This is a genomic window from Planktothrix serta PCC 8927, assembly GCF_900010725.2.
GTDB classification, from domain to species: Bacteria; Cyanobacteriota; Cyanobacteriia; order Cyanobacteriales; family Microcoleaceae; genus Planktothrix; species Planktothrix serta.
The window spans coordinates 57672-173014 of sequence record NZ_LR734883.1 but is presented as its reverse complement, the minus strand read 5'-3'; the positions used below and the strand labels follow the sequence as shown (position 1 = coordinate 173014).

Annotated in this window: 98 protein-coding genes, 1 other RNA gene, 3 pseudogenes and 1 riboswitch (1 of these 103 only partly in view); of the genes and pseudogenes, 60 read left to right on the top strand and 42 right to left on the bottom strand. The window is 39.7% G+C overall.

The genetic code is table 11. The features are described 5' to 3' along the window. The first annotated feature begins 136 nt into the window (after positions 1-136). Positions 137-2101: an ABC transporter ATP-binding protein/permease gene (locus tag PL8927_RS24785; protein ID WP_083626163.1), complete on the top strand. Its 1965-nt coding sequence runs from the start codon at positions 137-139 to the stop codon at positions 2099-2101. A gap of 33 nt (positions 2102-2134) precedes the next feature. On the opposite strand, the gene PL8927_RS24780 is transcribed toward PL8927_RS24785, so the two are convergent. Beyond that, on the bottom strand, positions 2135-2488 hold the full coding sequence (locus PL8927_RS24780; RefSeq protein WP_083626161.1) for a DUF6464 family protein: 354 nt from the start codon (positions 2486-2488) through the stop codon (positions 2135-2137). A 79-nt stretch (positions 2489-2567) separates the two neighbouring features. Further along, entirely contained in the window at positions 2568-3236 is a 669-nt protein-coding gene (purN, locus tag PL8927_RS24775) for a phosphoribosylglycinamide formyltransferase (RefSeq protein WP_083626160.1), read from the bottom strand. Between the two features lie 229 nt (positions 3237-3465). Here purN and PL8927_RS24770 point away from each other — a divergent pair, with 229 nt between their 5' ends. Beyond that, positions 3466-4353: a carbohydrate ABC transporter permease gene (locus tag PL8927_RS24770; RefSeq protein WP_083626158.1), complete on the top strand. Its 888-nt coding sequence runs from the start codon at positions 3466-3468 to the stop codon at positions 4351-4353. A 40-nt stretch (positions 4354-4393) separates the two neighbouring features. Here the strand turns inward: PL8927_RS24770 and PL8927_RS24765 are convergent, their stop codons facing one another. Beyond that, entirely contained in the window at positions 4394-5080 is a 687-nt protein-coding gene (locus PL8927_RS24765) for a phytoene desaturase family protein (protein ID WP_331281861.1), read from the bottom strand. A gap of 445 nt (positions 5081-5525) precedes the next feature. Here PL8927_RS24765 and PL8927_RS24760 point away from each other — a divergent pair, with 445 nt between their 5' ends. Together PL8927_RS24760 and PL8927_RS24755 are read left to right on the top strand one after the other, a co-directional pair. Next, on the top strand, positions 5526-7214 hold the full coding sequence (locus PL8927_RS24760; RefSeq protein WP_083626154.1) for a hypothetical protein: 1689 nt from the start codon (positions 5526-5528) through the stop codon (positions 7212-7214). Positions 7215-7220: 6 nt separating this feature from the next. Beyond that, the gene (locus PL8927_RS24755; protein ID WP_083626152.1) at positions 7221-8216 is read left to right on the top strand and encodes a pentapeptide repeat-containing protein; all 996 of its coding nucleotides are present in this window, start codon (positions 7221-7223) and stop codon (positions 8214-8216) included. Here PL8927_RS24755 and PL8927_RS24750 read toward each other — a convergent pair. Next, positions 8213-8605 (bottom strand): hypothetical protein, encoded by a 393-nt coding sequence (locus PL8927_RS24750; protein ID WP_083626150.1) that lies wholly within the window; start codon positions 8603-8605, stop codon positions 8213-8215. The genes PL8927_RS24755 and PL8927_RS24750 overlap by 4 nt on opposite strands. A gap of 87 nt (positions 8606-8692) precedes the next feature. Here PL8927_RS24750 and PL8927_RS24745 point away from each other — a divergent pair, with 87 nt between their 5' ends. The 5 genes and pseudogenes from PL8927_RS24745 to PL8927_RS29210 all read left to right on the top strand — a co-directional run. Continuing rightward, positions 8693-8860, top strand: coding sequence for a YqaE/Pmp3 family membrane protein (locus tag PL8927_RS24745; RefSeq protein WP_083626148.1), 168 nt, complete (start codon positions 8693-8695; stop codon positions 8858-8860). A 199-nt stretch (positions 8861-9059) separates the two neighbouring features. Next, positions 9060-10124, top strand: a complete 1065-nt coding sequence (locus PL8927_RS24740; RefSeq protein WP_083626146.1) for a branched-chain amino acid aminotransferase — start codon at positions 9060-9062, stop codon at positions 10122-10124. Positions 10125-10205: 81 nt separating this feature from the next. Further along, the gene (locus PL8927_RS24735) at positions 10206-11078 is read left to right on the top strand and encodes an EI24 domain-containing protein (RefSeq protein ID WP_083626144.1); all 873 of its coding nucleotides are present in this window, start codon (positions 10206-10208) and stop codon (positions 11076-11078) included. A gap of 156 nt (positions 11079-11234) precedes the next feature. After that, positions 11235-12383 carry an O-fucosyltransferase family protein gene (locus PL8927_RS24730; RefSeq protein WP_083626142.1) on the top strand — a complete coding sequence of 383 codons (1149 nt, stop codon included), beginning with the start codon at positions 11235-11237 and terminating at the stop codon, positions 12381-12383. Positions 12384-12825: 442 nt separating this feature from the next. Further along, positions 12826-12942: pseudogene (locus PL8927_RS29210) on the top strand (WD40 repeat domain-containing protein); the annotation flags it as partial. A 389-nt stretch (positions 12943-13331) separates the two neighbouring features. Here PL8927_RS29210 and PL8927_RS24720 read toward each other — a convergent pair. Next, positions 13332-14936 carry a HAMP domain-containing methyl-accepting chemotaxis protein gene (locus PL8927_RS24720; RefSeq protein ID WP_083626140.1) on the bottom strand — a complete coding sequence of 535 codons (1605 nt, stop codon included), beginning with the start codon at positions 14934-14936 and terminating at the stop codon, positions 13332-13334. A 40-nt stretch (positions 14937-14976) separates the two neighbouring features. Beyond that, on the bottom strand, positions 14977-15990 hold the full coding sequence (locus PL8927_RS24715; RefSeq protein WP_083626138.1) for an ABC transporter substrate-binding protein: 1014 nt from the start codon (positions 15988-15990) through the stop codon (positions 14977-14979). A 311-nt stretch (positions 15991-16301) separates the two neighbouring features. Here PL8927_RS24715 and typA point away from each other — a divergent pair, with 311 nt between their 5' ends. Continuing rightward, complete coding sequence (typA, locus tag PL8927_RS24710; RefSeq protein WP_083626136.1) at positions 16302-18092, top strand: translational GTPase TypA; 1791 nt, start codon at positions 16302-16304, stop codon at positions 18090-18092. A gap of 206 nt (positions 18093-18298) precedes the next feature. Continuing rightward, positions 18299-18390, top strand: a riboswitch (Glutamine riboswitch). A gap of 34 nt (positions 18391-18424) precedes the next feature. Beyond that, positions 18425-18652, top strand: coding sequence for a hypothetical protein (locus PL8927_RS24705; protein WP_083626132.1), 228 nt, complete (start codon positions 18425-18427; stop codon positions 18650-18652). 108 nt (positions 18653-18760) lie between these two features. On the opposite strand, the gene PL8927_RS24700 is transcribed toward PL8927_RS24705, so the two are convergent. From PL8927_RS24700 to PL8927_RS24685, 4 genes are read right to left on the bottom strand one after another with little or no spacing between them, the layout of a single operon-like run. Next, complete coding sequence (locus tag PL8927_RS24700) at positions 18761-19966, bottom strand: Coenzyme F420 hydrogenase/dehydrogenase, beta subunit C-terminal domain (RefSeq protein ID WP_083626131.1); 1206 nt, start codon at positions 19964-19966, stop codon at positions 18761-18763. Positions 19967-19982: 16 nt separating this feature from the next. Continuing rightward, a complete protein-coding gene (locus tag PL8927_RS24695; RefSeq protein ID WP_083626129.1) occupies positions 19983-20582 on the bottom strand; it encodes a hypothetical protein in 600 nt (199 codons plus the stop codon). A 21-nt stretch (positions 20583-20603) separates the two neighbouring features. Next, complete coding sequence (locus PL8927_RS24690) at positions 20604-21038, bottom strand: hypothetical protein (RefSeq protein ID WP_083626127.1); 435 nt, start codon at positions 21036-21038, stop codon at positions 20604-20606. A gap of 47 nt (positions 21039-21085) precedes the next feature. Beyond that, positions 21086-21331, bottom strand: a complete 246-nt coding sequence (locus PL8927_RS24685; protein WP_083626125.1) for an AbrB/MazE/SpoVT family DNA-binding domain-containing protein — start codon at positions 21329-21331, stop codon at positions 21086-21088. A gap of 240 nt (positions 21332-21571) precedes the next feature. Between PL8927_RS24685 and PL8927_RS24680 the strand changes: the two genes are divergently transcribed. The 3 genes from PL8927_RS24680 to PL8927_RS24670 all read left to right on the top strand — a co-directional run bounded on the left by PL8927_RS24680 (position 21572) and on the right by PL8927_RS24670 (position 24270). After that, positions 21572-22123, top strand: coding sequence for a hypothetical protein (locus tag PL8927_RS24680; RefSeq protein ID WP_197047548.1), 552 nt, complete (start codon positions 21572-21574; stop codon positions 22121-22123). An 87-nt stretch (positions 22124-22210) separates the two neighbouring features. Further along, positions 22211-23359, top strand: coding sequence for a PspA/IM30 family protein (locus PL8927_RS24675; protein ID WP_156093324.1), 1149 nt, complete (start codon positions 22211-22213; stop codon positions 23357-23359). Between the two features lie 119 nt (positions 23360-23478). Next, positions 23479-24270, top strand: coding sequence for an Rpn family recombination-promoting nuclease/putative transposase (locus PL8927_RS24670; protein ID WP_083626123.1), 792 nt, complete (start codon positions 23479-23481; stop codon positions 24268-24270). Between the two features lie 324 nt (positions 24271-24594). Here PL8927_RS24670 and hypD read toward each other — a convergent pair whose 3' ends face one another. The 4 genes from hypD to PL8927_RS24650 all read right to left on the bottom strand — a co-directional run bounded on the left by hypD (position 24595) and on the right by PL8927_RS24650 (position 31374). Beyond that, entirely contained in the window at positions 24595-25737 is a 1143-nt protein-coding gene (gene hypD, locus PL8927_RS24665; RefSeq protein WP_083626121.1) for a hydrogenase formation protein HypD, read from the bottom strand. 161 nt (positions 25738-25898) lie between these two features. Then, a complete protein-coding gene (locus tag PL8927_RS24660) occupies positions 25899-26909 on the bottom strand; it encodes a dihydroorotate dehydrogenase-like protein (protein WP_083626119.1) in 1011 nt (336 codons plus the stop codon). A 189-nt stretch (positions 26910-27098) separates the two neighbouring features. Further along, on the bottom strand, positions 27099-30755 hold the full coding sequence (gene nifJ, locus PL8927_RS24655; RefSeq protein WP_083626117.1) for a pyruvate:ferredoxin (flavodoxin) oxidoreductase: 3657 nt from the start codon (positions 30753-30755) through the stop codon (positions 27099-27101). 385 nt (positions 30756-31140) lie between these two features. Further along, positions 31141-31374 (bottom strand): HypC/HybG/HupF family hydrogenase formation chaperone, encoded by a 234-nt coding sequence (locus tag PL8927_RS24650; RefSeq protein ID WP_083626115.1) that lies wholly within the window; start codon positions 31372-31374, stop codon positions 31141-31143. Positions 31375-31772: 398 nt separating this feature from the next. On the opposite strand from PL8927_RS24650, the gene hoxE reads away from it, so the two are divergent. The 13 genes from hoxE (at position 31773) to PL8927_RS24585 (ending at position 43205) form a co-directional block, all read left to right on the top strand. After that, complete coding sequence (hoxE, locus tag PL8927_RS24645) at positions 31773-32294, top strand: bidirectional hydrogenase complex protein HoxE (protein WP_083626114.1); 522 nt, start codon at positions 31773-31775, stop codon at positions 32292-32294. A 195-nt stretch (positions 32295-32489) separates the two neighbouring features. Beyond that, a complete protein-coding gene (locus tag PL8927_RS24640; protein WP_083626112.1) occupies positions 32490-34106 on the top strand; it encodes a NuoF family protein in 1617 nt (538 codons plus the stop codon). Between the two features lie 111 nt (positions 34107-34217). After that, complete coding sequence (gene hcp, locus PL8927_RS24635) at positions 34218-35867, top strand: hydroxylamine reductase (RefSeq protein WP_083626110.1); 1650 nt, start codon at positions 34218-34220, stop codon at positions 35865-35867. 375 nt (positions 35868-36242) lie between these two features. Beyond that, on the top strand, positions 36243-36959 hold the full coding sequence (gene hoxU / locus PL8927_RS24630; RefSeq protein ID WP_083626108.1) for a bidirectional hydrogenase complex protein HoxU: 717 nt from the start codon (positions 36243-36245) through the stop codon (positions 36957-36959). Continuing rightward, positions 36947-37495 carry an NADH-quinone oxidoreductase subunit B family protein gene (locus tag PL8927_RS24625; protein ID WP_083626106.1) on the top strand — a complete coding sequence of 183 codons (549 nt, stop codon included), beginning with the start codon at positions 36947-36949 and terminating at the stop codon, positions 37493-37495. The genes hoxU and PL8927_RS24625 overlap by 13 nt, the downstream gene beginning before the upstream one ends. A gap of 62 nt (positions 37496-37557) precedes the next feature. Next, positions 37558-38988, top strand: a complete 1431-nt coding sequence (locus PL8927_RS24620; protein ID WP_083626104.1) for a Ni/Fe hydrogenase subunit alpha — start codon at positions 37558-37560, stop codon at positions 38986-38988. Positions 38989-39070: 82 nt separating this feature from the next. Next, positions 39071-39340, top strand: a complete 270-nt coding sequence (locus tag PL8927_RS24615; protein ID WP_083626102.1) for a (2Fe-2S) ferredoxin domain-containing protein — start codon at positions 39071-39073, stop codon at positions 39338-39340. Next, positions 39330-39845, top strand: coding sequence for a PAS domain-containing protein (locus PL8927_RS24610; RefSeq protein ID WP_331281860.1), 516 nt, complete (start codon positions 39330-39332; stop codon positions 39843-39845). Before PL8927_RS24615 ends, PL8927_RS24610 begins: the two co-directional genes overlap by 11 nt. A gap of 38 nt (positions 39846-39883) precedes the next feature. Further along, positions 39884-41050: a SpoIIE family protein phosphatase gene (locus tag PL8927_RS24605; protein WP_083626555.1), complete on the top strand. Its 1167-nt coding sequence runs from the start codon at positions 39884-39886 to the stop codon at positions 41048-41050. A 19-nt stretch (positions 41051-41069) separates the two neighbouring features. Further along, positions 41070-41513, top strand: a complete 444-nt coding sequence (locus tag PL8927_RS24600; RefSeq protein WP_083626100.1) for a hydrogenase maturation protease — start codon at positions 41070-41072, stop codon at positions 41511-41513. 143 nt (positions 41514-41656) lie between these two features. After that, positions 41657-41998 (top strand): hydrogenase maturation nickel metallochaperone HypA, encoded by a 342-nt coding sequence (gene hypA / locus PL8927_RS24595; protein ID WP_083626098.1) that lies wholly within the window; start codon positions 41657-41659, stop codon positions 41996-41998. A 1-nt stretch (position 41999) separates the two neighbouring features. Next, on the top strand, positions 42000-42791 hold the full coding sequence (hypB, locus tag PL8927_RS24590; RefSeq protein ID WP_083626096.1) for a hydrogenase nickel incorporation protein HypB: 792 nt from the start codon (positions 42000-42002) through the stop codon (positions 42789-42791). Positions 42792-42887: 96 nt separating this feature from the next. Beyond that, positions 42888-43205 carry a DMT family transporter gene (locus tag PL8927_RS24585; protein WP_083626094.1) on the top strand — a complete coding sequence of 106 codons (318 nt, stop codon included), beginning with the start codon at positions 42888-42890 and terminating at the stop codon, positions 43203-43205. A 16-nt stretch (positions 43206-43221) separates the two neighbouring features. Here PL8927_RS24585 and PL8927_RS24580 read toward each other — a convergent pair whose 3' ends face one another. Continuing rightward, on the bottom strand, positions 43222-44478 hold the full coding sequence (locus PL8927_RS24580; protein WP_083626092.1) for a pentapeptide repeat-containing protein: 1257 nt from the start codon (positions 44476-44478) through the stop codon (positions 43222-43224). Between the two features lie 196 nt (positions 44479-44674). On the opposite strand from PL8927_RS24580, the gene hypF reads away from it, so the two are divergent. After that, positions 44675-47098 (top strand): carbamoyltransferase HypF, encoded by a 2424-nt coding sequence (gene hypF / locus PL8927_RS24575; RefSeq protein WP_083626090.1) that lies wholly within the window; start codon positions 44675-44677, stop codon positions 47096-47098. Here hypF and PL8927_RS24570 read toward each other — a convergent pair. Beyond that, positions 47067-47630, bottom strand: coding sequence for a hypothetical protein (locus tag PL8927_RS24570; RefSeq protein WP_083626089.1), 564 nt, complete (start codon positions 47628-47630; stop codon positions 47067-47069). The two genes, hypF and PL8927_RS24570, sit on opposite strands and share 32 nt — an antisense overlap. Positions 47631-48459: 829 nt before the next feature. On the opposite strand from PL8927_RS24570, the gene PL8927_RS24565 reads away from it, so the two are divergent. Then, positions 48460-49581 (top strand): acyltransferase family protein, encoded by a 1122-nt coding sequence (locus PL8927_RS24565; RefSeq protein WP_083626087.1) that lies wholly within the window; start codon positions 48460-48462, stop codon positions 49579-49581. A 42-nt stretch (positions 49582-49623) separates the two neighbouring features. Further along, a pseudogene (gene clpP, locus PL8927_RS24560) lies at positions 49624-50235 on the top strand (ATP-dependent Clp endopeptidase proteolytic subunit ClpP); the annotation flags it as partial. Positions 50236-50356: 121 nt separating this feature from the next. Here the strand turns inward: clpP and PL8927_RS24555 are convergent. Next, complete coding sequence (locus tag PL8927_RS24555) at positions 50357-51577, bottom strand: HhoA/HhoB/HtrA family serine endopeptidase (RefSeq protein ID WP_083626553.1); 1221 nt, start codon at positions 51575-51577, stop codon at positions 50357-50359. Positions 51578-51825: 248 nt separating this feature from the next. Then, positions 51826-52260, bottom strand: coding sequence for an Hsp20/alpha crystallin family protein (locus tag PL8927_RS24550; RefSeq protein WP_083626083.1), 435 nt, complete (start codon positions 52258-52260; stop codon positions 51826-51828). Positions 52261-52784: 524 nt separating this feature from the next. Here PL8927_RS24550 and PL8927_RS24545 point away from each other — a divergent pair. Next, positions 52785-54653: a chloride channel protein gene (locus PL8927_RS24545; RefSeq protein ID WP_083626081.1), complete on the top strand. Its 1869-nt coding sequence runs from the start codon at positions 52785-52787 to the stop codon at positions 54651-54653. Positions 54654-54791: 138 nt separating this feature from the next. Here PL8927_RS24545 and serS read toward each other — a convergent pair whose 3' ends face one another. Then, on the bottom strand, positions 54792-56069 hold the full coding sequence (gene serS / locus PL8927_RS24540) for a serine--tRNA ligase (protein ID WP_083626080.1): 1278 nt from the start codon (positions 56067-56069) through the stop codon (positions 54792-54794). Between the two features lie 234 nt (positions 56070-56303). Here serS and PL8927_RS24535 point away from each other — a divergent pair, with 234 nt between their 5' ends. Further along, a complete protein-coding gene (locus PL8927_RS24535; protein ID WP_083626079.1) occupies positions 56304-56783 on the top strand; it encodes a thiol-disulfide oxidoreductase DCC family protein in 480 nt (159 codons plus the stop codon). Between the two features lie 223 nt (positions 56784-57006). Then, positions 57007-57183: a hypothetical protein gene (locus PL8927_RS24530; protein WP_156093323.1), complete on the top strand. Its 177-nt coding sequence runs from the start codon at positions 57007-57009 to the stop codon at positions 57181-57183. 56 nt (positions 57184-57239) lie between these two features. On the opposite strand, the gene ssrA is transcribed toward PL8927_RS24530, so the two are convergent. Further along, positions 57240-57630, bottom strand: a transfer-messenger RNA (tmRNA) gene (gene ssrA, locus PL8927_RS24525). Here ssrA and PL8927_RS24520 point away from each other — a divergent pair. Then, complete coding sequence (locus PL8927_RS24520; protein ID WP_197047547.1) at positions 57624-58424, top strand: Uma2 family endonuclease; 801 nt, start codon at positions 57624-57626, stop codon at positions 58422-58424. The genes ssrA and PL8927_RS24520 overlap by 7 nt on opposite strands. 99 nt (positions 58425-58523) lie before the next feature. On the opposite strand, the gene PL8927_RS24515 is transcribed toward PL8927_RS24520, so the two are convergent. The 4 genes from PL8927_RS24515 to purC form a co-directional block, all read right to left on the bottom strand. Then, complete coding sequence (locus tag PL8927_RS24515) at positions 58524-59018, bottom strand: type II toxin-antitoxin system VapC family toxin (protein ID WP_083626077.1); 495 nt, start codon at positions 59016-59018, stop codon at positions 58524-58526. Continuing rightward, complete coding sequence (locus tag PL8927_RS24510; protein ID WP_083626076.1) at positions 59015-59782, bottom strand: hypothetical protein; 768 nt, start codon at positions 59780-59782, stop codon at positions 59015-59017. The genes PL8927_RS24515 and PL8927_RS24510 overlap by 4 nt, the downstream gene beginning before the upstream one ends. Before the next feature lie 112 nt (positions 59783-59894). Continuing rightward, positions 59895-62747 (bottom strand): BamA/TamA family outer membrane protein, encoded by a 2853-nt coding sequence (locus tag PL8927_RS24505; protein WP_083626075.1) that lies wholly within the window; start codon positions 62745-62747, stop codon positions 59895-59897. A 243-nt stretch (positions 62748-62990) separates the two neighbouring features. Next, complete coding sequence (gene purC, locus PL8927_RS24500; protein WP_083626074.1) at positions 62991-63731, bottom strand: phosphoribosylaminoimidazolesuccinocarboxamide synthase; 741 nt, start codon at positions 63729-63731, stop codon at positions 62991-62993. A 506-nt stretch (positions 63732-64237) separates the two neighbouring features. Between purC and PL8927_RS24495 the strand changes: the two genes are divergently transcribed. Next, a complete protein-coding gene (locus PL8927_RS24495; RefSeq protein ID WP_156093322.1) occupies positions 64238-65224 on the top strand; it encodes a sensor histidine kinase in 987 nt (328 codons plus the stop codon). A 1-nt stretch (position 65225) separates the two neighbouring features. On the opposite strand, the gene PL8927_RS24490 is transcribed toward PL8927_RS24495, so the two are convergent. Both PL8927_RS24490 and PL8927_RS24485 read right to left on the bottom strand, forming a co-directional pair. Continuing rightward, on the bottom strand, positions 65226-66014 hold the full coding sequence (locus PL8927_RS24490; RefSeq protein WP_083626072.1) for a calcium-binding protein: 789 nt from the start codon (positions 66012-66014) through the stop codon (positions 65226-65228). Positions 66015-66270: 256 nt separating this feature from the next. Further along, the gene (locus PL8927_RS24485) at positions 66271-67473 is read right to left on the bottom strand and encodes an RNA-guided endonuclease InsQ/TnpB family protein (protein WP_083626071.1); all 1203 of its coding nucleotides are present in this window, start codon (positions 67471-67473) and stop codon (positions 66271-66273) included. Between the two features lie 223 nt (positions 67474-67696). Between PL8927_RS24485 and PL8927_RS24480 the strand changes: the two genes are divergently transcribed. From PL8927_RS24480 to PL8927_RS24465, 4 genes are all read left to right on the top strand, one after another. After that, positions 67697-69112, top strand: coding sequence for a DICT sensory domain-containing protein (locus PL8927_RS24480; RefSeq protein WP_083626070.1), 1416 nt, complete (start codon positions 67697-67699; stop codon positions 69110-69112). A gap of 26 nt (positions 69113-69138) precedes the next feature. Beyond that, positions 69139-69747 carry a pentapeptide repeat-containing protein gene (locus PL8927_RS24475; RefSeq protein ID WP_407947431.1) on the top strand — a complete coding sequence of 203 codons (609 nt, stop codon included), beginning with the start codon at positions 69139-69141 and terminating at the stop codon, positions 69745-69747. A gap of 69 nt (positions 69748-69816) precedes the next feature. After that, positions 69817-70047, top strand: a complete 231-nt coding sequence (locus tag PL8927_RS24470) for an addiction module protein (RefSeq protein WP_083626068.1) — start codon at positions 69817-69819, stop codon at positions 70045-70047. Positions 70048-70312: 265 nt separating this feature from the next. Next, positions 70313-71071, top strand: coding sequence for an LmeA family phospholipid-binding protein (locus PL8927_RS24465; protein ID WP_083626067.1), 759 nt, complete (start codon positions 70313-70315; stop codon positions 71069-71071). Positions 71072-71300: 229 nt separating this feature from the next. Here the strand turns inward: PL8927_RS24465 and psb35 are convergent, their stop codons facing one another. Next, positions 71301-71471 carry a photosystem II assembly protein Psb35 gene (gene psb35 / locus PL8927_RS28160; protein ID WP_197047546.1) on the bottom strand — a complete coding sequence of 57 codons (171 nt, stop codon included), beginning with the start codon at positions 71469-71471 and terminating at the stop codon, positions 71301-71303. 374 nt (positions 71472-71845) lie between these two features. Between psb35 and PL8927_RS24460 the strand changes: the two genes are divergently transcribed. After that, complete coding sequence (locus tag PL8927_RS24460) at positions 71846-74713, top strand: glycerol-3-phosphate acyltransferase (protein WP_083626066.1); 2868 nt, start codon at positions 71846-71848, stop codon at positions 74711-74713. A 22-nt stretch (positions 74714-74735) separates the two neighbouring features. Here the strand turns inward: PL8927_RS24460 and PL8927_RS24455 are convergent, their stop codons facing one another. After that, positions 74736-75644: a hypothetical protein gene (locus PL8927_RS24455; RefSeq protein ID WP_083626065.1), complete on the bottom strand. Its 909-nt coding sequence runs from the start codon at positions 75642-75644 to the stop codon at positions 74736-74738. Positions 75645-75797: 153 nt separating this feature from the next. Between PL8927_RS24455 and PL8927_RS29045 the strand changes: the two genes are divergently transcribed. Beyond that, positions 75798-79352 (top strand): WD40 repeat domain-containing protein, encoded by a 3555-nt coding sequence (locus PL8927_RS29045; RefSeq protein ID WP_083626064.1) that lies wholly within the window; start codon positions 75798-75800, stop codon positions 79350-79352. A gap of 62 nt (positions 79353-79414) precedes the next feature. Here PL8927_RS29045 and PL8927_RS28690 read toward each other — a convergent pair. Next, positions 79415-80380, bottom strand: a pseudogene (locus tag PL8927_RS28690) (protein kinase domain-containing protein); the annotation flags it as partial. Between the two features lie 454 nt (positions 80381-80834). Between PL8927_RS28690 and PL8927_RS24440 the strand changes: the two are divergent. Next, positions 80835-81470, top strand: a complete 636-nt coding sequence (locus PL8927_RS24440; protein WP_083626062.1) for a Uma2 family endonuclease — start codon at positions 80835-80837, stop codon at positions 81468-81470. Positions 81471-81560: 90 nt separating this feature from the next. Here PL8927_RS24440 and PL8927_RS24435 read toward each other — a convergent pair whose 3' ends face one another. The 4 genes from PL8927_RS24435 to bioB form a co-directional block, all read right to left on the bottom strand. Beyond that, on the bottom strand, positions 81561-83831 hold the full coding sequence (locus tag PL8927_RS24435) for a transglycosylase domain-containing protein (RefSeq protein WP_083626061.1): 2271 nt from the start codon (positions 83829-83831) through the stop codon (positions 81561-81563). Positions 83832-83995: 164 nt separating this feature from the next. Beyond that, positions 83996-84457: a signal peptidase II gene (lspA, locus tag PL8927_RS24430; protein ID WP_083626549.1), complete on the bottom strand. Its 462-nt coding sequence runs from the start codon at positions 84455-84457 to the stop codon at positions 83996-83998. A gap of 110 nt (positions 84458-84567) precedes the next feature. Next, positions 84568-85152, bottom strand: coding sequence for a biotin transporter BioY (locus PL8927_RS24425; protein WP_083626547.1), 585 nt, complete (start codon positions 85150-85152; stop codon positions 84568-84570). Positions 85153-85171: 19 nt separating this feature from the next. After that, entirely contained in the window at positions 85172-86290 is a 1119-nt protein-coding gene (gene bioB / locus PL8927_RS24420) for a biotin synthase BioB (RefSeq protein WP_083626060.1), read from the bottom strand. A gap of 199 nt (positions 86291-86489) precedes the next feature. On the opposite strand from bioB, the gene pstS reads away from it, so the two are divergent. The 4 genes from pstS to pstB all read left to right on the top strand — a co-directional run bounded on the left by pstS (position 86490) and on the right by pstB (position 90818). Beyond that, complete coding sequence (gene pstS, locus PL8927_RS24415; protein ID WP_083626059.1) at positions 86490-87662, top strand: phosphate ABC transporter substrate-binding protein PstS; 1173 nt, start codon at positions 86490-86492, stop codon at positions 87660-87662. 248 nt (positions 87663-87910) lie between these two features. Then, the gene (pstC, locus tag PL8927_RS24410) at positions 87911-88867 is read left to right on the top strand and encodes a phosphate ABC transporter permease subunit PstC (RefSeq protein WP_083626058.1); all 957 of its coding nucleotides are present in this window, start codon (positions 87911-87913) and stop codon (positions 88865-88867) included. Between the two features lie 68 nt (positions 88868-88935). After that, the gene (gene pstA / locus PL8927_RS24405; RefSeq protein ID WP_083626057.1) at positions 88936-89835 is read left to right on the top strand and encodes a phosphate ABC transporter permease PstA; all 900 of its coding nucleotides are present in this window, start codon (positions 88936-88938) and stop codon (positions 89833-89835) included. A 164-nt stretch (positions 89836-89999) separates the two neighbouring features. Then, the gene (gene pstB, locus PL8927_RS24400) at positions 90000-90818 is read left to right on the top strand and encodes a phosphate ABC transporter ATP-binding protein PstB (protein ID WP_083626056.1); all 819 of its coding nucleotides are present in this window, start codon (positions 90000-90002) and stop codon (positions 90816-90818) included. Between the two features lie 114 nt (positions 90819-90932). Here pstB and PL8927_RS24395 read toward each other — a convergent pair whose 3' ends face one another. Next, complete coding sequence (locus tag PL8927_RS24395; protein WP_083626055.1) at positions 90933-91100, bottom strand: NblA/ycf18 family protein; 168 nt, start codon at positions 91098-91100, stop codon at positions 90933-90935. Positions 91101-91323: 223 nt separating this feature from the next. Here PL8927_RS24395 and PL8927_RS24390 point away from each other — a divergent pair, with 223 nt between their 5' ends. From PL8927_RS24390 to PL8927_RS24380, 3 genes are all read left to right on the top strand, one after another. Next, positions 91324-91911, top strand: coding sequence for a phycobiliprotein lyase (locus PL8927_RS24390; RefSeq protein WP_083626545.1), 588 nt, complete (start codon positions 91324-91326; stop codon positions 91909-91911). 233 nt (positions 91912-92144) lie between these two features. Then, positions 92145-92825: a L,D-transpeptidase gene (locus PL8927_RS24385; protein WP_231506135.1), complete on the top strand. Its 681-nt coding sequence runs from the start codon at positions 92145-92147 to the stop codon at positions 92823-92825. Between the two features lie 104 nt (positions 92826-92929). Further along, positions 92930-93991 carry a glucokinase gene (locus tag PL8927_RS24380; RefSeq protein WP_083626054.1) on the top strand — a complete coding sequence of 354 codons (1062 nt, stop codon included), beginning with the start codon at positions 92930-92932 and terminating at the stop codon, positions 93989-93991. A 190-nt stretch (positions 93992-94181) separates the two neighbouring features. Here the strand turns inward: PL8927_RS24380 and PL8927_RS24375 are convergent, their stop codons facing one another. From PL8927_RS24375 to psb28, 4 genes are all read right to left on the bottom strand, one after another. After that, entirely contained in the window at positions 94182-94964 is a 783-nt protein-coding gene (locus PL8927_RS24375) for an MBL fold metallo-hydrolase (protein ID WP_083626053.1), read from the bottom strand. Positions 94965-95150: 186 nt separating this feature from the next. Beyond that, complete coding sequence (locus PL8927_RS24370; RefSeq protein ID WP_083626052.1) at positions 95151-95558, bottom strand: hypothetical protein; 408 nt, start codon at positions 95556-95558, stop codon at positions 95151-95153. A 48-nt stretch (positions 95559-95606) separates the two neighbouring features. Beyond that, complete coding sequence (locus PL8927_RS24365; RefSeq protein WP_083626051.1) at positions 95607-96113, bottom strand: MogA/MoaB family molybdenum cofactor biosynthesis protein; 507 nt, start codon at positions 96111-96113, stop codon at positions 95607-95609. A gap of 110 nt (positions 96114-96223) precedes the next feature. Further along, positions 96224-96562 (bottom strand): photosystem II reaction center protein Psb28, encoded by a 339-nt coding sequence (psb28, locus tag PL8927_RS24360; protein WP_083626050.1) that lies wholly within the window; start codon positions 96560-96562, stop codon positions 96224-96226. Between the two features lie 190 nt (positions 96563-96752). On the opposite strand from psb28, the gene PL8927_RS24355 reads away from it, so the two are divergent. The 7 genes from PL8927_RS24355 to hpsO all read left to right on the top strand — a co-directional run bounded on the left by PL8927_RS24355 (position 96753) and on the right by hpsO (position 105973). Then, positions 96753-97562 (top strand): tetratricopeptide repeat protein, encoded by an 810-nt coding sequence (locus PL8927_RS24355; RefSeq protein WP_083626049.1) that lies wholly within the window; start codon positions 96753-96755, stop codon positions 97560-97562. Between the two features lie 386 nt (positions 97563-97948). Then, on the top strand, positions 97949-100072 hold the full coding sequence (locus PL8927_RS24350) for a helix-hairpin-helix domain-containing protein (protein ID WP_083626048.1): 2124 nt from the start codon (positions 97949-97951) through the stop codon (positions 100070-100072). A gap of 437 nt (positions 100073-100509) precedes the next feature. Further along, positions 100510-100803 (top strand): ATP-dependent Clp protease adapter ClpS, encoded by a 294-nt coding sequence (gene clpS / locus PL8927_RS24345; RefSeq protein WP_083626541.1) that lies wholly within the window; start codon positions 100510-100512, stop codon positions 100801-100803. 117 nt (positions 100804-100920) lie between these two features. After that, entirely contained in the window at positions 100921-102543 is a 1623-nt protein-coding gene (gene hpsL, locus PL8927_RS24340) for a hormogonium polysaccharide biosynthesis protein HpsL (protein WP_083626047.1), read from the top strand. A 16-nt stretch (positions 102544-102559) separates the two neighbouring features. After that, positions 102560-103693, top strand: a complete 1134-nt coding sequence (locus tag PL8927_RS24335) for an acyltransferase family protein (protein ID WP_083626046.1) — start codon at positions 102560-102562, stop codon at positions 103691-103693. A gap of 12 nt (positions 103694-103705) precedes the next feature. Next, positions 103706-104695 (top strand): hormogonium polysaccharide biosynthesis glycosyltransferase HpsN, encoded by a 990-nt coding sequence (gene hpsN, locus PL8927_RS24330; RefSeq protein ID WP_083626045.1) that lies wholly within the window; start codon positions 103706-103708, stop codon positions 104693-104695. Positions 104696-104800: 105 nt separating this feature from the next. Then, on the top strand, positions 104801-105973 hold the full coding sequence (gene hpsO, locus PL8927_RS24325) for a hormogonium polysaccharide biosynthesis glycosyltransferase HpsO (protein WP_083626044.1): 1173 nt from the start codon (positions 104801-104803) through the stop codon (positions 105971-105973). Positions 105974-106161: 188 nt separating this feature from the next. On the opposite strand, the gene PL8927_RS24320 is transcribed toward hpsO, so the two are convergent. The 3 genes from PL8927_RS24320 to PL8927_RS24310 form a co-directional block, all read right to left on the bottom strand. Further along, positions 106162-106806 (bottom strand): hypothetical protein, encoded by a 645-nt coding sequence (locus PL8927_RS24320; RefSeq protein WP_083626043.1) that lies wholly within the window; start codon positions 106804-106806, stop codon positions 106162-106164. Then, a complete protein-coding gene (coaD, locus tag PL8927_RS24315; RefSeq protein WP_083626539.1) occupies positions 106749-107267 on the bottom strand; it encodes a pantetheine-phosphate adenylyltransferase in 519 nt (172 codons plus the stop codon). Before coaD ends, PL8927_RS24320 begins: the two co-directional genes overlap by 58 nt. A 117-nt stretch (positions 107268-107384) precedes the next feature. Continuing rightward, positions 107385-108599: a type IV pilus twitching motility protein PilT gene (locus PL8927_RS24310; RefSeq protein ID WP_083626042.1), complete on the bottom strand. Its 1215-nt coding sequence runs from the start codon at positions 108597-108599 to the stop codon at positions 107385-107387. A 399-nt stretch (positions 108600-108998) separates the two neighbouring features. Between PL8927_RS24310 and PL8927_RS24305 the strand changes: the two genes are divergently transcribed. Further along, positions 108999-111131 (top strand): heavy metal translocating P-type ATPase, encoded by a 2133-nt coding sequence (locus PL8927_RS24305; RefSeq protein WP_083626041.1) that lies wholly within the window; start codon positions 108999-109001, stop codon positions 111129-111131. 229 nt (positions 111132-111360) lie between these two features. Further along, positions 111361-112395: a hemerythrin domain-containing protein gene (locus PL8927_RS24300; RefSeq protein ID WP_083626040.1), complete on the top strand. Its 1035-nt coding sequence runs from the start codon at positions 111361-111363 to the stop codon at positions 112393-112395. Positions 112396-112514: 119 nt separating this feature from the next. Here the strand turns inward: PL8927_RS24300 and PL8927_RS24295 are convergent, their stop codons facing one another. Continuing rightward, positions 112515-113417, bottom strand: a complete 903-nt coding sequence (locus PL8927_RS24295; protein WP_083626039.1) for a vitamin K epoxide reductase family protein — start codon at positions 113415-113417, stop codon at positions 112515-112517. 60 nt (positions 113418-113477) lie between these two features. Here PL8927_RS24295 and rppA point away from each other — a divergent pair, with 60 nt between their 5' ends. Both rppA and rppB read left to right on the top strand, forming a co-directional pair. Beyond that, positions 113478-114179, top strand: coding sequence for a two-component system response regulator RppA (gene rppA / locus PL8927_RS24290; RefSeq protein ID WP_083626038.1), 702 nt, complete (start codon positions 113478-113480; stop codon positions 114177-114179). Then, positions 114176-115343 carry the 5' portion of a two-component system sensor histidine kinase RppB gene (gene rppB, locus PL8927_RS24285; protein ID WP_083626037.1) on the top strand. It continues 296 nt past the right edge of the window, so the window shows 1168 of its 1464 coding nt (coding positions 1-1168); it begins with the start codon at positions 114176-114178; its stop codon lies beyond the right edge, outside the window. The genes rppA and rppB overlap by 4 nt, the downstream gene beginning before the upstream one ends.

Here is a 115343-nt window from a genome sequence, read left to right as displayed (position 1 = left end):
CCTCTTGTGCCAATTTTTGTAACTAATTAATCGAAAATGTAGCCGATTTCACGCATTGAGCCTGTAGAAACTAGCATGAAATGTTTAACTTTGATAGGATAGGATATCTGTGTTAAGAACAATGAAAAAGAAAAATATGAATCAATTTGATCCGCAGCTTTGGCAACGATTTTTGAGAATTGCTCAACCCTTCTTTTATCCTGTGGAGACAGGAAGTGGCAAAGTCTTTTTGAGTTTATTGTTGTCATTATTAATTTTTCTATTTGCGGCTGTTTTTGTTTTTGTGAGTGTAGTTTCTATTGCCAGTCAGTATATTTTTCCTGATTTTTTTAATAGTATTGCTCCCGGTTTATACGAATCCGTAGCCAGCATTTTTTACTCTCCCTATATTATCGTTGTTATCTTAATGCTTGGGATTCCGATGGCAATGTTTTTTGGGTATCGAAATCAAATTCAAACTCGTTGGCAACCTTGGGCGTTTTTAACTGTACTTTTATTGTTATCCCTATTTGTAAGTGGCTTAAATGTCATTATTAGCTATGTGGGTAACTTTTTTACCACGGCTTTAGCTGAAAAAAGTCAGGATGAATTTTGGCGATTTCTTTATGTTTATGCGGGCGTGTTTGTGGTGGGAACTCCCATTGTTGTCATGTATATGTATACCCGTGAACGCTTAGGAAACTACTGGCGAAAATGGTTAACCGATGAATTTTTAGAACGGTATTTAAGTCAACGATCATTTTATCAAATCGAATCCGATGGTAAAATTGATAACCCCGATCAACGGATTACTGAAGATATAAAATCTTTTACTATTACCAGCTTAAGATTTTTATTGATTCTCTTGGGATCAATTATTGATGTAATTTCTTTTACGGGAATTCTGTTTTCAATTTCTAAATCTCTTTCGATTTTTCTCTTAATTTATGCAGCGATCGGTACGATTATTACAGTTTTAATTGGACGGCGTTTAATTCCCCTCAACTTTAACCAACTCAGACGAGAAGCGGATTTTCGTTATGGATTAGTTCATGTCCGAGATAATGCTGAATCCATTGCTTTTTATCAGGGGGAACATCAGGAACTCAACCAAGTTAAACAACGGTTTTTTCAAGCCTTTCAAAACTTTAATGTATTAATTGGTTGGCAACGAAATGTTAATTATTTTACCAAAAGCTACGAATATGCAGTGATTATTCTCCCCTCGTTAATCTTAGCTCCCGTTTATTTCGCCGGGACGATTAAATTTGGGGATATTACTCAAGCTAATTTTGCCTTTGCTCAAGTTTTAGGCGCCTTTTCAATTGTTGTTAGTGAGATTGCCATCTTAAGTGCATTTGCCGCCGGAATTAATCGTTTAGCGACGTTTTCTGAATTTTTAGACTCTCCTAAAACCCTTGATCATGAACATACACAAATTGATATGACGGTTGATTCTCCCCTAGCTTTAGAACACCTTACGCTCAATACTCCTAATTACCAAAAAATATTGGTTAAAGACTTATCTCTGACTTTAGCCTCTGGCGAAGGATTAGTAATTATGGGTCAAAGTGGAGTCGGAAAAAGTTCTTTATTACGCGCCATTGCTGGGTTATGGACATCAGGAACAGGACGGTTAATTCGTCCTGAATTATCGTCGATGTTATTTTTACCCCAACGTCCCTATATGATTTTAGGAACATTGCGTCAACAATTGCTCTATCCTAATATTAATCGAGAGGTGGATGAAACGGAATTACGTCAAGTATTAAAGTTAGTCAATTTAGCCGATTTACCCGAACGATTGAATGGGTTTGATACTGAATTAGACTGGGCGAATGTTCTGTCTTTAGGGGAACAACAACGGTTAGCCTTTGCCCGATTATTAATCAGTAAACCCCGCTACGCCATTTTAGATGAAGCCACCAGTGCCTTAGATTTAAAAAATGAAGAACTCCTTTACAAAAAATTAGATGAAACCGATACAACCTATATTAGTGTTGGGCATCGGATGAGTTTATTACGCTATCATCAAAACGTTTTAGAACTGATGGGAGATCAAAAATGGCGCTTGGTTTCCGCTAAAGATTATCAAGCTGAAATGAGTTTATTAGCTCAGTAAAATCGGTTTAGGGGTGCAGGTTTTCTGTGGGGATTAACTCGGTTCAAAAAAACGACAATCTTGACAAGGGCCAGAGGGATTCACTGCACAGCGCATCAGTTCTGAATGAGCGTTAAACCGACAGTTGACATCCCCAATTACCCAATGTCCATTAATCAAAGTTGTATCTTCAGGTCGTTCTACCGATTGTACATACAAGGAAATTTTATGCAGTCGGTAACGACCTGATTTGAGTTGATAGCGATGACGACGTTCTAAAACTGTATAAGTTTGACCCTGCCAGTTGAAATAATGACCCGGTTGCGGTGTCCAATCTAAACAAACACTTCCCAGAGATTGACAGGAATGGGTCAAAATCACCTCCGTTGGTAATGAATTTGGCTCCATGATGGTTTAAGTTAATCCAATACGTTTTGAGATTGTATCCTATTTGATTATTGTCGCCCAACTGGAAGTGAAATTTATCCTAAGTTGATTTTTGATTTTGCCATTGACTGACCAGGGAAATCGCCCCAATTAAAATTTTATGCTCTTGAACTTGAATCCGGGCGTGTAATGTTTCCGGGGTATCATCGGCTAAAATAGGAACCGCCGCTTGCATCAAAATTGGGCCGCTATCGACTTCGACTTCAACTAAATGAACGCTACATCCTGTAATTTTAACTTTCGCTTCTAGGGCCTGTTCTACGCCTCTAATTCCGGGAAAACTCGGCAATAAACTCGGATGTAAATTAATAATTTTTTGAGGAAACGCATCTACTAAAACTTGAGTAACAATTCGCATCCACCCGGCAAATACTATCCAATCAACATCATGTTCTTTCAGCGTTTTAACAATTTCTCGGTCTAAATCTTCCCGCTTTTTATAGTGGCGATGGTTTAAAAGAATCGTCTTGACTCCAAACCGTTGCGCCCGTTCTATGACTTGGGCATCGGGGTTATTATAAATTAAAACTTGAATTTTAGCATTGAGTTGTTGGTCTTGAATAGCTTGAGCGATCGCCTCAAAGTTAGTTCCACTTCCAGAAGCTAAAACCCCAATTTTTACAGGAGTTCCTTCCACAAACAAAGGGGAAGGAATCGCCGGAGAAATTAAACAATCAGTTGAGTCAATTCCCGTCACAGTAGCATTCATTAAGAGTTTTACCCATTTATATAGTAACTTCAATACAGTTTAAAGGCTTAATAGCTTATTGTAAAATATAGCAGTTAGGGAAACACGGTTAAAACATGGACTGATATTGAAACCAAGGGCGCTGAAATTTTTTTATCCCTGTTCCCTGTTCCCTGTTCCCTGTTCCCTGTTCCCTGTTCCCTGTTCCCTGCTATATTTTAAGAAAACTTTATCACAATTGATTCAGCTTATGGCTTCTTCACCCATTTCTCAGAAACAACTTCTGGATCAAGATGCAATCATGGCTTGGATTTTTCTAGCCCCCGCTTTACTGCTCATGGGGGTGTTTATTTTAGGGCCAATTGTGTATTTATTTTATCTGAGTTTTACTCAAGGGAGTTTTACAAAATCAGGGATTTATGGGGTGGGACTTAATAATTATGCGCGTCTGTTTCTGAGTCCTGATTTTTGGCAAGTGCTATTTAATACGGCTTATTTTACGATCGCAACAGTGATTCCTACTTTAATCCTTCCTGTAGGATTAGCGGTACTTTTAAACCGGACTTTTGCCCTCCGAGATATTCTGAGAACGGCTTATTTTATCCCCTCCATTACCTCTTTAGTTGCGGTAGGTTTAGGATGGCGTTGGTTATTTCAAACTGAGGGCCCTGTGAATGGATTATTAACTCAATTTGGACTAGATCCGATTCCTTGGTTAAGTAGTACCACTTGGGCAATGCCTGTGTTAATTTTACTCAGTATTTGGAAACAATTAGGCTTTAATTTAGTAGTGTTTTTAGCAGGTTTACAAACTATTCCTCAAAGTCGATATGAAGCAGCAGAATTAGATGGGGCAAATCCTTGGCAACAATTCTGGTATATTACCTTACCCGGTTTACAACCAACGGTGGTTTTTGCTACTGTAACAACGGCAATTTTTACCTTAAGAAGTTTTGAACAAGTTTATGTAATTACCGGAGGCGGCCCGTTAAATTCGACCAATGTTTTAGTCTATTATATTTATGATCAAGCCTTTGCTCAATTTGACTTTGGTTATGCAGCAGCAGCAGCAACTATTTTATTAGCGATCGCCTTAATTTTAGTTTATATTCAACTGCAATTATTTGGAGAAAATTAATCTATAAATTAAATTTCATACAAACTATCTGTTCCATTCCTTATTCCCTATCGATTAATCGCCTGACCCAAGGATCACGAACGGTTTGATCAACAATTTGACCCACTGAAGCCGAAATATCACCTAAGACAGGGAGTAATTTTAATAAAGAAAAGCCATAATTTGTAATTAATTTAGGAATCACTTTCCAATCGGCGCGTAACTCAATGGCGGGAATTTCTTTTAAACCTTGATAGATTTTAAGTAACCGTTGTTCAAACTGGGCAAATTCGATCGCGCCTTGGGGTGTAAATTGAGCAATAGCCTTTCGATAACGTTCGCTATTGCCATAAACCGCTAAACAGCCTTCGGGAAAATGATAGTGTCCCAAAGGATCATAGACCACCGTTGCCAGGGACTCCCCCAACCGGGTTAATACCTGCTGTAAGGGGTTTAAACCCTGGGGATCACTGAGTCCACAATAAAACGACGGCCCCGAATCAAAATCGAACCCCTGACGAGAAAAACCCTGCGCTGCACCCCCAGCCCAGGTATGGCTTTCTAAAATCATCACCTGTTTACCGGAGTGAGCCAAAAGCGCACCCGCAACTAAACCACCGATACCACTACCAATGACAATACCATCAAAATTTTGCATCCGTATTGCTCCGGTTGTAGGAGTTAAGCGACAAGATTGTACTGCTATTTTAATAAAAAATAGCGTAAAATATAGTAAGCTACTACGCATTAAAATTGTATTCTAAGATGAGGGAATGGAAAATGGGGAATAAAAAATAAAACCTTTTATTTGTACGATTGAGATATGTTTTAGCAGATCATCAGGGATGCGTGAATTTCTTCTGAACAGTCCTTTAACTGGATGTAAACTTAAGCAGATTTGGAATGTGTTCACCCTATAAAAGGTTAAAAAATCTAACGGAGGAATAATCATCCCATCCCCTAAACCTGATTAATTCAGGTCGTTGTGATCCTCTAAATTTTTCAGACCTTAGCTGAACATGATCCATTTTTAACGGTTCAAGCACCCTGGGATTAATGTTATTGTGTATTGTCGATTGTGCGTGATCAGTTTCCTGTTTCTCCTCAGTACCATCTGCCCCTACATAAAACCCCAGTGCCGGATACGCTTAAGTCACTTCGTAAACTGTTGACTTTCTGTATTGGAGACTAAAATGCCAACCCCATCCCGCCTAAATGAAGTTGCTCAAAGTTTAGAAACTGATCCGAATTCAACCCGGATTAAGAAGGTTTTATTGTGTGCCTATAATGGTAAATGGGAGAATGATACCCAAATCCTGAATGGCATCAATTTGAATGGCTTGCTGGAAAATATTTATCAAAAACATCCCCAATTTGAACCCCTTAGAATTATTCTTAATAATATTTTATCACGGTTGAATAAAAAGAATGAATATAGTCGGGTTGTTCATACAATTGAAGAACAAGTCAGTCAACTCTATTTTCAGTCTGTTCCTGTAGAAACTCAAGCAACAAATCAAGCCTCAATTACGGCTTCAGAAACCGTCAAAATTAGTCCTGAAGAGTTAAATTCTCTATCGTCAGCCTATTTAAGTCAGGGGTCTCCAGCTTATTCGATCCGCAATATATCGGATTTATTTAATGTGCGCTTTAAAATCATGCAGCATACCAATCCTCTGCGGGCAAAACTGGTGATTTTTTCAAGTTTAGAACGGGAATTTAATTATAGAGATGAAGATTGGTCACAACTCAAAAATCAAAGTCTGGATGATTTACTCAGTCAACTGTTACAAACCTTTCCTAATTTAGAACGGCTGAAGTCTCATCTTTATAAGATGGCGGAGTATTTAGAAGATGTGGATGAAAATATTCAGGTAGTGACGGTAATTTTAGATGCTCTCAGTCCTTATTATGAACCCAAACCTAAATCCTATTCTGAGCCAGGATTTAATAGTTCTGAGAGTCTTTCCCCGCTTCAAACAAAAGTTGTTCAGTCTTTGACAATTGAGGGTTTAGAAACTTCCCCTCAATCGATTTTGCAGCAACACTTTTTAACTAGCAATGCTATTGATATTAACGAGAGTGAAACCCTGCATTTGATCCGGCCAAAGTCCGAAGAGTTCGACTTTACTTTAGAGGAAGAATATAAAGTTAAAACTCCTGGTATCAGCGAGGGTAATTTTTCAGATTTCACCTCAGCAACATCAATTAGCAATATTGAGATCCCCGGAACAGACTTAAGCGGGATGAATGAGAGCCTTCAAAAAAAGCTAGGATTGGAGATAGAACTTGAGGAAAAAATAGAGCATAGTGTAGCCGATACTTTAGTCCCCTTAACAACAATTTTAAAGCATTTGGAATTATCTCTAAATGAACAATTAAAAAATCACTCTCCCGAAGTTCAGTTAGACATAAAATACAAATCTTTACGAAAGTTTGTCCATTTACTTCAAAGTAAAATTGTAGATTTAGAGATGGTAATTAATCAATCAGAAGTTGAAGAACAGCAACGATTATCTGTAAATAAGACAGTGATGACCCATGAAGCCGAAGACCCAGAAAACTTAGAACCCCGACTCACTCAGCCCCAATTGCTGGAACTCGCTAAACAGGGCCATGCTAAGGCGATCGCAACGGTGATCAGCCAATTTCTGAAATCCAGAGGAATTAGCACTCTAGCAAAGTCAAAAGACGCTTGCTTGCACATTATACTAGAGTCAGATCAAGTGCCAAATCAAGCCTCTATGAGTCAATTTGTTTATCAAAAACTTCTGGATTTGAAAATCAAATCGATTCAGAAGGTCAAAGTTTACGCTCGAACTCCAGGTAATAAATCAATGGCTTGGGTTCAAGAATTTACCTATACGGGGACTCAGAAATAATTAATTATGGATGAGGAAACATTACTCGAACAGTATCGAGCGGGACAAAAAAATTTTAAAGGCATTAATTTAAGGGGTGCTGAACTCAGTCGTGCGGACTTGATTGGTGCTAATTTAAGTGGTTCAGATTTGCAAGGTGCTAACTTTGTTTTAGCGTATTTGAACGGAGCCAACTTGTCACGGGCTAATCTTAAAGGAGTGCGATTTAATGGAGCCATTTTAAATAAAGCTAACTTAAGCGGTGCCAACTTAAGTGATGCCGAATTTCATGGAACAATTTTACAAAGTGCCGATTTTCGGAAAGCCAATTTAACCTTAGCAACCTTACTCGATGCTAACTTAATTCAAGCGGATTTAAGAGGAGCAAATTTACAGGGAGCCGACTTAAGAGGAGCTTGTTTAAGGGGGGCAAATCTGCGCTATGAAGCGAGGATTTATGAAAGTGTGAATTTGCGAGGTGCAGACTTAAGAGGAACGGATTTACAAGGGGTAAATTTAACGGGAGCAGATTTAACCAGGGCGAATTTAAGTGGAGCAAATCTAACAGAAACCGTGTTAAGAGGTGCAATTTTAAGCCAAGCTAACTTAACCCAAGCCAACTTACAATCGGCATTTTTAACGGAAGCTATTCTCACAGAAGCTAACTTAATTGGAGCTAATTTAAGGAAAGTTAAATTAGAACGGGCTGTCTTAATTGATGCTCAATTACCGGGGGTAGAATTATGTGATGCGATTCTTCCTGATGCTCAACTGAGTAATGCTAATTTAAGCAATGCGGATTTGAGCCGGGTTAATTTAGTTCGTGCTGATTTAACTCGAACTAACCTAAATTCTGCCAATCTCACCCAAGCAGATTTAACTGATGCCTCTGTTGCTCGAACTAACTTAAGAAATGCTAATTTAAGTTATACCTATTTAACTCGTGTAGAATTTAGTAGTGCGAATACGGCTGGGGCAATTTTGCATGGGGCTATTATGCCCAATGGTGAAATTCATGATTAAGAATTAATTCCTTTTTTCCCATCAAGTCGCCCTAATTCATAAATTCCCCCACTAATACAAGCAATAATTCCTACACTAATTGACCAACTTTTACCTAAAGCGATTTCAGTTCCCCAATTAGATAATGATCCCACAATTAAAAAGGGAACAATACTAAATAGGGAAGCATAAAACGCATTTTGGGACTCTCTACCTTTGCGGGTGCGCTCATATTCGGCTTCCGAGGTATATAATGTTCGTTCGGCATAATTAAACCAACGATTTAATTGGTGAATCACCCATTCACTCACGGGTGAAAATCCCCAATAGAATGCTAAAGACCACAGGGTTGCACCTGCGATCGCTGTTGGGTCAAAATGAAATTGGAAGGGAAAAATATCGAGCAACATGGGAACAAAGTTTAAGAGAATAGAGAGGTTTCCCTATTCTAAATGAAAAAATTGCTAAAATAGCAGTAGAAGTCATAATCCATTGATATGAGCATTATCCGTCTGATTGCTGCTATTTTCCTGCCTCCTTTGGGCGTGTTTTTAACCGTTGGTCTAGGAGGAGCGTTTTGGCTGAATATCCTACTGACCCTATTAGGATTTATCCCTGGGATCATTCATGCTGTTTGGGTGATCGCCAAATATGATCAAGATTAAGCCGGGTCTAATCAAACTCCTTCTATTGTGATCCACAACTTAAAAATAAGGGGAGTTCGGCACGGATGCCAGAGGTGCGACCTTAGAAAAATGTCAATTTTTCCTAAGTTTGTTGAATTTGGTATCCGTGTCTCGGTTTCTTGTACTCGGAAAGCGTTATCCTAGAAAAAACAATAAAACGCTGATCACCGAAGCTACAATGGAAACACTGAGTCAAAAACTTATCATTCAAAAAACAGAACACTCCCGTCTTTCTTCGGAAACCTTAGATAATATTCCCTTTGGTCGAATCTTCAGTGACCATATTTTTATTGCCACTTACGATAACGGCATTTGGCAAGATCTGAAAATTATGCCTTATGGTGATTTAAGTATGACTCCGGCGATGGCAGTTCTGCACTATGGTCAGGCTGTTTTTGAAGGGATGAAAGCCTATAAAAGTGCAGCCGGAGACACCTTAATTTTTAGACCCGATGCTAATTTTAGACGGATTAATCAATCGGCTGATCGACTCTGTATGCCGCCAATTCCTGAAGCAATCTTTATGGAAGGATTAACAGAATTAATTCGGTTAGATTCCGCTTGGATTCCTGAATCAGAAGGGAGTTTATATATTCGTCCGTTGTATTTTGCTACCGATGAATTTATTGGTTTAAAACCCTCAACTCACTATACTTTTATTATTATGAGTTGTCCGGTGGGAGCCTATTATTCTGAACCTGTTAAATTAATTGTCACCGATAAATATATTAGAGCCTGTGAAGGAGGAACGGGTGCGGCAAAATGTGCCGGAAATTATGCAGCTAGTTTATTAGCAGATAAAGAAGCCAAAGCATTAGGTTATGATAACGTGATTTGGCTCGATGGCATTCATAAAAAATATGTCGAAGAATGCGGCACCATGAATTTAGCTTTTGTGATTGATAATGTCGTGGTGACACCGCAATTAACCGGAACGATTTTAGCAGGAATTACACGCGATAGCGTGTTAACTTTATTCCGAGATCAAGGTGTTAAAGTCGAAGAACGGTTAATTTCTATTCAGGAAGTAGCAGAAGCTTACGACAAAGGGATTTTACAAGAAGCATTTGGCATGGGAACAGCCGCTACAATTGCCCAGGTTTCTAAAATTGGATATCAAGGACGAGATTTAATTTTACCCCCCATTTCTGAACGTAAATACGCTCAATCTATTTTAGAACAATTAGAAGCGATTAAAACTGGAAAAGCACCCGATCCTTATAATTGGGTTTGGAAAATTTAACCGCAAAAGGTGGGTTTAAACCCACCCCTAGTGCTTTATTGCAGCGCACGCACTCCCTCAAAATTCATTAATATATAAAATATGACCCCCAATAATTTACAATCTCCTAATTCTTGGCTAGAAAAACCTCTGAGTTTAATTACAGGTGCAACCTATCCCTTAAGAGCTTTACAGTTATTTTATTATAATCCGTCCTTAAGAAAATATGTGATTTTTCCGGTTATTGTTAATTTTATTGTGGGGATTTTTCTCTATTTTGGATTATTGCTTCCAGGGTTAACGGGAATTGAGAATATTGTCCTGAATTTAGACAGTCAAATTGATCAATGGGTCGCTAATTTACCCCAATGGTTGCACTATTTAGATATTTTAGCCAATATTTTAGGGTGGCTATTACGGGTGGGGTTAGTCAGTTTACTCTTATTAATTATTGGGTTTCTATTATTGCAATTTGGGGGAATTTTAGGAGCACCCTGGTATGGTCAACTCTCGGAGAAAGTTGAGGAACTACAAACGGGTAAACCTGCGGTATTACCGCCCCAAACTCTCACCAGTTCAGTTCAGGATATTGGACGAGCCATTTTATATGAATTAAAAAAACTAGGGTTACAAATTCTCATCGGAGTCCCTTTACTTTTATTGAATTTTATCCCTGGTTTGGGAACGTTATTGTTTACAATAGGGGGTATTGGTTTAGCCTCAACGATTGTTTGTTTAGACTTTTTAGACTCACCGATGGAAAGAAGACGGTTTAGGTTTAGAGATAAATTAAATATGATTATTCGCACCTTTCCCGCCAGTGTTAGTTTTGCCTTAGTCTGTTTTGGATTAGTGGTGATTCCGTTTTTAAATTTATTATCAATTCCAGTTTGTGTGGCGGCGGGAACTATGTTTTTTTGCGATCGCATTTTGTTAAATTATGGTTCTGAACCGGAAAAAATAACTCCAATTTGATTAAAAAATATTCGTTTATATGATAGAATAGTTTGGGGTTAAAATTATCGAGTATAATTATATCAGTTTGCCCTGTTTTTTTCACGGATCAAGCTTAATTTAACCACAAAGACACAAAGACACAAAGAAGTTGTAAAGACTAACCTGCTGATTCCTATGACCTCACGCTATTTGTTATACAAAGATTATGAATCCGGCTTAAATAATAACTTAATGGGATTAGAAATAGCCGTAGGATTAGCTTATTTAACTCAACGGAAATTAGTCTTTTATGGTTCAGTAGGAGACGAAAAAAATATATTACCTGTGCGAGGAGGATATTTTTTATCGGTTCCCGAAAGTCGAAAACATATTATTAATATTGACAAATTACCAACAATTTTAGATTTAGTTGACCAACTTCCGATTCCAATTTTAAATTATTCAGAATTTTTAGCAGAAACTCAAGGAAAAAATCTCAGCCATTATCATAGTGATGTGAGATTAGTTAATGCTGTTTTTGTTCCAAATAATATTACTATTGACCCTAAAGTTTTATCGGATTTTGCTGAAAATCGAACAATTGTACAAGATGTGGAACAGGATATTTTAGAGTTTAGTGCTTGTAACTTAGCTTATTATTCACGATTTTTTTATCCTCCTTCCCCTTCGGTGTATTCCCTCATGGAAGCGATTCAATTTAAACCGATTTATCGCAATTTAGCGAATAAAATTTATCAAACCCTCGGACAATATAATGGCATTCATATTCGGTTAACGGACTATCGTAACTGGATTCCCCATCGAGAAGCAGATCATCCTTATTTTATCTTAAAAACTCTCAAAGAAATCTTTCCTCCTGAAGAACTTTTATTAATTTGTACAGATGAATCTGAGAATATGGATTTTTTTACTCCGATTTTAAACTATTATAAAAACAGCATTTTTCTGGATACTTTTATTATTTCAGAATTTCTACAGGAGTTTAAAGACTTACCGTTTACGGATGAACAAACTCTAGGATTAATCTGTAATTTAGTGATGTGGAATTGTCAACAATTTGCGGGGAGTTTTCGCAGTACCTACACGGGAATTATTCATCGAAATTGGTTAAGAAACCAACTCAAACAACAAGGTTATCCCTCAGCATTAACCTTTAAATTTGTTGAAAGTGGTTTATCCCCTGGAGAGGTTCAATTTCATCAGGGTTTTTATCCTGAAATTAACTCCGGTTTGTTTAGTTGGAATCGTATTCATCTTCCTGTTATTAGTGAAATGAAATCCTGGTGTCGAGAATGGCAGGAATCTGTTTGTTTAATATTATAGTGCGATCGCATTTTACCTTAATATTTTAAATAATCTTAATTTTTTGGGAACCGGAGAAAGAACCACAAAGGCACAAAGACACGAAGGAAGATATGATTAAATAATACCCTAGCCCTAACCCCTATCCCCTTAACCATCCTTCTGTATTTCTTTGTGTCTTTGCGTCTCTGTGGTAACAAATACAGAATATATTAATTTTCCTAAACTGCTTTTAACCGATATTCCGAAATCCGCTAAAATTAATTGTAGGGTTTGTATAAAATTAAATAAAATCCTAATACACAAAAACTGAATGAGAAATAATCATAACTTCTGGGCGGGTTTATCTATTGGGATATTGCTGTTAGTCGGATGTGGAACATTTACTAATAAAAATACTCCTAATCAAAATTCCTCACCCATCGCCCCCTCACCCCAAGTTTCCTGGCAAAACCCCACCCTGGTTGCCACTCTCACCGGACATTCACGAGAGGTCTACTCTGTAGCCTTCAGTCCCGATGGTCGGACGTTAGCCAGTGGGAGTTCGGACAAGACGATTAAATTGTGGGAGGCACGATAGGGTTAGGTTGGAGTAGCAGAAACCGGGTTTCTGTAGATATCTTGATTTCTGGCAATTAATCTTAATTAGAAACCCGGTTTCTTGGGGTATTTGCGATCGCATTTAGGGGGTTTAGCATTCGGGGCGGGTTTAGCAAGATTTATACTAATTAACAGAGATTGTCTCGAACCCGCCCCTACAATTGGGGAATTTAATAATAGGGAAAAGTGCGATCGCTTGTTTTTCAATCAACATGACAATCACCCTAATTAATCTTAATATAACCCAAACTGTAGGGGCGGGTTCGCGTTAATCTCTGTTAATGAGCAGAAATCTGAATAAACCCGCCCCCAACCTATCAATAATTCTCAGAAACCCGGTTTCTTGGATGAGTAATTCCCCATTCCCTTTTATCCCACACCCAATACTTTCAGATGATGGGCTGCATTTTTTAACTGTTGGGTTTCTGACTTAGTTTGACTAATTCCGATAACAGTTTGTTGAGCGCCATTGTTAATAGAATTCATCGCTGTGATCACGGCTTCAATAGCGAGAACCTGCTGCTGTGAAGTTAAATAAATTTGTTGAGAACTTAAGGAAACTTGATCAATAGCTGAGGTAACTTTACTAAAAATTGCTGTGGTTTCTTCAACCATTTTTAAATTTTGTTGCACAGTATGTTTACCATCTTCTGCCGCCACCACTGTCCCTTTAACTCCTTGTCTAATTTGCTCAATTAAGGTATTAATTTTTTGAGCAGATTCCCGCGTTTCGTCCGCCAGTTTCCGAATTTCTAGCGCTACTACATTAAACCCTAAACCCTGTTCTCCGGCTCTTACGGCTTCAATGGAGGCATTCAGCGCTAACATATTAGTTTGATTAGCAATATCACCCACTAAATTACTAATACTATTAATTTGTTGGGCTTGTTCATTTAGAGTTATAATTTGACGGGCAATTTCGCTAACTTTGGCTTCTAAAATTGTCATTCCTGACAGGGTTTTAGAAACCGCATTAGCCCCATCGTGGGATAAATTCAAGACTTTTTTAGCAATTTGACTAGAGGCTTCCGCTTGTTCGGCGGCTTGACGGGAAGTCCGGCCTAATTCATCCATTGTGGTTGTGGTTTGATTGACGGATGCGGCTTGTAACGCTACAATTCTTTCCTGTTCTTCCACCGTTGCTGCTATTTCGGTGGAGGAATTAACAACAGTATTAACTAATCCTTTTAAACTCTGGCTAATGGGACGGGCGATCGCTATACTTAAAATAATTCCTAAAATTAGGGCAATTCCCGGCCCGAATATCATCCCCAAAACACTCCAACTTTTGCTAGAATTAATGGTTTTATCGGCATTAATTTTAGCGGATTCTGCTATTTTTTGATTTTCCTGAATGACTTTTTCTAAACTTGTAGCTGTAGCATAGAAAAGCGGTTGATTAATAGAGCGTGCTTGAATATGCAATTGTGATAAAAGTAAGGCGGCTTGTCGGGCTTTTTCCATTTCTGGGGAGTTTTGTTGACCCTTTTTCCATAAATTGAGTTGGGTACGGTCTGGGGATAAAATACCCATTTTTTCAAATTCATAATAAAGATTGATCAGATTTTGTTGCTGTTTTTCCCACTGATTAAATCTTAATTTGAATTCTTGCCATAATTGATCTTCTTTGACTGTTCTGGGTAAAAATTCATAATCAGAAAATCCAGTTTTAATTAAATCAGTATCGATTTTTATTTGTTCTATAATAGCTTGTTTTTCGCGGTTTCCAAAGTGACTATTTAATAGAGAAAAATTTCCAAAATAAACATTCCTAATTCCTTGATCTATTTTTTTTAATCCTAAAATTGACGGTAATCTGACAACGCTAATTTCATTGAGTTCATCGCTTAAATTTAAGGTTCCTTGCCATCCCAAAAAAGCCACAAAAAATACGATTAAACCCATCAATATAAAAGCGTTAATCAGTTTGAATTGCAATTGACAGTTTTTGAAAAAATTAATCACACTTTTCATAATTAATTCTCCTGAGTTTTTAAATGATTTTAGTCTATTTTTACCTGGAATTACGCATAAATTCAGCGTTCAAAATTTGTTCTATATTGACTGATTTCTGAATCAATTTATTTTTTTGTAAGAACTCATAAATTTTTTGACTGGCGTAGGGTAAAGAAGAAAACGTTTCTCCTATTTGAAAAGCGGTTAAATTTTCTGACCTTCCTTTGAGTTGAATTTGAGATCCATACTCTTTTAAATCTTGAAGGGTTAATCCAGAAGCTGAAGCAATAATTTGATTAGATAAATCTGGATTTTTCCGAATAAATTCAACGGTATCAAACCAACTATTGACTAAACCTTGTACCTGCTGGGGATGGGTTTCCAGAAATTGACGAGTCACAACTAGATGATCGGAAATAGCTCCAGGGAACTCTTGAGAGGTTAATAGGGTTTGACTTCCTGGACGATTTAAAGCCTCTTGAACAAAAGGAATATAGGTAACAACCGCATCTATTTCTTCTTCCAAAAATAGGGCGATATTAGGGATTAATCCCTGATTAACTATTGTCATATCAGAGGACTTTAATTTATATTTTTCTAAAGCCAACAGAAACATAAAATGATCGACTATTCCCGTTTCAACGGCAACTTTTTTCCCTTTTAATTGCTGAATATTTTTTAAGCCCGGTGCAACAATAACTTGATCTCCTCCGGTAGACCAATCGGTTAGAGCCACAACAACTTGATCGACTTTTTTGGCAGTCGTTCCTAATATATAGATTGTATCATACAAAGTCTGACAATTTCCCTCAACTTGACCGGATTCCAAGGCAGTTAATCCGGTGGAATAGTCAGAAAATTGTAAATTAACATCAAGATGATTTTTCTCAAAAATTCCCTGCTCTGAAGCAATTTGCCAAACGGCACATCCTGGCCAATTATTAAAGCCGAGGCGAAGGGTCTGAGGTTGGGTTTCTGTTTTGAGGTCGGGCTTCAATACTTGACAGCTTATAATTAAAAATAAACAGATCAAGCTCAGGGTTAAATAAATTAAGGATTGACGCAGTTTCATAAATTTCTGCCTGATTGCTATTGAGCAGAATTGATTATTATTTGACTAACAATTCAATTTTATCTCAAATTCAAAAGCTACCTGAGAAATGTAATATTTTAAAACCGAATTTAACGTTAATCTCTGCTTAATCTTGCTGCCTAACTTCTGCGACTGACCTCAACCCCCCGTAAGGGTCAGGAGGGAAGGGGTTAATTTTCTGGCCTGTTGCAGAGAAATCTGACCAATGCGATCGCCAATGCGTTACAATTATTAATACATTGGAACAATATTGACACTTTTCCAAAAATTCTGTTACCTAGACTCAACTTATGTCTCTTCCCATTCGCAACGTTGCAATTATTGCCCACGTCGATCACGGCAAAACGACCCTAGTGGACGCACTTCTCAGACAATCTGGTATTTTCCGCGAAGGGGAAGAGGTTCCAGATTGCGTCATGGACTCTAACGATATTGAACGGGAACGGGGTATTACGATTCTGTCTAAAAATACCGCAGTTCGCTATAAAGACACCATTATTAATATTATCGATACCCCTGGACACGCGGACTTTGGGGGCGAAGTCGAACGGGTGTTAGGCATGGTGGACGGTTGTATTTTAATCGTCGATGCTAACGAAGGGCCTATGCCTCAAACTCGTTTCGTCCTCAAAAAAGCCCTAGAAAAGGGTTTGCGTCCGATTGTTGTGATTAACAAAATTGACCGTCATCGGGCTGAACCGCACACGGCCGTTGATAAAGTCTTAGATTTATTCTTAGAACTGGGCGCCGATGATGACCAATGCGAATTCCCCTATCTGTTTGCTTCCGGTTTGGGAGGATTTGCCAAACGCAGCCTAGAGGATGAAAGTACCGATATGCAGGCCATGTTTGAGTATATCCTCGAATATGTTCCGCCTCCAGTGGGAGATGCGGCCAAACCCCTGCAAATGCAAGTCACAACTTTAGATTATTCTGAATATGTTGGGCGGATTGTGATTGGCAAAATTCACAACGGTATTATTAAAGCTGGACAACAAGCCGCCTTAATGAAAGAAGATGGCAGTATTGTTAAAAGCAAAATCTCTAAATTAATGGGATTTGAAGGTTTAAAACGGATTGAACTGCAAGAAGCATCCGCCGGAAATATTGTGGCGGTGGCTGGGTTTGCCGATGCTAATATTGGGGAAACGATTACCTGTCCGAATGAACCCCTAGCGTTACCCTTAATTAAAGTCGATGAACCGACCTTACAAATGACCTTCTCGGTGAATGACTCGCCCTTTGCCGGACAGGAAGGAAAGTTAGTCACATCACGACAAGTGCGCGACCGCTTAATCCGCGAATTAGAAACGAATGTCGCTCTGCGGGTGGAAGAAACCGACTCCCCGGATAAATTCTTAGTATCGGGACGGGGGGAACTCCACCTCGGTATTTTAATTGAAAATATGCGACGGGAAGATTACGAGTTCCAGGTTTCCCAACCCCAGGTAATTTACCGGGAAGTTAATGGCCAACCTTATGAACCTTACGAATATCTGGTGTTAGATGTACCTGAAGAAGGCGTCGGTAGCTGTATTGAACGCTTAGGCCAACGGCGGGCGGAAATGCAGGATATGCACGTTGGCGGCAATGGCCGGACTCAGTTAGAATTCGTTGTCCCCGCACGGGGTTTAATTGGATTTCGCGGGGAATTCATGCGGATGACTCGTGGGGAAGGAATTATGAACCACAGTTTTCTGGAATATCGCGCTTTATGTGGGGATATTGAAGCTCGTCGGAATGGGGTGTTAATCTCTTTTGAAGAAGGGGTGAGTACCTTCTACGCCATGAAAAACGCCGAAGACCGAGGGGTGTTTTTTATTAAGCCCGGTACTAAGGTATATAGAGGCATGATTGTAGGTGAACATAACCGTCCCCAAGATTTAGAGTTAAATGTCTGTAAAACCAAACAATTAACCAACCATCGGGCTGCAACGGGAGATGAACTGGTTCAGTTACAGTCCCCTGTGGATATGAGTTTAGAACGAGCTTTAGAATATATTAGCTCTGATGAATTGGTGGAAGTCACACCCCAGTCTATTCGTCTACGCAAACTCAGCAAGAAGTTAGTCAAACGCTAATCTTCCCTTCAAAACCCCTCCCTGTAGAGACGTTGCAGGCAACGTCTCTACAGGGGTCTATAATTTTTTCCTAAAATCTCAGCTTGACTTCCCCTGCTTCCCCTGCTCCTCTTCTCCCCCTGTTCCCTGTTCCCTGTTCCCTGTTCCCTCCTCTATATACTTTTTTCTTAAACGTGGTATAATCTTAATAACAAAAATCAATAGTAATCGTTCATCTCCCCCAAGCACTGAATAGGTGGGTGATATTTTAGCTGTTTGAGGAAGACGGAAGTAGGGAATTTTCCCGAAGGAACGCACAACACTGTTTTACCTGAAACGAAAGGTTTGTTGTGATGTTAGTACCTTCTTTGTTATCCCTTGCAATTTCCATTGTTGCAGCTTTACTCAGTGTAAGCACCAACGAAGAAATCGTTCAGGTTATTGCCAGGGGAATTGCTCTCGTCTGTCTGTTTGTTAGTTTAGTTTTAGCACCTTGGTTGGTTTTGCTGAGTTTAGCAGTCCCCCTGATGGGTATAAAACGGGTTCTTAATGAACAAGTGAACACTCCCAATCCCGGTTGAGTTTTAAGTGGGAGAATCTTTTAGGGGTGCTCCTGTCAATTTTGTCAATTTCACTAAATGTATTCTACCACACATAAGTAATTTCAAACTTATGCGTGGTTTTCTTATTTAGGAATTAGGTAGATGATATTGTTCGACAATTTTTTTAGCAAAATCAGGAACGTGAGCCTCTAACTTTTCAGGATGATTCCGTTTTACATACAGATAATTGCGAGTAAAGTGAGAATCAATCGAAAACCGCGCATATTCTAACCCTCTAGGGCCGATTTTATCAATTACCACCCCCATTAATTTAGCCGCCCACATCGGTAAGGTAACGGCTTTATCATAGGCAGGAATACTTTGTTGCACCGCTTGTTTGCGATTTCCTTGGGTGATTACAGGTTGGGTATCAATTAAATCTCCAACTAAGTCTAACATTTCCTGCCCGGTTTGATTTCTAACGACAATCCATTGCCAGCCAAAAGTTGCTCCCATATATCCGACAACTAAATCCGCCAAAGAATTGACATAATCAAAACAACTCAAACAAGAAGGGGCAAAAATATTCTTTAATTCTTTGGTATTTAACCCAAAAAATGGTACAGTTTCTAAAGAACCATCCTCATGTTTAAAGTGAATCCGAAAATCCTGCATAAATTCATAATAAACAACAGTATCAGGGGATTTACTTGTTGTTTCTAAGAATTTTTGCAACCCCGCACGGGTGACATTATCAACGCAGGGCGTTCCCAAAACATAAAGTTTTTCTAGTCCTAATTCCTTCTCAACTGCCCGCAAAGCTTGGATTTGACAACCTACCCCAATTACTAACAGCCGCTTCATTTTCGACTGTTCGATTTGTTCTAAAATTGATAAATTCGGGGATAATGTCGGTTTATTGACTTTAGCTGCTAGAATTTCTTCCGGGGTTCTCGCAATTACAGGTTGAGGTTGAAAACGGTCTTCTTTGCTATTTTGAACACAAACAACCCCTTCTACTAACCCTCGGTTGAGCATTTCAATAGCAATGGTACTCACAATTCCTGTCCATTGAGCCCCTTCAATGGGTTGTTTTTTCTTGGCTTGCATCATATCTTGATGCACCCCAAAATAGACATCATCCCAGTTGTCTAAATTGCGGCTTCTTCCATGAGCTTCTGCTTCTAATTCAGCTATTTGTTGATTCAAAAAAGCACAGGCTTCTTTAACATAATGAATATAATAGGTGTCGCACAGACCGCACTCGCTACAGAGTTCCTTAGCAGGGCGACGACCCCCCGGCTTCATACCTTGAGCTTTGAGATGTTTGGCTGGTTCTTGTAGTGAAGTCATTGATAGTTGGGTTTTGTTATTTTCCAGATTGTTCTAGCCCATATTTTACCGCAGGACGAATCAATTTGAAATCTTGTAAAACAAACTCAAGATTTTCGCGTGTTAGACTCTCATGGGGGGAAGAAAAAGCTGGTTTAATAAACTCGTACATATCTTCTTTCGTGACATAACCTTGTTTCCAAGCCAATATCATTACCTCAAACAAAATTGTTCTTAACTCTCTTAAAACTTGCTGTTTATCCAACTTATAATTATACTGATTGTGCTGATCATTAAACTCCCTTAATTGACAATGAAGCTGCTCACCCTCATGGGTTAAAATAACCGTAATATGGCAACTTTCAACAAAATCTATCCGAATATTTTGACCCTGTTCTAATTGACCAATTTGTTCGGGAAAGCGATCTTCAAATAACATACAAATATCAGGGTCAAAAAATACAGTAAACTGGATCTCACCAATTTCCCAGATAACTCGTTGATTACACTCATAACAAAAACGCCGTAACCCTAATTCAAAATCAGATAATTCTCCTAATGGATCTTCTGGAGGTAAGCCGTAATTTTCTAAATTTTGATTATCAATTTTAAAACTAAAATTCGTTATTTCTTTCATGCTAATTTACCTAATTTTGACTTATTTTGATTTAGGCTGAACAACTGGATAAGCATATTTAATTGTTCCATCATACTTTCTCCCAATTTCAACATAATAAACGTTTTCAGTAATCCTGCTATCAGAATGATAAACTCTACCAATCGGACGATTAAACTTAATAATGTACTGCCCATAATATTTAGGGATTAACTTTTCCGCTATTACCCAATCTTGATCATTTAACCATTGTCCTTGATCCTGATTTGTACTCGTTGATCTTCCTTGTAAGTTACTGGATTTGAGCTTGGAACCATGATGGCGGATAATATGATCGTAAGCTTTACTTGATTTAGGATTATCCCATTGAGGCTCTTGACCCTTCCCTCGCCAAATACAACCACTTCCTACCTTAACTGTTGAATCAATAATATCTGCTTCAATAATTTCGATAGTTTCTCCCTCACCCGATGCCACTCAATCCTCCTGTCTGATATTTTTAATACCGAACTAAAATATTAGTATCAAGTCCAATCATTTGCCTCCTGATAAATAGCAGCTTCCATGTCTTCTAAGGTGGCTTTTTTCATCCCAGGACGATGCAAAATCCCCGATAAACTTTCAACCGCAACATTCAGAGGAATGATTTTTACCTCTCCATTTTCATCAATGAAAAATTCCACTTTACTACCTGTATCAAGTTTCAAGTAGTCTCGAATGACTTTAGGAATCGTGACTTGTCCTTTACTGGTTACGGTTGTACTCGCCATGAGAAGGAATCTTTACTAATAGTCCTTACTATATTGTATTATATTTCTAGCTAACATCGCTGAAGTGGAGATTTTACCATTTTTGACGAGGGTAAGATTCTTATTGTGTCAAGCCAGCAATCCTTAGATATCTTCTTTTGAAGTATCATTAATAGTATTAAACTTCCGTATAAATACGAATTCCAAGATATTGTTATTTTTGTTAATTTAATATCAAGGTCAATATTTTAGGCAATCACCATGACTGACAAGGATAATCAGGATTTGCAAAACGTTGCAGAAGCGACAGGTTACGCAGCGACAGGGGCAGCAGTTGGAACCGGAGTGGCTGCAACCGTTGGTGGTATGGGGTTAGTGGGTGGCTTTGGCGGTGTGGCAGTAGGGGCTGCTCCCGTCGTGGCGGCGGGTGCAGTGGTGGGAACAGCAGCCTATGGTGCGAAAAAAGCCTTAGAAGCAGGAGATGCAACGGCGTTAGGTGCAATCGCGGTAGGTGCGGTTGGAGGTGCTGGGGTTTCTGCGGTTGTGGGTGGTATGGGTTTAGCGGTGGCGGGAACTGCCGTTGGTATTGGGATGGCACCTGTTGTGGCGGCTGGTGCGGTTGTGGGGTTAGCAGGGTATGGGATTAAAAAGTTAGTCGATGATCATTTAGAAAATTTAGAACAAGAACAGTTAGGAAATGCGATCGCAAATAAACTCAATGAAAATTTAGAAACTGCAAAAAAAGCGAAATTAGAAGTTGAACAAGCTGCACGAGATGAGTTCTGGAAACAACGAGATCTAGCCGATAAATAGGTAAGTTACGGAGTGAATAAATTAAAACTAAATCGCTCAAAATTTCATCTTAGTCCCTTTTAAAAATAAAAACAGGAGTTAAAAATTATGGGTCAGCTATTTAATCGAATGGGTCGTTTAATTAGAGCTAATGTCAACTCTTACCTCGACTCTTCTGAAACCGATTCTCGCAATTTTTCAGCAGGTTCAGCCTTTGCAACGGGGGGTGCTTTAGCAGGTGCTTCTGTTGGTCAAGTTGGAATTTTAGCAGCCGGAACAGGTTTTAGTGTTGGAACAGTTGGATTAACTGGGGCTGGTGCATTAACAGGACTTGCGCTTTATGAAGCTATTAGAATGATGATAGAAGGGGATACTTCATCAGTGGGAGCAGCCACCGCAGGTGCAGTTGCGGGTGCAGGTTTGTCTGCTGCTATAGGAGGTATTGGAGTCGCCACAGGAGGAACAGCATTTGGTGTGGGAATGGCTTCTATGGGTGCTGCGGGTGCTATTGCTGGACTCGGTGTAGCGGGTTTAATGCGTCTTTTGAAGCAAGGAATTGATCCAGAAAAGCTGTTAGAACAAGCTGTTTTGGATATGCAAGAAGATGTGATTAAGTTCCGTCAAGCTATTGTTCCAGTAATTGTTGCTCAAAAACGTCTTGAACAACAATATACTCAAACTAAAATGCAAGTTAATCAATGGCAATCACGAGCCGAAATTGCTGTAAAAAAAGGTTATGAAGATTTAGCTAAAGAAGCATTAAAACGAAAGCAATTATGGTTCAATACTTTAAATACAATTAAGCAGCAACTAGATACTCATACAGAACAAGTTACTTCTCTCAAACATCAATTATTGGTTTTTGAACAAAAGGTTTCTGAGGCTAAGTCTAAGAAATCATTACTAATTTCTAAAATCAAAGCTGCAAAAGCACAGGTTGAAATTAATAATCGACAAGATTTGTTAGGTGGAATTAATTCTTATAATGCAACAACAGCCTTTGAACGAATGGAAGAGAAAATTTTACAACTGGAAGCTCGTTCAGCAGCAGCAGGAGAATTATCGGGTTTAGATTTTGAAAGTAAATTTGCTGCTTTAGAAGCAGGAAGTGACATTGATGATGAGTTGGCAGCATTAAAAGCACAAATTACAGGTAATTATACCATAAGTGTTCCTGATTTGAAACCCAATTCTTCGCCCAATACTTGTCCAATTGATGATGAGTTAGAACAATTACGTCAAGAATTGAATAAGTAATATCTCAGCTTCACGTCACCATTATTCCTGAATTGACATAATACTATTCTCTCGCTTTTGGATAAGTCCCTTGCTTCTGGATACCTTGCTTTTGATCAACTAGCGGGTCTTGAGAAAGAATGAAAACAGATTCTATTTTTTATCGTCTATTCAGTGAACTTCCTAGCAGTTTCTTTGAACTCATCGGGGGTTCAGAAACAGACTCCCTTAACTATCGATTTGATTCCGTTGAACTCAAACAAACCGCCTTTCGCATTGACGGCGTATTTCTTCCCCTAGAGTCAACTTCCCAACTCCCGATTTATTTCGTTGAGGTACAATTTCAAAAAGATCCCAATATTTATGCTAGGCTTTTTTCAGAAGTATTCGTCTATTTGAGAATTAACAACCCGGCTCAAATCTGGCGTTCTGTGATCATTTTTAAAGAACGTAATGTAGAACCCGATAGCCTCGAACCCTATCAACCTTTATTAGATTCTAACTTCGTTCAAAGAATCTATCTCGATGAATGGCAAGTTGAACCTGCTAGTATTGGATTAGGAATCATTCAGTTAGTCATCACTCCTGTAGCCGAAACCCCTGCTAAAGCCAGACAACTTTTATCTCAAACCCAGCAAACCCTTGAGGATGTCAATATCCAATCTGATGTGATAAATTTAATAGAAACCATTGTCTTGTATAAATTGCCAAACCTGAGTCGGGAGGAACTAGAAACTATGTTAGGACTAAACGATTTAAAACAAACAAGATTTGCTCAAGAAATGTTAGAAGAAGGGGAACAAAAAGCAAAATTAGAATCTGCTAATCGATTTTTAGCCTTGGGATTAAGTATGGAAATTGTGGCGCAAGGATTAGGATTAACCCTTGAAGAATTACAACAAATGCTCCAAAAAAATCCCAATCCTCAATAACCTTATCCGTAGGATAGCCATCGGTTAGATAGTCTATAAATAAACCGAGTTTCTTCTTTATAAAAAGCTCGGTTTATTAGATTTATTGTAATCCCAAAAATCGGTTTCATATAAACTCTGCATTTTCAATTCCTCCTAAATTTCTGATAGCAATAAGCAGGTTAATGTTAACAACTTCTTTGTGTCTTTGTGTCTTAGTGGTAATATTCAAGGCTTGACCCTTGTAAACAAGCCAGCGCCACCTGCTATAACAAGAGTTTTAATGAATACAAGCCGTAATTTTACCAATCTATCATACAAAATTTGATGGAACTGAGAATAGAATTAATACGGTGCGTGCGCTGCGCTTACGCACCCTACGGGGTGGGAATGGGGAGTTTGTTGACGATAGCGATAATAAGCCGAACACGCACCTTCAGAAGAAACCATTGGCGCCCCTAATGGATGTTCTGGAGTACAACGGGTTCCAAAAACTGGACATTGATGGGGTTTTTTAATCCCTTGGAGAATTTCACCACTAATACAGTCTTGACAGGGAGAAGAAACGGGAATTAACTGTTGAGAATTAAACCGTTTTTGAGCATCAAAGTTAATATATTTCTGTTTAATTCCTAACCCACTTTTAGGAATTTCACCCATCCCTCGCCATTCACGGGGGACAATTTCAAATATTTCTTGAATAATTGTTTTAGCGGTTTCATTTCCTTCTCGACGCACGGAACGATTATATTGATTCTCTAATTGATATTCGCCCTTTTCGAGTTGTTGAATACATAAATAAATCCCTTGTAAAATATCAATGGGTTCAAACCCAGTTACAACAATGGGAATTTGATATTTTTTAACAATAGGTTCATATTCGGTATATCCCATGACGGTGCAAACATGACCCGCCGCTAAGAATCCTTGAACTTGACAATTGGGACTTGATAATATGGCTTCCATTGCGGGTGGAACGAGAACATGGGAGACTAAAAGGGAGAAATTATTAATCTTTTGTTGGTGGGCTTGATAGACTGCCATTGCGGTTATTGGGGCTGTTGTTTCAAAGCCAACGGCAAAGAAAATTACCTGTTTTGTGGGGTTTTGTTGAGCTATTTTTAAGCAATCTAAGGGATTATAAATAATTCTAACATCTGCTCCGGTTGCTTTAACACTTAATAGGTCTTTTTCACTCCCAGGAACTCGTAACATATCCCCAAAGGAACACAGAATAATATTAGGAAGTTCTGCTAAGGCAATGGCTTGATCAATAATATTAATATCGGTAACACAAACGGGACAACCAGGGCCATGAATTAAGGTGATTTCTGAGGGTAATAACTCATCTATTCCATATTTAACAATCGAGTGGGTTTGTCCCCCACAAATTTCCATAATAGTCCAGGGTTTTGTAGTAATAGATGCGATCGCTTTTGCATAATCCTGAGCTAATTTCCCATCTCGATATTCATCAACAAATTTCATAATATTTTTGATAATAAATAGCTGACTTATAATGATATTAACACTTGTTCCCTGGTTCTACCAGGGAATGCAAAATGTAGGCTCTGCCTACAGTAAAAATAGAGGCAGAGCCTCTGATACTCATTCCCAGGCAGAGCCAGGGAACGAGAAAATAAGGGGATCTAAACTAAACTATGATCGGGTTGATAGGATGTAATTGACTTCATGTATTGAGCGCGTTCGTAGGCAGATTCATCCTCACAATGGAGTTGCGACATAGAACCCTGCATTTGTTTAATAGACTCATATTCGTGTTCTTCCATCCAGTGTTTCATTTCGTCTTCCATGACTTTGATATAATTAAAACCATGCCGTAATAAAGTCGAACACACTTGAGTAATTTTTGCTCCAGCCATTAACACTTTAATTGCATCATGACCCCGTTGAACCCCACTGGTACAGGCTAAATCGGTATTAATTCGACCATATAAAATAGCAATCCAACGCATCGGTAAACGCAGGTCATTGGGATTACTTAAAACCGAGCCGGGTTCAACGATTAATTCTTCGGGGTTAATATCAGGTTGTAGGAAGCGATTAAATAAGACTAAACCATCAGCCCCAGCATCAGCAAATTGTTTCGCCATATTTGCCATATTACTGAAATAAGGACTCACTTTTAAGGCGACAGGAATGGTGACTTCCGCTTTAACTTCTCTGAGGGTATTCAGATAGTTTTGTTCGATTTGTTCTCCGGTTAAATTAAAGTCCGTCGGAACATAATAGATGTTTAATTCAATCGCATCTGCTCCCGCTTGTTGCATCAGTTGAGCATATTCCACCCAACCCCCAGAAGAAAAGCCATTTAAACTCGCAATAATGGGGATATGGGTAGATTCTTTAGCCTGACGAATATGGTTTAAATACAATTCTGGGCCAACGTGAAATTCATCGGGTTCAGGAAAATAACTTAAGGCTTCTGCAAAGCTATTTGTTCCGTATTCTAAATGATGGTGCAGTTCAAATTTTTCTCGCAGTAATTGTTCTTCAAATAAGGAATGTAAAACAATCGCAGCAGCCCCAGCATCTTCTAATCGTTTAACATTATCAATATCTTCAGAAAGGGGTGCAGCCGCAGAAGGAACTATCGGAGTCCGTAAATTTAAGCCGAGATAAGTAGTCGTTAAATCCATTGTTTTAATCCTCGGTTTGTGAGTGATTCATTATTGATTTTTGTAGGAGAAGATCCCCCTAAATCCCCCTTAAAAAGGGGGACTTTTAAGATCTAGCTTTCTCCTGAAAAAGGAAGACTTTAAACATCCGGTTCCCCCCTTTTTAAGGGGGGCTAGGGGGGATCTAACAGGGGGGAAGTTGAAAAAGGTTTAGACAGGTGTTGTTTCTGAGGGTTTTGCTTCCGATGGAGGGGTCGGTTTCGCTTCTGAATGACCGTTAGAATGTCCGTTATGCTCCTTAGTTTCTAACGGACGAGCGGCCATGTATTCATACATTTTCCAACGGGTACTGACATCTTTTTGGGCTTCTTTTAACAACCGTTTGGCGTCAGCAGGTTTACTCTTGGTGAGCATTTTGAAACGGTTCTCTGAATACATAGAAGCTTCAATGGTTTTCTTCGGTGATTTAGAATCCAAAATTAACGGATTTTTGCCTTCTTCTTTCAAGTCGGGGTTATACCGATACAGCAACCAACGACCACTTTCAACCAATTCTTTTTGATGGGTCATGGCCGTTGTCATGTTAATCCCATGAGCAATACAGTGAGAATAGGCAATAATCAACGATGGCCCGTCGTAAGCTTCCGCTTCTAAGAACGCCTTCAGAGTGTGTTCATCCCGTGCGCCCATGGCCACACTCGCCACATAAACGTTACCGTAGGTCATGGCAATTAACCCTAGGTCTTTCTTAGGTGAAGGTTTACCCCCCGCCGCAAATTTAGCAACGGCGCCGCGTGGGGTGGCTTTCGAGGACTGTCCCCCGGTGTTGGAATAAACTTCGGTATCCAAGACTAAAATATTGACGTTACGGCCACTGGCGATGACATGATCTAAGCCACCATAGCCAATATCATAAGCCCAACCATCTCCCCCAATAATCCAAACGGATTTTTTGACTAAATAATCAGCCAAACTCAGTAATTGTTGGCTATCTGGGGAGTTCGTCCCTTGGAGTTTTTGTTTGAGTTCGACCACCAGTTGCCGTTGTTCCCAAATATCGGCTTCTGATTTTTGAGAATTATTGACAATTTGGCTCACTAAATTATCCCCGACATCACCGCCCAATTTTTGTAACAGTTCCAGGGCAAACCCGCTATGTTTGTCGATGGACATACGGAAGCCTAAGCCAAATTCGGCGTTATCTTCAAATAAGCTATTTGACCAAGCGGGGCCACGTCCTTCGGCGTTTTTTGTCCAGGGAGTTGTGGGTAAGTTCCCGCCATAAATGGAGGAACATCCGGTGGCGTTGGCCACGATCATGCGATCGCCAAATAACTGCGTCACTAACTTGACATAAGGGGTTTCACCACAACCGCCACAGGCTCCTGAGAACTCAAATAAAGGTTCTTGCCATTGTTGTTGACGAATTAGGTCTGGCCGTAATTTTAACCGATCGGGGTTGGGAATACCCAAGAAGAAATCCCAATTGGCCGCTTCTTGTTCCCGGAGCGGTAACTGAGGTTCCATGTTGATCGCTTTTTTGGAAGGCATGGACTTGTTCTTGGCCGGACAAACATCCACACAAACCCCGCATCCCGTACAGTCTTCGGGGGCGACTTGGATGGTGAATTTTTCACCGCCAAAGGCTTTATCTTTGACGTTGGTAAACTTAAAGCTGGCGGGGGCATTTTCTAAGGCAGCCTCATCGTAGGCTTTACCCCGAATTGTGGCATGGGGACAAACCATAATACATTTGCCACATTGAACACAGACATCCGCATCCCAAACGGGGATATCTTGGGCAACGTTGCGTTTTTCCCATTTGGAGGTTCCTGTGGGATAAGTACCATCACAGGGGAGTTTACTAACGGGCAGTTCATCCCCCAGTCCCGCCATCATCATGCCTTCAACTTCTTTAACAAAGGTAGGGGCTGCCAGAGGAACGGGTAAAGCCCGCCGTTGTAGAGACGTGACATCGCGGGTCTTGACTTCGTAAAGGTGTTCTAGGGTATCGTCAACGGCCTTTAAGTTTAACCGCACAATTTCTGCCCCTTTCTTGCCGTATGTTTTTTCGATCGCTTTTTTAATTTGAGCGATCGCTTCTTCCCGTGGCAATACTTTGGCTAAGGCAAAGAAACACACCTGCATAATGGTATTGATGCGGTTGCCCATCCCCGACTCACGGGCGACTTTGTTGGCATCAATAACATAGAATTTCAGATTTTTTCTAACAATGTCTTCTTGAATTTCTAAAGGCAGATATTCCCAAACTTCATCGGGGCCGTAGGGACTATTTAACAAGAAAGTTGTCCCTTCGGTTGCACAGTTGAGAACGTCTAATTTTTCGATAAATGTCCATTGATGGCAACCGATAAAATTCGCTTGACTAATTAAATAGATCGACCGGATCGGTTGCGGGCCAAAACGCAGGTGAGAGATGGTAACAGCCCCGGATTTTTTAGAGTCGTAAACAAAATAGCCTTGAGCGTAATTATCGGTTTCTTCCCCAATAATTTTGATCGAGTTTTTATTGGCGCCAACGGTGCCATCAGCCCCCAAGCCATAGAACATCGCCCGCACCACGTTATCGGGTTCGGTAGAAAAGTCGGGATCGTAGTCTAAAGAGGTGTGGCTAACATCATCATTGATCCCAATTGTAAAGTGATTTTTGGGTTTAGTTTGGGCTGAATTCTCAAAAACACCCTTGACCATTGCCGGAGTAAATTCTTTAGAAGATAACCCATAACGACCTCCTACTAAAGATTTGAGGTTTTTAATCTTAGCTTTGAGATCGTCGTTATCTCCTAACATTACTTCTTGAACGGCCGTTACCACATCTAAATAGAGGGGTTCACCACTAGAACCGGGTTCTTTGGTTCGATCTAAAACGGTAATTGATTTTACGGTTTCCGGCAGTTCCGCAATTAATTGATCCCCAGTCCAAGGACGATATAACCGAACTTTTAACACCCCTAATTTTTCCCCTTGGGCGTTCAAATAATCAACGGTTTCATGGACGGTTTCACAACCTGATCCCATCAGAATCATCACTTTTTCGGCATCGGGTGCGCCGTGATATTCAAACAGTTTATAATAGCGTCCCGTCAGTTGCCCCAATTTATCCATTGCCCGTTGAACAATTTCGGGGGTTTTGTCATAAAACGGGTTAACGGTTTCTCGGCCTTGGAAATAAACATCGGGGTTTTGGGCCGTTCCTCGCAGGACAGGACGGTCAGGAGTTAAGGCGCGGTTACGATGTTCATAAACATATTTATCATCGATCATTTCTCGGAGATCACTATCCTCTAACAGTTCAATTTTTTGAACTTCATGGGAGGTGCGAAATCCGTCAAAGAAGTGAATAAAGGGAACCCGTGACTCCAGGGTGGCAACTTGGGCAATTAAGGCCAGATCCTGGGCTTCTTGCACCGAGGCAGAACACAATAAGGCGAACCCGGTGGCTCTGGCGGCCATTACATCACTGTGATCCCCGAAAATCGATAACCCTTGGGCGGCTAAGGAACGGGCGGCCACTTGGATCACCGCAGAGGTTAACTCTCCCGCGATTTTGTAGAGGTTGGGGAGCATTAACATCAACCCTTGGGAGGCCGTGAAGGTAGTCGTCAAGGAACCCGCTTGTAAGGCTCCATGTACAGCCCCGGCTGCACCGCCTTCGCTTTGCATTTCGACGACGGCCGGAACCGTACCCCAGAGGTTTTTATCGCCAACGGAAGCCCAAGCATCGGCCCATTCTCCCATCGGCGATGAAGGAGTGATCGGATAAATGGCAATTACTTCACTCAAGCGATAAGCAATACGGGCAACGGCTTCGTTACCATCTAAAGTTGCGTAATTTTTTGTGTTCATTCCTCAAATTCCTCTAGCAATAAAACTTTGATGCGATGGCAGTGCCGCCTTGTGGCATCGTCCGCCTGAATACAGAATTATTTGGGCAATTCCTTTGCCTGAATTGATTCTTCTGATGTTTACTTTGGATTTCCAATCTGGGTAATTCTGTAGTTAAACGGACAAAAATTTTCTTCAGAATTACTTCAGCTTTCTCTTGTTACCCCAGTTTTTGTTTAATTTGGAATTTACCAGAGTCAAATGCCTATTGAGATTAAAACTTCCTTAAATTTCGCTTAAGGATTGTTGAGGTCTATCCTCCCTCGTGCTTGCACTAACGTGCTATCGTTCCTACTTTAGATCATCTAATAAAAATCGGAGAAATTGGATCGCTCCTTAATCTATTTTAACTTATTGTCACCATTTGTTGTAAGTCTGTTAAGGTTTGTTGTGCGGCTTGTTCATCAACAATACTCAGGGCAAAACCAACATGAACAATTACATAGTCACCCACCTGAACCTCTGGAACATAAGCCAAGTTGACTTCCTTGACCATCCCACCGAAGCTGACTTTGCCGATTTTTTCTAAGGGTTCCTCACCGGAAATACTCAGTAATTTACCTGGAATCGCTAAACACATTGCTTTACCTAAAATGTTACGTTTTTTGAAGGCAGGATGAGAGATTGATCGTTAATCCAGACCCTTTGTTCAGCCTGGGATTGTCCCACTATTTCCGTCCGATCAATGCCCCGATCCCTGATTAACCCAGGTTGATTAATTCTTTTTTTTATTTTAAGACTTTTTTCCAGAAGTTAGAAGTAGACTTACAATTTAGAAGAGAAGTAGGAGCTCAATAGAGAATTGTCAAGATAAACAACAACGGAGTTGTTTATACAACGCTCAACAAAGTCTACAATCCCTAAGTCCACAAATAGTATTCAATTTGTGATCATTTTGCTCAACTCAAGCCAACTTTTCTCAAGGTATCCTTCATTAGAAACCAGCAACAATCCACATCATTAGTAGAGAACTAAACTATGCAATCTTCTACGGTAACTGCTGCCAAACCCGATAAGCCCAAGGCTGAAGCCACAAAAGGGGGCGATAAACGGTTTAAAGTCCTCGATATGACGATGAAGCGTAACCAATATCGTCAAGACGCTTTAATTGAAGTGCTACACAAAGCTCAAGAATCCTTTGGGTTTCTGGAAGAAGAGGTTTTAATCTATGTCGCCCGCCATTTGAAACTTCCCCTCAGTTATGTCTATGGGGTCGCCACCTTCTATCATTTATTTTCCCTCAAACCCAATGGCGCCCATACCTGTGTGGTCTGTTTGGGAACCGCTTGTTACGTCAAAGGTGGTGGCGATGTGTTAACGGCCTTAGAAGCCAAAACCGGAATTAAAGCCGGAGAGACCACCGCCGATGGTCAAATTTCGATTATGACCGCCCGTTGTATTGGAGCCTGTGGTATTGCCCCGGCCGTTGTTTTTGATGGCAAAGTCGCCCCACAACTTTCGCCAGAAATGGCTTGCGATCGCATCGCTGAATGGGAATAGGGGGTGTCGGCTGTGGGTTTCTGGGTTCTACCTCAAAAAATAACAACCGTAGGGGCGGGGTCTCCCCGCCCAAAGCTCCAAACCCTAAACCTTCAAACCCTAAACCTCCAAACCCTAAACCTCCAAACCCTAAACCTTCAAACCCTTTGAGGGCGGGAAGACCCCGCCCCTACGATATAGAGGAAAACAAAAATTATGGAATATAGCGAATTATTAGAACTAGCCGAGAAGGAAGAAAAATCCCAAAAACCGATCCGGGTTCACTGTTGCACCTCAACCGGATGTGTCGCCTCAAATTCGGTGGCGGTGAAAGAACAAATGGAGGCGGCGGTGAAAACAGCCGGACTACAGGATCAAGTGCAAGTGGTCGGGGTCGGTTGTATGGGGTTTTGTGGCCGGGGGCCAATCGTAGAAGTCGAACCCGCCGGACTGCAATATGAAAAAGTTACCCCCGAAGAAGCCCCGTCAATTATTGAAGCCCTGAATGGGGGAGAAGCCAAACCCGTTCTCGGCGATCGCCATCATCCATTCTTCAGTCGTCAATTGCTCATTGTTCGAGAAAATAGTGGCAAAATTGACCCCGAAAAAATTGGCGAATACATCGCTGTTGGTGGTTATCAAGCCTTGCATCATGCCATTTATGAGATGAGTCAGGCGGAGGTGATCGCCGAAATTACAAAATCCGGTCTGCGAGGACGAGGAGGTGCCGGATATCCTACCGGATTAAAATGGGCCACCGTTGCTAAAATGCCTCCCGGACAAAAATATGTAATCTGTAACGCCGATGAAGGTGATCCAGGCGCCTTTATGGATCGGAGTGTGTTGGAAAGTGACCCCCATCGGATCTTAGAAGGAATGGCGATCGCTGGCTATGCTGTCGGTGCCACCCAGGGTTATATTTATGTTCGCGCCGAATATCCCCTGGCCATCTCCCGTCTACAAAAAGCCATCCAACAGGCCAAACGTCAGGGAATTTTAGGCAGTCAAGTCTTTGGGTCGGGAATAGATTTTCGCATCGATATCCGGGTAGGGGCGGGAGCCTTTGTCTGTGGGGAAGAAACCGCCCTAATTGCCTCTATTGATGGGGGACGGGGCACTCCTCGCCCGCGCCCACCCTATCCCGCCGTTTCCGGGTTATGGGGGGAGCCCACCCTAATTAATAACGTCGAAACCCTGGCCAATATTGCCCCAATTATTAAAAAAGGTAGCGGCTGGTTTTCCGGTATTGGGACAGAAAAAAGCAAGGGGACTAAAATTTTCTCCCTTACGGGCAAAATTCGCAATACTGGTTTAATTGAAGTCCCCATGGGGATTAGTTTACGGACAATTATCGAGGACATGGGCGGCGGTATTCCGGGCGGCTTGAAAGTTAAGGCCGTGCAAACTGGAGGGCCATCGGGCGGTTGTATTCCGGCAGAACATTTAGATACCCCGGTAGATTACGAATCTTTGGGCATATTAGGATCTATGATGGGGTCAGGGGGCATGGTGGTGCTGGACGAAAACACCAGCATGGTGCAAGTTGCCCAATTCTATATGGAATTCTGTCGGGGGGAAACCTGTGGAAAATGTATTCCCTGCCGCACCGGAACCGTTCAACTGTATCAAATGTTAACCAAAATTCTCAATAAACAAGCCACCACCGCCGATATTGAGAAAATGAAACTGTTGTCGGAAATGGTCAAAGCCACCAGTTTATGCGGACTCGGACAAACGGCCCCTAACCCGGTCTTGAGTACCTTGCGTTATTTCCCCGAGGAATATGAGGCATTATTGCAACCCGCAGAAAGCGGACGGGTTTCGGGGTCTTAACCTCCGGTGAAGATAAGGCGGTTTCTATCTGCAATGGGTGACGATATTGGGGTTAACAAAGCTCAAAATCCACCCATTGTATCCAATACTTTCAACTAAGGATCATAAAAAATGTTTTGCGAACAATGTGAACAAACTGCCAGTGGAAATGGCTGTCATCAATGGGGTGCCTGTGGTAAAAGTCCTGAAGTTAATGCCATACAGGATTTATTAGTATATTGCTTACGCAGTCTGGCTCCCATTGCTTTAAAAGCTTATGAGTTAGGAATTCCAAATCGAGAAATTGATCGCTTTACCTGTGAATCGATGTTTTCTACGATGACGAATGTTAACTTTAGTACCAAGCGGTTTACGGAGTCGGTTCAACAGGTATTACAACTGCGAGAAACCTTAAAACAAGCCGTTGAAAATCACAGTCCAACCCCAATTTCCTGGCCAGAAATTTGTAATTATCAGCCAGATTTTGAGGAAAATTTATCGGAACAGGGACAACAGTTTGCCTTAGATTTAATTCAAAAAGCCAATGGGAATATTGATATTTATTCCTTGCAATTAACCACAATTTATGGCATTAAAGGATTAGCCTCTTACACCTTCCACGCCTACGAACTGGGTCAAGAGGATGAAAAGATTTATCAGTTCATTTATGAAGCCTTAGTGGCTTTAGATCGGCAGGATTTAGACTTAAATGCCTGGGTTGGTTTAGCCTTGAAACTCGGAGAAATGAACCTACGGGCGATGGAATTATTAGATGCCGGACATACCGGACATTATGGACAGCCAATTCCAACAACTGTTCCCTTAAATCATCGTCAAGGTAAGGCGATTTTAGTCTCTGGACATGATATTAAACAGTTAGAAGCTCTGTTACAACAAACCGTAGATACGGGGATTACAGTTTATACTCATGGGGAATTATTACCTGCTCATGGATATCCGATTTTAAAACAAAAATATCCCCATTTATTCGGACATTATGGCACAGCATGGCAGAATCAAACCAAAGATTTTGCGAAGTTTCCAGGGGCTATTATCGTGACAACAAATTGTTTAATGCCCCCCCATGAAACTTATGATCAAAAACTGTTTACCGTTGGACCTGTGGGCTATCCGGGGTTAGGCTATTTACCCTCAAATGGAGATGGTATTCCTGATTATACTCCGGTGATTCAACAAGCGCTAGAACTCCCCGGCTTTTTAGATGATGAAACCCCCCGGGAAGTCAAAACCGGGTTTGCTCATAATGCGGTTTTAAGTGTAGCTGATCACGTCATTGAAGCGGTGAAAGCAGGCAAAATTCGTCACTTCTTTTTAGTCGGAGGTTGTGATGGGGCCAAACCGGGACGGAGTTACTATACAGAATTTGTGGAAAAAGTCCCACAAGATTGTGTTGTCCTGACATTAGGTTGCGGAAAATTCCGCTTTTTTGATCAAGAATTAGGTGCGATTGGTAACATTCCTCGGTTGATGGATGTGGGACAATGTAATGATGCCTATTCTGCCATCCAAATTGCTTTAGGATTAGCCAAAGCCTTTGATATTGGCGTGAATGAATTACCCCTATCCATGATTTTGTCATGGTATGAACAAAAAGCCGTGGCGGTGTTATTAACTCTGTTATATTTGGGTATTCAAGACATTCGTTTAGGCCCGACATTACCCGCTTTTATTTCTCCGAATGTGTTCCAATTACTTTCGGACACCTATCATCTGAAAGCTATTTCTACCCCCGATGAAGATTTAGCGGCTTGTTTAGCATAGGGTTAATTTCATGGGTGTCAAAGACGGCGGAAAAAATCTGATTACAGCCGAATCAGATCCCCCTAAATCCCCCTTAAAAAGCGGGACTTTGATCCCCCTAAATCCCCCTTAATAGGGAGGACTTTGATCCCCCTAAATCCCCGTTAAAAAGGGGGACTTTGATCCCCCTAAATCCCCCTTAAAAAGGGGGACTTTGAAATCCAGTTCCCCCCTTACTAAGGGGGGTTAGGGGGGATCAACCCCTTAACTTGACACAAATCAAGTCCCAAAAATTCTGTAAAAATTATTAGAAAAACCTGCTATAATGAAACTAGATACCTCTTAAAATTAAAGGATTAAATTTGATATTTAAACCTCATAGGAGATGAAAGCATTATGCCTGTTAAGACCCTAAAAATTGATGGCATTGATATTGCGGTAGAACAAGGAACATCAATTCTTAAAGCTGCCGAAGAAGCCGGAATCAGAATTCCCAAACTCTGTCATTTAGAAGGAGTTACCGATGTTGGAGCTTGTCGGTTATGCCTGGTAGAAATTAAAGGAATTAATCGTTTATTACCTGCTTGTGTAACAGAAGTTGCCGAAGGCATGGAAATCGTCACCACTAGCCCCCAACTGCAAGAATATCGACGCATGACCGTTGAGTTATTATTTGCAGAAGGAAATCATGTTTGCGCCGTTTGTGTTGCTAATGGTAACTGTGAATTACAGGACGTTGCCATTGAAGTTGGCATGGATCATAGCCGTTTCCCTTATCGTTTTCCAGAACGAGAAGTAGACATTTCTCACCCTAAATTTGGCATCGATCATAACCGTTGTATTCTCTGTACTCGGTGTGTCAGAGTTTGTGCTGAAATTGAAGGGGCTCATGTCTGGGATGTCGGCTATCGGGGAGCCGCAGCTAAAATTATTAGTGGCTTAAATCAACCTTGGGGTGAAGTCGATGCTTGCACATCCTGTGGCAAATGTGTTGATGCTTGTCCAACGGGTTCAATCTTTAAAAAAGGCACCACGACTTCGGAAATGCAACGCGATCGTGAAAAACTTGAATTCTTATCAGATGCAAGAGGGAAACATCTATGGACAAGATAAAATTTGCCACCGTTTGGTTGGCCGGGTGTTCTGGTTGCCATATGTCGTTTTTAGACTTAGATGAATGGCTCTTTGATCTCGCGGAAAAAGTCGATGTCGTCTTTAGTCCCGTCGGTTGTGACTTAAAAGACTATCCTGAAAACGTCGATGTTTGTTTAGTTGAAGGGGCCGTTGCTAACGAAGAAAATTTAGAGTTATTACATCTAGTCAGAAAACGGACTAAACTCTTAATTTCTTTCGGAGATTGTGCCGTAACGGCTAACGTTCCTGCCATGAGAAATATGTTAGGCAGTACGGAACCGGTGTTAAAGCGCTGTTATTTAGAACTGAGTGATATCGGGGCTCAATTGCCTAAAGAACCCGGTATTGTTCCTGAACTTTTAGAGCGCGTTCGTCCCATTCATGAATTAGTTAATATTGACATCTTTTTACCCGGATGTCCTCCGTCTGCGGATAGAATTAAATCGGCGATCGCTCCCTTATTAGAAGGGAAAAAACCCGTCATGGAAGGACGAGAAATGATCAAATTCGGCTAACCCATTCTTGCATAAGGGCGGGAGAACCCCGCCCCTACAATACAAATCCAGAGGTTAAAAATATGTCTAAAACCGTTATTATCGATCCAGTAACTCGGATTGAAGGCCATGCTAAAATATCCGTTTATTTAGATGATGCCGGAGAAGTCGAAAATGCTCGGTTTCACGTTGTAGAATTTCGCGGTTTCGAGAAATTTTGCGAAGGCAGACCGATGTTTGAAATGGCAGGAATTACCGCCCGAATTTGCGGAATTTGCCCCGTCAGTCACCTCCTGGCTTCTGCCAAAACAGGCGATAAAATCCTCGCCGTGCAAGTGCCTCCTGCGGGTGAAAAACTGCGGCGGATGATGAATTTAGCCCAGTTAACTCAATCTCATGCTTTAAGCTTTTTCCACCTCAGTAGTCCTGATTTTCTATTAGGTTGGGATAGTGATCCAGCTAAACGCAATGTCTTTGGTTTAATGGCGGCTGACCCCGATTTAGCACGGGCGGGAATTCGCTTGCGTCAGTTCGGACAAACGGTGATTGAACTATTAGGAGCCAGAAAAATTCACGCGGCTTGGGCTGTTCCGGGTGGTGTGCGTTCTCCCCTTTCCGATGAAGGGCGAAATTGGATTATTGAACGCTTACCCGAAGCCCGACAAACCACCGAATTAGCAATTAGTATCTTTAAACGGTTGTTAGATAGTGAATTAAAAACAGAAATCGATGTTTTTGGTAAATTCCCTTCATTATTTATGGGGTTAGTTTCCCCCGATGGTACTTGGGAACACTACGGCGGACACCTGAGATTTATTGATAGTAATGGGGAAATTGTTGCTGATGGTTTAAGCGAAGATAACTATCAAGATTTCCTCGGAGAAGCCGTTGAAAATTGGTCTTATCTGAAGTTTCCCTATTACAAACCTCTGGGATATCCTGATGGGATTTATCGGGTTGGGCCCTTAGCCAGATTGAACGTTTGTGACTGTATTGGTACTGAAGATGCAGACCGAGAATTAATTGAATTTCGTCATCGCGCTGGCGGACGAGTCGCCACTTCTTCCTTCTTCTATCATTATGCGCGACTGGTGGAAATTCTCGCCTGTATTGAAGCCATTGAAGAATTAGTTGATGACCCGGATGTTGTCTCAAAACGGGTGCGTTCAGAAGCGGGGATTAACTGTTTAGAAGGAGTGGGAGTGAGTGAAGCGCCGCGGGGTACTTTATTCCATCATTATCAAGTAGATGAAAACGGCTTAATTAAGAAAGTGAACTTAATTATTGCCACCGGACAAAACAATTTAGCCATGAATAAAACCGTGACTCAAATTGCTCAACATTATATTCATGGAAATGAGATTCCTGAAGGAATGTTAAACCGAGTGGAAGCCGGAATTCGCGCTTATGATCCTTGTTTAAGTTGTTCCACCCACGCCGTCGGACAAATGCCTTTACACATTCAATTAATTCAAAAAGATGGAACGGTTATTCAGGAGAAATACCGCCATTAAATGAAATTGGAGGTTGTCTGTTGACCGTTGACGGTTGACGGTTAACAGACAACATACCCCCTGCTATATTAGGAGGCAAAAAATGCCTAACGAAAACTTATATTTATGTATGGGTTCCGCTTGTCATCAGCTTGGAGTGTATGAAGTGTTACCGAAATTGCAAGCCTTGATGAGTGAATATAAGATTGATAACAAAGTCGAGCTAAAAGGCTCATTTTGCTTAGAAACTTGTAGTTCAGGAATTGTGATGAAATTTAGGGATTTGCATTTTATTAATATTAGTCCTCAAAATATTGAAGATAAATTTTTAAACGAAATCCTTCCGGCTATTCAAAACAATAATGAAGTTTAAAACCATGTTAGAAAAAACTCAAAATCATCTGTGGCAACTCTTATGGGAATATGATCCAAATGGTTTAATCGCAGTGGATTCTGACTTAATTATTAAACTCGTTAACCCCGCTTTTTGTCAACTGTTTAATGTAGAAAAAAATCAAATTATTGGTACACTAGCAACGGAAATTTTAGGTAATATTGAGCATTTTAAAAAAGTTTGGGAAACTGATGAAGTGATTCGAGGACGGGAAACCGAATATCCTCAATATCATTTATATATTCGAGAGTTTATTTTTCCGATCAAAGAAGAAAATGTTATTGCCTGTATTATGACGAATATTACTGCCGAGATGGAACGCAAAAAAGAAACCGATAGAATTAAAGCAGAAACCGTTAAAAAAGTTAATGAAGTTGTCGATAATCAAATGAAAGTTGCTCAAGAAATTGCTGGTTTATTAGGAGAAACAACCGCCGAAACTAAAATTAGTTTGCTTAAAATCATTGAAATGGTGAATCAATAAACTTGGTTTCTATTCCCTCTATTTTAAATAAAATTAATATGAATCAAGATAACTTTTTTGATATTTGTAATCTGAGCCTCAATAAAAAAGGCGAAGAACTTTGTGGTGATCAAGTTAAATTTACAAAAACCGAAACTAAAAGCACAATTGTTTTATCCGATGGGTTAGGAAGTGGGGTAAAAGCCAGTATTTTAGCCACCCTGACCACTGAAATTTTAATCACCATGTTAAATGCAGATGTTCCCCTAGAGGAAGTGATTAAAACCGTAATTGGAACCTTACCTATTTGTCAGGTGAGAAAAATCGCCTATGCTACCTTTACGATTATTTCTATTAATCATATCACGAATGAATTTAAAGTGATTAATTTTGATAATCCTCCTATTCTTTATTTTAAAAAAGGTCGTATTGTTAAATTAGAAATAAAAACCGATAAAATATTAAATAAAAAAATTCAATCTTCAGAAGGAATATTAGAACGAGGAGATTTTATTGGGGCTATTAGTGATGGTATCCTTTACGCTGGGTTAGGGGATACCATGAATTTTGGCTGGGGTTGGGATAATATTGCTAAATATATGGAGCGAATTTTTATTAGTCAAGCGACGAATTCACGGGCAATTATTGAGCAAGTGTTATCAGAAACTCGTTCCTTATATCGAGATAAAATTGGTGATGATGCAACTTTTGTGGGAGTTTATGTTAGGAAACCCAACCCGGTCATGATTTTTACTGGCCCCCCTTTAGATATTACTCAAGATGAATTATATGCAGAACGGTTATTAAGTTTTCCCGGTCGAAAAGTCATTTGTGGAGGAACAACCGGAAATTTAGTCGCAAATTATATGGGAGAAACTGTTGAAATGGATATTCCCACCATGCGAAAAGATTTACCTCCCATTGGTATATTAAAAGAAGTCGATTTAGTCACTGAAGGAATTTTAACGATTTCTAAAGCAACGGAAATCCTCAAAAAATGTAAGGGTGATATTTCTCGGTTGTCTTCTGATCGAAATGGGGCGGTTTTATTAGCACGAGAAATTATAGAAGGAGATTCGATTTATTTTTTAGTCGGTCAACAAATTAATGAGTTTTATCAAAATCCCTTATTACCTAAAAATATTTCAATTCGTCGTAATTTAATTGAAGATTTAGTACAGTTACTTCGCAGCCAACAGAAAGAAGTTATGGTAGAATATTGTTAATCGGGGAATAGGGGAAAATATGATATTAATTATCGGATATGGCAACCCCATTCGGGGGGATGATGGTATTGGTCAAGCGGTTATTGCTGAACTTGAACAGTGGAATTTAGCGAATGTGCGATCGCAATCTCTTCATCAACTCACCCCGGAAATTGCAGCAGAAATGGCTGAAGTTGATACTGTTATTTTTGTCGATGCTTGTTTAGAAGGAGAGACTGTTAACCTGACTTCCCTGGAAGCTTTACCCTCAGATTTATTTAATTGGGGTCATTCTTTAAACCCGCGATCGCTTTTATCCCTAACTCAATTTCTCTATCAAAAAGCCCCTCAAGCCTGGTTAATTGCCATCCCCGGAGAGAATTTTGAACTCAGTGAAACCCTTTCCGAAAAAGCTCAACAAGGCATTCAAGAAGCGTTAAAAATCATTAAAAATCTGATCAATAAAACCCCAAATCAATTATAATTAATCGTAGTGAGTCCTTCAGGACTCAAAAGAAACCCCTAAAAAGAAACCCCTAAAAAGAAACCCCTAAAAAGAAACCCCTAAAAAGAAACCCCTAAAAAGAAACCCCTAAAAAGAAACCCCTGAAGGGGTTACTACAAATTATGCACGAAGTTAGTATTATGGAACAAACCCTAGAAATAGCCTTAAATCATGCCAAACAACAAGGAGCAAATCAAATTCATCGAATTAAAATGAAGGTAGGGGAATTATCAGGAGTCATCCCAGAAGCGTTAGAATTTGCCTTTGATGTAGTCACAAAAGGAACAATAGCAGAAACCGCTATTTTTGAAATCGAATCTATTCCCGTTCGCTGTTATTGTCATGATTGTAACGTAGAATTTCAACCCGATGACTTTATTTATGAATGTCCCCATTGTCATCAATATAGCCTTGATATTCTTCAGGGTAAAGAATTAGAATTAACATCTTTAGAGGTTTCTTAATATGTGTACAAATTGCGGCTGTGCTGTCACCCCTGGAATGATTGAAATCCATAATCATGATCATGAACATCCCCACACCCATGAGCATAATCATGAACATCTTGATCATGAACATTCTCATCAAACCTTAACGGTTCATGAAGCTATTTTATCGAAAAATGAACGATTAGCCGAACGAAATCGAGGCTTTTTTTGGGGGAAAGGACTGTTTGTTTTAAACGTTTTATCCTCCCCTGGTTCAGGGAAAACCGCCTTTATTGAACGTACCTTAACTGATATTAATTCTCGTCTTCCTGGGGCGGTTATTGTCGGAGATTTAGCGACAGATAATGATGCTCAACGCTTAAGACGCTCAGGGGCGCAAGTGGTTCAAATTACCACCGGAACCGTTTGTCATTTAGAAGCCGATATGGTCGCTAAAGCCCTGCCTGAAATTAACTTAGATCAGGTAAAATTATTAATTATTGAAAATGTCGGTAATTTAGTTTGTCCCGCCGCCTACGATTTAGGGGAAAATAAACGAATTGCGTTACTGTCTGTCACCGAAGGAGAAGACAAACCGTTAAAATATCCAACCTTATTTAAAACGGCTGATGTTGTAATTATTAATAAAATGGATATTGCGGAGGCCGTCGGTTTTGACCGAGAATTAGCTTTAAATAATATCAAAAAAATGGTTCCCCAAGCTCAAATTTTTGAAGTGTCTGCTAAAACAGGTCAAGGGATGAATCAATGGTATCAATTTTTAGAGCAACAAGTTAAAGAAACCAGCCCCAAGTTAACGGTAAAATAAGAGAGTTATACTCTACTTATTGTTGGAAGTATTATCTGGGATAAATTAATTAGGTGGGCATAGCCCACCCTACAATTGTAGGATAATATCAAAAAAATGGGTTGGATTTATTTAATTTTAGCCGGATTATTTGAATTAGGATTTTCTAGTTTTCTGAAACTTTCAGAAGGACTCACAAAACCCTATGCAATTCTAGCCTTTATTGGCTTTGGGGCGTTAAGTGTTTGGTTTCTCAGTCAAGCAATGAAAACCATTCCTTTAGGAACAGCTTATGCAGTTTGGACAGGAATTGGAGCATTAGGAACAGTAATTATAGGAGTGATTATTTTTAAAGATCCCCTTAGTGTGGGACGATTATTTTTTATAAGTTTGTTAGTGATTTCTTTAATTGGCTTAAAAGCGACTTCCTCCTAATTTAACTCATTTTTTATTAATTTTCTTCTTCATCAACATAAATTCTTCCATTCGGCATTGTTGCCCCTTTTAACTGAGTATCTCGTAAATTTGCCCCTTTTAAATCTGCCCCTTTTAAGTTTGCACCCCGTAAATTCGCCCCTTGTAAATAGGCATTTTTGAGGTTTGCTTTACTTAAATTTGCTCCTCGTAAATCTGCTCCAGCTAAATTAGCTTCTTGAAGATTAGCTCGTTCTAAATACGCTCCTAATAAATTAGCACGTTCTAATTTTGCCCCTTTTAAATTCGCTTTTTTTAACTCTGCATCTTCTAAACTTGCTCCTTCTAATACCGCATCAATGAATTGAGCGTTATTCAAGTTGGCTTGATTAAGTTTAGCATAGCCTAACTTGGCTTTTTCTAAGTTTGCATTTTCTAAATTCACTTTCTCTAATTGCGCTACCCATAACACCGCTTCGTATAAGTTCGCATCTTTTAAATTAGCTTGATTTAAAATAGCATTTCCTAAATTAGCTTGAGTTAAATTAGCTTCCGTTAAAACCGCATTTTGTAAGTTAGCTTTGTTTAAATTAGCACCTTCTAAAATAGCACCATTGAGATTAGCATTTTTTAATTTAGCTTGTTTCAGGTTGGCTGACGTTAAATTAGCCGTCAAGAAATTAGCGGATTCTAAATTAGCAGATTCTAAATTAGCTTTGCGTAAATCAGCTTGTCTGAATGTGGCATAATTGAGGTTCGCATTTTTTAAATTAGCTTGCCATAAATTCGCCTGTTGAAAATCAGCATTATTCAGTTTTGCTCCTACTAAATTAGTATATCCTAAATTAGCACTCGCCAGTTGACTCTCGCGTAAATCTGCCCCGGCTAAGTTCGCCCCGCGTAAATCAGCTAGTTCTAAATTAGCATCATTCAAGTCGGCATTTTCTAAATTAGCTTTCCACAAATATGCTCCTCTTAAAGAAGCTTTTTTTAAGTTAGCTCGACTTAAATTACATTCAGGACATTTCTTTGTTTTTAACAAAGTTTCTTGGGGATTTTGGGGTTGTTTTTTTGCCGATGATGTTGTTAAATTAGAAGATTCTGTCTTCAAACGTTGACTGAGGCGACTATTTTCGACCCAAACCCAAATTGCTATTAATGTACTCAAAACCGCTACACTTGCCAAAATCATATTAACAACGGCTTTTCTCGGTTTAGGGGTTGAAGATTCTGATTTCAACCCAGGAAAGGCTTTTTTCGAGTCAAAGCGTTCTTTGGAGTTTGGTTCTAGCATTTTTTCTAATGATTCTACCCTTTCGGGTTTGATAGATGACAATTATGTTTTAACTTTCATACCATGATTTTCTACCGATGAGGAGGGGTTTGTCTACAAACTGAGATTAATTTTTCTATAATTTCACCCTAAATTAATAGAATTTGTGCGATCGCTTGCCAATATCGCTATAATAAAATTGTTCTAAGTCTGATCTATGATACAAGGTTCTTTTGATCTCAATTCTCAACAATATCGTCTACAACTGACCCTTCAAGGAATAGTCCAAGGCGTTGGCTTTCGTCCGTTTATTTATCGTCTCGCAACGGAGTTAAACTTAACCGGATGGGTTAATAATTCCGTTCAGGGTGTCTGTATTCAAGTTGAAGGTTTGCGGGAAAATTTAGAACAGTTTCAAGCTCGTATTTTACAGGAAAAACCTCCTCAATCTGAAATCCAAAGTTTAAACGCGGTTTGGTTGCCAATTGTCGGTTATTCTAAATTTGAAATTCACGTTTCTGAATCTACAACTCATACTCAAAAATCTGCTATTGTTTTACCGGATTTATCCACCTGTTCTGAGTGTTTACAAGATATTTTAGATCCTGAAAATCGCCGTTATCAATATCCCTTTACTAATTGCACGAATTGTGGCCCCCGTTATTCGATTATTCAAGCGTTACCTTATGATCGAAATCACACCACAATGGCAACATTTACAATGTGTTCTGATTGTCAGAAGGAATATGATAATCCTTTAAATCGTCGGTTTCATGCTCAACCGAATGCTTGTCCTGTTTGTGGGCCACACTTAGAATTATGGGATAAAAACGGGAATAAAATTGCTGGTTTTCAGGAAGCGTTAAAACAAGCAGCCGATATTATTCGTTCAGGTCAAATATTAGCATTAAAAGGGTTAGGAGGATTTCATTTAATTGTGGATGCTAGAAATGAAACCGCAGTCCAGAATTTACGCACTCGTAAACGCCGACCTGCTAAACCTTTTGCGGTGATGTATCCCAATTTAGAACAAATTAAACCAGATTGTTTTGTTTCTGAATTAGAAGCAAAATTATTATCTTCTCCGGCTTCTCCGATTGTTTTATTACGTCGAATTTCCTATCTATTAAAGTCTGTCGCACCCGGAAATCCCTATTTAGGTGTAATCTTACCCTACACACCCTTACATCATTTATTATTAGCTGAATTAAACTTCCCCATTGTGGCAACCAGTGGCAATTTTGCCAGTGAACCGATTTGTATTGACGAAGCAGAAGCGGTCACTCGGTTGAATCAAATCGCGGATTTCTTCTTAGTTCATAACCGCCCGATTGTTAGACCCATTGATGATTCTGTTGTCAGGGTAATTGCAGGTGAAGAAATGGTGCTGCGTCGCGCCAGAGGTTACGCACCGTTACCTGTTCCTATCCCAGATCCTATAGGCGCAGACAGATCCCCATTTTATCAAACTAACTTTAGTTTAGCACAAGATTCTGATTTGTCAATAGAAACTCCCCCAAAAGTTTTAGCTTTAGGCGGACATTTAAAGAATACAATTGCGATCGCATTTAATCAAAAAGCCTTCTTGAGTCAACATATTGGCGACTTAGAAAACCCCCAAGCCTTAGCCGCATTTCAAGAGGTCATTAATAGCCTTAGTAATATCTATGATTTTCAACCCAATGTAATAGTTTGTGATGCTCATCCTGATTATTATTCTACTCAATTTGCAGAGAAGTTATCTCAACAAAATCCCCCTATTTCGATGATTCAAGTTCAACATCATCTCGCTCATGTTTTTGCTGTTATTGCTGAACATAATTTACAATCTCCCCTATTAGGAATAGCCTGGGATGGAACAGGATATGGACTCGATAGAACTATTTGGGGGGGAGAGTTTTTTCAAATCACAAAAACCCAAATTCAACGCATTGCGTCTTTTCGTCCCTTTCCCCTTCCCGGTGGAGATAAAGCGGTTTATGAACCTCGAAGGATTGCGTTAGGATTGTTATATGAAATATTTGGAAATAGTCTATTTAATCAAGAGCTTAATTTGGAATTGATCAAATCCTTCAAACCCCAAGAGTTAAAGATTATTCAAACTATGCTTAACCGCAAATTAAATACACCCTTAACTTCTAGTGTTGGTAGACTTTTTGATGGGGTGGCTGCTTTATTAGGAATTTGTCAAACCGTGAGTTTTGAAGGACAAGCGGCAATGGCGTTAGAATTTGCCATTGAAGATTTAGAAACCGATGAATATTATCCGTTTGAATGGTGTGATCTTCCCCAACCTTTAGAAAAAGGCGAGAATATGAATTATTTTAATTGGGAATCTATAATTCAAGGGATATTGCAGGATAAAATTAACCAAAAACCGATTAATTTAATATCGGCTAAATTTCATAATACTTTAGTAGAAGCGGTTGTAGAAATAGCGAAAAAGTTAGGCGAAAAAACCATAACTTTAAGTGGAGGATGTTTTCAGAATCAATATTTAATTGAACACATTATTAAACGTCTTTGTCAAGAACAATTTCAGGTGTATTGGTCACAAAAAATTCCTCCAAATGATGGAGGATTAGCACTAGGACAAGTTGCCTTTTTAATTAATCGTCAACGATTTGTGCCCAATCAGTGAAGGAGGGAGGAAAAAAGTTAATTTCATAATTTGAATCTTCCCATTCTTGCACCCAGAGGGGTATTTTTCCCGGCTCAGGAGTTCGAGCAAATTGTCGTTCTTTGACTTCAATGATCCGAAAAATTTGCTTGAGGGTATCCCCTTTATCCAAAGCCTCACAAAGCAGATCATCCAATTCAGGATCAACTCGTTTGACTCTAGTTTTTTCTTCTTCAGCCCACAACAATTTCAAAGATTCTAAATTGCGGGGACTTAATTTACTTTTGAAATAGACACGTTTGAGGGTGGCAACCGGATCTAAACTGCGTTCAACACGACGAATTTGTTGTAAGCGAAGATAATGCCATTCCGCTAATCGCAACCGTTCTTCTGGACTAATTACCCCTTTACTCGTGGCGTGTTTCAAACCATATTTAGCTTGAGAACAGCCCAAATTTGCTAACAGGTGAATTAATTCTCGTTCTTTCGGTGTCGCCTGTCGCCGAACAATCGTATTCGTTGATGCCCGTTGCCTTTTGGTTTCCGTTTGCATTTGTCCACCGACCGTTACTAGAAATACAAATTCAATTCAACTCATGCAATCCTTGATGATTTCTAATCTGTAAGCCCCATTCTCCGTGACTCATGGGCTACAAACATCCTCAGACCCACGGATGCGGTTGTAGACAAACGGTATGGACTTGAGGGCATTTAAGCTTAATCTGGTTGGGCTGTCAAGTCGAACGGGAACACCGAAACAGCTAACGCCGCTTTTAAATTCCAGAAAACCTTAATCAACACGGCTAATGATCAATCTACAAGCAGCTTAACCCACAACTTCAAGCTATTCTTAAATTTGTCATAAATTTAAGTAACTGTCAGAAAAAGTGGGTGATTGCAAAAGACCTCTTGAAATCGTTAAAATCTGCCTGCCATAATCAACATAGACTCGCACACCTTGATTGATCATCTAACTTAGACGTGACTTGTCCGTAGTGTCCATGTTTGTCCAACTAACCCATCAGGGGTTCACAGGAAAGCCATCAGGAAGTTGATCGATCTGGGTATCTTGCCATCAGGTGCATCTTTATTTTCCTCAATAGACTCTTACTATGTCTAATCATAGCCTACCGGGTCAACATCCTTTTCATCCGAGTTTACAGTTTGTGACAATGTTTGTCTTAAGCTAATATCTAGGATAGAAGAATAATTGATCCGGATTTTCCCTAACTTGTCTTCCCCCCATCACAATTAACCGCAACTATTAATCTATTATAATAAAATCTGTTTGTTAATTCGTAATTCGTAATTCCTAATTCCTAATTCCTAATTCCTAATTCAGTGCAAAATGTAATAATATCTTGCACGGTTTAGGATAACTTATGCGCCTACAGGCTTTGGATGTGTTTCGGGGAATTGCGATCGCTAGTATGATATTAGTCAATAACCCCGGTAGTTGGGATTTTGTCTATCCCTGGTTAAATCATGCAGAATGGAATGGTTGTACCCCCACAGACTTAGTATTTCCCTTCTTTCTGTTTATTGTTGGGGTAGCGATGGCTTTTTCCCTCTTAAAGTATACAAAAGAGTATCGTTCTCCAGAAACGAACGTTCCTAAATCGATCTATTGGCGAATTGCGAAACGATGTGGGATTTTATTTTTATTAGGATTAATCCTGAATGGTTTCCCCACTTATAACCTCGCCGAAATTCGGATTATGGGGGTTTTACAACGAATTAGTGTCGCCTATTTTTTAGCCGCGATCGCTATTTTTAACCTATCCAAAAAAGGATTATGGATACTCAGCGCTGCAATTTTATTAGGATATTATATCGCCCTGCAATATATTCCGGTTCCCGGTGATGGTGCAGGAAACCTCACACCGGACGGAAATTTTGCCGCCTATATTGATCGCATCATATTAGGTCAGCAACATTTGTGGAAAGGGGGAGGAGGGGTTTATGATCCTGAAGGACTTTTTAGTACCTTTCCGGCGGTTGTTACCGTTCTAGCGGGTTATTTAACCGGAAATTGGATTAGAAAACAACCGATTAGAACTTATACCAGTATCAGTTTAATTGTATTTGCAATTAGTTGTTTTGTCGTGGGATATTTGTGGGCTGAAATTTTCCCCTTAAATAAATCCCTGTGGACAAGTTCTTTTGTCACCGTTACCGTCGGATGGTCATTGTTGCTGTTAGCATTTTGTTATGAAACCCTAGAAGTTCGAGGCTGGACAAAATGGGGGTTTCCGTTTAAAGTCATGGGGTTAAACGCCCTTTTTATCTTTGTCGCTTCTGGTTTTTTAGCAAGAATTCTCAATTTAATTAAGATGGGAAATTACCGGGAAGCCCCCAGCGCTAAAATGTGGCTGTATGAAACTCTATTTCAATCGATCTTTGGCCCGATGAATGGTTCTTTAGCTTTTGCGATCGCTACTTTACTATTTTGGTGGGTAATTTCCTATTTCATGTATCGTCAGGGATGGTTTGTGAAAGTTTGAAACCTGAAATCGCTACAATGACAACAGAATGACTATGAGCAGCAGAGTGTTATGATCCCAACCGTTATTGAACAATCAGGTCGTGGCGAAAGAGCCTTTGATATCTATTCTCGGCTATTACGCGATCGCATTATCTTCCTCGGACAACAGGTGACAGCCGATTTAGCTAACTTAATTGTGGCGCAGATGTTGTTCCTCGATGCTGAAGATCCAGAGAAAGATATTTATCTCTATATCAACTCGCCAGGAGGTTCGGTGTCGGCTGGTTTGGGTATTTTTGACACCATGAATCATATCCGCCCCGATGTGTCTACCATTTGTCTGGGGTTAGCAGCCAGTATGGGGGCGTTTCTGTTGAGTGCGGGGGCTAAGGGTAAACGTATGAGTCTCCCCCATTCTCGAATTATGATCCACCAACCGTTAGGAGGCGCCCAAGGACAGGCGACGGATATTGAAATTCAGGCCAGAGAAATTTTGTATCTGAAAAAACGTCTGAATGAACATTTAGCCGATCACACGGGTCAGCCCTTATCCCGCATTGAAGAAGACACAGAGCGGGATTTCTTTATGTCGGCGGAAGAAGCCATGCAATACGGCTTGATTGACCAAGTAATCAACCGTCGTCCCTCAGCATCTAATCCTGTTGTTAGTTAATTGATCTCAAAGCTCTCCCCTTCCCGATCTGGGGATGAGCTTTGAACAGGACGTTTTTTAGTAAACTGGTGAACTTCAATTAATAGATTTGGTGGGCTATGCCCACTCTACGGGTTTAAAATTAACGCAATGCTTCTTCATCCAGTTGACCCGGACGCACGGAAATTTGTTCGGTTTTTTGTCCGCGATGGAGAGTAACTTTTAGGGGTTGACCAATTTTACTTTTTTCAACTAAACGCTGTAATTGTTCAGCACTAATAATGGCTTGTCCATCAATTTCCGTAATCACATCCCCTCGACGTAACCCGGCATTTGCGGCTGGACTATTGGGAATAATTTGTACCACTAATACCCCATTAACTTCGGGAATAAACATGATCGAATTGGGATCATTATTTAGGTTTTTAGCAGCATCAGCCGTTAAACTAGCCATGCGAATACCAATATAGGGATGAGCAATTTTTTCCCCTCGAACTAACGCGGCTTGAATGCTTTTAGCCGCATCAATGGGAATAGCAAATCCAATGCCTTGACCATCAGCCCGAATAGCCGTATTAATGCCAATGACTTCCCCTCGATCATTTAATAACGGCCCTCCAGAATTCCCTGGATTAATAGCTGCATCGGTTTGAATAAAATCTAACCGTTTATCGGGAATTCCGACTTGAGAACTGGGTCGATTTAAGGTACTAACAATTCCCAAGGTAACGGTATTATCTAATCCTAACGGATTGCCTACAGCGATCGCCCAATCTCCCACTTGAACTTCACTGGAATTCCCCAAGGGAGCAACAGGTAAATTATTCCCATTAATTTTAATAACGGCTAAATCCGAGGGGTCATCACTACCTCGAACTTCCCCTTGAAATTGACGACCATCTTTGAGGATAACGGTAACTTTATCGGCTCCTTTAATTACATGAGAATTGGTTAAAATAATCCCACTACTATCAACAATAAACCCCGAACCTTGTCCCCGTTGTTGATATTCTTGGGGAGTTTGGGGCATTCCTTCCCCAAAGAAACGCCGGAAAAAAGGATCATCAAAAAAAGGATCAGGAATATTAGCAGAAATGGTACGTTCTGTATCAATTCTAACCACGGCTGGCCCGACTCGATTCACCGCAGCCGAAACAAAATTTCCGGTAGAATTTGGGTTAGGAACAGCGACAACACTCTGGGGTTGTATTGGGCTTAATATCGGGTCAGCTTGGGCGGAAGTTCCTAAGAAATTGGGGAAAAATTGTAAGCTAGTTACGGTTAACACCACGCTCAAAACCACAACAAAAAGATAACGACTAATCGTAAGAAAAGTAATATTTTGGGGCTGGGATTTTCCCATAGATTCATCCTCCAAGATCTCAATTAAAGGGTTAGACTCAGACTCTGATTCATTTTGATTCAACGTGATTATCCTCAATTTTAGCATGGCACTTTAGATCAAGAAAAGCGGAAATATTTCCATAAATCCGCTTTTCTCCTTTTTTATTATAGTCGAATTTTGGTTAAATTGCGACTAGGATTACAGAGTTTTTTGTTTATCCTTGATTCAGGATAACCGAGAACAATTGTTACTCCTTACATTCCCCCTTAACCTAACGTCACCTTAACGACTTTGTTTTTCTCTTCTTCTGCTTTCGGTAACGTTAAGCTGAGAATTCCATCTTGATAGTCAGCCTGAACTTGGGTGTTTTGAATCCGAGTGGGAAGGGGAATCACGCGATGGAATTTTCCATAATGGAATTCACTCCGAGTTACCCCTTTTTCTTCCGTTTGGGTTTGTGATTTTCGTTCCCCAGTAATCGCCACCGCATCCGCACTCACTTGGACATCTAAATCCTTGGCATCTATCCCCGGAATTTCTAATTTCAGGATAACCGCATCGGGAGTTTCATGGAGTTCCGCCGCCGGAAAGATGGACATCCCCAGTTTTTCGGTAGGAAGGGCTAAACTATCAAACAGACGATTCATTTCTCGTTGCAGAGAATCAATTTCTTGGAAGGGTTGCCAACGTACTAAAGGCATAATTGTTACCTCCATTGACGCTTTTATTTGATAGACTATTAATATAGGCTTTACTACAGCCTTGTGATTCTAAGATAGTAAATTCGGCACCAGGATAGATTCGGTTTTAACGAATCAAAAACGGGAAATAGCCGTACTCAAGATAAAATTAAGCAAGTGTTGGCAACCTTAAGCGGATATCGCCTCGGTCAACCGAACGGTATTGCAAATATTGTCAAGTCCAACTGAAAACTTATCGTTGGGACTGAAAGAGGTGGAGGAAGAGGAGTATTTGATTTTTCCCTCGCCTCAAACGGGTGATGAGTCATCAGGTGGGAAAAGCTAAGATTAGAAGCCCAAGACGGGTATCAGCATCAGGTCGGACACCGTAGCGAATGTCCTTTCTGTATGGTCTTAGGTATCAAATCGATGAAATTTGGAGTCCCTGTCCTTTATGGATGAGTACCCTCTTTGGGTTTTAATGCTCCCAAACGTTAGAACTTGTTTTAAATTTTATAAAGATTCTTATAATTGTGGGTTTATCAATGACGACAACTCTGCCCAATAATGAGGGCATTCTCCCGCAGCAAACTGAACTCGCCTCTGTCTCTGTTTCTGACCGCCTAACTAGCCTCTTAAATCGTTTACAACCCCCCCCGCAATTCTTAATTTTAATGTTTGCCCTATTAATTGGCGGGGGAACCGGATTAGTTATGGTTTTGTTCCACAAATTAGTGGAACTATTTCAACGATTAACCCTAGAAGATTTTATGGGGTTAATGATGCCATTAGGTTTATGGACAATTGCTTTAATTCCACCATTAGGGGGCCTAATTGTGGGGTTAATTCGCTGTCGTTATCAAGAATTTTTTGGCGAAGGCATTTCTTCGTTAATTAATACCCAAAGAATTTCAATTATTTCCCCCTTAAGACCCTTTATTAAACTGTTAGCTGCGGCGATTTCTTTAGGTTCAGGAGCTTCCTTGGGCCCCGAAGGGCCGAGTGTGGAAATCGGAGCGAATTTAGGGGCGATTTTAGGGCAAATTTTTCAAGTTTCAAAAGAACGTTATCGGTTATTATTAGGAGCCGGAGCCGCCGCCGGATTAGCTGCGGGATTTAATGCGCCCATTGCGGGGGTTTTCTTTGCCTTAGAAGTGATTTTAGGCACGAGTTTTGCAGCTTCGGGTGTAGGTTTAGTATTATTAGCATCGGTGGTTTCTTCTGTGGTTGCTCGGATTGTTTTGGGTGACCATCCGGCATTTTCTCCTCCCATTTATGAAGTCCGAAGCAATTGGGAATTATTACTTTATTTAGGATTAGGGTGTTTAGCCAGTTTTGTCTCCTTAGCTTATACCCAAGCGATTAAATTTGCTCAACGTTGTTTTCGAGGTGAAATTCCGACTTTCCTGTTTTTAACTAAAATTCCTCGAACCTTTCATCCGATGTTAGGGGGATTATTTGTCGGGATTATTGCGATTCAATTTCCCCATATTCTAGGGCCTGGTTATGGAACGATTCAAGCCTTATTAGAGGAAGGGCGATTTTCTTTAGATTTATTAATGATTATATTAATTCTGAAAATTATTGCCACTTCTGTAAGTTTAGGAAGTGGATTAGTCGGGGGAATTTTTGCTCCGGCGATGTTTATTGGGGCGACATTAGGCGCCACCTATGGGCAAGCTGTAGGGGGATTGGTACACCCGTTTTTACCCGATATTGCCCCTCCTGCGGCTTATGCAATGGTAGGAATGGCGGCGGTATTAGCGGCAAGTGTGCGAGCGCCGTTAACGGCGATTTTATTATTATTTGAAATGACGCAAAATTATTTAATTATTTTACCGTTAATGGTGGCGGTGGGAGTGAGTGTTTTAATTGTAGATGTGGTACAATCTAATCAATCGGATTCAGGATTAAATTTACAACAAATGGGGGTTTATTTAGAACGACCGAATGAGTTAGAAATCTTACAAACCATTCGGATTTCTGAAGTTATGGGTCAATCTTATTTAACCCTTCCCTGTTCCATGCCAATTTTAGAGGCAGGTTCGGTAATGGTACATCTCAATTGTCATACGGCTTTAATTTTAGATGAAAGTTCTCAATTAGCGGGATTAGTAACAGTTACAGATATTCGTCGGTCAATTTTTCAAGCTACAAATCAAGAGGAATCTTTGGCGTTAGGACAGCAAAATTTAAAGGATGTTTGTACAACCGAAATCCTTTGCGCCTATGAAGATGAACCTGTTAAAGCGGCTTTAGAGCGGATGGCGGCGCGAGATTTACCGCAGTTACCTGTTGTTACTCGTGCACAGCCGCGTCAAGTTGTGGGCATTATTGAAAAAGAACAAATTGCATTAGCTTGTAATATTGCTGTTACTAAAGATGCGTTACAACCCTATTTACCCAACTTGTAGTAACCCCTGAAGGGGTTAGAAAAACGGGTAGTAACCCCTTCAGGGGTTAAAGATAGAGAGTCCTGAAGGACTCACTACGAATTAGTAGTAACCCCTTCAGGGGTTAAAGATAGAGAGTCCTGAAGGACTCACTACGAATTAGAGGATTTCTCGTCTTAAATAGGGTTGTAAAACGTCAGGAATACGGATGGTTTCATCGGGTTGTTGATAATTTTCTAAAATCGCGGCCATCGTTCGACCCACGGCTAACCCAGAACCATTTAACGCATGAATATATTGTGTCCCTTTTTTACCCGCTTCTTTAAAGCGAATATTGGCTCGTCGAGCTTGAAAATCCTTAACATTGGAACAGCTAGAAATCTCTCGATAGGTTCCGGCTGAGGGCAACCACACCTCAATATCATAACATTTGGCAGCCGAAAATCCTAAATCTCCTGTACATAATTCTATCACCCGATAGGGTAATTTTAACGCTTGTAAAACTCCTTCGGCATCCTGTACTAATTTCTCATGTTCGGCTTCTGAAGTATCAGGATGAACCAGTTTCACCATTTCCACTTTATTAAATTGGTGTAACCGAATTAACCCTCTAGTATCTTTCCCATAACTTCCCGCTTCTCGACGAAAACAGGGGGTATAGGAACAATGATGAATGGGTAATTGTTCCGCGTCTAAAATATCATCTCGATACAAATTCATCACCGATACTTCAGAGGTCGGAATTAACCATAAATCATCAGAGTCACATTTAAAACTTTCTTCGGCAAATTTCGGTAGTTGACCTGTTGCTGTTAAGGAGGTACTATTAACTAATAACGGAGGCATTACTTCAATATAACCGTTTTTTGTATGACGGTCTAACATAAATTGAATTAACGCTCGTTCTAAAGCAGCACCTGCACCTTTTAACGCCACAAATCGCGCTTGAGCGACTTTAACCGCCTGTTTAAATTCTAATAAGTTAAGTTTTTCTCCAATATCCGCATGATGCAAAATATTGGGATTTTGGGGAATATATTCATCTCCCCAGCGTCTAATTTCTACATTCTCCCGTTCATCTTTTCCCACAGGAGTTGATTCACTAGGTAAATTCGGAATGGGTAATAATAATTGAGTGATTTGAACATCAATTTCTTTCTCTTTCGGCTCCAATTCACTCAACTGGATTTTGAGTTGTTGACCTTCTGCTCTTAAGACTTTAATTTCTTCCCCTTTAGGGTCACATCCCGATTTAATTTTCTCCCCAACTAATTTACCAATATCATTACTCCGGGTTTGTAATACAATGCGTTCCTGTTCCAGTTGGCGGCGTTGTTCATCTAAGGTTAAAATCGGTTGCAAATCATACTCGCCTCGTAAATTTAGGCGTTCTTGGACTACGGCTGGATTTTCCCGAATTAATTTAATATCTAACACGGCGTTCCCTTCAATATTGCTTGATTTTGGATTATGGGTTTATCTTTATAGTCTACTCCATTCAGGTAACATCAAATAGAAGGGAACCCAAAAGTTAGAGATTCATCAATTATCTCCCCCTGAATTGGGTCAAACCTCGTTCACCTTTACCCTTCCCCAAGCTGGGTCAAAATAGATGTAATTTTTGATAAATTTATCTACAATATTATTACCTCTTGATTGTAATTCTAGTTTATGAATCCTACCTTAGAAAGCTCGAACCCATCTTTAATCACATCAACTCCCTGGAAAATTAAACTGCTTTATGATGGTCAGTGCCCGTTATGTTTACGAGAGGTGAATTTTTTACAAAAACGAGACGCGGGACGAGGATTAATTGCCTTTGTTAATATTAGTGATATTAATTATCGTCCTGAAGATCATAGCGGGATTTCCTTTGAAGCTGCAATGGGACGAATTCATGCGTTACTTCCCGATGGCACAATCATCCAAAATTTAGAGGTATTTTATCAAATTTATCAAGTTCTGGGACTCGGTTGGATTTATGCACCCACTCGCTGGCCATTAATTGGCCCCATGATGAATGCACTCTATAAAATTTGGGCCAATTGGCGACTCACGCTAACGGGACGGCCTAATTTAGCTACATTAGTCCAACAACGTCACAAATCTTTAACGTCTGAAACTCCCTCAGAATGCCGTTGTCAGCGTTAATCTGGGTGAAACTTTCCTCTAAAAAAAGGGGTTTTTACAATAGGGGGTGACACCCCTCATTTTCTGTGTTATACTTCAATTATTAAGTAGATGCACCCTGAATTTATCTCCCGCAGTGAGAACTGAGAGGGAGATTTTTGTTTAGAGTTAGCTTTCAACTTCTATGCTGTTTTTCAATACTAAGGGACTATTCAGCAGACCTATCCTCAAATATGGTTTTTTGGTGCTGACTGCTTTTATTCTCTGTGTAACTTTGGCACAGTTACCGTCTTGGGGTGATACTAATATTCCCCTTTCAGGAAAGGAAGTCTTGGTGCGTCAATTCCTTTCCCATGCGTCCGAACTGGCTATCCGTTATCAGCAAAATCAAACGATTTCTTCCGTTTCTATACCAGACTAACAACCCAATAAAAAACCACCTCGGAATTTACCAAGGTGGTTTTTTAGGGTGTAGGGGAATGGAGCATATGGGAATCGAACCCATGTCCAGAACAAGTATTTACTCCTCGCTCATTCACAGACTTAGCCTTTCTGATCCTCAAGGCGGGAACCCCTCATTATCCCGAAGGGTGGGATGCAATGGTTAAATCTTAACTAACTTTTCAACCAAAGAAACTAAGTTAGAGCATCCGTTGGGGGTTTGTCTATTGTCCTTAACGGAGTCAAACGATAGACGCTCGAACCTACAAGAGGTGTTTAGGCAGCAACAGCGGCTGATTTACGAGCAAAAGGAACGATGTTGTTCGCAGTTACATTTTGTTTTGAGCCTGGATTTACGAGAGGTGACTCACTCTCGGCCTGCATCACTTGGTAGCTTTCCTTACCCTGTCGAAACCAGTAATGCCCCGTACATACAACTATATTAGACTATATTTCTGCGATCGTCAAGTTCTGGTGATGCTGTTTTACAGGAAAGGAGGCGATAAAATTATTCAAGATGAGATTATTAAACTTATTCAAGATGAGATTATTAAACAGACAGAGGTTAAATGGATGATTGTTCAAACTGAACCTGTTAACCCAATTCAGCAAATATTTCAACTGTTACATTTACCTCAAGTGGATTCGGAACAAATTTTAATTATTAATAATACAACTTGGAAAAGTTATGAATTCCTGTTAGACAATCTCGGAGAAAATTTTAATTTCAGAATTAGTTATTTAGAAGGAGTTTTACAACTGATGTCGCCGAGTCGTCGGCATGAGGAAAACAAAAAATTAATTGCGATGTTAGTGGAAACCTATTTATTAGAATTGGGAATCCATTTTTATCCCCTGGGATCAACAACCTTGAAATCAGAAATGATCGCCAGAGGAAAAGAACCGGATGAATGTTATTGTTTAGAAACTAAACAATTAATTCCTGATATTGCTATTGAGGTAATTTTAACCAGTGGTGGTATTAATTCACTAGAGGTTTATCAAGGTTTGGGTGTTCCTGAAGTTTGGTTATGGGAAAACCATCAATTTGCTATTTATTGCTTAGAAAATGAAAAATATATTAAAATAGAACGCAGTTTATTATTACCTGATTTAGATTTTAATGTCTTAGCCAATTATATTCAGTCTGAGGAACCGTTTGAAGCGGTTATGGAGTTTCGGGAGAGACTTAGTAAGGGAAATCATCAACCCGATATATAGAACTATGTTTTAATTGTTGTTAGGAGTATGATTTTCACCCATATAATTCTGGTAGCAGTTTTACAAGCTCCAGCAATTATTAACCAAGATATGAAAGCATTAATTTTCAAAAGTGTCGGTGTCAAATAAATCAAGTTGAATCTCAAAAAAAGGTCTTTTAATAACTAATGAAGGATTACCAATTTTACCAGATAAATTAATTAAATAATCATCAAATGTATCTAATACATTAACTTTCGCAAGAATCGCTGTAGCTACATGAGTTGCATCTTTAGGTTTTAATGCCTCATATTCCCACATTAATTCCCTGGCTAACTCTCCCACTGTTCGATTTACATCATAGATATATATCCACTTATGCTTAAAAAAATTACGAATTTTTTCCTCAACTTCTTTTGGAAGTTTAGGGTTTCTTTTCTCTAATCTTACTACCTCAATAAACGTTAAAGCAGAAGTAACAATCATCACTTGCTCATTCTGAGCCGCTTTTAGAACAGAGACACATTCCTGAATTTTATCTTCCTCATTTTTGAGAACAGCTAAAAAAGTGCAAGCATCCCAGTAGTGAATTTCTTTAAATAAACGCTGAGTCAATCTTTCCCTCCTAAAATCCCTATAATTTCCTGAATAGTCGGTAACTCATCTTCCGGTGGAAAAATTTCTATTTCCTCTACTTCGATGCTGAGTTTTTCTCCATCCTCTCTTGATTTGACTAAACCCGATACAGATACTCGTTTTTCTAAAGCATCTTTGATCTCATCAATAGAATTAGAAGAAAAATAACACCGAACACTTTTATTCGTTAATAGATCGTAAATTCTAAACACAGGTTTACGACTTAAATCAATCGCTTTAAGAACTCCTTCTACAGAACTAAAACTCGTATATTTACCTCCAATAATTTCATCGACATTCGCTACTAAATGTTGATTGAGATTAATTCGAGTAGAATTAACCCCTAACTGAATCATAAAAATGTCTTGTTCAACTAATTTTGCTAATGCTTTAGCACTTTCTAAAGCTCGATCTGAAAAGTAAGCGGGACGTTCAGGACGCTCGGCTATCGTCGCCATACCTGTTTCAACAATCTTGAGAACTTTGCCAATTGCTCTTAACTCCACATCTGCTTTTGGTATTCCCTCAAGGGTCAGATGAACACTACCACCCCTAACGTGAGAAACAACCCAATTGATAGAAGGACGCTGATTTTCAGCAATAGTCCGATCCACTTCGTCAAGAAGTTTCGCTAGTTGTTCTTGAGCCTTTAAAAATTTATCAAACGATAACTGAGGGCCTTCAATGTCTAAAGTTAGGCTCTTAGATATTTCATTCGATGAGATAGCCTGTCTTTTGATCATGGCTCGAAGACGGGTTTTAATTACACAAGTTTAGACCGATGGGTTCCGCGAACTAGGAAAGCCGTCACAGTTCTTTATGCTTTTACCCTAACATCTCGCACCCAATACTTGCTTAGAATCGCTCTCCAAGACCAAAGTGAATTCGACTATCGCCGTCATTATTAATCCCATAGTCAATGCGGATTGGCCCCAAGGGAGTTTGTAAGCGCACACCCACACCATAACCGAAACCACTTCCGGGTTTATCCCGTACACCCCCTGGAGAGCCGGGAACTGTCCCCTGAGAATTCAAGTCCGTCGCCGCATCGACAAATAGCGCTCCGCCAATAAAATTCGAGAAAATCGGGAAACGATACTCAATTGATCCTTGGATAAAACTTCGAGTTGATGCGATCGCACCTTCTTCCCAACCCCGTACCGAAGTTGTTCCTCCTAATGGAAAAGCTTCGTAGGGGGGTAAATTTCCAAGTACAGTTCCCCCTTGGAAATTAAAGGCAAAAGATTGAGGGCCTTCGGGAATAAAACCAGAGAAGAATTTCACAGGAATATAAAAAGTATATCCAGCCCGCAAACGATTCATTAAAATACTTCCTGAACCCACAGGAATCGATTGTTCGCTTCCAAAACGGACTAAATAACCAGAAGTAGGCTGTTGTTTATTATTACGACGATCTCGAACAAATCCAAATTGAACAGTTAATAAATCATCGCTTCCACTGCCGCTATAACTTAATTGATTACCATATTCATCCTTGCGGGTAATGTTACCATCGGAATCGGTAATATCAACTCGTTGATATTGAATTCCTAATGATGCGACCCAATTGGGATCGGCAAAAACATTGTCCGCAAAAGGACGGGTAAAACTAATCCCGCCGCCAGTTCTAACGACACGAGGGCGATCATCATTTTCTAAGCGGACATCTCGCGGCCCATTGTCAAATACAACAGAAACTGTCCGACGTCTAAAAGCATTAACGGTGTAAGAGGTACGATAGGGATCACCCGCAATCCAAGGATCTGTAAAGCTTAAATCTACTTGGAAAACGCGATTACCCGCTTCAAACTCAGCACCTAAACGTTGGTTATTTCCTCCTAAGTTAATTTCTTGATAACTCAAGGTACCAAATAATCCGGCGGCGGAACTAATTCCTCCCCCAAATGCTAAAGATCCGGTGGTTTTTTCAATCACATTAACAATCACTGTCGCTTCACGCGGATCATCTTTTCCGGGTTCTAATTGCAATCGCACATCTTCAAAAATTCCCAACCCAAAAACCCTTGCTAAATCTCGTTGTGCGGTTTGTTGGTTAAATACATCCCCAGGTTTTAACTCGATTTCACGGGTAATAATAAAGTCTCTGGTTCTTCCGTCAATGGGTTTTCCTTCTTCATCGATTGCTTCTCCATCACTATTGAGGAAACGGACTTCAATATTTTCAATAATTCCTTCCGCGACTTGTAGGGTAACAACGCCTTCTCTTGTGACTTCTGGTGCAGCAACAACTTGTGCTAAAACATAACCATTATCCTGATACCATTGATTGATTTTTTTTACCCCGGTTTCTATTTGATTCAGGTTAATAGTTTGATTATATTGATCGGCGAAACTTTCGTTAATAATTTCTTCGGGTAAAACCGTATCGCCTTCAATTACAACTTGTTTTAAGGGGGGGTTTTCTTCGACTTCAAAGGTGACTCGCACCCCCAGAGGCGTATCTTCAGGAACTGCTCTGACATTTCGGAATAAACCTGTTGCAAAAATTGCGTTAATATCTTTTTGCAATTGAGAACGGGTTGTTGTTCGTCCAGGTTGAGTGGAAATAACACTATATACTTTGTCAATTAATGTTGCATCTTCGATTCCACTTACCGCAATTTCGGCGACTAATACTTCAGCTTCAGACTGTGCGGGTGTGGTGGGAATAGGAATAGAAGTCGGAGGAATTTCGGGTTGTGTTGGTGGTGGAACTTCAGGATCAACGGGTACAGTTTCGGGTGTTGCTTGAGCAATATCTAAAGAAACTGAAGGAGAAAATTGTGCTAATTTTTCTGAAGTAAATTTATTTAAACTGGGTTCAAATAAGTTAGATTCCGTTTCCGTAGGATTTAAAGCGATCGCCACTTCTGGAATTAACCCAAAGCTAAAATTCCCAATTTTTTCTGTTGCTAATTTATTTAATATAATCTCAGAATTCGAGGAATAATTAGCATCTACACTAGCGATTTGTTCGGGAATTGCTAGGGGAAATTGCGCTGTTTTTCCTAAATCTTTATTTAAACTGGGTTCAAATAAGTTAGATTCCGTTTCCGTAGGATTTAAAGCGATCGCCACTTCTGGGACTACCCCAAACGTAAAATTCCCAATTTTTTCTGTTGCTAATTTATTTAATAAAATCTCGGAATTTGAGGACGCATTAATTTCTGTATTCGTTACATCAGGGGAAACCTCTATCGGAAATTGAGCTAATTTTTCTAAATCTTCTGTCGCTTTTCCTTTATTAAGAATAAGTATTTTCCCTTGAACATCAGCAATAGGACGTTCTACTAAAACATCTAATTCTGCGGAATTCAAGGGAAATTTTAAAGACTCGTTAGTGAGAGGTTGAGATGGATTAAACGCTGTTGAATTTTGGGGAGATAAAGTATTAACCCAAGGAGACGAAATATTTTTTCCAATCGATTCGCCCAGAGAAAAAGCTAGATCTGAATTAACCGATTTCGTTTTATTTAAAACTATTTCTTCAAAGGAATGAAGGGGTGTAGAGGGAGGAATTTGATTAACAGCTAAAGATTGTTCATGGGTTTCCGATGGATTTAAAGTCGGATCTACCTGATCAAAAGTTTCTTGGGAATTTGATAAACCTTCTGAGTCTGGGTAGGCGGTTTGACCACTTGCAGAGTTTGATAATCCAAACGTAGCTGAAGCAGCAAAAACCGCAACTAAGACAGGAGATAAACGCATGATACTCACTCTTTTAGACAGTCCCACACCTAAAATTTGTCAGTCCTCAGCTAAACGTTAGGGTGATGATTACACTCAACGCTGGCGCTGCGACATCTGACATCTTAACAAGCTTTGACACTTCTACAGCTAAAAGCTTTTAAAATCATAGGTTATGATCCCCCTAACCCCCTGAGAAAGCGGGAAACCAGAATTTTCAGTCTCCTGAGTAAGGGGAATTCAGAGGGATCAAGATTGATGGATTTATTCAGAGGGGTTGGATGTATGTTCTAAAACCCGTTTAAGCACTTGTTGATACGCGGATTCAACATTACCTAAATCTCGACGGAAACGGTCTTTATCCAATACTCGACGGTCGGGGTCTGTTTCTGATTGATCCCACAAACGACAGGTATCAGGACTAATTTCATCCGCCAGTACCAATTGGCCATCAGAGGTAATACCGAATTCTAATTTAAAATCAACTAAAGTAATCCCACAATCATTAAAAAATTCTGAGAGAATTTGATTAATTTGTAAGGATAATTGGGTAATTTGTTCCAATTGTTCCGGTGTGGCTAACTTCATTAATAACAGTCGTTCACGAGTTAATAAGGGATCACCTAATTCATCATTTTTATAGCAAAATTCTACTATCGGGGGTTCGATAATTGTACCTACTGGAATCCCCGTTTGTTTGCAAAGACTTCCGGCGGCAATATTGCGAATAATGACTTCTATTGGAACAATTGTTACCCGTTTCACCCGCATTTCATTAGCCGTAGGACAATCAATATAATGGGTAGGAATCCCTTTCGCTTCTAACCGTTGAAATAGATGGCTAGAGATGGCGTTGTTGATTTCGCCTTTACCTTGAATTGTACCGCGTTTTTGGGCATTAAAAGCCGTTGCGTCATCCTTGAAATAGGCGAGTAATATTTCAGGATCATCTGTAGGATAGATGATTTTAGCTTTACCTTCGTAGAGTTTTTCGGGAGTAGACATAGAAATAGACTATTGAAAGGTTAAAAAATTAATTGTAAATCAGATATAGCAATCTTAATTGAGTAGGGGCGAGGCGNAAACTGTTTAATTGTTAACAATAGAGCCACAAACTAGCGTCGCATTCGTGGGTATTATGATCCAGAAAACGTAGCTGTTAGGCTTAGGCGGGTACGAACTAACTAAAGTTAGAGGCATGAAGCCCCGTCACAGAGAGTGCGGGGTGCTGACGGTAGCCGAGGTAGTGTTTGAGCAACTGTGCAGAGAATGGAATCAATAGACAACACGCCCTATTGCTGGAATGGGGGGTTGTTAAATCAATTTTGCAGGATAGCATAGAAAAGTAAGTTTAAGGGTCGCTGAGATTAAACCTTTAGAGCGGCTGACGGGTGTAATATCTTATGGGGCAAAAGCTCAGACCATTAATTAGACTAAGGCAAGGAGTACAAATTGCTGTAGTATGTTTGGCAGCATTGGTACTTATAGCTTATCTTGCTCACCATTTTTCGATGTTTACTTGGCTCATGCCTATTATTGCGGTGTTTGTGGCTTTGTTAGTCGCCTTAATTGGGTTCATTTTTTATCAAAATCTTCAACAATTAAGGCAGGAAAAAGCTAATTTACAAGCATTACTACAAACCACAAAAGAAAAGTTTCAGCTAGAAAAAGCCGATCTCGAACAAAAACTTAAAATCACGCAGGAGAAAGCTCGTGCTGTTGAAGCTAAAAATAAAGTTTTGCAGGAGATGAATCATCGAAAGGATGAGTTTCTTAGGCAAACTTCCCATGAGTTAAGAACGCCAATGAATGGGATTATTGGTTCGCTACAACTGTTATTAGATGATTTATGTGATGATCGAGACGAAGAACTAGAACTTTTACAACAAGCTCACCATTCCTCTCTGCATTTATTAACGTTAATCAATCAAGTTTTAGACTTAGCTCGAATAGAAGAAGGTCGAGTTTTAGTTGATATTAAAACAATTGATTTACACGCCAGTTTAACCGCCGCTATCTATCTGCAATTTTCTAATATCCGTCAAAAGGGATTACGACTTTATAAACAAGATTATTCCCACCGAATTGAAGTTAAAGCAGATCCAACAAAACTCAAACAAGTTTTTATTAATATTATTGGGAATGCGATTAAATTTACAGACCGAGGGAGTATTTCAATTAGCTCTGAAATTCGCTCCGTTGCTAATTCTGAAACTCAAGAAAGTGAAGACATGGCTGTGATTACCATTAAAGATACTGGAATCGGAATTTCACCTCAAATCCAAGAAAAACTGTTTCAACCGTTTGTTGTTGAAGATGAATCCAGACTCCAAACATTAGGAAGTACCGGATTAGGATTAGTGATTTCCAGAAATTTAGTGGAACTAATGGGAGGTAAAATTCAATTAGTCAGTCCTGGGAAAAATCAAGGAACCCTGGTTGAAATCTTTTTACCCTTAAGTGATGGAGAAACCCATAATTCAGATTTAACCGGATAAACTAACCTAAAGAAGTGGGGAAAAATAGGAAGGAAGAGGTTAATAATTGTTGCGGTTGAATATTTTCCAAAAACCCAATAATTTGACCTGTGGCTTCAACTTCAATTAAGGTTCCCCCGCCGAGATTACGCTCAATACTGGGAAATAATCCTCTTACTGCTTCCGGGGTAATTGAAATTAAACTCAATTGAGCAAAGGAAGGAACCCCACTGACGACAACCACATCTTCTCCAGGGGTAAAATCTGTAATCACATCCGCATTATCGGGAATAAAATCCGATAGTGAACCCGTATTTTCCGAAGGAATAGAACGAACTGCAAAGTGATCAAATCCAAATCCTCCTGTTAACTGATTTACGCCTTTATCCCCAGCGAGAGAATCATTTCCGGCTGAACCTAGAAGGGTATCATTTCCCTGTCCTCCATAAACAGAATCATCTCCATTTCCCCCATTAATATAATCTGCATCTAAATTTCCTTGGATAATATCATTCCCATTTAAACCGATTAAACTATCATTTCCTTTCCCCCCAAATAAACTATCATCTCCTGCACCTCCAGATAGGGTATCTTGATCTTCTAAACCATAAATTATAAACTCAAAGGGAGCCAAAAAAGGAGAAACTTCAATATAATCAGGGCCAGTTGTCCCAATATATTCACCGTTCCTATTGACATCTTCATTCGTAATTGTGATGATATTAACTCCTACTAAGGAAGTTGTACTATCTGTGGCCATTCCTACAGGTTGACGGGTAGATGGGGATGAAAAATTGGGTTGCGTCGTCATAGATTAAATCTCCATTAAACATTAAGGTTAAAGTAATCAATCCGTTGAAAAAGTACAAATTATCCTACTATAAACTCAGTAAATTCGAGAAACTTTTAATAAATTAATCGCTTGCCAAATATATTCCGGCGGCCCCTCTTCCTGTTTTTTCTCTTGTTAAGTAAGATTAAGGCAAAATTAAACAGAAAACGCGGAGGGGTTCAAAAGCTGTAATATCCTTCATGGATTGATCCTATCGTGAACTACCTACACCGCCCTAATCGGTTCGGTGCAGGATCAGCGAATTCACAGACCGATGCCCTTTCACCTTGCGGTTATCTGGTCTTACACAGCCTCCATCGGCAAAGACGGGGTTCCCTCCGCCTTCAGTTAATATTCTGATTCCTTCATTCCTGATGTTAAGTGCAGCGTTTATGTCGCGGTCATGGTGAGTATGGCAATTTGGACAAGCCCATCCTCTAATATCCAGAGATAATTCATCTAGGACATAACCGCAACTCGAACAAGTTTTGGAACTAGGAAAAAAGCGATCAATTTCTACAAGTTCACTATTTTTTTGCTTCAACTTGTAATCAATAAAGTTGACAAATTTTCCCCATCCCACATCAGATATAGCTTTTGATAGCTTCCGGTTTTTAACCATTCCCTTGACGTTGAGGTTTTCAACGACAATCACTTGACTTTCGTTTACCAATTTTCTTGATAATTTATGCAAGAAATCTTGGCGGGAATTGGCGATTTTCTCATGAACCTTAGCTACAGTTTTTCTAAACTTCTCTCTCGAAAAACTACCTTGAGTTTTTTGAGAGAGTTTTTTCTGTTTTCGAGCTAAATTTTTCTGGTGACGATATAAATGTTTGGGGTTAGCATATTTAGTTGCATTTTCTCCATTATGAGTAATTACGAAATCTTTTAACCCCAGATCAATTCCAATAATCTGATCTCCCGACTGTTTAACATCAGTTCCTTCAACTTCACATAAAATTGAAGCAAAATATTTATCAGTCGAAGTTTTTGAGATTGTTACCGTTTTAATCTTCCCCGTAACTTCTCGGTGAAATACCGCTTTGATTTCACCAATTTTAGGAATTTTTAGGTGTTCACCGTTAACAGTAACACTTTGGGGATACTGAATTGATTGCTTGTGATGTTTAGATTTAAAATTGGGAAATTTAGCTCGTCCCTCAAAAAAATTTTTGTAGGCTCTATCTAAGTTTATAGCTACACATTGAAGAACCGATGAGTAGCAATCTTCTTTGAGCCAAGGATATTCTTTCTTGAGTTGAGGGAGCATTCCTTTATAAGATGTTAATTTTAAACTTTTGCCAGTTTCTTGATAGTGCTGAATACAGGTATTTAAGGCATAATTCCAATACCACCTTGCACAACCAAATGATTTAGCTAATGCTAATTCCTGTTCGGGTGTTGGATAGAGCCTGACTTTTGTTGCCTTCAGCACTTTGAATCACCTCCTTTTTTTAATGATCACCAATTATTGAACATTCTAGTCCCTGACCGCAATTCATCCCACGACCTCATCGGGTCAGTCGTGGGGCACGCATGCGGAAGAAGCTAAATTCTGGGCGATCTCGACCATAAAATGAAAATTTTTAGCTGTTTACTCCTATAATTCTGTCCATAGCAGTTAAGATTTAAGGAATAGTCGGGACTCGCGCTTGCCAATGAATCCAGAATCCACGCTCAATCAGCTTAAAGCCTCCCTTTCTGATGGTCAACTGCCTTCTAGTTATGGTGTCTACTTCAAGAATACGCTAGTGGCGTTGTGTCATGCACTTGAAGATCACATTTTGCAAAATAGTGAGGCGACACCAGATCAACAACCTCTAGTGTTAGTAACATTTCAGGAGGGAAAATGGTATCTTCAAGAAGCCGAGCGCTATTTTGATATCGTTCAATCTTGTCGCCATGTTGTGATTAGTGCCGTTGCGGATAGTGGATTTACAACCCATCGCACCGGACAATTAGAGAATGTTTCTTTAATTAATTTAGACCGTTCTGATAGTTTGGTAATGGAGTGGAATTTAATTATCCTGGCTCCGAGTTATACGACAATGGTATTGTGTCATGAATTGATGCTGGATGAATATCCTGCCAATAGCAAACCAACAATTGATACAGAACGCAAATTTTATGGATTATGGACATTTGATCAAAAGTTAGTTCGGGAATCTGCTAGGATTTTGATTGAGCGTTTTCGACCCTATAATTCTGAATTAGCAGATCGTTTATCGCAACAATATCAAGAAATTATAGCGACACCGTATCATCAAGTTCCTGATTTAACTGGGGTTGTTTCTCGGATTGTGAGTTATTTACAATCTTCTCAACAAGAATTAATTACAGTCAATCGTCAAACCCGTGAATTGTGGAAATTAGAAGGGCAAGCTAAACGAGTCAGCCGTAATATTAGTGCGAATAAATTACAAGCGTTTTTAAGAATGGCGCAACGGGTCGATGAACGGGATCACGATAACCCCTGTGCCTCCTTACAAGTGGCGGCTTTATCTGAAACTATTGGACAAATTTTAGATTTGCCTACGGTAACGTTAAGACGGTTACAATTAGCGGGATTATTACATCGAATTGGGTTAACATCTGCACCCGATGAAGTGTTTACCCAACCTCCAGAAGAAATGGATGATGCGACTCAAAAGTTTTGGTCAGAACGGGCTTTAATTGGATCAAGATTATTAGAATCTATGCCAGAATTAGGAATCATTCGGGATGTAGTCGCTCATCAGTTAGAATATTGGGATGGCAGTGGTAAACCCGATGGAGAAAAAGGGGAAGAAATTAATATGAAAGCCCGAATTTTAGGGCTAGTTGTCTATTTTCAAGACTTAACTCAACCCAGAGGAAAACGTCCGGCTTTAAGTTCAACAGAGGCCTTAGAAAAATGTCAGGAGTTAAGTGGAATACGGTTTGATCCGACCTTAGTTGAAGCCTTAAAAACCGTTGTAAAATTAGCAGAAATGGGGTTAATGCAGTTACCCCAACAACCGAGTCAATTACCCAATGTCTGGCTAGAAGAAGAGTTAAGTTCTAAATCCAAACTGTCAAAAGAATCCAAAGTTTAATCTTGAAATCATCCCTCATGAACACTATGACTCAATCCCCATCTCTGGACTTAAATGCCATTAGGCGAGGAACGATTAAAGACCTGAGTAATGTTAATTTATCCGGCGTGGATTTATCCGGCGCTAATTTGGCTCAGGTGAATTTATCGGGCGCTAATTTATCGGGCGCTAATTTATCGGGTGCTAATTTACAAGGAGCACAACTCCGAGCTAATTTAAGAGGAGCCGATTTATCGGGGGCTAATTTACAAGGCGCCGACTTCAGAAATGCTGATTTACGAGGAGCAATTCTATTCGATGCTGAGGTGACAGAAGCAAGTTTTACAGGGGCATTTTTAACAGGCGCCACCTGTGGAAATTTAGATTTGAGTGGAATTGATTTAAGGGGGGCTGATTTACGCGGGGTGAATTTATCCCACGGCATTTTATATCAAGCGGATTTAAGAAATACTAATTTATCGGGGGCTGATTTATCTCAAGCCGATTTAGAAGAAGCTAATTTATCCGGTGCTGTCCTGCGAGGAACTAATTTAGAACGGGCTAATTTACTCTGCGCTATTGTTGAACAAACATTATTTTTAGGTGTGGTTTTAGATGGTGCTTGTATTCAAGGAACAGCGTTAACAAAGGGTTGACGGTTTCTAGTTTAAGTGGGTCTAAAATCTGTTAGATTATGATTATAATTAAGCAGTTGGCGAGGTGCTATGCGGTCAATTGAACAACTGACAGAAGAACTTTTATCTCTCCCTAGCGCCTCAAGAGCGCTTTTGGCAGAAAAACTCGCAGAAAGTTTAGAATTTGATACCGATCCAAAGATTCAAGCAGCTTGGATATCTGAGGCCCATAAACGACGGAACGAAATCCAAAGCGGTGCTGTGCAAGCAATTCCAGGGGATGAAGCCTTAGCTCAAGTGAGGATGTTGCTTGACCCATGAAGTATGTCTTTCATCCTCGCTGGGCTATATTTGACAAAAATGTTCGGCGATGTTTGACGCGCAAATTTCCCTATAGCATCCTCTATACCATCGAGCCAGACTACTTGAATATATTGACAATAGCTTGATTAGCGAATTTGGCACACCTACTTGGCGTCAATGAAGGACTTGACCCTGGTAGCGATTATTTGTGCGATAAGCATTACTAATTTTTACAAAACTTTATAAAAAGTTATAATGAGTAGGTCGGCTAGCGAGCATAGGAATGGTACAGGCTTTGTTTGGAAGCACTTCTTTTCAGACTCAAAGTGGCGATCGCCTCGTCAGCAAGGTTGTTGGGGCTGCGATCGCGGCTTTATTCAAGCGTTCTGAAAAAATTGAAGCCAACGTTCGGGCGGAACCTGTAGCCAAGCTATTGCAGGGAAGCGTCGATGGTTTTGATTTCATCGGAAACGGGATGCTGATGTACAATGGCCTCCGCATTGCAGTCATGGAACTCTATCTGCAAGCGGTGTCTATTGATTTCAGCGCCATTTTTACAGGTCAAGTGAAGTTACGACAACCCACTCAAGCGAGTTTGCGGGTTGTGTTAACAGAGGAAGACTTAACGGACTCTTTTAACACACCGTTTGTGGTCGAAAAACTTCAGCGCCTTCAATATCAGGGAGAGCCCTTAACGTTCACAAAAACCCTGATGACCGTTACTCCTGAAAAAGCCTTGAGAATTCAATCAGGAATTCTAGTTGGAAATTCAGAGGAACCCATCCAAGTTGATTTTACAACTCAGGTGGAGGTGCAAGACCGTCAAAAAATCCGATTTGTCGATGTTCAATATAGCGGAAATCAGGAGGAAATTAACCTGAGTCAAGCCCTAGTAAACCATGTTAATGATTTATTAGATCTGGACAAATTTGCCTTAGATGGAACTCAATTGCGGGTTGATCGACTGCGAATTCAAAACAATTCCGTGATCTTTTATGGGTCAGCCCAAATTAACCAATTTCCGAAAGGGAAAAAAAGCTAAACCGTTGTTTATTAACCGTTAAAAATTCTATCGCTGGAGGAGAGTTGTTAAAGACCATAGCTTTTGGTTTAAAGTCGGGAAAAGCAACTGTTCTTCCCGACTTTCATCTTGAAAGTATTGTCTGAAACTTGACAAGATCAATCCAAATTCATCTGGTATCTAGCTCGAAAATAACCTCTAGGAATCAAGGGAATTGAAACCCCAGAAGATCTACAGACCCCTTTCGCCTTTAGTTCTTCTCATCCTCTTGATTCACTTTAGGAATATAATCCGGTCTTTCTTTATCTTCCCAACCGGGAGGACGCTTGGAATTATACCAAGCAATTGATCCAATACCAACCGCCGCAATAAATCCAACAACAAGCACTGCAATTGGAATCCAGAGGGTATTACTCGCCATAATGCCAATTTTTCCTGAATTGAATGATACGTTAACGATTATCTCATTTTTGGTTAATGAAAAGCTAAAGGTTGTGCGGATCACTCCTAATCAAATATTATCAGAACTTGGGGAAGAATCGAGGTTAGCATTAAAAATAACGTAAACCCCAGCAGTAATTAAAATATTATCATTCACCGGATGGGGTAGCGATCGCACTTTTTAACCCGCCATTGATTACAATAAAACGGAGTAATCCTAAAATCCCCATCTGTAACAAATCTCTGGATGTTTTCTGGGTTAGTTGGTGATCAGGAACATGGGGTTTAATTTAAAAACAAGGTGACACCCGATCTAATTCTTTAAATCTTGAGCATTAGAGGAGAATATTTCTCATGTCTTTTTGGGCGATTATATTACTATTAATCGGTAGCTTTAGTTTAGGAGCATTACCCCTAACAGGTTGGGTTGTCCAACTTCTATTGGGGAAAAATTTATCCCAATTAGGAACAGGAAATATTAGCGTTTCCGCCGCCTTTTCCCAAGCAGGAAAACTAGCGGGAATTATTGCTGTTGTCCTAGAAATAGCACGGGGGATAATTCCGGTAATTGCTGCTAAGATTTTATTCCCTAATGCTCCAATTTGGCAAATATTTAGTTTAATTTTATTAGTCGCAGGGCGATATTTTATTGCTAAAGGAGGAGGCGTTACGAATGCGACTTGGGGCATATTAGTGTATTCTCCAATTATTGCCCTCAGTAGCGGAATTACAGGATTATTAATCTGGCGATTCAGCTATTTATTATTGCCGATTTCTAAATCTTCCTCTCGACTTTGGGCATCTCGTTTGGGTTGTTTAAGTGCGACATTTTGGGTGTGGTTTTGGCATCAAATTTTTCAATCTCCTCCCTTCTTATCCCCTTGGGAACTGGTGGCAGTTATGGGGTTATCTTTGGAATTAGTTATAATTAATTTAGCTCAAAAAGATGATGTAGGATTGTATATGAAACAACAAATTTTCAACTTAAAAGATAACCTTGATATTCAACAATGTGGTGAAAAAGCAACCCGATTAAGTGAGTTAAAACGCGCAGGGTTTAAAGTTCCTTTAGGATGGGTTTTACCTGCAATTCACCGTTTAGAAGATACTACTATTCCTTTTAAACAACAAATTAACTTAATAAATTATCCCTTAATTGTCCGTTCTTCAGCCCTTGGAGAAGATAGTAATCATTCTTCGGCGGCGGGACAATATCAAACTATTGGCCCTATTTATTCTGCTTCAGAATTACAACCCGCAATTATTCAATGTCGTCAATCCTATTGGACTCCTGAAGCTATTTCCTATCGTCAAAATCAACAACTTCCTGATAGGGGAATTGCTGTATTAATTCAACCCTATTTAGCTAGTCAAGTTGCGGGAGTCATGTTTACTAGAAATCCCTTAGATGGAGGTTCACAAATTATTATTGAAGCATTACCCGGAGGAGCAGAATCCGTTGTTGGAGGTCAATTTACTCCCGTTCATTTAGAAATAGAAATAAACACCTTTATTGAGAATTTAGAACTTCCTAGTTTTTTGCCAAAAACCGTTATTTTAGAATTAGTTAAAATCGCCCAAGATATCGAAACCTTTTATCAAGGTATCCCCCAAGATATTGAATGGTGTTGGGATGGGGTAAAAGTGTGGATTTTGCAAAGTCGTCCCATTACTAATTTACGCCCCATTTGGACGCGGACTATTGCAGCAGAAGTCATTCCTGGGGTAATTCCGCCTTTAACTTGGTCAATTAATCGCCCCTTAACCTGTGGTGTTTGGGGAGAAATATTCACCTTAGTTTTAGGGAAAAAAGTAGCAAAATTAGACTTTAATCAAACCGCTAAATTATTCGGTTCTCACGCCTATTTTAACGCCACCTTATTAGGAGAAATCTTTACTTTAATGGGATTACCAAAACAGGGGTTAGAGTTTTTAGTCCGAGGGCAAAAAATGGGAAAACCCCCCCTGGGTAAACTTTTCCCTTCTTTACCTGGTTTATGGCGATTAATTCAACGCGAACGACATTTAGATCAAGATTTTAAACGAGATTTAGAACAGCTATTTTTACCAACATTACAACAGCTAGAAACTCATTCATCCCTGGAATTTTTTACATTAAATCAACTCTTAGAACAAGCTGAAACTATTCAAACTCTATTAAAATCAGCCACTTATTATAATATTATTGCCCCCATTGGGTTAGCCATTCGACGAACATTATTTAAAGTTTCTGATGCTTGGATACCCACCCATACTACCCCAGAAGTGGCTTCAATGCAAACCTTACAAAGTTTAGCAGATCAAATTAGAGAAACCTTTGAAGAAGCCGAAGAAATAACCCATCAATCCTTTAATCAAATTTTAGCCAAAAATCAACATTTTAGTCAACAATTTAATACTTGGTTACAAACCTATGGCTATTTAAGTGAAGTGGGAACGGATATTTCTGTCCCGAATTGGTTAGAACAACCAGAGATATTCAAAGAAATGCTATTTAAAATCCTCAAAAATCCTAACTACCGCATGGAAAATTTAACCGTTTCTAATTTAACCCTTTGGGAAAAATGGCGACAAGCTCAATGTTATCAACGCACCTTAACAAAAAGCAAAATTGCGGAAATTTACGGTAAACTATTAGCTCATTTACGATGGACAATATTAGCGATAGAATCTCAAGCTATAACCCAGGGAATATTAGAACATTCGGGAGATATTTTTTATTTAGAATGGGATGAAATTAAAGCTTGGATAGAACAGAAAATTGAGCCTGATTTTATTCCTAAAGTTCGTCAACGTCGGCAAATTTTTCAAGAAGATAGCGATCGCACGGTTCCCTCTGTTATTTATGGTAACATATTACCTAAACCTCGATCAACAACGCTTCAAAATTCGGCTATTTTGCAAGGAATTCCTGCTAGTATTGGATCGGTAGAAGGAACCGTTAAAATCTGTCGGAGTCTAACGAATATAATTGATACAACAGAAGATAAAATTCTCGTTGTTCCCTACACCGATGCTGGATGGTCGCCGATTTTATTAACAGCAAAAGCGATTATTTCTGAAGTCGGCGGACAACTTTCTCATGGTGCAATTATCGCGCGAGAATATGGCATACCTGCGGTGATGAATATTCCAGGCGCGACTACCTATTTAAAAGACGGTCAACGGGTACGAGTTGATGGCTATCTAGGAACTGTTGAAATTTTAGACAGTAAGGAATAAGAAATCACTCGTTTCTAGTTACTTAAATTGTCGCTTCAGTTATCCCCAGAAATTTTTGTGTTTGTTCAGTAATACCAAATAGTTGATCAGCGTGACAAAAGATTTCCCAAGCGCGAATTCCCATAAAACCAATTCCTGCCATCGCCAAGGGTATCGCTGCGGCACCTAAAAGCGTGGCAATGGGGGGAAAAATCATACAAATTGTTAACAGAATCGCAGTAATTACACCGCCAGCAATACCCGCTTTTGCCGTGGCGGTGGCGACATTTTGAACTAACTCTGACTGGGTAATTTTGCCTTCAACATATAACAAAGAATTCTCCAAAATCGAAAAGACTAACTCAATAACTGCTGCAACAATTGCCCCTTTAATTGTTACCCCAACGATTTCGGTAACTGCTGTTTTAAAGGCGGCATCTGCTAAAACTTTCTTTGCGACTGCTAATTCTTCAGCCGTCATATCGACACCACCACGAGCACGATTCACCTTAAAATATTCAAAAATCCCGTTATTTGCTTCGCTTCCGCCTCCATTAACGTGTGCTTGGATGTGACTCCAATCTTTATCTTGATAGAAATTACGAATAGCTTCTGGCCCTTGGGCGCGAATTTGGGCGGGTATGGATTCAAATACTTTTGCGGCTTCTTGAACACTTCGCATCCCGTCACGCACACCCGCCCTAGCAAATTTGAATTGTAACTGTGTGGGTAGGTTTTCAAACCGGATATTATGAGCGATTTTAAACGCTTCTTGAGTAACAATTACCCCAGCACCAACAATTGAACTGGGCGCTGATTCTACCCATGTCGTTACCACATTGGTACTTTCTTGAACTTTAGCAGCAATTTGGTTAGCTAAGTTTTGGGTATCGTTAACCGTTTCTTGTACCTTAGCCGTCAAAAATTCGAGGGGATTAGGGTTAATTTCCATGTTAATCTGGCTTCCCTGGTTAATGATTTAACTATTCTCACTATAGCAGAGGTAAAGCTTTTTATAAAGTGTGATATTTTTCTTAATCAAACCTTTGTTGTTTAATCTGTTTATCGGTTTAAAATGAATAGATAACCAGTAGCAGTTAAGACCATGACGGAACCCTCTAAACAGCCAGCTATCCAGAATCTTCGGGGTAAACTCACCAGTCCAGACATCCAACAACGACTTAAAGCCCTTTCAGACTGTCTGAAAGTTGATCAAGGTTTAGATTTACTGGCGCAACAAGCATTAACCGACCCTTCAGAACAGGTTAAACAATCTGCTTATTGGGTGTTGTATGGTGATCATCCTTATTTAACTGAAAATGTTAATTTGCGATCGCCTAATATTATACTTCAAGATACAATTTCCTGTGTAGCAATTAGTTCAGAGCATAAAATTATCGTCGGTGGCGGTTGGAAAACCATCAGAATTTGGAATTTAGAGACAGGAAAATTAGTTAATACAATTAACGCTCATTCCCATTGGGTTTTATCCGTTGCGATTAGTTCCAATGGTCAATATTTAGTTAGTAGTAGTATTGACAAAACTGTTAAGTTATGGAATTTAAAAACTAAAATTAATTTGCATACTTTTACAGGTCATACCAGTTGGGTTAATGCTGTTAAAATAACCCCAGATCATCAAACCTTAATTAGTGGAAGTGCAGATAAAACCATTAAAGTCTGGAGTTTAGAAAAGAAACAACTTGTCCATACCTTTAACGGTCATACCGGATGGATTTCTTGTTTAGCAATAAGTTCTGATAGTCAAGTTTTAATCAGTGGAAGCACCGATAAAACAATAAAAGTATGGGATTTGACAAACAAACAATTATTAAGAACTATTGAAGAACATTCAGATTGGATTCAAAATGTCGCCATTAGTTCTGATGATCAATCTTTAGTTACAGGGAGTCGAGATGGAACTCTTAAAATTTGGCAAAAAGATCCCAAGACTCCAGCCAAAACTGAAAATTTTAATATTCCTTTTTTAACCGATGCTTTTGCTTTCTTTTTTGGAAAGAGTAATAATGAATCCCTATTTCAATTACTTGTCAATAGTTTAAAATGTGTTAAGACTATTACAGGAAAATTTCAAACAATTACTAATTTTGATATTACTCCTAACGGTAATATTCAAGTCATAGGAACAAATAATGGCAGTATTTATATTCAAAGCCCTAATCAATACTCTAATCAATCTCGTATCAATGGTCATGCTAGATTTATTAGTTCTATTGCTGTTAGTTCTAATAGTAAATTATTTGTTAGTGGGAGTCGGGATTGGATCAAACTTTGGGATTTGCAAAAAGGAGAACCTTTATATCTCCTAGAAGGTGAGTATCCTAAGCTAAAATCATTACAAATTAACCCTGATTATAGAGAGCTATATTGTGGGGAATCTCAACAATTTAATGTTAAAGGTTTTGATCAATATAATCAACCTTTTTCCCTCGGACAAGTCACTTGGACTGCTCAAGGAGGAACGATTAAAAACGGACGATTTACAGCCGGAAATATATCAGGTTCTAACTTTAAAATTCAAGCACAGGTTAACTCAGTTAGTTGTCAAGTTTTAATAACAATTCTTGAAAAGCCTAAACTAACATCGTTAAAAATTAACCCTTCAGAAACAAGTCTATATTGTGGTAAATCTCAACAATTTAATGTTAAAGGTTTTGATCAATATAATCAGCCGATTAAAATTGATCAAATTAATTGGACAGCTACAGGAGGAACAATTAAAAATGGACTATTCCAAGCCGGAAATATATCAGGTTCTAACTTTAAAATTCAAGCACAGGTCAACTCAGTTAGTTGTCAAGTTTTAATTACAATTCTTGAAAAACCCAAACTAACATCGTTAATAATTAATCCTTCAACAACAACTTTATATTGTGGTGACTCTCAACAATTTAGTGCTAAAGGTTTTGATCAATATAATCAACCTTTTTCCATTGGAAAAGTCACTTGGACGGCTGATAATATAGAACTTCCTAATCATGGAAGATTTGTTGCGAGTCACTTTGAAGAAACAGTTACTATTACCGCAACAGTTGAAACAATTAGTCAATCTGTCCAAGTTGAAGTTATTGAATTTCCAAGATTAACCTCTTTGAGCATTTCTCCATCATTGATAGAAATGTGTCCTGGTCAAACCTATCAATTTACAGTTGAGGGTTTAGATCAAAGAGGAAATTCTATTGCAATTAAAAATGTCAATTGGACTGCAACCGGGGGCACAATTTACGACAAGGGAAATTATACCGTTGGGGATAATAGTCAAGGACAATTCACTATCACCGCTTCAATTCCGGGTCAAACAATTAGCACAACGGCTAAAATTATTGTTCCTTCTATTTTAACTAATCTGATCATTTCACCGCAGACTATTTCTGCTGAACCTAATGAACCGATAACGTTTCAAGTCATGGGTTTAGATCAGATTGGAAATTGGATTTGGGTGAATAATATTGAATGGAAATGTACCGCCGGAGGTCGAATAGACCGAGAGGGAGTTTTTAAGGGCGGTTATGACAAAAAGCAAGTTACTGTGACGGCTAAAGTTGGCTTACTTCAAGTTAGTGCAACTGTTAATATATTACCTGTTTTAAGACGGATTAAAATTTATCCCCCTCAGAATATTTTTCTTGAACCCAATGAAAATATAACTTTTAATGTCGTTGGGTTTGATCAATATGGAAATAAATTTGAAACAGGAAATATTGTCTGGGAAGCAACAGGAGGAATAATTGATCAGAAGGGAAAATTTACCGCTAAGGATAATGATAAAGGGTTATATAAAGTAACGGCTAAAGTTTCTCCATTATCTCCCTATGATATTCGCTCAAAAATATTAGCCTTGGGCATTTATACAAAATTAATATCTCGGAGTATTTACTGGACAGAACGGTTATCTTCTGTGAGTGATAAAATTCGGAGTGTATTATTTCCTAATTCTGCGGAAACAGAGATTCAAGAGGAATCTGAAACAACTAATAATATCTCCCCCGCTTCTGAGCAAAATTCCTCTTCAGAACTATCTAATTTTGAAATTGATTTGCAAGCTTGGTTGATTAAACAAGCGATTAAAATAACTATTCGTTTATTAAATTGGGTGGGTGACTCTTGTATTAATTTTGCTCAAATTAGTGATTCTGTTAATATCCAGGTTATTCCTGTTTTAAGAAAGTTAAGAATTCAGCCAGAACAAGTGGAAATTAAATCTGATCAACATTTTCAATTTGAAGTTACTGGATTTGATCAGCAGGGAGATTTTATCGAACCTAATTATATTGAATGGGATGCAACAGGGGGAACAATTAATCAGAATGGTGATTTTGTTCCTTCAGCATCCTCTAATGGAAGTTATGAAATTTATGCTACAGCTATCCCAGAGAATATTAGCGATTTAGCTGAAATTAAAATTGTTCGGGTGACTCAAAAGCCAGATGTTTATATTACATCAGATTTTAGCAATAGAAATCCGGGTCAACCCTCTGTCATAGTTAAAGTGATTAAAACGGTCGGTTTGGATAATTCCAAAAATAATCCTAACCCCGAACAAACATCACGTCCAACACCGAGTCCGACTCCACGTCCAACACCACGTCCGACTCCAACTCCGACCCCNGGGGATGGAATCGGAGTTCTAACGGTTTGAGGTGGGGGGGATAGAGGAGATATAGTTTGTAACTGTCGGGCGATCGCTACAGGTATGCCACCTGGATGTAAATCTTTTAATACTTTTAAAGCAGAATCATAACGTTGACTGGGTAATACTGCTAACATTTTATCTAGGATTTTTCCTAATTCTGAACTTACAGAATGATGTTTTAAATAATCTCGCCAAATCCAGCGATCCTCATGAATATCATATAAATCAAAGGGGGAAATTTGCGTCATTAAATAAATACAAGTTACCCCTAAACTATAAATATCACTGCTATAAATTGCCTGTCCTCTCGTTTGTTCAGGAGCAACATATTCAGGACTACCAATTACTGTTCCCATGAGCGGAACTTGACTATCTGTTACCACTTTTGCTGCTCCAAAATCAACTAATACTAACTGACCTTGACGTTGAACACCCGCAGCCAGATTTTGAGGTGAAGATTGTCCTCGAATTTGTTGTAAAATTTCAGGACGAACTAAAGGCAATTGTGCCGATAAAGAACCATCTCTGAGAATAATATTAGCGGGTTTAATATCTCGGTGAATGACTCGATGATGATGAATAAATTGTAAAACAGGTAATAAATCATCTAAAACTTGACGAATTTGGGCTTCATTAAAAACCCCTTGACGCAAAAGTTCTTCTTCTAAATTCGGCCCATTAATAAATTCTTGAACTAAATATTGATGACTATCTTGTTCAAAATGGGCTAATAATTCAGGTATTTGCTGATGTTTTCCCAACTCATCTAAACGTTCTGCTTCTCGATGAAATAATTCTATGGCTTTTTGAGTATTTCCCTGCATTTGCGGGTGAAATTGTTTAATCACACAGGAAGGACGGGAGGGTTTATCTTGATCGATTGCTAAAAACGTTTTGCCAAACCCCCCATGACCAATCACTTTAACGGCGCGATACCGTTCTCGTAATAACAATTTTGCCCCACAGGTTAAACAGAATTTAGCCTCTGGGGTGTTCTGAGGTTGAGGACAATGGGGATTTAGGCAATAACTCATTATGATATAACTCAAACCAGCCTAAGTTTATTTTAATCTAATATAACCTTAAAAAACCGGGTTTTTGGGATCATACCTTCGCTATTGTTTTTCTGTAGAAGCAACCCCAAAGACACGAAGACACGAAGGAAGAGATCAAGGAGGTATTTAAGGTTGATAGCAGTTTTTATTCGGGTGAGGGACTTGTGAGGGTTTCGGTTTTGTCCCTCCTATACTCAGACACTGCTATCCGTTATCCGTTGTCACCTGCGGTGATAACTTCTGGAGAAGGATATGATTAAACAAAATCATATCCCTTTAATCATCGTTTTTCTTTACTTTTCTTTGTGTCTTTGTGTCTTTGTGGTGACAAGTTCAGAAGCATTCTTAAAGATCACCGTGACAACAATCGCCTATTTTAATTGTTATACTATCGTTATATGTGTATAATTTTGGATTAAAACTATTAAAAGCTATGATGGAAACTGTATTAGAATCAGAATCAGAAGCTAAATTAATGACCTTAGAGGAATTTCTGGACTGGGTTCCTGATGGTTATGGACGATATGAATTACATCAAGGAGTTGTTAAAGAAATGCAGCTTACAGGAACTCATGAACAAGTCGCAGGAGAAATTGCTGCGGAGTTAACCTTAGAAATTCGGCGTTTACAATTACCTTACTTTATTCCTAGACAATGTATTATTAAACCCATTGATTCTGATAATTCAGGTTATATTCCAGATGTGACCTTGATCAATAAAAATGCGCTAGAAAATGAACCAATGTGGAAAAAGCGCTCAACCATTACTCAAGGTGAAAGTTTACCTTTAGTTATAGAAGTGGTCAGTACCAATTGGCAAGATGATTATTTGATGAAATTATCAGAATATGAAAAATTAGGAATTCAAGAATATTGGATTATTGATTATTTAGGGTTAGGAGGTCGGCGATATATTGGAAATCCTAAACAACCTACAATTTCGGTTTATCAAATGATCGATGATGAATATATGGTGAATTTATTTCGAGAACATGACCGGATACAATCTGCTATATTCCCCGAATTAAATTTAACTGCTGCACAGATTTTTGAATTAGGAGAATCATGATTTTATGTATAATTCTCCTCTATTCCCTATTCCCTATTCCCTATTCCCTATTCCCTGTTCCCTGTTCCCTGTTCCCTGTTCCCTCAACAATTATCTAGCAATTTGACCCATATAATCCCGCCATAATTGAGCCGCATTTCCACTGCTTCCATTAGTAGGAGAATTATCATCATTACCTAACCAAACTCCCGTGGTTAATTTAGAATCAGGAAGATAACCAATAAACCACAAATCAACATTATCGTTTGTTGTTCCAGTTTTACCCGCTTCTCCTAACCCGATATAGGCGCTTTGACCCGTTCCCCGACGAATAACTCCTTGTAATAATGTTGTCATCGTTTCCGCCACAGAGGGGGATAAAACAGAAGGAAATGTTGGATTTTCTCGATCATAAGCATAAATCACCCGACAGGTATTAATATCATTAATATCCGTACAATCACTACTATCTAAAATTCGTTTAATCGCATGGGGAGAATGATATAAACCCTCATTAGCAACGGTGCTATAAGCTCCCGTTAATTCTAATAGCTTGACTTCACTTTGACCCAGAACTAAACCGGGAACCGGATCAAGTTTTGATTGAATTCCTAAGCGTTTTGCCATATCAATCACCCGATCTAATCCAACTTCTTGACCAATTCTCAGAGCGATCACATTTTCTGATAACGCTAACCCCCGATACATATCAACATTACCGCCACTCCTTTCGCACCCTTGATAACTTTGTCCTTTCCAAGTTAAGGGTTCACAGGAATAGGTTTGACCGGGTGGAATTCCTTGGGCTAAAGCAGCTAAATAGGTCAATAATTTAAACGTTGATCCGGGTTGACGTTGAGCTTGGGTAACGCGATTAAATTGACTTTCTTTATAATCCAAACCTCCAGCCATTGCTAAAATTTCCCCAGTATTAGAATCTAACGTTACCAGACCTCCTTGAGAAAAATTATTCGCTGCGCCTGTGGTCTGAATTGAACGTTTCAGAGAAGCTTCTGCAATAGTTTGAATGGGGGGATCTAACGCTGTTTCTACAATAAAATTGCCTTCACGCGCTAATTGTACCCCTAATAATTCTTCCAATTCAACAAAAATATAATCATAAAAATAGGGAGCAATGGTACTTTCTAAAAACTCCTGGGCTTTGGGATTAATTTCAATCCGAGAACGACGGGCACGATCGGCTTCTTCTTCAGTAACCATGCCCTTTTCTAACATTCGGCTAATAACGCGATCGCGGTATTGTACTGCTAACTGATAATTTTGAATCGGATTAAAACTATTGGGGGCGGGTAAAATTCCCACTAAAGTTGCAGCTTCTGAAAGCGTTAAATCCTTGGCTGATTTGTTAAAATAAAACTTAGCCGCATCCTCAAAACCATATAAATTAATCCCTAAATATACCCGATTTAGATAGGTTTTGAGAAGCTTATTTTTCCCATAAACCGCTTCTAATTTCAGGGCAACAACTGCTTCTCGAAATTTGCGTCCGGCTGAATCTTCTGTACCTACATAATCGCGGTATAAACTCCGGGCTAACTGTTGAGAAAGGGTACTTCCTCCCTCTCGAATTTCCCCACCCCGCACATTGGTTAATAAGGCGCGTAATGTTCCGACTGGATCAACGCCCAAATGCCAATAAAACCGACTATCCTCCGAAGCGACAACGGCTTTCGGTAAATAGGAGCCAAAATCTGCTAACCGATCCGTTTCCAAATGGGCGATGGTATTGGCTTCTCGCAGAGGACGACCATCGGCCGCATGAACAATAACAGGCCCCGTGACCGTTTCTGGTAAGGGATCAACTTGAAATTTCTGCCACTCAAACAGTACCACCATCCCCACCGCAGCACTGACACCACAAAATCCATAAAATCCATAACGGATCGTTTGAATATACCAAGGAGGGGGATCATTATATTCAATCCGGGCAACAGAAGCCAGTTCGGGTGGCCCCAGGGTTAAACTATCCCCATGTCGTAACGGCAGCATCTTAACCCGTCGCCGTCCCAAATACAAGCCATTGGTAGAGTCTTCATCCTGAATCATAAACCCTGGACGACTGGGCAGCAACTTTGTCCCTTTGGCATCTCGGATGACACTGACATGAATTTGGCTGACCAGGGGGTTCCGTACCACAATATCGCAGGTTCGGGAGGAACGTCCGACCACATAGCGATCGCCCAACAGGGGATAAACTTCCGGTTTATCAATATCTGCCTGATGTACCAGCAATTCTGGGACTTTCGCGTTGGGTTTGAGGATCAGTCGAGAAAAATTAACTTTGGCGTGAAGTGTCTGGACAACCTGTGTGATTGTGTTCAGGAGAGTTTTAGGTTTCTGAGGGGGCTTGGTTGTGGACATTTTCAGCACTCAGAGTTGCATTGGGCTGTATTTATTGTATAGCAGGGAACAGGGAACAGGGAACAGGGAACAGACAGGAAAAGAGGGGTGTACAGTTTAGGTTTTAGCATCAGTCTATGTCCTAACACCCCGGGCGCGACTGCTATACATTCTCGTTTTAGGACTCAGGTTTTAATTCTAAAAGTTGCAATAATTAAACACCAGATTCCTATATTAATCGAGATATCTGCCAAATTGAACACGGGAAAATGAATCAGTCGAAAATCGAGGAAATCAACGACGTGACCCGAAATAAACCGATCAATTCCATTGCCTAATGCACCCCCTAATATTAAACCATATCCGAGTTGTTCCCAACGAGTGAAACGGGGGCCGAACCAAGCCATTGCCATTAATCCGAGACTCACCAACAAGGATAACCAACGTAACCAAGCGACACCCCCATTACTAAATAAACTAAATGCTGCTCCTGTATTTGTAACATAGGTCAAGTGAAAGACATCTAGCCAAAGGGGTAAAGTTTCTCCCAATTCAAAATTTTGTACCACCCACAATTTAGTCAGGTGATCTAAAATTAAACTCACAATGGCAACGATCCAAAAAATAGAATTTTTCTTTAATTGCATAATTAGGGAACAGGGAACAGGGAACAGGGAATAGGGAATAGGGGGAGAGAAGAAAATAATTAACACCCGACACCCGACACCCGACACCCATTAACCGTCAACCGTCAACATCAATAAAACATTAATCCCCTTAAAATATAAGATAAAACAGCTACCGCACAACTGACGGCTAACTGTCCGGGTAGAGGGTGGATCGAATATTTTTCAACCGCTTCTCCCAAAGCAATTCCTTGGGTTGCGGCTCCATTCATTAAATGACTTAAGGTTAAATAAATTAACCCCATACTGTGAACGGTGAGTAATCCACACAAACAACTAAAGGCTAATAATTCTAATTTTGGTAAGGCTTTAAATGCTAAAAAACCACAGATCCATCCCCCCGGAATAAACCCTAATAAATACCCAAAAGTAGGCTCTTTTAAATAATCTAGTCCTCCTCCTTCTGAAAAAACAGGTAATACCGTTAATCCTAAAGCCAGATAAGCAATTTGGGACATCGCGGCTGCATTTTTTCCCCCCAAACAACCCACCAGCAAAACCGCCCCAATTTGATAGGTGACACCTAAAGAGTGAACTTCAACATTTTGTTGTTGCCATAGCCAAGATGGATCGGTGACAAATGCTTCTAAAAAAGTGCCACCAATCGTTAATAAAACACCGATAATTGCCCAGAGAAACTCAAGAGGAGGAGTCACAATACCAGAAATATTGCCTTTAGGAGAAACCAGGAACAGGAGCTTCACCGCCTTGGAGTCCCAAGGTGGCTAACATCGCTTGATCCTGTTCAGGAGGTTGACCCAAAGTAGTTAAATAATTGCCAATTAACATGGCATTAATCCCCGATTTTAAGCCTAACCCTTGCAGTTCTCCCATGATGGCTTCCCGTCCTCCCGCATAGCGGAGAATTTGCTGCGGAAGAATTAAACGAAAAATCGCGATCGCTTTTAAGGCTTCATAAGGATCAAGTTGAGATTGTTCTGATAACGGCGTTCCTGAACGGGGGTTTAATAAATTAATCGGGACTGACTCTACCTCTAATTCCTGTAACGAAAAGGCTAAATCGATCCGATCTTCCCAGGTTTCTCCCATACCAATAATACCACCCGTACAAGCTTGAATACCAGCCGCTTTTAAGTTTTTAACAGTTTGTACCCGATCTTCCCAAGTATGGGTCGTGACAACTTGGGGATAAAAGGCTTTTGAGGCTTCTAAATTATGGTTATAGCGGGTAATACCAGCCTCGGCTAAAGCCTGAGCTTGTTCTAAGGTTAATTCCCCTAACGCACAACAGGGCTTAACATTTGTTTCTTGAATAATCCGGTGAACCGTTGCTAAAATTTGTTCAAATTCAGAAGATTTCGGACTATTATATTTAATTCCTCGTCCCTGAGAAACCAAACAAAACCGTTTAGCTCCGGCGGCTTCTGCGGCTTTAGCATGGTCTAAAATTTCATCACTAGACTTTAATCCATAAATCGGAGAAGCTTCACCCGGATGATGAACGGATTGGGAACAAAAACCACAGTTTTCGGAACAGTTTCCCGATTTAATATTAACAATACTACAGAGATCAACGGTATTACCACAGCAAGCTTGACGAACTTGATCGGCGGCTTGACAGAGTAATAAAATTTGGTCTTGATCTTCGAGATGAGTCAGGGCTAGGGCTGCTTCTCGACTAATGCGATCGCCTGATATAATTCCTTCGACTAAATGATGCAGCCAGGTTTGCAAGTCTTCTAGGGTTTCCCAATGTTGAGGAACTTCCAAGGAGTAATCGCGGACGGAAGATAAACGGTTGAGGGCGGGTGGTGCTGAAACTACATTGATCATGCTGGAATTGCCAGTTATCCAAGGGTGTCTCCTGAGTTATCTTATCATCAAAGCATACAGAAGACGCTTAACCCTCCACGTCTAGCCTCACCATCAAGGTTTCCGGTCTTGTGGAATCCTTAACCTTTCCTTTACCTGAATTTGTTATAGAGACGGTATTCTCTACGGTAGCCACTCTAAAAAAACATTAATTTTTTTTATGCTGTTTCGCCTGAATTCGATTAATCCTTCTAGTCGGTTTGTAGCTAGATTTTCAGCCTTAGCCTTGAGTTTGAGTTTAGTCGCTTGTGGCGGAAGTAATACCACGACAACTACGGCTCCGAATCAAACAACAGGTACAGAAGGAGCATCCACCACAACTCCTAATGCCCCCTCCGGTGCAGCCCAATTAATCAGTTTAGAACAACCCGTGGCATTAATTGGTGCGGGGGCTTCATTCCCGGCTCCTTTATATCAACGCTGGGCCAGTGATATTAGTAGTGCAACCAAAAATCTACAAATTGATTATCAATCCGTTGGGAGTGGGGCTGGGGTAGAACGTTTTGTACAAGGGTTAGTTCAATTTGGCGCCAGTGATGTCGCCATGACCGATGAAGAAATTGCTAAAGTCCCCAACGGCGTTTTACTATTACCCATGACTGCCGGAAGTATTGTTTTAGCTTATAATCTCCCCGATCTCGGCGAATTCAAACTATCTCAACAAAACCTGATTGATATATTTTTAGGTAAAATTACTAATTGGAATGATCCAGCGCTCGCTACAGATAATCCGGGTGTGACCTTCCCTGACTTACCCATTCGAGTTATCTATCGTTCTGATGGAAGTGGAACAACGGGAGTTTTCACTAAAAATTTAGCAGCGATGAGTGAAGAATGGAAAAATGCTGTTGGAGAGGGTAAAACCGTTCAATGGCCTGTGGGTATTGGTGGTAAGGGGAATGAGGGGGTAACGGCTCAAATCAGTCAAACTCCCGGTGCGATTGGCTATATTGAATACGGTTTTGCCAAAAGTGCTAACTTAAAAATGGCTCAGTTACAAAATCAATCGGGCAATTTTATCCTACCTACGGATGAATCCGCAGCAAAAACCCTCGAATTCGTAGAACTACCCGAAAATTTACGCGCTTTTATTACTAATCCTGAAGGAGCCGAATCCTATCCGATTGTTAGCTACTCTTGGATTATGGCTTATCAAAAATATGATAATCCTGAAATGGCTAAGTCCGTTGAAGCGATGATTCAATATGGATTAACTGAAGGTCAAAAAGTCAGTCCCCAACTGGGTTATGTTCCCCTACCTGCTCCGGTGGTCAAAAAAGTAGCAGCAAAAGCGGATCAAATCAGCCCAGACTTTACAATTAAAGTTGACTAACGGGGTCATCCCTTTAGCTGAACTTGCAACTTGTAAGCTATGAGATAACCTTTAGGGAACTCAACTAAAAAACAAAAGGAAAAGACAGCATTTGAGAGATTTCAACCCGTTGCGGTTAAACTTTGAATTGCTTCTTTTCCCCCAGAATTAAGGTGATAATTTTTATCTTTTACCCAATGGTAATCAAGGTTAAAATTAACTAACCTTAAATTTCAATTATGGCGATTAATCATGTACAATATTAATGTATGGCTATACCCAATCAGAATGTAACCGCAATTCCTCAATCTCGTTCCCCCCTAGAAAAAAAACTTGATCAAGGGTTTATTGGGCTAACACAAATTTTTGCCTGGGGGGTTATTGTCGTCTTATTATTACTGGGTTTTCCCATCGCTCAACAAGCAATTCCCGCAATTCAACAGTTTGGGTTAGGGTTTTTATTCGGGAGTGATTGGAACCCAGTTACGAATCAATATGGCGTCCTTCCCATGATTTCGGGAACGTTAGTGAGTTCATTAATCGCCCTATTATTTGCCGTACCTTTGGGTGTGGGAACAGCAATTTTCCTGAGTGAAGATTTTATTCCGCCTTCGATTCGCACCGCCTTAACCTTTCTGGTGGAATTGTTAGCCGCGATTCCCAGTGTGGTTTATGGTCTTTGGGGAATTTTTGTCTTAATTCCTTTTTTAAGACCTTTTGGAATGTTCATGTATAAAAATTTCGGCTGGATTCCTTTATTTAGTACCCCTCCTGCTGGGCCGGGATTGTTTCCAGCCGGGGTAGTTTTAGCAATTATGACTCTGCCGATTATTACGGCAATTTCCAGGGATTCTTTAGCCAGTTTACCCCCTGATTTACGTCAAGCTTCTTTGGGGTTAGGAGCAACCCGTTGGGTGACAATCTTTCGGGTTTTAATTCCTGCGGCTTTTTCTGGAATTGTGGGGGGAGTGATGTTAGGACTGGGGCGGGCAATGGGAGAAACGATGGCAGCTACAATGATTATTGGTAACTCTAATAATCTGAAAATTTCCATATTTGCTCCGGCGAATACGATTGCTTCTTTGATGGCAAATCAATTCCCAGAAGCTTCTGGTTTACAGGTTTCGGCTTTGATGTATGCTGGATTAGTGTTATTTGCTCTTACCTTGTTGGTGAATATTGCGGCGGAGTGGATTGTTAATCAAGTTAAAGCAAAATATCAATAATCTGAACCGGGAATCATTAATCCTGTTTTCAGAATAGATGAGTTTGAAAAATTTACTGTTTTTTCTGTATGTCAAATCTAGCAAAAAATCCCAATTATTCTGAAAGCCAAAGCTTCAGTTTAGTTCGGAACTCTAGAAGTTCCAGAGATATTTTTGAATTGTTAATGACGGGGATTGCATCGGCTTGTATTGTGATTACCTTGATTCCGCTTGTGGCGGTTTTGTCTTATATTTTTATCAAGGGGTCTGCCCGTTTAAATTTAGATTTATTCACCAAACTGCCTCCGGCTGCGGGACAAACCACCGGAGGCATTGCCAGCGCGATTCTAGGAACAATTCAAGTCGTTTCGATTGCCACTTTAATTGCGGTTCCCTTTGGGATTCTAGCAGCTATTTTCCTCTCTGAATTTGGGGGAAATGGTCAAGTTGTGCGTTGGATTCGGTTTACAACTAATGTTTTAAGTGGTGTTCCTTCTATTATTGCGGGGGTGTTTGCTTACAGTTTTATTGTATTGAAAATGGGGGCGTTTTCAGTCCTGGCGGGGGCAATTGCCCTCTCGGTTTTGATGTTACCGACGATTATTCGCACCGCCGATGAAGCCTTACAAATTGTTCCCCAGGAGATTCGCTGGGCTTCAGTTGGGGTGGGCGCTTCTAATTATCAAACGGTTTTGCAAGTGGTGCTTCCGGCTTGCTTACCTGCGATTTTAACGGGCGTAACCTTAGCCGTCGCCAGGGCTGCTGGAGAAACTGCACCTCTATTATTTACCGTTGTTTATACCAATAACTGGCCTGGAGGTATCTTTTCTCAAACTCTGCCATCCCTAGCTTATTTAATTTTTGAATTTGCCAGAGGATTTGATCAAGTTTTACAGGAGTTCGCTTGGGCAGCATCCTTAGTAATTGTGTTTTTAGTTTTATTAACTAGCGTAATTGCTCGTTTTGCGACTCGCCAAAAACAGTTTTAAGTTGAAGCTTTAAACTGAAAAGGATAACGGCTAGGTTATTCTATTTTAAGTTACTTTAACCTGGAATTAAACGGTCATCAGAATTTAGTATTAATAAATTCATTAAACTACTCAATTTTGGTGTTGATTTTTTTCATTATTCTATACTTTAAGGAGTTAATCTCATGTACGATGTTCATCAACACGCCTCGGTAGAAATGGAAGCGGTCATCCAGACGGAGAATATTGATATCTATTATGGGGATTTTAAGGCGGTTCGGGGTATTTGTTTAGAAATTCCTAAGAATAGAATTACTGCTTTTATTGGGCCGTCAGGTTGTGGAAAGAGTACGATTTTACGCTGTTTTAATCGTCTCAATGATTTAATTCAAGGATTTCGATTAACAGGGAATATTTTCTATCATAATCAAAATCTCTATGCCCCTAATGTTGATCCCGTAGAAGTTCGTCGTCGCATCGGGATGGTCTTTCAAAAACCGAATCCTTTCCCGAAGTCGATTTATGATAATATTGCTTACGGGGTTCGGGTGAATGGATTAGCTAAAAATAAAGCAGAATTAGATGAAATTGTCGAAAAATCCCTGCGTCAAGCGGTATTATGGGATGAAGTTAAAGATAAACTCGGTCAAAGTGGGTTTGCTTTATCTGGAGGTCAACAACAACGACTGTGTATTGCACGCGCTATTTCCATTAATCCTGATGTCGTGTTAATGGATGAACCCTGTGCTTCCCTTGACCCCATTTCTACTTTATCCGTTGAAGATTTACTCCACGAACTCAAACAAAATTATACGATTATTATTGTTACCCACAATATGCAGCAAGCCACACGGGTTGCAGATATGACCGCATTTTTTAATGCCAAAGCGATAGAAGGCGGTAAACGTTTTGGCTATTTAGTCGAGTATGATGACACCCAAACCATTTTCCAAAACCCCAAAGAAGAAGCCACTCAACAATATGTTAGTGGTCGGTTTGGATAAATCAGTTATCAGTTGTCAGTTATCAGTTGTTAGTCAAGAGTTTTTAGCCAAAAACCATTGACGATTAACTGCGAAATCTTCACTGATAATTGCTAACTGATGACTGATAACTGATTAGGGGTTTTTAATCCATTGACGCAGGAGATTATCTTTAACCATACTTTGGCATAATAGTTCGATTAAATAATCTTGGGCTTCTTCTAAATTTAAGGTTTTGACTTGTTCTCGTAGAACTTGTAACTTGAATTGTTGTTCAAGACTGAGGTTTGCAGGCGTTTTCATGTTCACTCCTCTGACTAAGTTGTACAAATCACCAAGATTCGGACTGACTAAGCTGACCTGTATCACACTAAATGTAAATTATCGTAACAATAGCTTGACAAACTGTCCATAAGGCACATTTTGAAACTAATCTCTGTTGCAAAAATTCACAACTAACTCAGAATCGCTCTATGATAAAGGGTGAAACCAAGAAACATCAGTGAGTGAAGGGATTTTAACTGTGATGGATGCAATCGAATTTTTTCGCAAGAGTGCAGGGACATGGCGATCGCAACGGACAACTCACCATTTAGCCTTTAGACAGGCTGAGAAAGGATTTTCAGAGATTGAAGTCACCAGCTTGGATGCAGACGATCCTAGAGTGATCGAAATTTGTCAGATGCACGAAGTTGACCCCAGTTTAGCTGCCGGGGGAGCATACGTCACCTGGGCGGGGGAAATGGCTTGGGATAAGGACGATGAAAACCATAAAGGATCAACGGTATTTGCCATTGTTCCCGATCCTGAAAATCCCCGTAAAGGCAAAATGTTGCGAGAACGGGGTTATGCAGAAATTATGCCCGTGGCGGGTCAATTTGAAATGGACGAGGACGATGCCTTAATTTTAATTACTGAATATGAAACCATGAGTTCAATTGAACGCTTTTGGTTTGTCGGTTCAGATGTGCGGATGCGAACCAGTGCAGTTAAGCGGTTTGGCGGGTTCAATACCTCAACATTCTGTACGGAAATTCGGGTTAATCCTAATGTTGAAACGGGATCAGAATCTACCCCTGAGAATAGTCAATTTTATTCGGCTTTCGGTTGGTAATTTCTATCGGGTGGGTGCGATATGCTTACCCACCTAATTCTTACCTGTGGGTAAAATTTGGCGTTGAATGCGATCGCTTGGTGTCATGGGTAATTCCTCTTTCTAAGCTTATGTAAAAATCTCGATTGGGCTGCTTCTTATTCTTAAACGTCTAATCTAAAAATTTTTTCCATTTCTCCCCCATGTTAATTTAAACTTTGGGGAGGTCGGGGAGAAAAACACGGGAAACAATAATGGTTACTGAGGGTTCAACTGAGCGTAGCCTTAAACCCATTTCTTTGGTCAAGACAAACAGTGCAATGGTTAGAAAAGAAGGTTTTCTGAAATATTTAACAACCGTTGTCTTGGGGACAACTGTATTTTTAGGAGCAGTCCCAAAACGGATGATTGCGGTATCTGTTCATCCCCAAAATCCGATTCCCCTGGCTCCATCCCCGGTTAAATTATTAACCCCCAGAACCCCTAAATTTGCAACTTCTACCTTATTCCCCCCATCAAAACAGCCAATTCCTAACACCATTGAAGTTAATTTACAACTGGTAATTAAATTAAATCAACGTCGTGTTTATGTCTATCAAAATCAACACCTCCAAACCAGTTATCCGATCGCCGTTGGTCGAGAAGGTTGGGAAACTCCTGTCGGTCAATATCAAGTGATTTCAATGATTTCCCATCCCACTTGGGAACATCCCCTCACCGGAGATATTATTCCTCCAGGGCCAGATAATCCCTTGGGTGAGCGTTGGATTGGGTTTTGGACAGATGGAAAAAACTCTATTGGGTTTCATGGAACTCCTAACACCGAAACCGTTGGACAAGCAGCATCTCACGGCTGTATTCGGATGTTTAATCAAGATGTTCTGACTCTATTTGAGATGGTGAAAATTGGCACCCCTGTCATCGTCGAACCTTAAATACGGTAAACTGAACGCAGATTAACCTTGCTGCACCCATTGAAATGTTGAGATCAGTTTATTAAGCTGACAAAAAAGACAAACCTCGATCTTTTTATGTAAATATGACATTATTATTAGCCGGAGATATTGGTGGTACAAAAACGATTTTGCGCTTAGTGAATGCCACTATTACAGTTGAAGCCCCCCAAATGCAAGAACGATTAAAAACTCTCTATGAGTCTCGATATTTGAGTGGGGATTATCCTGATTTAGTCCCGATTGTGCAGTTATTTTTGCAAGCAGCAAGTGAACAACTGGGGTATATTCCCCAACCGGAAACAGCTTGTTTTGCCATTGCGGGGCCAGTGGTAAATCAAACTGCGAAATTAACGAATTTGCCTTGGCGCTTAGATAGCCTACGTTTAGCAGCAGAATTAGCCATTGCTTCTGTAACTTTAATTAATGATTTTGAAGCCATTGGTTACGGGGTGACGGGTTTACCGGAAACTGATGTTTTAACCTTACAAAAAGGACAGCCTCAAGCTGGTTCTCCTATTGGGGTAATTGGTGCAGGGACGGGGTTAGGAGAATGTTTTGTTACACCTTTAAGCAATGGAATTAAGGTGTATCCCTGTGAGGGAGGTCATACGGATTTTGCTCCCCGTTCTGAATTAGAATTTCAGTTAATGAAATATTTGTTAGCGAAACATAATATTGATCGAGTGTCTGTTGAGCGGGTGGTTTCTGGGCCGGGAATTGTGTCAATTTATCAATTTTTACGCGATCGCAATCTAGCAAAAGAGTCTCCAGAAATTGCCCAAGTTGTTAAAGAGTGGGAGCATCAAATCGGGTTAGCAGAAGTTACGGTAGATCCCGCCGCCGTGATTTCTCAAGCCGCTTTAGAAAAACAGGATCATCTTTCACAACAAACGATGCAGCTTTTTGTTGAAGCTTATGGAGCAGAAGCCGGAAATTTAGCGTTAAAACTATTACCTTATAACGGGTTATATATTGCGGGAGGAATTGCGCCTAAAATTTTACCTTTATTAGAAACTCCTGAATTTATGCAGGCTTTTTCTAATAAAGGCAGAATGAAACCCATCTTAGCAAAAGTTCCCGTTTATGTCGTCTTAAATCCCCAAGTTGGGTTAGTTGGGGCGGCGGTTTGTGCTGCAATTCTTTAAAGTTTATTAGACGTCTCCCCCAACCCCTCAACCGCAGGTCAAGGGGAGAAGAATTCTTAATATAGCAAGTCTAAATCAGTTGTAATATTTTATCGTAGGGGTGGCGTCCCTCCAAACCCTCTTGGCGCCTGGGTTTGGAGGGACATCACCCCTACAGGTTTTGATCAGAAATCCTACACGGATTGCTATATTAAACCACACTTACAGGACGCTGTTGTAAGGACACTTCAAATCGTTCTCCCGGTTGGGGATTTAGTACCCGTGTGGATAGATTTTCTCTAGCTAACATTGAGCGAAAATCCTCAAGATTTCCACTCACTTTTAATAGAGAAACTAACAACCCTTCATAAACCACATCCCCGGCTTCGGCGGTGGGTAACATCACCTGGGGATGAACTAATTTTGCTAAGTCTAACGCCGTTTGTTGTCCGCGAATAATTGGCCCCACTAAGGGTAAACTAATATTAATTAAGGGGGTAATGACAACATCAATAGCAGCCATTTCTTTTAACTCAGGAGCATGATATCCATGAGGTTCATAATAAACAGTATTTCCGGTTGTTAAGTCTTTTAAAAGATAGGCGTTTTCGATAGTTGTTGGGCCAATGGGAGAACCGGGAAGTGCTTTAATTTCAATCTGGTTTTCTAAACAATAGGTTGTTCCCTGTTCCAAAGCTCGAACTTGAGTATATCCTAACCCTTGAGCAACTTTTGCCGCATTGGGAGAACCCACAACGGGGATATTTTTATTCAATTGTTTTAAGGTTTCAGGATGGGCATGATCTTCTAATCCCTGAGATAATAAAATTAAGTCAATCTTTTGCGGAATGGGTCGCGGGTTTCGTCTTTCCCCTTTAAATAACCAATTCAGATTCCCAAAGGTTAATGCACCCACTAACCAAGGGTCTATCAGAATATTTTTTCCGCTTATTTCCAGTAACCAAGAATTACTATCTAGCCAAGTGAAATACATAGAATTTGATTTGAACACATCACTACTATTGTAGTGTAGAGAAAAACTATCGTTATTTTTTTTAACGAACCACAAAGACACGAAGACACGAAGAATAGGATAGAATCAAGGTTCTACCTTGAAATAAGATTAGGGAGGATCTGCTTCCCTGTAGTATTCTGTTGATCTTGGTGTAAAGCCAAGCCATTATTGAATCTCTGTAAATAATTTATAATTTCGACAAATTGCAACTAAAGAGATATCACCTTCCAATCTAAAATAAACTAGAGGTGATGAATCTATATCCTGATAATTTTTCTGAACAAAAGGATAGGATAAAACTGATAAAATATCAGAATCATTTGGGTTTACAGTTTTTAATTCAACTTCACCGACCCAATAGCAGAAATCTTGATCATCTGGGTTGAGGGGTTGAGATAGAATCAAATGGACTAAGTGATTAAGTTCAATTGCTACATTAGGGGACTCTGGCCCAAATGTAAAATTTAAACGTAAACCTAAGTTTTTTTGCAAGACAGAAATACCAACTAAATCAGCACTTTTTAAGTCTTCTAAAAAGGTATCAAGACTAGGAGCAAGAGTTGCAAAATTCATAAAATTAAGTGTTCTCCTATATAAGGAAATTACACCCCAAAACTGGGTCTATGAACGTAATACTTTAACTAAGTGAGCTAATTCGGGTATAATTAGTTGTTCCATTGCTAATTTTACGGCATTAGAAGATCCCGGAACAGAAAAGACTAATTTTCCTTGACAAACTCCAGCAACAGCACGGGAAGCGATCGCTCTTGACCCAATTTCAGCATAACTCAAAGTTCTAAAAATTTCCCCAAATCCGGGTAAAGTTTTTTCTAATAATTTCTCTATCGCATCATAGGTGGTATCTCGCGGAGAAATTCCCGTCCCGCCATTCAAAATACAAGCATCGAGTTGAGGAATTTGACAGAGCTTTTTCAATATTGCTGTAATTTCCGCAGGTTCATCTTTAATAATTTGATAATCGAGAATTGGATAACCGGCATTCTGTAAAAACTGGTGAATCAATTGACCACTTTTATCTGTTTCTAGGCTGCGAGTATCACTCACCGTAATTACAGCACAATTCACTAGAAATTCTGAAGAAGTGGGATGAGGAACCGTTGAACTCATAAACTGTATTTTCAGAACCATAAATATTAGAAGTTAGAAGCCATAATTCCTATATTTCCCCCAAATTATGCCGATTAAATTTAGAAATTAGACCCCTAACTCCTAAGAAGTTAGGATTTAGAGAATTCTAATCCATTGACTTCTGCATAACGTTCCATAAACCTCATGAAACGCTCCCATTCTTCAGGAGATCTCATTAAATGAATGGCTTCAATTTCCGTTGGTCTTCCATTCACAAACTTAGCTTTAACCTCACGGGTTATGATTTCTCCTTCATCATCAATCATATACATTCCCGTGATATCTGCCGTTGCATCATCAGCTAAGGCTTTAGGTTTCTGAAAATAAAATGTTGCTGTTCCTTGACTACCATCTCGTGAACGAGTGAGGCGAACATCAGGAATTGCTTCTTCATCAATACCTTTTGAAAACTGAATTTTAGCTACCATATTGTTTTGTTAAACCTTTTTCGTTTAAGAGTTAACATCTTATTTTCTCACGATATGGCAGTGAACAACACAAAATCCGGCTTTTGTTATGCTTACACACCCTAGACACCGCCCCACTCCGCCGTTGACAGATGATTTTACCCCCGCCTTTGAGTACAATAGTGTGATTCGATCTCGCTGATTGCAGTTCATGGCTAAGATTCGTCCATTTTGTCTGACTTTGATCCTCTTGTTGAGTATTTTCCTAGTCCCTTGGGGAAATTCCACCCCTCTGGGGGCTGAAAATCAATCCCTATCTTCCGATTTAGATGCTATGCTTGGGCAAGCGTTTACAGCCACTCAAGCGGGTGAATTTGCTCAAGCAGAAACTTATTGGACTGAAATTCTCGATCAATATCCAGAAAATCCGGCGATGTGGAGTAACCGAGGTAATGTTAGAATTAGTCAAAATAAACTCAATCAAGGAATTTCAGATTATAATCAATCGATAGAATTAGCTCCTAATTTTCCTGATTCCTATTTAAACCGAGGGGTGGCTTATGAAGGTTTAGGAGAGTGGAAAAAAGCGATCGCAGATTATAATAAAGTCTTAGAAATTAATCCCAATGATGCTGTAGCTTATAATAATCGAGGTAATGCTGAAGCGGGATTAGGAAAATGGGAAGCTGCTCTTTTAGATTATCAAACCGCCAGTGATTTAGATAAAAATTATTCCTTTGCTCGTGCCAATTATGCCTTAACATTATATCAAGTTGGACGACAGGAAGAATCGATTAAAACCATGAAAAATCTAGTGCGTAAATATCCCAACTTTGCCGATATGCGAGCCGCGTTAACTGCTTGTTTATGGGATAGCGGAAAACCTGGAGAAGCGGAAAGCAATTGGGTCGCTGTGGTTGGACTTGATGCTAGATATAAAAATATTGATTGGGTGAAAACTGTTAGACGCTGGCCGCCCAAAGTTGTTATTGCCTTAAATCATTTTCTGACATTAAAATAAACAATAAAAATGCACTCCGCCAGCCAGGGAAGTGCATTTTTGGAGCAGATAGTGTGATAGACAAATCTATTACTTTTTATAAGATAAAGCATTAGGCTTAAGTCTCCCCTCTCTCAATAGCATGACTTCCATCTCACCCTATGGGGTGAGTTACCATTCCTTTAATGCTGTACAGTTGTTAGCCTAATATCGGGGTATGCGATCGCCAACTTCTCAAATCAATAATAAATCCAGGTTAAAACAGGTTAATAAATACAAATCCTGAGTTATCTTTAGATCACTTTAGCTTTCAACCCGAAATTTATTTCCGGGCATTAATAACTTCCCCAACACGCTATGCTTTAAGTACGATTCAATAGGTGCAACGATTCAACCCCTAACTTGCTATGCGGCTGCAACGCCAGTTTAACGGACAAATCATTACTCTCGATACCCGCACCCCTCTAGGGAGTGGGGGGGAAGGACGCATCTATGGCATTTTAGAAGATGCGAATTTAGTTGCCAAAATCTACCATAAACCCACCGACGAGGACGCCGATAAACTCACCGTCATGTATAACTATCCCCCTGCAACGGCGATGGTTTCCCCAGGACTGACGGCCATCGCTTGGCCCCTTGACCTACTGCATACCACCGATCATAAACGGCAAATTCTGGGTTATTTAATGCCGCGTGTCAAGAAAGCCACCCCCATTCATATTTTTTATACTCCTAAAAGTCGCCGCGAACAAAAGCCTTTATTTAATTATTTATATCTCCATCGCACCGCTCGTAATTTAGTTGCATCCTTTGCCGATTTACATAGTAGTGGATATGTGATTGGAGATGTTAACGAATCTAATATTTTAGTGAGCGATACCGCCTTAGTCACCCTCGTTGATACCGACTCTTTCCAAGTGCGAGATCCCGATACCGGGTTTATTTATCGTTGTCCCGTCGGTAAAGCCGAATTTACCCCCCCAGAACTCCAAGGACAAGCCTTTCGGGAGTTAAACCGCACCCCAGAACAGGATCGGTTTGGACTGGCGGTGTTAATCTTTCTGCTGCTGATGGAAGGAACACACCCGTTTTCCGGGGTCTATCAAGGGAGTGGCGACCCTCCAGCCATTGAGTCTAGGGTCAGGGCGGGTCATTTCGTTTATGGGACAAGACAGGTTCCCTATCAACCGATGCCCTATGCTCCCCCGTTTGAATTATTATACCCAAAATTACAACAATTATTTATTCAATGTTTTGAGACAGCTTATAATAATCCCCAAGTTAGACCCGATGCGAAAACTTGGTTAATGGGATTGAAAGAAGCTGAAGCCAATTTAATCACCTGTAGTCAACAACCTGAACATCGTTATGGCAATCATTTAAGCCGTTGTCCTTGGTGCGATCGCGCCGAAAAATTAGGAGGGCGAGATCCCTTTCCTTCCCGTCTAGCCGTTACCCAAAAACAACATTTACAACCCCTCAAACGTAAACGTAAACGAGTTTTAAATAATAAACCTGCCTCTGTTAATCAACGGTCTTTATTTACTCCAGTAAATCGTTCTATTTCTGCCACTCCCAGGGTTAAAAATTCCCTGGTTTTGCCCCAAACTTCTAACTTGCACCTGCAAACTTTATTCGGGAATTTATTTGAAGGTGTGGTCTTAGGAGGACTGTGGGGAACGTCGGTTTTATCAGCAATTATTGCCTTAATTTTTGCCTTTGTGCAAGGCAAAGAAGCGATTCTAGGCGGGTTAATTGTGGGGGCAATGTGGGGCAGTTTTTTGGGGGTCGTAATTAGTGTGTATCTCCCTCCACCAGGGGGGATACACCGAGGAATTGCCTTAATTTTAGGGGGCTGGTCAGGGATTTTTGTAGCGGCGGTAATTGCCGGGTTTATCTTTGGAGTAGTAGAACAGGAACCCCTGATTGGTCAAACCTTAATTTGGGGGGGGTTAATGGGAATGATTTGGGGGGCAATTTGGCATTTATTTAAACCGCCCTTATCCCTTCCCCATATTGGGCGGTTGTGGGGCAGACGAGGCGCCTTTGTGGGAGGAGTTTGGGGCTCATATTTAGGAACTTTAGGGGGAATGGGATTAGGAATTTTAGCCGTTGGCTGGCAGCAATTTGAACAAATCAAACTCAATGTTAATTCAACATTATCTTTCTCGGAAATTGCCCTGAGAATCATTGCTACTACTATTGTGGCGGCGGGTGTTGGAACCCTTGGAGGAATCGTTGCTGGCGGGTTATTTGGAACCGTTGGAGGTGCCCCTAGTTTACCTTTATCTCTGCATTTATCCGGGCGACGGGGAGCATTTTTAGGCGCAATTTGGGGTAATTTTTTAGGAGCAATTTCAGGGGCAGGTTTAGGGGTTTTAGGCGCCACAACTTTTGCTAATGTTTTAGATAGTTCTTCGACAACAGGCGCAACTCCTCTATTAATGGGTGCAATTATTGTATCGGCTGGAATTGGCAGTATTTGGGGGCTAATTTCCGGTTTAATTTGGGGGGCTTTTGGCAAACTCTAAGGGTTGATTATATTTAAAATTTTATCAGAAATATGAATAACTAAAAATGCGATCGCTATTGGAAACCGGGTTTTTCAAAAATACTGTCCTCGGATATTGTTATTTGTCACCTAGGGCTATAAAAAAGCAACCACAAAGGCACTAAGACACGAAGAAAGAGGGATCATCAAGGGGGTATTGAAAACTATATAGCAGTCCTAAATAGGTTGTAATGTTTTATTGTAGGGGTGATGTCCCTCCAAACCTAGACATAAAGAGGGTTTGGAGACCAAACCCCTACAGAATTTAATAGCAGTAGGGTATAATAGTGATAATCACTGCCAAAAATCGAAATTGTTTGAGTTTCGGTTAAGCTTATAAGAAACTGTTTAATTTGTATTGTGCTTAAAGTTATGGTTATTGAAACTAATGTAGGAATTTTAGCCTCAATTCAAGGGATGACAAGTTCACCCACTCTTGCACCGACTCGCTCTAGCCAAACCGTTAATCAACCTTATCCCAATTATAAAGTAATTGTGTTAGATGATGATTTTAATACCTTTCAGCACGTTGCTAATTGTTTGATGAAATATATTCCCGGAATGAGCAGTGATCTGGCTTGGGAATTAACCAATCAAGTCCATTATGAAGGACAAGCGACCGTTTGGGTTGGCCCCCAAGAACAAGCTGAACTCTATCATCAACAATTAAGTCGAGAAGGGTTAACAATGGCACCTTTAGAAAAGGCTTAAATTGTGGATTTGAGATAAAAAGGGGGCGGGTTTATTCAGGTTAATGATCATAACGAAAATCTTGGTGAACCCGTCCCTAAAATTTCAAATTAATAATAATTAACACAAGAAATTTATATGGCTACCCAGGTAAAAAAAAAGAAAAACATTAAAAAATCAAAAAAAAACAAAGGGAAATCCCAACCGACTTTAAGTAAAAAAGAAATTAAACAACGGAAGAAAGAAATTGAGAAAGCAATTAAGAAATTTATCTCGGCTTCCTCTGGAATTATTGCGGTTTCTGTGATTGTGGGGGTTGTGTTATTTTTTGTAGCAGAACCCAAATTAGCGATCGCAGGTGGGGGAGGAATTCTAGTCTTAACAATGTCCTATCTTTACCCGATTGCAGCCCTTTGGGGATTTCTAATTTATTTACCCTTTAATGGTACTGTCACCTATTGGATTGGGGGAGGGAGCCCGATCTTTCAATTAGCAAAAGATGGGTTTTATATTCCGGCATTGGTAGCGTTATATCAACAATGGAAAAGCAAAAATAAACCTCTAATTGTCCCCAAATCGTTAAAACAACCTCTAATGGTTCTCTTGGCAGTTTGTGGCTTAACCCTAATCTTAGTAAATGGCTTACAACAACTCAAACCCGAACCCGGAGATAAGCCGATTTTGGTAGGAATTCTGGGATTAAAAGCTTTTCTTGGCTATTTCCCTTTAATCACCTGTTCCTATTATCAAATCAAAGGAAAAAAAGAACTATTATGGTTAACTCGCCTCACCGTTATTTTAGCCATTATTTGTTGTGTTTTAGGAGTTATGCAATATCAATTTCTAGTTTCCGGTCGCTGTAAAGGGACAGATCATTTAATCGGAGGTGATTTATTTAAAGCCACCATTGAAGCCAAATGTTTAGTGGGTGGTTCTTTAGTCTTTAGTCCCTCCCAAAATATGATTCGTTTACCCGGAACCTTTGTAGCACCTTGGCAGTGGGCTTGGTTTTTAATTTCTAACGCCTTTTTTACCTTTGCAACTGCTTTTAGTGATCCTTCTCCCCTCTGGCGAATGGTCGGTTTAGGAGGAATGGCAATTGTATTTTTAAATGCGGTAATTTCTGGGCAAAGAATTGCTTTAGCTTTAGTGCCTGTTGTCACAATTATTCTATTAATTTTAACAGGTCAAGTTGCTAATTTAAAACGGTTTATTCCCATGGCTTTAGGATTAGGTCTTCTCTTAGGAGTCGCCGCCATTGCCAACCCTCAATTTTTGCAAGAACGAGTTGATAGTTTTGTAGGTCGTTGGAACGCCTCACCGCCAACAGACTTTATTTCAGAACAGTTTGGACAAACCAGTGAAGGACAAAAAGGCATTCTGGGTAAAGGTGTAGGACGGGCAACAAACGCTTCTCGCGCCTTTGGGAAAACAGCTTTAATTGAAACCTATTACCCTAAAATGCTCTATGAAATTGGGCCGTTAGGGGTGGCTGCCTTTCTCTATCTTGTGACAACCATGACGGTTGTTGGCTTTAAATCCTATCGTTCCATCAAAGATAAAAATTTACGCAGTTTTGGTGCTTCCTTTTGGGTATTTGTGTTAGTAATTAGTTATAATACTTATTACTACCCTCTGGATGTTGATCCCGTTACAGTTTATTATTGGTATTTTGCGGGTGTACTCTTTAAATTACCCGAAATTGATCGGGAAGAACGAAAAAAACTTAGAGACGCAGGTGAACTAGAAGCCGAGATCTAAATGAGGATATTTTTTCATGTCTAGTACAGTAAATCCCCCTCAAAAACAGCGTTTAGACTGGATTGATCAAACCAAAGGTTTAGCCATTTTAGGTATTCTTTTCTTTCACTTTTTTCAAAATTATCCCGACAAACTGCATCTTGTTTCTCTATTAGACCGAAATGGAGCAAAAATTGGCTATGCCGCCGTTGATATCTTTTTTGTCATGGCTGGATTTAATACCAGCTACATTCTCGCGGCGGCTGCCCAAAAGTATCATTTACCGGAAATTACGACAAACTGGAAATCTTGGCTTTTAAAACGATTAGATAGAATTTATCCGACTTACTTTATAGCTGTTGTTTGTAGTTTATTTCTCTACTTTATTTTTGGACATGAATACCCGATTAAATCTCCCCTGGGATTTATCCTCAGTTGTCTAGGGTTAGCAGGTTATCAATGGCAATCTATCAACCCCGGATTTTGGTTTTTCACCGTTATTTTAGAATTATATTTGCTGACCCCTTTAATTTTTTTGGGTTGTAAAAGTAAACCTAAATCAATTTTGATTCTAGGAATTATTGTTGGCGTTATTGCTAAGATTTTTGGATTTTATCTCTTAGTAATTCAATCTAAATGGTTTGGGTTCTTCTTGGGAAATAATATTTTCCTAAGTTACTTCTTTCAATATTGTGTAGGATTATATTGGGGAATTATTTACTACCAAAATCAAAACCGTTTTAGGCTTCAAGATTTTACCCGTTCAGTTCTTGCTTTTGGAATCGGATTAATTTTTTATCTTTATCTGGCATTGACGAAGGTTGATATTGTTTATATGCTAGGATTTGATATTCTGTTTACTCCCCTAATGTTTTTAGGGTGTTATAGGTTGTTTCAAGGGTTAAACCGATATAAAGGAAATTTATTCTATGGATTAAGCCTGTTATCAGGAATGGGAATTTATTCCTATCAGATTTATCTGATTCATCAGCCCCTTTTCTTTGTTATTCTTCCAGTTTTTAATCGCTTTCTAAGTTTAAATCCCTATCTAAAAATTATAATTTCTATCATCGGGATTAGCATCTTACTCAGTATTTATCTAATGGGGTTTATTCGTTTAGAACAGTGGATCAGGAAAACAATTCAAAAACAATTCAAACCTTCATTTTAGGAGAATAAATTCATGAATTTACCGTTAATTTCGGTCATCATTCCTACCTACAACCGGGAACAAGTATTAAGAGAAACCTTAACTGAAGTATTACAACAAACCTATCCACATTTTGAAGTTTTAGTGGTAGATCAAACCCCAACCCATGAACCCGAAACCCAAACCTATTTAGAACAATTAACCCAAGCCGGAAAAATTCAATGGTATCGTTTAGATTGGGCAAGTTTACCCGGTGCTAGAAATTATGCAGTACGGCGTTCTCAAGGAGATATTCTCTTATTTATTGATGATGATGTTCAACTTCCTGAAGGATTTTTACTCGCCCATGCTCGTAATTATATCCCAGGAGAAACCTCTGCACCCGAAAAGATTGGGGCTGTTGCTGGACGAGTTTTTGATCGAATGAAATTAAGTGATTCAGGCGGAAAATTAACCATTGAAAATTTACCTCCTGAAGCTCAAGATCCCGGTATTGCTTGGTATCATCTGGATTTAGTTCATACCATTAAACCCCAACAAGTGATTTCTGTAAGGGGATGTAATATGTCTTTTCGGCGAGAAATTTTTGATCAATTTGGTTTAACCTTTGATGAACGATTTAAAGGCAGTGCCGTGCGAGAAGAATCGGATTTTTGTTTAAGAATCAGACCAACAGGTTATGTAATTTGGTACGATCCCGAAGCCTATTTAATTCATTTAGGAGAAGAAGCCGGAGGCTGCCATGATATGAGTACCCGTTCTGTACAATATCAGATTACTTTTTATCATAATCACTTTTTTATGGGATTAAAAAATCTAACTCCGGGTCAATGTTTTCGCTTCTTTGCTAAATTGTTTGACTGTCATGTTTTAGGACATCCCCCCTGTAATAAAAGTGGCTCCCCTCTCAAAATTATTACTCGTTTTTGTTTCTATAAATTAGGCTTATTAAAAGCTTTAGGAACCTGGATTACATCCCTCTGGGATCAAGGACAAATTTACACTCAAAAAGACCATTCCTAGTGTCAAACGCCGTTGTTGCGCTTCAGCGCACCTTAACGATTTAATCGTGTGTTTGATGAGTGCTTATGCACCCTACAATGAGAACAGTTAATCGGGAGGAGATTGATGAAAGTTTTAATAGCCAGCCATACCTATATTGTTGACTTAAATCGAGAAAAATTTAGAGCCTTAGCCCGTTTACAACCTAATATAGAAGTTACCATTGTTGTTCCTAAACGTTGGCGACCGGGAGGAGTTCAGAATAAAATCATTGAATGTCAATATTTAGATGAAGGAAATTTTAAGGTTGTTCCGATTTCTAACTTTAGTCAAAATAATCAAAGCTTACTTACCTTTGGACTCGATTTAGTGTCTCTATTGAAAGCTTTTAAACCTGATATTATTCAAGTTGAACAAGGTTCAAAAGCTTTAACCTATAGCGAATTTATCACCTTAAATCATCTTTTGAGTTTAAAAGCCAAAAACGTCTTTTTTACTTGGTGGAATTTGCCTTATGAGTTAAAATTTCCCCTTTCTCTCCTAGAAGCCTATAACCTGAAATATACCGATGGAATTGTTGTTGGTAATCAAGATGGAAAAGATATCTTACGCCAAAAAGGATACACCCGACCCATTGAAGTGATGCCCCAATTAGGCATTGATGAACAGCTATTTAAACCTCAACCTGAACCCGAATTAAAAGCCGAGTTAGGGATTAAATCCGATGAATTTGTTGTGGGGTTTGTGGGGCGTTTTGTTGAAGAAAAAGGATTAATTACCTTAGCCAAAGCTTTAGCAGGGTTAAAAGATTATGCTTGGAAATGGGTGTTACTCGGTCGAGGAGAATTGCGATCGCAACTCCTAGAAATAGCCGAAAAATTTGGGTTTAAAGACCGATTAATTTTAATAGAAAGTGTACCTCACGATCAGGTACAACGCTATATTAATCTAATGAATACCCTGGTTTTACCTTCAGAAACCACCTATAAATTTAAAACCCTAACAGCCACAGGTTGGAAAGAACAATTTGGTCATGTTTTAATTGAAGCAATGGCTTGTCAAGTTCCCGTAATTGGTTCTGACTCTGGCGAAATTCCCCACGTTATTGCAGATACGGGATTAATATTTCCTGAAGGTAATGAGCAAGCTTTGGGAAATGTTCTCAGCCAGTTAATCACACAGCCAGAATTAGCCAAACAGTTAGGAAAACGAGGCTATCAACGGGCAATGACTCACTACACCAATACCGCACTAGCTCAAGAATTGCTAAGTTTTTATCAACAATTATTGACTACTTAACTTCTACTTTTTATGACTTGTTGATTTCGGAGACTGACAGAAGAGGGATAAATCACTGAATACAATTTTTAATCCCCAAAAAATCTGTCTATAAAAATCGGAGACGGCTGAAAAGACGATATAAATAACGCCTAGGCTATCTCCTGATTTCTAGTATCAGAACGAGTAGAAACCCCCTATAAATCGAGTTATCGTGTCGGGTTATTTCCCTGTATTTGTTGACGACCATTACGAATCACTCGCATCATTTCATTTAACTGTTGTTCGATACTGCCTAGAACGTGATCCGCATAGTCATCTGCACCATTTTGAATTTCTTCACATTCAGCCATAGTCCGCGATCGCATTTCTTCTAATTCTTGTTGAAGACGATAACGAATTTGTTCAATTTCAGACAAAGTTTGTTGTTGAAGTGTCTCACATTCGTGTTGCACTTGTTGACGCAATTGATCCGCTTCAGCTTTTGCCTGTTGAATTAAACCCATCTCATTCAATATTCGAGCCGCTCTTTGTTCGGCTGCATCGATAATTTCCTGAGCATATTCTTCCGCTTCTTGAAGAATTTCATCCTTATGGCGGACGATAATATCTGACTCTTGAAAAGCACTCGGTAAATTCAATCGAATTAAATCTAATTGATCGAGTAACTGTTCTTCATCGACTAAAGTTCGTCGAGTTAAGGGAATCCTAGGACTATCGAGAATCATTTCCTCTAGTCGGTTTAGTTCCCGTTGGATATCAATTCCAGGGGAATTATTCACCGGAGTTTCAGACTCTACACGGAGTCCATTTTGTTCGGGTTCAAGTCTTGGGGTTGATTCCTGGCGTAACATTTATAGATTTTTTTAGCAACGTGATTAGGAACAAGATGATCAACGGAACCCCCAAATCGAGCAATCTCTTTGACAGCACTACTAGAAAGGAAACTATATTCCTTTGAGGTTGCCAAAAACACGGTCTCAATTTCTGTTGATAGGGTTTTATTGATCAAGGCCATTTGCAGTTCTAATTCAAAATCTGAAAGAACTCGTAGCCCTCGGAGCAAAACTTGAGCGTTCCGTAGTTTTGCATAGTCTACCGTTAGACCATCAAAACTGGCTACTTCTAAATTGTTCAGATGTTGGGTACTATCGCGCATTTGTTCAATCCGTTCCTCTACGGTAAATAAAGGTTTTTTGTTCGGATTTCCCAATACCGCCACAATCACCCGTTCAAACAGTTTACAACCTCGTTCGATAACATCTAAATGTCCTAGCGTAACCGGATCAAAACTACCAGGATAAAGGGCGATCACGATAGAGGCAAGATTAAAGTTACTGCAAAATTATAGAACGAAGGGTGAGTTGAGGGTTGGCTGTTTCTGTTGTCTGTTGTCTGTTGGCGGTCAACCGTCAACAGTCAGGGGTCAACATTAAGCACTAAACGGCGATTTACCTTCTTTGAATTGGCGGGCCATACCAGAAGAATCGATCCCGGCGACGCGGAAGCGACGATCTAAATCCGTAGCATCGGGAGAGACTTTTTCGGCTTCTTCCATTGTCACCCTCGCGGCTAACACCTGTTCAAATAACGCTTGGTTAATGAGTTGCATTCCTTCATAGGTATCGGATTCCATTAACTGTAAGGCGCTTTCCTCGTCTCCTTTGAGCAGATAATCCCGCATGGCTGGAGTATTAACCAGAACATCATGAACCGCCGTGCGTTTATTATCAACGGTAGGAACTAATAATTGAGCAATCACCGCCACTAAAGAATCACAAATTGAAATCCGCACGGCGGGTTGTTCATCTACATTAAATAGGTTTAACAGACGATTAATTGAGTTTAAAGCGTTGCGGGTGTGGAGGGTTCCTAATACTAAGTGACCCGTTTGAGAGGCTTGTAACGCTGTGTTAACCGTAGTGCGATCGCGCATTTCCCCAATTAGAATTACATCAGGATCTTCCCGGAGAACTGCGCGTAATGCGTTATGGAATTCTAACGTATGTAAGCCAACTTCCCGTTGACTAATCAAACACATCTTCGAGGGATGAACAAATTCAATCGGGTCTTCAATGGTAACAATATGCTTTTTAGCCGTTTCATTCAACTGACGAATCATAGCGGCTAAGGTCGAGGATTTCCCCGAACCCGTTGGCCCAGTGACTAAAATTAAACCCTGGGGAGAATCAATAATATTTTTGAGAACAGGAGGCAATCCTAACTCATCAATAGAAGGAATTTGCAAATGAATCAGACGTAAAACCATCGCCCCCCCAGTCAGGGAGTCAAAACAATTCACCCGACAACGCACTAACCCTGGATAAAATATGGCTGTGTCTAATTCTTTCGTTTCCGCAAACTGTTGGCGTTGATGGGTCGTGAGAATTTCATCTAAATACTGTTCAAACAGTTCAGGAGTCACTTTAACATGATCCTTTGCCCGTGCCATTTGTCCTTGAATCCTAAATCGAGGAGTATGTCCGACTCGAATATGAATATCTGATGCTTTTTTGCTATAAGCATCTTTTACCATCAGTTTAATCGAGGAAGCAGAGGCAATGGACATCGATGCAGACTCCACTGAAACAGGGACAGGAGGTGGAGGCATTTTGGGGATAGGTTTGGGGGAGGCGGAGTTCGTCATAAGCTGTATGGTTGTTTAGCTGACTTCAACGCAGTTGGGATTAACTGAATTATAGGCAATATATTCCTTCCCTGTAGCCTTTGTAAAAATTTTTTGACACTTCCACTTCTCTGACTTCGACAATGATGAGGAATTTACTCCCTTGATTCTTCGATTTCCCTCTGACTGGTAATGTACTGATAGGTTGTAATAATTTTAAACCTCTATGAAACAGTCAAAAGTATTCCCCCTATTGCAAGAGTGCTCATTGCAATAGTGCCTTTTGCTCCGAAATTTTCAACACTAATCAAATAGGATTGCTATATTAGTAAGTGAAATCGCTGAACGAAGAATTCCCCCCATTGTAGGCGTGGAAAGTATCAAAATGCTGGTAATTACAATCCATTCAGCAAACGAGCAATGACTCAGACTCCTTCGGTGAAAACTCAACAGATGCAGGTCGGTGGTATGGATTGCGGTAGCTGTGCCGCCAAAATCGAAGCAGGTGTACAGAAAATACCCGGTGTGGCAGAAATATCCGTGAGTGTGGCGACGAAACGCTTAAGTGTGACTTATGACCCCAAGCAGGTAAACGAACAGGAAATCCGCGATCGCGTCATCTCTTTGGGCTTCACCATCATCAGCCCAAAATCTGATTTAGAGACTCACGACCATGAGCATAATCACGGTTCAGGGGAGTTTAACCTAAAACGGGAACTTCCCTCAGTGTTGGTAGTAATTACATTATTTGTTGTAGGAATAATTTTCGAGAAACCCTTGCATAATACGCCCTACAATTGGGGTGAGTATGTAGTATTTATTCCTGCCTATTTACTCAGTGGTTGGTCAGTGTTGAAAACGGCGGGACGGAATATTCTCAGGGGACAGGTGTTTGATGAAAACTTCTTAATGACGATTGCGACGGTAGGAGCGATCGCCATTCATCAACTCCCCGAAGCCGTCGCCGTCATGCTGTTTTTCCGCATCGGAGAATTGTTTCAAGAATACTCTGTGAGTCGTTCTCGCCGCACGATTAAATCTCTGCTGGAAATTCGCCCGGACATTGCCAATTTAAAAGTTAATGGAATAGTCAAACAAGTCTCCCCAGAAACCGTCAACGTGGGAGATATTATTCTCGTCAAACCCGGAGAAAAGATTCCCTTAGATGGTGAAATTCTTGAAGGGAATTCTCAGATTGATACTTCAGCATTAACCGGAGAATCTGTTCCGCGTAGGGTGAAAGTTGGAGAAAATGTCTTAGCAGGGACGATTAACCAAAGTGGTGTTTTAACGATTCAAGTCACCAAACTTTTTGGGGAATCTTCGATCGTCAAAATTCTCGATCTTGTTGAAAATGCTACTAGCAAGAAAGCAGAAACCGAGAAATTTATTACCCAATTTGCCCGCTACTATACCCCCGTTGTTGTTGTTTTATCTCTAGTTGTAGCCTTTTTACCCCCCCTATTTATTCCCGGTGCAACTCACACAGAATGGGTTTACCGCGCCCTAATTTTGCTAGTGATTTCCTGTCCCTGTGGACTGGTGATTAGTATTCCCTTGGGCTATTTTGGTGGCGTTGGAGGGGCTGCCAAACGAGGAATTCTGGTCAAAGGTTCGACGTTTTTGGATACCCTAACAACCGTTAAAACTGTTGTTTTTGATAAAACTGGAACCTTGACCCAAGGTGTGTTTAAAGTAGCGAAAATTGTAACTCAAAACGGTTTTTCCGAGTCAGAATTGCTGAAGTTGGCAGCCAAAGCAGAAGCTCATTCTAACCACCCAGTAGCACAGTCAATTCGAGAAGCCTACGGTCAAATTATTGATCACGAAGATGTAACAAATTACGAAGAAATTGCGGGTCATGGGATTCGGGCAAAAGTGAAAAATCAGGTCGTTTTAGCCGGGAATGATCGTTTGTTGCATCGAGAAAATATTGACCACGATACCTGCAATTTAGAGGGTACTATTGTTCATCTTGCAATTGATGGATGCTATGCAGGTTACATTTTAATTGCAGATGAAATTAAGGACGATGCCATTAAGGCAATTCAAGATCTTAAAAGTGTGGGAGTCGAGCGAATTATAATGCTCACGGGTGACAACCGGGCTGTTGCTAAAAGCGTAGCAGAAAGTCTAGGTTTAGATTCTTATCTAGCTGAATTATTACCCGAAGAAAAAGTAGAGGTAATTGAGAAGTTGCTGAGTCGAGCCGGAAAAGGCAAAGTTGCATTTGTGGGTGATGGCATCAATGATGCTCCTGTGATTGCTAGAGCCGATGTGGGTATAGCAATGGGAGGATTAGGGTCGGATGCGGCTATTGAGACGGCTGATGTGGTGATTATGGCCGATGCTCCGTCTAAAGTGGCAGAGGCGATTCAAGTTGCCAAAAAGACTCGCCAGATTGTCGTACAGAATATTGTATTAGCAATGGCGATTAAAGGATTATTTATTGTTTTGGGTGTGATCGGGATAGCAACCTTGTGGGAGGCAGTATTTGCCGATGTGGGAGTGGCATTACTAGCAATCTTGAATGCTACAAGAGTCCTCAAGTAGCAAGTTTTTCGCAATTATGAATTAGTATTTATTCTAAAAATTGAGATCAAAATTTTAATTTCAACTTTCAACGATCAACTTATTCCCTATTCCCTGCTATCAAACAAACTGAACAATCCATTTGTAAAACCTTGAACATTAGATCTGTCTTCTGGATGAGGAATTCCTGGTTTTTCTATGCGAAATTGGAATCTATGAAAATGAAATTTAGAAGATTGGAGAACACAACATGGTAACGACTTTAACGGATGCAAAACGGGAAGCAATTGGTCAAAAACTAGCGACCATGAAAACGGTGCAACAACTTTTGGTCGAAACTGAACAGTTGTTTGTCCGAGATTGTAATGTCTCAGAAATCCGTCAACAATTCCAAGAAATGTTAGAGGATGACCAAAAAAATCTTGGCATCATGGATACGGTTATTACCCAATATGGCATTCAATCTCAACCGAAAGAGCAAGCCACTAAAATGATCAATCTCGCCAAAGAGATGATGAATAAATCGGACTTAACTTTTTATGAAAAAGTGGCTCAACTTGAACTGCTGAAGCATGGACAAGTGATGTCGGGTTTATTAGTTCATAAATCGGCTCAAGTGGTCGGTGCTGATGTGGAAGCTGCTATTACACCTTTAAATACGGTTAACTTTGAAAGCCGCGCTCATCAAGAAAAACTTAAAGGGATTTTAGAATATTTAGGAACCCAAGAATTAACGGGTCAAGCTCCTGATCAAAGCATTTGGGGACGGGTTCAAGATGCGATCGCAGCCTTATCGGGTGTGATGGGTAGTGCTGTTACCCAAAATTCTGATAAGTCCGATATGAATATTCAAGATGTGATTCGTATGGATCATCAGAAGGCTAAAACATTAATTGCTGAAATTGAAAATTGCAATGATTCGCAAAAAATTCAAGAATATTTCGGACAATTATACAAAGATTTAAGTGTCCATTCGGAAGCTGAAGAACAAGTGCTTTATCCTAAAGTTCGTTCTTTGTATGACGATACTCAAAATCTGTATAATGAGCAAGCTGAATTGAAAGTTGTTTTAGAAGAAATTAAATCTCTCAGTCCGAGTTCTGCTCAGTTCAAAGATAAAGTTAAAAAAGTGAAAGATATGGTTAACCACCATACTCGTGAAGAAGAAAATGATGTCTTTGCTGTGATTCGGCGAAACTTATCAACCACTGAACAAGAACAGTTAGCCACCCAATTTAAAGAAGCCAAAAAACAATTGCAAACTAAAATGGCTTCTCAAAAATAAACGGTTAAAATCGTAGGCTGTTGAGGATTTTAATCTAATTTAACTCAACTCGCCTTTTCACAGTAGAGACGTGCCATGGCACGTCTCTACTTGATTTTGAGTTGAGTTTTGAGGATCTATTAACGAACACCAAAATCACGAGATCCGGTAAATCCTGAAACCTCTGATAACTTTTCTAAACTTAGAACTCCTGAATACATCTGACCCTTAATTTCCCAAGTCGGATAAGCGTCAACCTTCTTGGCTTTACATAAATCCGGCTGAGGATTTTTTCCCTGTTGATCACACTCAATATAAGATAGTTTTTCCACTGCTTCTTGACCCAATAATTCTTTCTGGTCATGACAGTGAGCACACCAAAAAGCCCCATACATTTTAGCTCCAGACTGCGTTAAATATTGAGCGAGTTCAATATTGGCTGGATTAGAAGTTGTTGTGATCTTAAACAAATTTTCTTCAGCGCGAGGGCTATTAATGGGAGAATAAACTGCTAAGGTTGCAATTAATGTAATCATCCCCACAACGACCGCAATAAAAAACAGTTGACCTCGATCTTCCCAATCTCGACCTAATAAAGCTAAAATAAATAAACTCAGGGAACAAATTGCCGAAGCAATACAATAAATACACAAAGATTTAATGACAAATGCCATTAAATACATGAGATAAAAACTAAAAATCATCATCGCAGAAGCTTGGGCAAATATCAATAGCCATGTCCAATCTTCTGTTTTTGTTCTTAAACTTTTTTGGGTTTCAGGGTTAATTAACCAAGGGCTAATAGCCATCCCTGCCATAATCACATAAGCCAAAAACCCAAATAAAGGTAGAGGTAAACCAAAGACAACTGCATAGGGACTTGACAGAACTTGATCACAACCTGTTATCGGACAAGCCGCAGTTCCCCCGGTCAGTTTGAGAATGGTTAAATAGGCGGTTATCACAGCACCAAAGGCGGCGAGACTAGCAATGATAAATCTGGATTTTTGATGAATCCAAGGGGTTGAACGTCGGCGAATCATAACACTATTCTTGTGGGTTATACTGGAAAAAATTTTATACCCTTTTAGAGATTGTAACTCATGAAAATTTTGTTAGTGGAAGATGAACCCGATTTAGGAGAAGCTATTAAACGAATATTAACGCAGAAAGCATACATTGTAGATTGGGTTTCCGATGGTATTGAGGCTTGGGATTATTTGGAAAATCAATGGACACAATATACTTTAGCTATTTTTGATTGGTTGTTACCGGGCTTATCGGGTATTGAACTTTGTCAAAAGCTCCGACAAAAAGGCAGTTTTATTCCGATTTTAATTTTAACCGCAAAAGATACCGAAGCCGATAAAATTATGGGGTTAGATGCTGGGGCGGATGATTATTTAGTTAAACCGTTTGGTATGGGAGAATTGTTAGCTCGTTTACGAGCTTTACAACGGCGTTCTCCTCAACTTCAACCCCAACAATTACAATTAAATCATTTTATCTTGGATTATCAATTTTATACATTTTCTGATCAAAAAAACTCTGATCATCCTTTAACTATTAGTTTAACCAATAAAGAATTTCAACTGTTAGATTATTTTATGCGTCATCCGAACCAAATTGTTACCCGTGACCAACTTTTAGGTCAACTTTGGGAAGTGGGATCAGAACCCGAAAGTAATGTTGTTGCGGCTCAAATTCGCTTACTGAGACGGAAACTTTCAGAAATTAGTTGTGATCATTTGATTGAAACCGTTTATGGTTTAGGATATCGGTTTTTAATTGATCATCATTCATGAATCAAAACTCACTATTTAAACGGACAAAATTACGGTTAACCTGTTACTATGCTGGGGTGATGGGCGTGATTCTCAGTATTTGCGGTTTAGGGGTTTATGAAGCGATCGCCCATGCTCATTGGATTACCTTAGATCGAGAAATAGAATCCGTTGCTGGAGCATTACATGATAGTTTAGAAACAGTTTTACAACAACCCGGACAGTTAGAACCTGATGTTTTAAGAATTATTCCTGATCTGTGTTTCTTAAAAGCAAAGAAAAGTAATTATATTGGGTTAAATTTAGTTAATTATCCTAATAATAAACTCAAAAAAAACTCGCCATCATTTTCTCCTAATTTTGAATTAAATTGTTTACCTATTATTGATGAAAATGGGCAAAACTTTCATCGATTAGCACCCTATCATAATAATTCTTATTTAATTCGTTTATTAAATAATTTAGGGGATTTAGTTGCATTTACTGGAACCCATAACCTCGATTTATTTCCCCATTCTCAGGGAGAAATTTGGCAAACCTTCACTGATAAAAGCGGAATTCGCTATCGTCAATATTCTTTAATTTTACATACTCGAAATCAACAAAATTGGGGAACGTTACAACTGGGGCGATCGCTACAGGATTTTGACCAATATATGACCATTGTAACATTAATTTTGGTGATTGGTTTACCCTTGGCTTTAATTCTAGTTGGGTTTGCGAGTTGGAAATTAGCCGGAATTGCTATGCAACCCATTTATTATTCCTATCAACAAATTCAACAATTTACCGCCGATGCTGCTCACGAATTGAGAACGCCTTTAGCTGCTATTCAGGCTACCGTAGAATCCAGGATCAAACTAGAACCTTTAACCGAAACTGAAGCCAAAGAAACGTTAAAAATTGTAGACAGGCAAAATCATCGACTTTCCCAATTAGTCAAGGATTTATTATTATTATCTCGTATGGATCAAGATGCTATACCTCTGTCTAAAAAATTATGCTGTTTAAATGATTTAATCAGTGATCTTCAAGAAGAGATCGCTGTCATGGTATTAAATTCTGAATTATTTGTAACCACCGATATCCGAGAAAAACAACCCATTTATATTCTAGGAAATGAAGAACAACTCTATCGAGTTATTTTCAATTTAGCCATTAATTCCATTCAATATACTCCCCCTG

Excerpts from the sequence above, each read along its gene's own strand:
- PL8927_RS24785 (WP_083626163.1), top strand. The coding sequence starts at position 137 with ATGAATCAATTTGATCCGCAGCTTTGGCAACGATTTTTGAGAATTGCT.
- PL8927_RS24780 (WP_083626161.1), bottom strand. The coding sequence starts at position 2,488 with ATGGAGCCAAATTCATTACCAACGGAGGTGATTTTGACCCATTCCTGT.
- purN (WP_083626160.1), bottom strand. The coding sequence starts at position 3,236 with ATGAATGCTACTGTGACGGGAATTGACTCAACTGATTGTTTAATTTCT.
- PL8927_RS24770 (WP_083626158.1), top strand. The coding sequence starts at position 3,466 with ATGGCTTCTTCACCCATTTCTCAGAAACAACTTCTGGATCAAGATGCA.
- PL8927_RS24765 (WP_331281861.1), bottom strand. The coding sequence starts at position 5,080 with ATGCGTAGTAGCTTACTATATTTTACGCTATTTTTTATTAAAATAGCA.
- PL8927_RS24760 (WP_083626154.1), top strand. The coding sequence starts at position 5,526 with ATGCCAACCCCATCCCGCCTAAATGAAGTTGCTCAAAGTTTAGAAACT.
- PL8927_RS24755 (WP_083626152.1), top strand. The coding sequence starts at position 7,221 with ATGGATGAGGAAACATTACTCGAACAGTATCGAGCGGGACAAAAAAAT.
- PL8927_RS24750 (WP_083626150.1), bottom strand. The coding sequence starts at position 8,605 with ATGTTGCTCGATATTTTTCCCTTCCAATTTCATTTTGACCCAACAGCG.
- PL8927_RS24745 (WP_083626148.1), top strand. The coding sequence starts at position 8,693 with ATGAGCATTATCCGTCTGATTGCTGCTATTTTCCTGCCTCCTTTGGGC.
- PL8927_RS24740 (WP_083626146.1), top strand. The coding sequence starts at position 9,060 with ATGGAAACACTGAGTCAAAAACTTATCATTCAAAAAACAGAACACTCC.
- PL8927_RS24735 (WP_083626144.1), top strand. The coding sequence starts at position 10,206 with ATGACCCCCAATAATTTACAATCTCCTAATTCTTGGCTAGAAAAACCT.
- PL8927_RS24730 (WP_083626142.1), top strand. The coding sequence starts at position 11,235 with ATGACCTCACGCTATTTGTTATACAAAGATTATGAATCCGGCTTAAAT.
- PL8927_RS24720 (WP_083626140.1), bottom strand. The coding sequence starts at position 14,936 with ATGAAAAGTGTGATTAATTTTTTCAAAAACTGTCAATTGCAATTCAAA.
- PL8927_RS24715 (WP_083626138.1), bottom strand. The coding sequence starts at position 15,990 with ATGAAACTGCGTCAATCCTTAATTTATTTAACCCTGAGCTTGATCTGT.
- typA (WP_083626136.1), top strand. The coding sequence starts at position 16,302 with ATGTCTCTTCCCATTCGCAACGTTGCAATTATTGCCCACGTCGATCAC.
- PL8927_RS24705 (WP_083626132.1), top strand. The coding sequence starts at position 18,425 with ATGTTAGTACCTTCTTTGTTATCCCTTGCAATTTCCATTGTTGCAGCT.
- PL8927_RS24700 (WP_083626131.1), bottom strand. The coding sequence starts at position 19,966 with ATGACTTCACTACAAGAACCAGCCAAACATCTCAAAGCTCAAGGTATG.
- PL8927_RS24695 (WP_083626129.1), bottom strand. The coding sequence starts at position 20,582 with ATGAAAGAAATAACGAATTTTAGTTTTAAAATTGATAATCAAAATTTA.
- PL8927_RS24685 (WP_083626125.1), bottom strand. The coding sequence starts at position 21,331 with ATGGCGAGTACAACCGTAACCAGTAAAGGACAAGTCACGATTCCTAAA.
- PL8927_RS24680 (WP_197047548.1), top strand. The coding sequence starts at position 21,572 with ATGACTGACAAGGATAATCAGGATTTGCAAAACGTTGCAGAAGCGACA.
- PL8927_RS24675 (WP_156093324.1), top strand. The coding sequence starts at position 22,211 with ATGGGTCAGCTATTTAATCGAATGGGTCGTTTAATTAGAGCTAATGTC.
- PL8927_RS24670 (WP_083626123.1), top strand. The coding sequence starts at position 23,479 with ATGAAAACAGATTCTATTTTTTATCGTCTATTCAGTGAACTTCCTAGC.
- hypD (WP_083626121.1), bottom strand. The coding sequence starts at position 25,737 with ATGAAATTTGTTGATGAATATCGAGATGGGAAATTAGCTCAGGATTAT.
- PL8927_RS24660 (WP_083626119.1), bottom strand. The coding sequence starts at position 26,909 with ATGGATTTAACGACTACTTATCTCGGCTTAAATTTACGGACTCCGATA.
- nifJ (WP_083626117.1), bottom strand. The coding sequence starts at position 30,755 with ATGAACACAAAAAATTACGCAACTTTAGATGGTAACGAAGCCGTTGCC.
- PL8927_RS24650 (WP_083626115.1), bottom strand. The coding sequence starts at position 31,374 with ATGTGTTTAGCGATTCCAGGTAAATTACTGAGTATTTCCGGTGAGGAA.
- hoxE (WP_083626114.1), top strand. The coding sequence starts at position 31,773 with ATGCAATCTTCTACGGTAACTGCTGCCAAACCCGATAAGCCCAAGGCT.
- PL8927_RS24640 (WP_083626112.1), top strand. The coding sequence starts at position 32,490 with ATGGAATATAGCGAATTATTAGAACTAGCCGAGAAGGAAGAAAAATCC.
- hcp (WP_083626110.1), top strand. The coding sequence starts at position 34,218 with ATGTTTTGCGAACAATGTGAACAAACTGCCAGTGGAAATGGCTGTCAT.
- hoxU (WP_083626108.1), top strand. The coding sequence starts at position 36,243 with ATGCCTGTTAAGACCCTAAAAATTGATGGCATTGATATTGCGGTAGAA.
- PL8927_RS24625 (WP_083626106.1), top strand. The coding sequence starts at position 36,947 with ATGGACAAGATAAAATTTGCCACCGTTTGGTTGGCCGGGTGTTCTGGT.
- PL8927_RS24620 (WP_083626104.1), top strand. The coding sequence starts at position 37,558 with ATGTCTAAAACCGTTATTATCGATCCAGTAACTCGGATTGAAGGCCAT.
- PL8927_RS24615 (WP_083626102.1), top strand. The coding sequence starts at position 39,071 with ATGCCTAACGAAAACTTATATTTATGTATGGGTTCCGCTTGTCATCAG.
- PL8927_RS24610 (WP_331281860.1), top strand. The coding sequence starts at position 39,330 with ATGAAGTTTAAAACCATGTTAGAAAAAACTCAAAATCATCTGTGGCAA.
- PL8927_RS24605 (WP_083626555.1), top strand. The coding sequence starts at position 39,884 with ATGAATCAAGATAACTTTTTTGATATTTGTAATCTGAGCCTCAATAAA.
- PL8927_RS24600 (WP_083626100.1), top strand. The coding sequence starts at position 41,070 with ATGATATTAATTATCGGATATGGCAACCCCATTCGGGGGGATGATGGT.
- hypA (WP_083626098.1), top strand. The coding sequence starts at position 41,657 with ATGCACGAAGTTAGTATTATGGAACAAACCCTAGAAATAGCCTTAAAT.
- hypB (WP_083626096.1), top strand. The coding sequence starts at position 42,000 with ATGTGTACAAATTGCGGCTGTGCTGTCACCCCTGGAATGATTGAAATC.
- PL8927_RS24585 (WP_083626094.1), top strand. The coding sequence starts at position 42,888 with ATGGGTTGGATTTATTTAATTTTAGCCGGATTATTTGAATTAGGATTT.
- PL8927_RS24580 (WP_083626092.1), bottom strand. The coding sequence starts at position 44,478 with ATGCTAGAACCAAACTCCAAAGAACGCTTTGACTCGAAAAAAGCCTTT.
- hypF (WP_083626090.1), top strand. The coding sequence starts at position 44,675 with ATGATACAAGGTTCTTTTGATCTCAATTCTCAACAATATCGTCTACAA.
- PL8927_RS24570 (WP_083626089.1), bottom strand. The coding sequence starts at position 47,630 with ATGCAAACGGAAACCAAAAGGCAACGGGCATCAACGAATACGATTGTT.
- PL8927_RS24565 (WP_083626087.1), top strand. The coding sequence starts at position 48,460 with ATGCGCCTACAGGCTTTGGATGTGTTTCGGGGAATTGCGATCGCTAGT.
- PL8927_RS24555 (WP_083626553.1), bottom strand. The coding sequence starts at position 51,577 with ATGGGAAAATCCCAGCCCCAAAATATTACTTTTCTTACGATTAGTCGT.
- PL8927_RS24550 (WP_083626083.1), bottom strand. The coding sequence starts at position 52,260 with ATGCCTTTAGTACGTTGGCAACCCTTCCAAGAAATTGATTCTCTGCAA.
- PL8927_RS24545 (WP_083626081.1), top strand. The coding sequence starts at position 52,785 with ATGACGACAACTCTGCCCAATAATGAGGGCATTCTCCCGCAGCAAACT.
- PL8927_RS24535 (WP_083626079.1), top strand. The coding sequence starts at position 56,304 with ATGAATCCTACCTTAGAAAGCTCGAACCCATCTTTAATCACATCAACT.
- PL8927_RS24520 (WP_197047547.1), top strand. The coding sequence starts at position 57,624 with ATGCCCCGTACATACAACTATATTAGACTATATTTCTGCGATCGTCAA.
- PL8927_RS24510 (WP_083626076.1), bottom strand. The coding sequence starts at position 59,782 with ATGATCAAAAGACAGGCTATCTCATCGAATGAAATATCTAAGAGCCTA.
- PL8927_RS24505 (WP_083626075.1), bottom strand. The coding sequence starts at position 62,747 with ATGCGTTTATCTCCTGTCTTAGTTGCGGTTTTTGCTGCTTCAGCTACG.
- purC (WP_083626074.1), bottom strand. The coding sequence starts at position 63,731 with ATGTCTACTCCCGAAAAACTCTACGAAGGTAAAGCTAAAATCATCTAT.
- PL8927_RS24495 (WP_156093322.1), top strand. The coding sequence starts at position 64,238 with ATGTTTACTTGGCTCATGCCTATTATTGCGGTGTTTGTGGCTTTGTTA.
- PL8927_RS24490 (WP_083626072.1), bottom strand. The coding sequence starts at position 66,014 with ATGACGACGCAACCCAATTTTTCATCCCCATCTACCCGTCAACCTGTA.
- PL8927_RS24480 (WP_083626070.1), top strand. The coding sequence starts at position 67,697 with ATGAATCCAGAATCCACGCTCAATCAGCTTAAAGCCTCCCTTTCTGAT.
- PL8927_RS24475 (WP_407947431.1), top strand. The coding sequence starts at position 69,139 with ATGACTCAATCCCCATCTCTGGACTTAAATGCCATTAGGCGAGGAACG.
- PL8927_RS24470 (WP_083626068.1), top strand. The coding sequence starts at position 69,817 with ATGCGGTCAATTGAACAACTGACAGAAGAACTTTTATCTCTCCCTAGC.
- PL8927_RS24465 (WP_083626067.1), top strand. The coding sequence starts at position 70,313 with ATGGTACAGGCTTTGTTTGGAAGCACTTCTTTTCAGACTCAAAGTGGC.
- psb35 (WP_197047546.1), bottom strand. The coding sequence starts at position 71,471 with ATGGCGAGTAATACCCTCTGGATTCCAATTGCAGTGCTTGTTGTTGGA.
- PL8927_RS24460 (WP_083626066.1), top strand. The coding sequence starts at position 71,846 with ATGTCTTTTTGGGCGATTATATTACTATTAATCGGTAGCTTTAGTTTA.
- PL8927_RS24455 (WP_083626065.1), bottom strand. The coding sequence starts at position 75,644 with ATGGAAATTAACCCTAATCCCCTCGAATTTTTGACGGCTAAGGTACAA.
- PL8927_RS24440 (WP_083626062.1), top strand. The coding sequence starts at position 80,835 with ATGATGGAAACTGTATTAGAATCAGAATCAGAAGCTAAATTAATGACC.
- PL8927_RS24435 (WP_083626061.1), bottom strand. The coding sequence starts at position 83,831 with ATGTCCACAACCAAGCCCCCTCAGAAACCTAAAACTCTCCTGAACACA.
- lspA (WP_083626549.1), bottom strand. The coding sequence starts at position 84,457 with ATGCAATTAAAGAAAAATTCTATTTTTTGGATCGTTGCCATTGTGAGT.
- bioB (WP_083626060.1), bottom strand. The coding sequence starts at position 86,290 with ATGATCAATGTAGTTTCAGCACCACCCGCCCTCAACCGTTTATCTTCC.
- pstS (WP_083626059.1), top strand. The coding sequence starts at position 86,490 with ATGCTGTTTCGCCTGAATTCGATTAATCCTTCTAGTCGGTTTGTAGCT.
- pstC (WP_083626058.1), top strand. The coding sequence starts at position 87,911 with ATGGCTATACCCAATCAGAATGTAACCGCAATTCCTCAATCTCGTTCC.
- pstA (WP_083626057.1), top strand. The coding sequence starts at position 88,936 with ATGTCAAATCTAGCAAAAAATCCCAATTATTCTGAAAGCCAAAGCTTC.
- pstB (WP_083626056.1), top strand. The coding sequence starts at position 90,000 with ATGTACGATGTTCATCAACACGCCTCGGTAGAAATGGAAGCGGTCATC.
- PL8927_RS24395 (WP_083626055.1), bottom strand. The coding sequence starts at position 91,100 with ATGAAAACGCCTGCAAACCTCAGTCTTGAACAACAATTCAAGTTACAA.
- PL8927_RS24390 (WP_083626545.1), top strand. The coding sequence starts at position 91,324 with ATGGATGCAATCGAATTTTTTCGCAAGAGTGCAGGGACATGGCGATCG.
- PL8927_RS24385 (WP_231506135.1), top strand. The coding sequence starts at position 92,145 with ATGGTTACTGAGGGTTCAACTGAGCGTAGCCTTAAACCCATTTCTTTG.
- PL8927_RS24380 (WP_083626054.1), top strand. The coding sequence starts at position 92,930 with ATGACATTATTATTAGCCGGAGATATTGGTGGTACAAAAACGATTTTG.
- PL8927_RS24375 (WP_083626053.1), bottom strand. The coding sequence starts at position 94,964 with ATGTATTTCACTTGGCTAGATAGTAATTCTTGGTTACTGGAAATAAGC.
- PL8927_RS24370 (WP_083626052.1), bottom strand. The coding sequence starts at position 95,558 with ATGAATTTTGCAACTCTTGCTCCTAGTCTTGATACCTTTTTAGAAGAC.
- PL8927_RS24365 (WP_083626051.1), bottom strand. The coding sequence starts at position 96,113 with ATGAGTTCAACGGTTCCTCATCCCACTTCTTCAGAATTTCTAGTGAAT.
- psb28 (WP_083626050.1), bottom strand. The coding sequence starts at position 96,562 with ATGGTAGCTAAAATTCAGTTTTCAAAAGGTATTGATGAAGAAGCAATT.
- PL8927_RS24355 (WP_083626049.1), top strand. The coding sequence starts at position 96,753 with ATGGCTAAGATTCGTCCATTTTGTCTGACTTTGATCCTCTTGTTGAGT.
- PL8927_RS24350 (WP_083626048.1), top strand. The coding sequence starts at position 97,949 with ATGCGGCTGCAACGCCAGTTTAACGGACAAATCATTACTCTCGATACC.
- clpS (WP_083626541.1), top strand. The coding sequence starts at position 100,510 with ATGACAAGTTCACCCACTCTTGCACCGACTCGCTCTAGCCAAACCGTT.
- hpsL (WP_083626047.1), top strand. The coding sequence starts at position 100,921 with ATGGCTACCCAGGTAAAAAAAAAGAAAAACATTAAAAAATCAAAAAAA.
- PL8927_RS24335 (WP_083626046.1), top strand. The coding sequence starts at position 102,560 with ATGTCTAGTACAGTAAATCCCCCTCAAAAACAGCGTTTAGACTGGATT.
- hpsN (WP_083626045.1), top strand. The coding sequence starts at position 103,706 with ATGAATTTACCGTTAATTTCGGTCATCATTCCTACCTACAACCGGGAA.
- hpsO (WP_083626044.1), top strand. The coding sequence starts at position 104,801 with ATGAAAGTTTTAATAGCCAGCCATACCTATATTGTTGACTTAAATCGA.
- PL8927_RS24320 (WP_083626043.1), bottom strand. The coding sequence starts at position 106,806 with ATGTTACGCCAGGAATCAACCCCAAGACTTGAACCCGAACAAAATGGA.
- PL8927_RS24310 (WP_083626042.1), bottom strand. The coding sequence starts at position 108,599 with ATGACGAACTCCGCCTCCCCCAAACCTATCCCCAAAATGCCTCCACCT.
- PL8927_RS24305 (WP_083626041.1), top strand. The coding sequence starts at position 108,999 with ATGACTCAGACTCCTTCGGTGAAAACTCAACAGATGCAGGTCGGTGGT.
- PL8927_RS24300 (WP_083626040.1), top strand. The coding sequence starts at position 111,361 with ATGGTAACGACTTTAACGGATGCAAAACGGGAAGCAATTGGTCAAAAA.
- PL8927_RS24295 (WP_083626039.1), bottom strand. The coding sequence starts at position 113,417 with ATGATTCGCCGACGTTCAACCCCTTGGATTCATCAAAAATCCAGATTT.
- rppA (WP_083626038.1), top strand. The coding sequence starts at position 113,478 with ATGAAAATTTTGTTAGTGGAAGATGAACCCGATTTAGGAGAAGCTATT.